We start from the raw sequence: 115,343 nt of genomic DNA on the forward strand, positions 1-115,343 counted from the left end.
TCGTCAGGCTCATAACCTGAAGGTCACAGGTTCAAATCCTGTCCCCGCAACCAAATCCAAAAACGGCCCGCCTCAAGCGGGCCGTTTGCGTTTGGCTGTGCTGGTCGGCTTCTCCGGCACAGAAGCGATCATGCGTTCAGGCCACGTCGGCTACCGCAGGCTTTCCAGCTCGCGGATGCGTTTGGCGCCGTCGGCCTCGAGCTGCCGGGTGACGGCGCCGATCAGCGTTTCGGCAACGACGAAAAGGGCCGCCGAGGAGTCCCAAGCGGAGGGCACGGCGGTGCGCCCGGCGATGACATGGCGGGCGAAGCGGGCGATCGGCGACAGCCACTGGTCAGTGAACAGCACGATCTGCACGCCACGCTGGTGCGCCGTTTCGGCGAAACGGACCAGGCTGTCCTGGTAGCGCCTGATGTCGAAGATCACCAGCACGTCGCGCTTGCCCATGTCGATCAGCCGGTCGCGCCAGACGCTTTCCTGTCCGGCGAGGTGAAAGACGTTGGGCTGGACGATGGCGAGGTGGGCGGCCATGTAGCGCGCCAGCGGATCGGTGAAGCGGCCGCCGATCAGGAACGTCTTGCCGCGTCGGTCGGCAAGCTTTGCGACGATGTCGGCAAGCTGCTTGTCGGACAAGTGCCTGAACGTCTCGCGCATATTATCGAGCGTCGCCTCCAGCATCGGCGACACCGCGCCGCCGTTCGGCGACGGCTGGTTGAGCGTCCGTGACGCTGGCGACTGCAATTGCGCCGCCAGCTCATCCTGCAGCGCCGATTGGAATTCCGGATAATTCTGGAAGCCGAGCCGGGCGACGAAACGCAGGATCGTCGGTGAGGAGACGCCGGCGGCAGCTGAGAACTCGGCGACCGTTTTCAGGCCAATCAGCGGGTAGCTGGCGATCAGCGTTTGCGCTGCGCGGCGCTCCCCCGCCGGCATCGCGCCGATGCGGTCCGAGATCAGTTCGGCAATACTCGAAATCATCTTTTCCCCACCCTTGGCCGCTTTGCCGAAATCGCGTTTGACAAAGCCCGACAAACTGTATGAAATCATCCGCAGGGACGCAATGAGGCAAAATACGTAACATACGATACAGCGCTCCCTGGGGACGACAGGACAATGGAGACAGCACGGCCCGCCAGCCTTGCATCGCCTGAAACCGTGAGGGTGACCAACCCTGGCGGTTCGAGCCCTTTCGTGCTGACCTGCGACCACGCCTCCAACTTCCTGCCGCCGGAATTCGGAACGCTCGGCCTTGCTGCCGAGCAGCTTTCCCGCCACATCGCCTGGGACCCCGGCGCGCTGCCGGTCGCTCGCCGCATGGCCGAGGCGCTCGACGCGACGCTGGTCGAAACCTGCATTTCGCGGCTTGTCATCGACTGCAACCGGCCACTGGATGCGCCCGACCTGGTGCCGCCGGTCAGCGAGACCACGGCCATTCCGGGCAATGCCGGCTTGTCGGAAAAGCAGCGCGCCGTGCGCATCGCCCTAGCCTGGCAACCCTTTCATGATGCGGTTGCGAGCATTATCGACAAAAGGCTGGTGCACGGGCTCGAGACGCGGCTGGTCTCGATCCATTCCTTCACCCCGGTCTACAACGGCACGAGCCGGCCCTGGCACATCGGCATTATCCATGACGAGGATCGGCGGCTGGCAGCGCCGCTTATCGCCGCGCTGCAGCGGCTCGCCGGCGTCACGGTCGGCGTCAACGAACCCTATTCGCCGGCCGACCGCGTGTATTTCACGCTGGAACGCCACGCGCGCCCGCGGGGGCTACCCTGCGCGATGATCGAAATCCGCAACGACCAAGTATCCGACGAAGCCGGGCAGCGAAAATGGGCGGATCTGCTCACGGGTATTTTTTCCGATATCGAGCCGTCATCCGGATCCCAGGGATCTGGCCGGCGCGGGCTCGGTCATCCAGTGGAACCGGTCAACTGACAAGAAGAAGGGGACTTTCAAATGGCAGGTGGTAATACGAAGCAAGTCGGCAGCGTCGCGTATGCGAAGCGCGACAAATCTTATTTCGAGGACCGGCAACTGGTGCGTCATGCCAATGTCTGGCATCTGTGGGCACTCGGCGTAGGTGCCGTCATCTCAGGACATTTCTCGGGCTGGAATTTCGGATTTGGGACCGGCGGTTGGGGCGGCATGCTGGTTGCCGGCATCATCATTGCCATCATGTATATCGGCCTCGTCTTCTCGATCGCGGAGATGAGCCCGGCCCTGCCGCATACCGGCGCTGCCTACTCCTTCGCCCGGACGGCGATGGGACCGTGGGGCGGCTTCATCACCGGGCTTTGCGAAAACGTCGAGTATGTCGTGACGCCGGCCGTCATCGCCTTCTTCATTGGCTCTTATATGGGGGGCATCTGGTCAGTCGCCTTTCCCGACTCCAGCGTTTGGCCACCACTCTGGTGGCTAGTGACCTATGCCGTGTTCCTGGCGTTGAACATTTTCGGCGTCGCGCTGTCCTTCCGCGTCACCCTGATCGTGACGCTGCTATCGCTTGCCGTGCTGATCGTCTTCTGGATCAGCGCCATTCCGAGCATGGACTTTTCGCGCTGGGCGCTGAACATCGGCGTCGGTCCGGACGGAGCGGCGATGGAACTTCCCGAAGGCAATGGCTCGATGTTCCCGTTCGGCTTGTCGGGCGTGCTGGCGACGTTGCCCTTCGCGGTGTGGCTGTTCCTGGCGATCGAGCAGCTTCCGCTGGCGGCGGAAGAATCGGTCGACCCCAAGCGCGACATGCCGCGTGGCATTATCGCCGGCATGCTGACGCTGATAGTCTCGGCCTTCATGATCGTGCTGCTCAACCCGTCGGTCATCGGAGTCGGTTCCTTCAAGCTCGCCACTTCCGGCGAGCCTTTGCTCGACGGGTTCCGGGCGATTTATGGCGACTCCGGTGCAGTGCTGCTTGGCCTCATCGCGCTGGTTGGATTGATCGCAAGCTTCCACACCATCATCTTCGCCATGGGCCGCCAGGTCTATTCGCTGAGCCGTGCGGGCTATTTCCCGTCCGCACTGTCGGTCACCCACAAATCCTACAAGACGCCGTATGTGGCGATGTTTGCGGGTGCCATCGTCGGCTTCGGCATCATGCTGATCATGTGGTTTGCGCTAGGCGGCGACGCAGCCGGTTCGCTCATCGGCTCGGTGTTGCTGAACATGGCGGTGTTCGGCGCCATGTTCTCCTACATCCTGCAGGCGGTGTCCTTCATCCTGCTGCGCCGGAACCAGCCGAACATGGAACGTCCCTATCGCAGCCCGCTCGGCGTCCCGGGTGCCGTGCTGACGATCGTCATCGGCGTGGTCACTCTGCTCTACCAGATTCAGGATGCGAACTTCACCAAGGGCGTGGTGTGGGTTGCGTTGTGGTTCGCCATCGCGATCGTCTATTTCGGGCTGGTCGGCCGTCATAAGCTGATCCTGTCGCCGGAAGAAGAGTTCGCGCTGGAGCACGCGCAGAAAGCCTGACCTGCTCGAACCCAAAAACACCCGGCCGCTTCCCGCGGCCGGGTCCAGATTTGAACTCTCGAAGCGCCATAAAGGCGGCGGAGCTTGCAAGAATGGCCGGAAATTTCTCGTTCGATCAGTTGAAGAAGGCGGTCTCCAACGACGAGGTCGACACGGTGCTGGCCTGCATCGTCGACATGCAGGGGCGGCTGGCTGGAAAGCGGTTCCTGGCCCAGTATTTCGTCGATTCCGCCCATGACGAGACGCATGGCTGCAACTATCTCTTGGCCGCCGACATCGATATGGAACCGGTGCCCGGCTACAAGGCGGCGAGCTGGTCCAAGGGTTACGGCGACTTCGTCATGAAGCCGGATCTGTCGACGCTGCGGCGCATTCCATGGTTGGAAAAGACGGCGCTGGTGATCTGCGACGTGCTCGACCACCACACCCATGATGACCTGCCGCATTCGCCGCGCGCCATCCTGAAGAAGCAGATCAAGCGGCTGAGCGAGCGCGGTTATATCGGTTATTTCGCCTCCGAACTCGAATTCTATCTGTTCAGCGAGACCTATGATTCCGCCCGCAAGAAGCACTGGCAGGGCCTCGACACAGCCTCGCCCTATATCGGCGACTACCAGATCGGCATCACGACCAAGGAAGAAGGCGTCATGCGCCGGCTGCGCAACGAGATGGAGGCTGCCGGCATCCCGATCGAGAACTCCAAGGGCGAGTGGGGACCGGGCCAGGAAGAGATCAATGTGCGCTATGCCGAGGCGCTCGACATGGCCGACCGCCACGTCATCCTGAAGAACGGCGCCAAGGAAATCGCCGAGTCCGAAGGCAAGGCGATCTCGTTCATGGCCAAGTACAATTACGGGCTGGCCGGCAATTCCAGCCACATCCACAATTCGCTGTGGAGCGCTGACGGCAAGATGCCGCTTTTCTACGACAAGAATGCTGAATGGACTCTGTCGACGCTCGGTCAGCAATGGGCGGCCGGCCAACTCAAATACGCGAAGGAATTCACCTGGTTCCTGGCGCCCTACATCAATTCCTACAAGCGCTTCCAGGCCGGCACCTTCGCGCCGACCAAGATCATGTGGAGCGAGGACAACCGCACCGCCGGCTTCCGCCTGTGCGGCGAGGGCACTAAGGGCATCCGCATGGAATGCCGTATCGGTGGGGCCGACCTCAACCCTTACCTTGCCTTCGCCGCGCTGATTGCGGCCGGGCTTGCCGGCATCGACGAAAAGCTGGAATTGCAAAAGCCCTTCGTCGGCGATGCCTATCAGGCCTCGCAGCTGCCGGAAATTCCGAAGACCCTGCGTGATGCCACAGAGACGCTGGCGAAATCGGAGATGCTGAAGCAGGCGTTCGGTGACGGCGTGCTCGAACATTACGTGCACACGGCGCGCTGGGAGCAGTTCGAATACGATCGCCGCATTACGGACTGGGAGCTGCACAGGGGGTTCGAGCGGTATTAAAATTACGCCAGCGCTTCCGTCCAGCCTTTGGCGCCCGACGGCGGCCGGCTCAAAACCATGATTATCAAAAACTGCGAGGACTCAAGGAATGACCGAAACGGTCAAAATAAAATCTCCCGTCGATGGTTCGGTCTATGCCGAGCGGCCGATCGCGACCGATCATGCGATCAATGCCGCGGTCGAGCGTGCCAAGGCGGCGCAGGAGAAATGGGCTGAAACGCCGGTCGTCGAGCGCGGCAAGTACATGCTTGCCATGCTGGAAGCGCTGGTCGCCATGACCGACGAGATCGTCCCGGAGATCGCCTGGCAGATGGGCCGCCCGGTGCGTTATGGCGGCGAGTTCGGCGGCGTCAGGGAACGCACGAACTACATGGTCGAAATCGCCGAGGCGGCGCTCAAGCCGGTCCTGGCCTCCAATCCGAAGGACGGATTTCGCCGCTATGTGAAGAAGGTGCCGCTCGGCGTGGTCATGGTGATCGCGCCGTGGAACTATCCCTATCTCACCGCCGTCAACACCATCGTGCCGGCGTTGATGGCCGGCAGCGCCGTCATCCTCAAGCACGCGGCGCAGACGCTGCTGGTCGGCGAACGCTTTCAACAGGCCTTCGACAAGGCAGGCCTACCGAAAGGCCTGTTCCAGAACCTCGTCATGAACCACGCCCAGACGGAAAGACTGCTCGGCTCGGGCAAGATTGACCATGTCAATTTCACCGGCTCGGTCGCCGGCGGCCGCGCCATCGAAAAGGCTGCGGCAGGCACCTTCATGACGCTCGGCCTCGAGCTCGGCGGCAAGGACCCGGCCTATGTCCTGGCCGATGCCAAGATGGACCATGCGGTTGCCAATTTGGTCGACGGCGCCTTCTATAATTCCGGCCAGTGCTGCTGCGGCATCGAGCGCGTCTATGTCCACGAGAAGGTCTATGACGAATTCGTCGAAGGCTTCATCGCCGAAACCAGGAACTACGTCGTCGGCAACCCGCTCGATCAGGCGACGACGATGGGACCGATGGCACAGGCGCGCTTCGCCGACCTGATCCGCGAACAGAAGGCCGAGGCGCTGCGCAAGGGTGCCAAGGCGCTCATCACCATGAAGGTTGGCAACGACGAGCCGGGCTCGCCGTATCTGGCGCCGGAAGTGCTGACCGAAGTCGATCATCAGATGAGCGTGATGCGCGAGGAAAGCTTTGGGCCGATCGTCGGCATCATGAAGGTGCGCAACGACGAGGAAGCGATCGCGCTGATGAACGACAGCCCCTACGGGCTGACGGCGTCGATCTGGACCCGCGACACCGAGCATGCGGTGGCGATCGGAGACCGCGTCGAGACCGGCACCGTGTTCATGAACCGCTGCGACTATCTTGATCCGGCGCTGGTCTGGACCGGCGTCAAGGACACCGGCAAGGGCGCGGCCCTGTCGGCCATCGGCTACGACAATCTGACGAGGCCGAAATCATATCATCTGCGTGAAGCCATCTGATTTTCTGAAAGAACAAAATGTCAAAACTCATTTCCAAATGGAATTACCCGACTACCGTGCGCTTCGGTGCGGGGCGCATCAAGGAGTTGCCTGATGTGCTTGATGCCGTCGGCATTAAGCGGCCGCTCTTCGTCACCGATCCGGGGCTGGCCAAGCTGCCGGTCGTCGCCTCGACACTGAAGATGCTCGACGATGCCAAGATATCTTATGGGGTGTTTTCCGAGGTCAAGCCGAACCCGGTCGAGTCCAACCTGACCGCCGGCATTGCCGCGTTCAAGAAGGGCAAGCATGACGGTGTCATCGCCTTCGGCGGCGGCTCGGCGCTCGACCTCGGTAAGCTGATCGCCTTCCAGGCGGGCCAGACGCGGCCGGTCTGGGATTTCGAGGATATCGGCGACTGGTGGACGCGCGCCAATTCCGATGCGATCGCACCGATCATCGCCGTGCCGACGACGGCTGGCACCGGTTCGGAGGTCGGCCGCGCCGCCGTCATCACCAATGAAGCGACCCACACGAAGAAGGTCATCTTCCATCCAAAACTTTTGCCGGCGATCGTCATCGCCGATCCAGAATTGTCGGTGGGCATGCCTAGCTTCATCACCGCCGGTACCGGCATGGATGCGCTCGCTCACTGCCTCGAAGCCTATTGCGCGCCAAGCTATCATCCTATGGCCGATGGCATCGCTGTCGAAGGCGTGCGGCTCGTCTTCGAAAACCTGCCGAAAGCCTACGCCAATGGCAAGGATCTCGTCGCCCGCGCCCATATGATGAGCGCCGCTGCGATGGGCGCTGCCGCCTTCCAGAAAGGGCTAGGCGCCATCCACTCGCTGTCGCATCCGATCGGCGCGCTCTACGACACCCATCACGGCATGACCAACGCCGTGTTCATGCCTTACGTGCTGGCCTTCAACCGCGACGCCGTCGAAATGCGTATCGCTCGGCTCGCGGCCTATTGCGGCATCAAGGGCGGCTTCGACGGGTTCGCCAAGGCCGTTATCAAGCTGCGCAAGGAACTGAAGGTGCCGCATGCGCTGCCGGGCCTGATCAAGGGGCTCGACATGGACAAGAAGCGCAAGGGCCTGATCGCCGACATGGCGGTGGTCGATCCGACCGCCGGCGGCAACCCGGTCAAGCTGACCAAGAAGGCCGCGCTGACGCTGCTCGAAAACGCGATTGCGGGCACCGTCTGAGACGGTTTTTACGCCGAGAAATTGATCTGGGAATTGAGGGCAAAGAAAGGGGAAAGGATGAAGGGCAACGCCGAAATTAGTTAGCCGGAAAAAGAATCGCGGAGCGATTGCTACAACAGGTTAAAAAGAGTTTACTTTTTCGTACTGCAGGGCATCGCTTTCACAAAGCTTTCATCTGGCTGTCACAGGAAAACGATACCGCATCGCAGGCGTCCAACGGCGTCAGTTCAACGGAGAGAACACATGTTCAAATTCACGGGAAAAGTGCTTTCCCTTACGGCCGTCGCCCTGATGGCGACCTCTGCCATATCGTCGGCCCAGTCCATGGATGAACTGGTTGCCGCTGCCAAGGCGGAAGGCCAGCTCACCACCATCGCGCTGCCACATGACTGGTGCGGCTATGGCGCCGTGATCGCCGGCTTCAAGGCGAAATATCCGGAAATCACCGTCAACGAGCTCAACCCCGATGCCGGCTCCGGCGACGAGATCGAGGCGATCAAGGCCAACAAGGACAACAAGGGCCCGCAGGCGCCCGACGTCATCGATGTCGGCCTGTCTTTCGGACCCACGGCCAAGGCCGACGGCCTGTTGATGCCCTACAAGGTGTCGACCTGGGACTCGATCCCGGACAGCGCCAAGGATGCCGATGGCGCCTGGTACGGCGACTATTACGGCGTTCTGTCGATGATGGTGAATAAGGATCTGGTCAAGGAAGTGCCGGCCGATTGGGCCGATCTTCTGAAGCCGGAATACGCCAACGCCGTCGCACTCGCCGGGGATCCGCGCGCCTCGAACCAGGCGATCCAGGCGGTGTATGCCGCCGGTCTTTCAAGCGGCGCTGCGGCCGGTGAAGCCGCAGGTACTGCCGGCCTCGACTTCTTCAAGAAGCTCAATGCCGCCGGCAATTTCGTGCCGGTCATCGGTAAGCCGGCGACGCTTGCGCAGGGTCAGACGCCGATCCTGATCAACTGGGACTACAATGCGCTTGCCGGCCGCGACACGCTGAACGGCAACCCGCCGGTCGACGTCGTGGTGCCGAAGACCGGCGTCGTCGCCGGTGTCTACGTGCAGGCGATCAGCGCCTATGCGCCGCATCCGAATGCCGCCAAGCTCTGGATGGAGTACCTCTATTCCGACGAAGGCCAGATCGGCTGGCTGAAGGGCTATTGCCACCCGATCCGCTTCAACGATCTCGCCAAGAACGGCAAGATCCCGGAGGACGTGCTGGCCAAGCTGCCGCCGGCCGCATCTTATGAGGCCGCGGTGTTCCCGACGCTCGAGGAGCAGGGCAAGGCCAAGGAAGCCATTACCAAGAACTGGGACGCCGTCGTCGGCGCCAACGTTCAGTAAGATTGAAAACCGCCGGGCGGCTTCATTGCCGCCCGGTATTCCACTAGAGCGACGCACAAAGTACGCTCTAGCACTCAAATTTTCGCATCGTACTTTCCGAAGATCGAGTTCGATTTTCGGGCTGATGCGACAAGACGGTAGCCGGCGCATGACCGATCTCTCGCTTTCCGATCACGCGATTGCCGGGAAGACGGCGCCGCCCAGCGAGGCGCGCGCGTTTCGGCTACCGACGCAATGGCTGGGCGTGGCGCCGTTCTTCATCTTCGCCATCATGTTCCTGGTCCTGCCCACGCTCTATCTGGTGCTCGGCGCGTTCCAGAACGATGCCGGCGCATTCACCTTCGACAATATCGTCGGTATCTTCGACCCGCCCAACCTGTCGAAATACATGCGGTGCCAGTATGATTCCTGGATCTCCTGGGTCGATGGAAACTGCAGGCTGCCCAGCATCCTTGCCGCCTACTGGATCTCGATCAAGATCAGCCTTGCTTCGTCGCTCATCGGCGCATTTGCCGGTCTGGCCATTGCCATTGCCATCGTGCGCGGCGGCCTGCCGAACTGGATACGGTCGGCGACGCTGACCTTTTCCGGCGTGGCTTCGAATTTCGCCGGCGTGCCGCTGGCCTTCGCCTTCCTTGCCACGCTCGGCCGCCTCGGCCTCGCGACAGTGATCCTGAACACCGTGTTCGGCTTCAACATCTACGCCCACGGCTTCAACATCCTGTCGTTCTGGGGCCTGACGTTGACCTATGTCTATTTCCAGATCCCGCTGATGGTGGTCATCATCACACCGGCGATCGACGGACTGAAGAAGGAATGGGGCGAGGCCGCCGCCACGCTTGGCGCCACCACCGCGCAATACTGGCGCATGGTCGTCATCCCGGTGATCTGGCCGAGTTTTCTCGGCACCGTCATCCTGCTGTTCGCCAACGCCTTCGGCGCCATCGCTACCGCCTACGCGCTGACGGGCTCGTCGCTCAACATCATTCCCATCGTGCTTTATGCGCAGATCCGCGGTGACGTGCTGCACAACCCGCATCTCGGCTATGCCATTGCCTTCGGCATGATCGTCATCACCGGCCTTGCCAACGTCTTTTACATCTGGTTCCGGACGCGCAGCGAAAGATGGCTCAAATGAAGAGCGGACGTTTCTGGGCCTGGGTCGTCTTTGCGCTGGGCGCGGCCTATTTCTTCATTCCGCTGATCGCGACCGTGGAATTCTCTATGCGCATGCGGCGCGGCGTCTATTCCTTCGATGCCTATAAGGTCGTGCTTGGCGACCCTCGCTTCCAGGCGACCTTCGGCTATTCCGTGCTCGCGGCCGTCTTCACCATCATCCTCGGCGTGCTGATCGTCGTGCCCACCGCTTACTGGATCCGGCTGCGGCTGCCGCAGCTGAGGCCGGTCGTCGAGTTCATCACGCTGCTGCCGCTGGTCATCCCGGCCATCGTCATCGTCTTCGGCTACATCAGAATGTACGGATCGAGCTCGCCGCTGCCATTCCTGGCGAGCGGTAGGGGCACCGACGCCCTGTTGGTCATCGGCTATGCGACGCTGGCGCTGCCCTATATGTACCGCGCCGTCGATACCGGGCTGCGCACCATCGACGTCAGAACGCTGACGGAGGCGGCGCAGATCCTCGGCGCCGGCTGGGGCACGATCATCACCCGCGTCATCCTGCCCAACGTGCTGATCGCAGTGTTGTCGGGCGCCTTTCTTACCTTTGCCATCGTCATCGGCGAATTCACCATGGCCAGCCTGCTCAACCGACCAGCCTTTGGTCCTTATTTGCAGAATATCGGCGCCAATCGTGCCTACGAGCCGGCGGCCCTTGCCATCATTGCCTTCGCCATCACCTGGGGCTGCATGTCGCTGATCCAGATCCTGTCCCGCTTCGCGCCGAAGTCGGCGAACCGCCCGAACTGATCGAAAGAAAAGCCATGGCCGAGCCATTCCTCTCCATCCAGCATGTCCGAAAATCTTTCGGCCCCACCACCGTGGTCCAGGATTTCAACCTCGACGTCGAGCCGGGCGAATTCGTCTCCTTCCTCGGACCATCGGGCTGCGGCAAGACGACGGTGCTGCGCATGGTTGCCGGCTTCGAGGAGCCGAGCGCCGGCAAGATCGTCGTGGCCGGCAAGGACATCACAAGGTTGAAGCCCAACCAGCGCAATGTCGGCATGGTTTTCCAGGCCTATGCGCTGTTTCCGAATTTGACCGTGGCCCAGAACATCGCCTTCGGACTGAAGGTTGCGGGCATGCCAAAGGCCGATGCCGACAGGCGCGTTGCCGAAATGCTCGACCTCATCAAGCTGCCGCAGATGGGCGACCGCTATCCCTACCAGCTCTCGGGCGGCCAACAGCAGCGTATCGCGCTGGCGCGGGCGATTGCGCCGAAACCGAAGCTCCTGCTGCTCGACGAGCCGTTGTCGGCGCTCGACGCCAAGGTCCGCGTGTCGCTGCGCGAGGAAATCCGCTCGATCCAGAAGAGGCTCGGCATCACCACGATCTTCGTCACCCACGACCAGGAAGAGGCGTTGTCGATCTCCGACCGCATTGCCGTCATGTATGGCGGCAAGGCCGAGCAGGTCGGCACGCCGTTCGAGATCTACAACCGGCCGGCAAGCAAGTTTGTCGCCAATTTCGTCGGCACGCTGAACGTGCTCGAAGGCACCGTCACCGATGCGGCCTCGGGCAAGGTGCGCGTCAATACGCAGGAAGTCTCGCTCAAGGGCAAGCTCAACGGTTCGAAATCCGGCGACACGCTGTCGCTGGCGCTGCGGCCCGAGGCGATTTCGCTCGGTCGCCAGCCGGGCCGCGATTCCAGCCTCACGGGCGAGATCGCCGAAGTGCATTTCCTCGGCTCGGTCATCCGGGTCCGCGTCGGCATCGGCGGCAGTACGGTATCGCTTGATACGTTCAACAGCCCGGCCGCGCCGCCGCCCGCCGTCGGCGAAAAGGCCGAGATTTCCTTCTCGTCGGGCGACATGCTGGTGCTGCACTAGGATGAAGAGTGAATGGTGAATGGCAAGGAATGCACTTTACGCGCCGAAATTCTCTGTAACAACCATTCACCACCACCCGAAGCCGTCGCCGTTTTTTTGCAGTGCCAATAGCCTGGCTTCGCCGCTACGGTGAGGCATGGCGCTTTTCGAGTTGACCCTTGTTCTCCTGCTGACCGCCGTCGCGCTGACGGCGCTGTCGCGACGTCTTCAGGTTCCGTATCCCTCCTTGCTGGCTTTGGCAGGTGTAGGCATCGCCTTCCTGCCGTTTGCGCCGACCATCGAGATCGATCCCGAACTGGCGCTCGCTTTGTTTATTGCGCCGGTGCTTCTTGACGCAGCCTACGACACGTCGCTGCGCGACCTCAATCGCTACAGGCTGCCGCTTGTCTTGCTAGCGCTTGGCGCCGTCATCTTCACAACCGCGGCGGTGGCGCTGGTCGGATGGACAATGGCGGGCCTACCCGTCGCCGCGGCCATCGCCCTTGGTGCGATCGTGGCGCCGCCCGATGCCGTCGCGGCGTCGGCAGTGCTTGGGCAATTCAAGGTGCCGCACCGCATCACCGCGATACTGCAAGGCGAAAGCCTGCTCAATGACGCCACCGCACTCCTGATCTACCGCATGGCGGTTTCCGCAGCTGCCGGCTCCATCCTGCTGAGCGGCGCAATTCCGGTGATCTTGCTGTCGACGGTCGGCAGCCTTGCCGCCGGTTATGTGCTCGGCCGATTGTCGCTCGTCGCGCTCACCCGCATCGAGGACCCGGCGAGCGGCACCGTGGTGCAATTTGCCGGAACATTCGGCGTCTGGATCCTGGCCGACCGGGTCGGGCTCTCCGCCATTATTACGATCGTGGTTTATGCCATGACCATCGCGCGCACCGCGCCGCGCCGCATGCCGGCCAGAAATCGCGTCAGCTCCTACTCGGTCTGGGAGACGGCGGTCTTCGTGCTCAACGTGCTGGCCTTCGTCCTGATGGGACTTCAGGCACGGTCGATCGTCGGGCGGCTTGCCGAGCAGGGGCAGGTCGAAGCATTCGTCTTCGCCGCAGCCGTGCTGGCAGTCGTCATTGTTTCGCGGCTCGTCTGGGTGCTTGGATGCGGCGCCATCATGAGGTGGCTTGCCAGCTTCGGTGACGCGAACCGGCAGGCCGAAGCCCCGTCGTTTCGCGGCGGCGTGCTGATCGGCTGGTGCGGCATGCGCGGTCTGGTCACCCTTGCGGCAGCGTTTGCCCTGCCGGCCGACTTTCCCGGCCGCGACCCGATCGTGCTCGCCGCTTTCTCGGTCGTTCTCGGCACCTTGGTGCTGCAAGGCATGAGCCTGAAGCCGCTGCTGCGCTTGCTTCGTCTCGACCCGGACGAAACTGTCGACCGCGAGGTCGCGCAGGCACGCGTTGCCATCATGCAGGCTGCGCTGGATGTGTTGAGCGGCAAGACATCGAGTGCCGCGGCCGCGGTACGCGAGCAGTTTACCGCCCAGCGCGTGATCGCCGAAAACCCTGACGATGCCCAGGCTGCAACCGAGTACGACAGGCTGCGCCTCTATGCCGTCAAGAGCCAGCGTGATGCGTTGGAACGGCTGCGTATCGACGGTACGATTGGCGACGAAGCATATCATCGGCTGGAGGAGGAACTCGACTGGTCGGAACTGGCTGCTTCCCCGCCCGGCCGATTCCAGCCGCTGACGACTTAGAGCGGGATTCTAGCCGCATTTCTACGATGCCAAGTGGCCGCAGCGCGACCGAAGCCCATAATGTCGGCAATGGACATCAATAGAGCTTTCCGCGTGCCGTTACCGGCCACAATGCCTCGACCTTGCCGTCGCGAACGCCGACAAACCAGTCATACAAATTGCAGGTCGGATCGCAGTGCCCGGGCACCAGGAATAGCCGGTCGTCGATGGCGAGCAGGTTGCCTGGATCGTCGATCTTGCCATGCTCGTCATTGGCGGCGACGTAGGTAATGCCGGGCCGGTCGAAGATCAGTGGAAGACCGCTGTCGACGGCCAATGCCTTGAGGCCGGCGTCGCACACGACACGTGTCGGCGTCGTCTTGCTCATGACCGAGGTCAGCACGAAAAGCGCGTGTTCGAAGCCTCCGACCACACCGCCGCTATCATCGCGGATCCGGCCATAATCGGCATCCATGAAGATGTAGGAACCGCACTGCAACTCGTTGTAGACGCCGGAGCCGCCTTCCATGTCGAAGCTGCCGGTGCCAGCTCCGCCAACGATCGCGCATTCGAGACCCAACTCCGCCAGCAAGCGCAGCGTGTCGCGCGTCATTTCAATTGCTGCGGCGATCGCCGTCCGACGTTCGGCCGGATCGACGATGTGTTGCGCACTCCCGTGGTAGGCTTGCAGACCGGAAAACACGAGATTGGGCGAAGCGGCGATGGAGCGCGCAAGGTCGGCCGCCGGTGCGCCTGGTTGGACACCGCAGCGGCGGGCGCCGCAGTCGATCTCGACAAGGACTTCGATTGTTGAGCCTGCGCTCTGTGCCGCATTCGACAATGCGGCGACATTGGCGGCGTCATCGACGCAGACAATAATGCGCGCCCTGCCGGCAAGTCGCGCCAGCCGCGCGATCTTGAGCGGGCCGGTGACCTGGTTGGAGACGAGGATGTCCAGGACGCCTTCGCGCACCAAGGCCTCGGCTTCCGACACTTTCTGGCAGCAGACGCCGCAGGCGCCACCCTTGGCGATCTGAAAGAGAGCGATGTCGGCGGATTTGTGGGTCTTGGCGTGGGCGCGCAGCCGAACGTTCATGCTTTCGACATGGCACCGCATGCGCTCGACATTCCGCTCGAAGGCGTTGAGATCGATGACCAGCGCCGGCGTCTGAATACTCTTGAGCGCGTCGCCTACCGCCGCGGGCACATCATAGCCAATTTCCAGATCGTTGCGACTGCCGGTCATGCAGGCTCTTTCCACCGTTGGTTTGCGCTGCCGGTTACCCAAGGATTTTCAGTTGGCCAGGTTTCAGGCAGTCTGCGCGAAGGCAATCGATTTGATGTTCTGGATTGCCTCATCTATAGATTTTGTCAAGACACTTAACTTTAGGAAGACCGTGTGAAGCAAAAACAGTTGAGCGAGGCTGACATTCGGGCTGCCTTCACGTCCAGCGCGCGTTCCGTGTTCCGAACGCTTTTCCAGTCAGGCCCGGCGACGCGACCTCAACTCGGTTCGACGCTTGGTCTGTCGCGGCCGACATTGTCTTCCTCGATCGCCGAGCTCTTCGCGGCCGGCTATGTCGAGAAGATCGGCGAGGTGCAGGGTCCGCTTGGCCGCAAGGCAGCGATGTACCGGTTAGGCGCCGGTGCCGGCCATGTGATCGCCATCGACGCCGGCTCGACCCATGTACGCACGCGCGTCACCACGCTCGACAGGCGGCTTCTCCATCATCGTGTCTACCGGCTGTCGTCCAACCAGCGTCATCTCGGCGCCGAGATCAGCCAGGCGGTCGCCGAGGAGGTCGAGGCGACGTTGGCGCTGACCGAGCCGGGTTGGGGAAAGTTGCGCGCTCTCGGCATCGCACTGCCTTCGCGCGTCGTTGCCGACAACGCGGCCCGAGCGGCGACCGGGCAGGAGAACCTGTTCTCGCATTTTACGCCGCCCGACGGCGTTCCGCTGCTGCTCGAGAACAATGTCAACTGTGCGGCGCTGGCTGAGCAGAGCCATGGCGTCGCGCAAGGCCTGAATGATTTTGCCTACATCCAGATCGGCCTGAAGATCGGCATGGGCTTGGTGCTTGGCGGCCGCTTGATCCGTGGTCGCAGCGGTGCCGCCGGCGAAATAGGCCATCTGCCGTTCCCGTGGGGCCCTGGCCTGCGGCCGCAAAATGCCGGACTGGAAGACTATGTTGGAGCCGAGGCGCTGATGCAGCGAACCCGCGCAGCGTGGCCGCAGGATGCCGGGGCGGCACCAGCCGATACGGCCGCGCTCTTTGCGTTGGCCGGCGAGGGGCATGCCGCCGCCCTTGCCCAGGTGAAGCGCCACGCCGAGGATATCGGCGCCATCGTCTCGGCCTGCGTCGGCGTCGTCGACCCCGGCATTGTCGTGCTCGGCGGCGGCATTGGCGACAACGCGATCATGCTGCCCTATGTCCGCGAGACCGTCGACAGGCTGAGCTACCCGACGGAAATCCATGCCAGCAGCCTCGGCGCCGACGCAACCGTGCTCGGCATCGAGAAGATCGCCGCGGACCATGCATGCGAGTTGCTTGTCGGCAAGTGATCCGTCGCCACTGAACCCTTCCCACTACCCTCCAGTCGCTCCTACAACAATTTTGTTCGGCTCCCCACTTGCGGGTCTGAATTTGTTTGTTAAGGTGCGTAACATAATAAGAAGCAGAAAACGCCTTGGGTCGATCCGGGCCACGTCTCGATCGGGAACCCGTAAACCACAATGGAGGTCTGAATGATTTCGACACGTTATATGCATGCGGTCTGCGCTGTCGCGCTTGCCACGGCCGCAACGATCAGCGGCGCTCGCGCTCAGGACCCCGTCACCCTGGAATATTGGGTCTATTCGGATTTCGCCCAGGGTGAGGCGCTCAAGCTTCAGCAGACCTTCATCGAGGAATTCCGCAAGGCCCACCCGAACGTCACCATCAACATCTCCGGCAAGGGCGATGACGATCTGACGACCGGCCAGGTTACGGGTGCTGCGTCCGGGAACCTTCCCGATGTGTTCATGAACGGCGTTAATGTCGGCGCCACACTGGTCGAGGCTGGCGCGCTCAAGAACATCTATGCCGAGTTCATGGCAATGCCCAAGGAGTATCGCGACTCGTTCGATCCAGCCCTTGTCGCCATGTGTTCGCCAAAGCCCGAAACGATGTATTGCCTGCCTTATACCGGCTACGGCTCGTTCATGTTCCGCAACCTGACCGTCCTTAAGGATGCCGGGGTCGACACCGCGGCACCGATCAAGGACTGGGCGGACTGGCTGTCGCAGATGGAAAAGGTCAAGGCCTCCGGCAAATACGCCGTGCCGGACCAGACTCAGGCCTGGCAGTCAGTCGTCGACACTTATTCGGGCGTTGCGACACCTGACGAGTGGGGTGCGGATTTCGAGACCAAGAAGACCAAGGTCAATGAAGCGAAATATGCGCAAACGTTGCAGATGTTCGTCGACATGCAACCATACACCAGCGGCACCAGCCGCAACGACCAGGCGACCAAGGATCTGTTCATCTCGAACCAGCTCGCCTTCCATCTGGTCGGCCCGTGGGTCAACCCGACCTATGCGGAAGCGGCCAAGGCCTCCGGCTTGAAATATGACTACGTGCTGGTGCCCGGCAAGACCGAAGGCGACTATGGCGGCATCAAGGGCTATGAGTTCATCGGCGTTGCGCCAAACAAGAATGCACAGGTCGCGTTCGAATTTGCCGCCTACGTCACCGCCAAGGAGCAGATGCTGCGCTGGGCGAAGCTCTTGTCGCGATACAATGCGAGCGCGGCGGCAATGGCCGATCCTTCGGTCGCCAGCGATCCGCTGATCGCCATCACCAACAAGGCGGCGGCAAAGGCGATCGACGGCATGCCGCCCTATTTCAAGGGCGCCTATCCAAACTGCTACCGCTCCATCCTGACCGACAACGCCCAGGCGGTCGCCGATGGCGGGGTCACTCCGCAGGACGGCGCCAAGGAGCTTGTCGAAGAGCTCAACGAGTGCCTGGCCGGCGGCTGACGCCCAGCCTTCGATTTTCCGGCCAGGACCTCCCACCTGGCCGGAGACCGCATCGAGGATAACCATGCTCGACAAGAAACATATCCCCCACCTTCTGATGGTGTTTCCGTTCCTGGCCCTCTTTGCGGTGTTCTTCCTCTACCCGATCGTCAGCGGCTTCGTTTATTCCTTCTACGATTGGAACGCGACGACAACGTCCCGCTTCGTTGGCCTGGCCAACTATCAGCGCATCATTCATTCGCGCGACTTCTCCAAGGCAATGTGGAATCTCGGTTCCTACATCGCCATCACCGTACCGGTGGGCATCGCCGTCGCCTTCTGCCTCGCGCTGCTGGTCGACAGCTTCAAGGGCTTTTGGCAGAACTTCTTCCGCAGCATCTTCTTTATGCCGGTCGTCCTGCCGATGTTCCTGGCGGCGACAATCTGGCGCTGGATCTACACGCCCAATATCGGCCTCCTGAACACCATCCGCGGCCTGTTCGGCCTGCCCTCGGTGCAGTTCCTCAACGACACCTCGACGATGCTCTATTCGCTTATCGCAGTCGATGTCTGGGTATCGGCCGGTTTCAACATGGTCATCATCCTCGCCGGCATGAAGAACATCCCCAGGCACTATTACGAGGCGGCCCGCCTCGACGGTGCAAGCAAGCTGCAGGAGATTTTCTACATCACCATCCCGATGCTCTATCCGGTGCTGTTCTTCGTCACGACCTATGGCGTGATCTCCGCTCTTCAGGTCTTCGACACACCGTGGCTGCTGACCGGGTCGTCCTTCTCCCAATATGGCGGACGCCAGAATGCGCTGCTGTTTCCGGTCATGGACATGATGGGCCGCGGCTTCGGCGAACTGAAGTTCGGCCAGGCGGCGGCCTACGGTTTCATCCTGACCACCGTCATTGTCAGCGTGACAGCGGTGATGTTCGCGCTGCGCAAGAAAGGCCACCAGCCATGACGACCGACGTCGGGCTCATCCGTTCCGCCGCGCCAAACTACGCGCTGGACCTGTCGATCTGGACGGTCCTGAAGTGGACCGTCGCCATTTGCGTGGCGATCGTCGCCGTCTTCCCGATCGTCTGGATGATCAATGTGGTGTTCGCCGAGCCAGGCGTTCCGGTGTCGATCAATCCGCGCCTGCTGCCGACATCCCTCAGCGCCGGCGTTGCCAAGATCAACACCATCCTCAGCGAAACCGGCTATCTGCATGCTTACTACATTTCGATCACCTACAGCCTTTTGACAATCGCCGGCGTGCTTCTGTTTGGCTCGATGGCAGCGTTTGAGTTCGCGCTGTTCGAGTTCCCCGGCAAGCGGCCGATGTTTGCGATCGTCATGCTTTCGCTGATGGTGCCGACGGCGGTCACGCTCATCCCGACCTATCTCTTGACGGCGAACCTCGGCTGGCTGAACACCATGCAGGGGCTGGTGGTTCCGGGGCTCGCCTCCGCATTCGGCCTGTTCATGCTGATCCAGTTCATGCGGACAATCCCGCGCGAGATGATCGAAGCGGCCCGGCTCGATGGCGCCAGCCATTTTCAGATCTATCGTCACATCGCCTTGCCGATGTCGAGGAATGCGCTGGTGACGCTCGCCATTCTCACCTTCATGCAGACCTGGGGTAACTTCATCTGGCCGCTGATCGTGGCGCCCAGTCCGCAAATGTACACGGTCGGGCAGGTTGTCGGCCTGTTCAACGCGCCATTCTCACACGTGACCGTCGACATCGTCATGGCAGCGAACCTGCTTGCGGCACTCCCGCCGCTCATCTTCTTCCTGCTCTTCCAACGCAAGATCGTCGAAGGCATCGCGATGTCCGGCTCCAAGGGCTGAGCGGCGCTGTCCCGCGAAGCTCCAATCCGAACATCAACAAAGGCATTGGCATGGCTGATCTCCAAATCATCAACGTCTCGAAATCCTACGGCGCCGTGGAAGTGCTGCGCGACATTAACCTGTCGATCGCGTCCGGCGAGTTCGTGGTCTTCGTTGGCCCGTCCGGCTGCGGCAAGTCGACCTTGCTGCGGATGATTTCCGGCCTCGAGGAAGCCCCTGTCGGCGAGATCAGGCTCGATGGCAAAGTGGTCAATCGCGTCGATCCGGCCAAGCGCGGCGTTGCCATGGTGTTCCAGTCCTACGCGCTTTATCCGCATATGACGGCATTTCAGAACATGGCCTTCAGCCTGACCATGGCGCGCGAGCCGAAAGCCGTGATCAAGGAGAAGGTCGGCCGCGCCGCCGCCATCCTGCGGCTGGAAAAGCTGCTCGAACGCCGGCCTGGCGAATTGTCCGGCGGTCAGAAACAGCGGGTGGCGATCGGCCGCGCCATCGTGCGCGAACCGAAAGTGTTCCTGTTCGACGAGCCGTTGTCGAACCTCGACACCGAGTTACGCGTCCAGATGCGCGCGGAATTGATCCAGCTGCATGCCAAGCTCGGCACGACGATGATCTACGTCACTCACGACCAGGTCGAGGCAATGACGCTTGCCGACAAAATGGTGGTGATGAACGGCGGCATCATCCAGCAACATGGCACGCCGCTTGGTCTTTACGATGATCCGGATAACAAGTTCGTGGCCGGCTTTATCGGCTCGCCCAAGATGAACTTCATCAAGGCCAAGGTGGAAGCTGTACGAGCGGACGCCATCGTCCTGTCGGATCTCGGCGGCCGTTCGAGGCTGGAGTTGCCGTTTCGCAATTTCGACACCGCAATTCGAGAAGTCGAGCTCGGCGTTCGCACCGAACACATAGACATCGCGCAAGACGCCAGAGCGACTGACATCCTGGCTGCCAGGGTCGCATTCGTCGAAGAACTCGGCGACGTCACCTTCATTCACACCGACCTGCCCACTGGCGAGCGGCTTGTCGTGCGCAGCAGCAAGGCTCGCCACAAGGGCAGTCCGGAGTGTTTCGTGAAGCTCGATCCGGCTGGCGTGCTGCTGTTCGGCACGAACGGCGAGCGGATCAGAAGCGCTTGACCGATCTGCATCACAATGCGCCCCGCGCTTTGGGGAAACTGTAGCATGCCGAGCAGTTCGCGTGCGGCTATTGCCTGGAGGGATCCGTTGATCACAGTTGGGATCGATATTGGCGGCACCAAGACGCATCTGCGCGCCAGCGATTCTGCCGGTATGGCTCGCGACCTTGTCATGCCGACAGCCGATTGGCGGGTCCGTGACTGGGACAGGGACGCCGCGGCACTGCTCGAAAACGTCAGGCAGCTGGTCGATGGCGGACAAGTGGTGGCGCTCGCCGTCGGTGCGCATGGCTGCGACGATGCCTCGGAATGCGAAGCCTTCGAGACAGCCCTTGCACGCCGTGCGGCCTGTTGCGTCAAGGTCGTCAACGACGCCGAGCTGCTGCCCGCGGCACTCGGTTATGAGCGGCAGATCGGGCTGGTCGCCGGAACCGGTTCGATCGCGGTCTGCCGTGATGCTTCGCTCGGTATGATGGTTGCCGGCGGCTGGGGCTGGGTCATCGGCGACGAAGGCAGTGCTGCGGGACTGGTGCGCGAGGCGGGCCGCTCGATCAGCCTGCATCTCGATCGCGGTGGTTCGCTCGACGAACCGCTGGTGCGTCTCTTCTTCGAAGCCTTCGAGATTAGGAGCGCCGCTCGCATCGGCAGCGCCGTCGCGCGTCAGGGCGGGGCAGCGGCCCTCGGATTGCACGCGCCGCTCGTCTTCGCGGCGCACGAGCAAGGCTCCGAACTGGCAGGCAAGGTGATCCGCGACGGCGCCCGTCACCTCGCTGAACTGGCGATGCGCCTGAAGCACAATGGCGCGGCGGCCGACATCGTGGTGGCCGGGGGCGGCGTGATTGTCTCGCAGCAGTCGCTTGCCGCGGCTTTCCTGGCCGAGATCGAGGCGCAGTCGGGGGGAACTCTGGCCGCCAGCATATTTTATGGGCCGCCGGTCGAAGGCGCCTGCCGCATGGCGAAGGCGATGGCCGAGCAATGGCTCGCCGCCCCGCAATAGTTTGACGACAAGCCACACGCACAAAGTAAGGAAGGCACCATAATGAGCTATCGGTCCGAAGTCGCACGCCAGCCGGAATCCATCGCCGCCTGCATCAAGTCGGCTCGTCAGGGGTTGCAAAGCGTCGATCTGTCTCCGTTCAGCTCAGGTCTTATTGCGGTGACCGGCATCGGCGCGAGCTACGCCGCATCCGTGGTCGTGGCGGGGGAATTGGCAAGGCGCGGCCGTCGTGCGGTCGCCATGCGTGCCGTTGACATGATTGACGGCACTGATGTCGCCGATGCCATCATCGCGATGTCGCATCGCGGCCGCAGCGTGGAGACTGTCGATGCGCTGAAGGCGCAAGCGGGCGTGCCGGCGCTGGCTATCACGAAGGACGAGACAAGCCCGCTGGCGCTGGCCGCAGGCCGCCATATCAGGCTCGACAATGGCAACGATGCGACGCCGTCCAGCACCGGCTATACCGGGTCGCTGGTTGCTGCGGGGCTACTCAGCGAAAGCCTTTGCGGCGCGACTGCAACCGACTGGGACGCGCTGCCAGGCAAAGTAGCCGATCTGCTTGGCCGGGCCGCGACCAAGATGAAGCACATCGCCGAATTGTTCGCTGCCCGCCGTGCAATCGACTGTGTCGGCGCCGTGTCGTCGCTCGGCACCGCCGACGGCGCCTCTCTGCTGATCCGTGAAGCCTCGCGCATTCCGGCTGGCGCCACCGATACGCGTCACTATCTGCATGGCCCGATGGAATCGATGGACGCCACCACCGGCGTCCTTGTCTTTGGCGACGGTCGCGAGGTGCGCCTTGCCGAACAGCTCGATGAACTCGGCTGCCCGGTCGTGCTGATCACCGCGAATGGCGACATCGACGACAAGGGCAGGCTGACAGTGCTGCGCGTGCCGGCCGAAGAAAACCGGATCGCTCGCGGAATCCTCGACATTGTGGCGGCGCAGTTGCTTGCAGCAGAGCTTTCGGATGCGGCGGGCCTCACCGACACAAAATTCCGCTACCGGCAGACCGACACTAAGATCCTCTGAGCTCGGGTGGCGTAGACTGCAATAGTCACTATCAATCTGGCCGGCAGGCGTGCCGGCCTCCAACGGGATCCGTGTCCTGATCGCCTCGACCCGGTCGAGCGCCGCCGCGCGTGTCGTTTTTCGACGAGCAAAGAACGCTTCAACTCTCTAGGATTTGCGTGATCCTGCTCCCGAGCAGGAGCAAGATTTTTCTGGCCCAAGTTCTCTCCATCCGGCTGCACATTGCAGCCGATCGGCCCAACGGCTACTGACTGCAGGAAATTGAGCCGGATAAGCAATGAAGCTGGTCAGCTACAACATCCAGTACGGCTTCGGCGGCGACGGCCGCTACGATCTCGCGCGCAGCGCCAAAATTGTCGCCGGCGCCGACATCATCGCCTTGCAGGAAGTGGAGCGCCACTGGCAGCGCAGCAGCGAGGACGACCAGCCGGAAGTCCTTTCGCGGCTGCTGCCCGAATACCATTGGGTCTACGGGCCGGCTTTCGACATGGATGCCAGCGAGCGGCGTGACGGCCGCATCGTCAACCGGCGGCGGCAATTCGGCACCATGGTGCTGTCCAAGCTGCCGATCGTCTGGTCGCGCCTGCATACGCTGCCGCTGCGCCGCACGATGCGTCCCCTCAACACCCGCAACGCAGCGCTCGAATGCATGATCCGCACCCCTGCCGGACCGGTGCGGGTGCTGTCGCTGCATCTCGCGCATATTGCGGCCGAGGAGCGGCTGGAGCAGATCGATTACCTGCTCGCCGAGCATCGCCGGGCGCCGTCCGAGGGCGGCCCTTGGAGCGGCGCCGACGATGAACCGTCGCGCAATTGGAGCAATGGCGAGCCGGAGCCGGAGAACCCGCTGGCGGCGATCTGGACGGGCGATTTCAACATGGAGCCGGGCAGCGCCGAGTACCGTCGCATCGTCGGCAGCACGCCTTATCATCGCGGCGCCGCCTATCTCGACGGTTTCGTCGATGCCGCCGCCGTCGCCTGCGAACCGACGCCGGATTTCCACACCCATGTGAAGACCATCGACGGCAGGCTGGCAAAGCGCCGGTTAGACCATTGCTTCATCGGCGGCATGTTGGCGGGACGCGTGCGCTCGGTCAGTGCCGATATCGGCGAAATCGCCTCGGATCATTTTCCGCTGCGGGTCGACATCGACCTGGAAACGCCATTTGCGATGGGGACCGGAGGCGCATGAGCCGCCGATGACCTTGTTCGTCTTCTTCGCGGTGCTTGCCGCCGCCGCCATGCACGCGATCTGGAACGCGCTGGTCAAGGTCCATCTCGACCGCTTCCTGTCGATCACGCTGATGACGCTCGGCATGGGCGCCGTGGCTCTTCTGGCTCTACCTTTCGTCGAGGTGCCGAAAGCGGAAGTGTGGCCCTACATCATCGCCTCGGTGATCTTCCACATGGGTTACAGGACGTTTCTGATCGGCGCCTACAAAGCCGGAGATTTCGCCCAGACCTACCCGCTGGCGCGCGGCACGGCGCCGTTGCTTGCTGCACTGGGCGGCATAGTGATCGTCGCCGAGGTGCCGGCGCCGCTCGCCATTCTTGGCATCGTCCTTTTGTCGGCCGGCACGCTGGTGCTGTCGTTTCGCGGCGGCGCGCATCTAGAGAGATTGAACCTGCGCGCGGTCGGCTTTGCGCTGGGCACCTCGATCTTCATCGCCAGCTACACGTTGTCCGATGGCAGCGGTGCGCGGCTGGCCGCCACGGCCTCGAGCTATGCGGCGTGGTTGTTCGTCTGCGATGCGCTGTGGGCACTGGTGCTGTGCCTGATCTTTCGCGGACCAAAGGCGCTGCCGGTGCTGGCGCGCGACTGGAAGGCGGGCGTCTACACCGGCGTGCTCAGCGGTGCTGCCTACTGGATCGTCATGTGGGCGATGACCAAGGCGCCGATCGCCTCGGTCGCGGCACTGCGCGAGACCTCCATCCTGTTCGCCATGATGATTTCGGTGTTTGCGCTCGGCGAGAAGATGACGGGGTGGCGAGGTGCCGCCGTGCTCAGCATCGTAGCCGGCGTTATTGCGCTGAGGCTTGGATAGGCTAAGCGCCTATCTCGAGGTCGATCACCGTCAAGCCCGTCCGTGCCTTCAAGCGCCGCGACCAGACGGGCGCCGGCCCGCTGATCAGTCGCATGCACCAGATAGGCGTGCGCACTGGCGTGCTGAACGACCACCAGGACCATTTTTCGATAGTCGGCGGGCGCGCCTATGCGCGGTAGCGAGTGTCCGACCGCCATACCACAAGAAGAGTTCGTCAATTCTCCGATTTGCCTTGTCCGGGCAAATCTGAATGCGGTATGCGTCCGACGCAGGCCCATCCGGCGCACCGACGCCAGATGGCCATAGCGGCCGTTCTGCATAGGGATACGCCAATGAACTTCGACCTTCAGGGCAAGCGCGTTTTCATAGCCGGGCATCGCGGCATGGTCGGCTCGGCCATGTTGCGCAGGCTGGCGGACGAGGACTGCGAGGTCCTGACCGCATCTCGCGATGAACTCGATCTCATGGATCAGGCCGGCGTGCGGCGCTGGATGGCGGGCCACAGGCCGGACGCGGTGGTGATGGCGGCGGCCAAGGTCGGCGGCATCCTGGCAAACAACAGGTTGCCGGTCGATTTTCTGCAGGACAATCTCATCATGCAGACCAATGTCATCGAGAGCGCCTTTCGCAACGAGGTGCAGAAATTGCTGTTTCTCGGTTCGTCCTGCATCTACCCGAAGTTTGCCGCACAGCCGATCTCCGAGGACGCTTTGCTCACCGGTCCGCTCGAACCCACCAACGAATGGTATGCGATCGCCAAGATCGCTGGACTGAAACTGTGCCAGGCGTATCGGCGCCAATATGGTGTCGAATACATCTCGGCGATGCCGACCAATCTCTATGGTCCCGGTGACAATTTCGATCTCTCCTCCAGCCATGTCGTGCCGGCCCTCATGCGCAAGGCGCACAAGGCCAAGCGCGCCGGCGACAAAACCCTGGAGGTCTGGGGATCGGGCACGCCGATGCGCGAATTCCTGCATGTCGACGACGCCGCCGACGCTCTGGTCTGGCTGCTGAAGAACTATGCCGGCGACAGTCATGTCAATGTCGGCTCGGGCGAAGACATCACCATTGCCGAGCTTGCCCGCACCATGCTCTCCGTCGTCGGGGCCGATGCCGTGCTGACATTCGATGCGACCAAGCCGGACGGCACGCCGCGCAAGCTGATGGACGTATCGCGCCTGTTTGCCACGGGTTGGCGCCCGCGTTACTCGCTTCGCAGCGGTCTGGAACAGACCTATGCCTGGTTTCTCCAGCATATTGAGAAGGGCGATCTCCGCCTCGGCGCCGCCTGACCCTCAACCGACGCCGATTGCCACCGGAGATCGCGGCCATGGGCGGCCCTGAAGCACCTAGCGAGACTCATGCGGCGCATGAAAATTCAGAAGACGGCGGATTGTCCGGATGGTGGGCGTGACAGGGATTGAACCTGTGACCCCTGCAATGTCAATGCAGTGCTCTCCCGCTGAGCTACACGCCCATCCGAAGCCGCGCATACACCATTTTTGCTCCGGCGCGTCAATAGCAGGAAAAGGGAAAGAAGGGCTTACCTTGCCGCACCTTTGAAGACACGCCGAAGCCCCGCCAAAATCGACTCAGGCTGCCTGCAGCATCTTTTCGACCTCGTTGACGAGGTCGCGCAAATGGAACGGCTTCGACAGTACCTTGGCGTCTTTCGGCGCCTTGGAATCCGGATTGAGCGCAACGGCGGCGAAGCCGGTGATGAACATGACCTTGAGGTCGGGATCGATCTCGGTGGCGCGGCGGGCGAGTTCTATGCCATCCATCTCCGGCATGACGATATCGGTCAGGAGCAGCGAGAAAGGCTCTTCGCGCAGCCGCTCATAGGCGCTGGCGCCATTGTCGAAATCGCTGACCTGGTAGCCGGCACGCTCCAGCGCCTTGACGAGAAACCGGCGCATGTCGTCGTCGTCTTCCGCCAGTAAAATGCGTGCCATCTTGTCCCGTCCGAATCACCCGTCCGAAACTGCCGTGGGGCAGCTCGTTAACCATCCTGTATATGAGGAGGTGACGGTAAACATCAAGTGAACGATGAAAGGCCAGATCCGTATTCAACAAAGCGGTCTGGACGCCGAAATGCTGGACATGGGGCCGGCGAGGTGGCACTTTCCAACTATGATGCATTGGTTTTTTTGGGTTCGTTCAAATTGAAAACGGCAGCCGAAGATTTTTCGGTCGTTCCAGCCTTCGAAATCCGATCGGGCGCCGAACAGCGTGTCCCCTTCCTCTTCAACTCGCCGCATAGCGGCCGCCACTATCCGGACCGGTTCCTGGCTATGGCAAGGCTGGACAGAAATGCCATCCGCCGGTCCGAGGATTGCTATGTCGACGAATTGTTCGGTGGCGCCGTCGCGCTCGGCGCGCCGATGCTGGCGGCAAACTTTCCGCGCGCCTATCTGGACGTCAATCGGGAGCCCTGGGAACTCGATCCGCGCATGTTCGCCGAGCCCGTGCCCTCCTTCTGCAACATCCGCTCGGCGCGCGTGGCCGGCGGGCTTGGCACCGTCCCCAAGCTGGTGGGAGAGGGGCTCGACATCTATGCCGGCCGCTTGCCGCTGGCGGAAGCCGTGGCGCGCATCGAAGCTGTCTACAAGCCTTATCACGAGACGCTGAAACGGCTTTTGACTACGACCCATGCGCGGTTCGGCTTTGCCGTGCTGATCGATTGCCACTCGATGCCGGCGAGCATCAGGGTCGGCGACAGCGGTCTCAGGCCGGATTTTATCGTCGGCGACCGTTTCGGCATGTCCGCCTCGGCAGCGTTGACCGAGACGGCGATCGGCCTATTGATCGGCATGGGCTATACCGTGGCCCATAATAAACCTTATGCCGGAGGCTTCATCACCGAGCACTATGGCCGCCCGGTGCGCCATCTCCACGCATTGCAAATCGAGGTCAATCGCGGGCTCTACATGAACGAGCGGACGTTCCAGAAATCCGCCGGCTTCGATGCGCTCGCCGACGATCTGGCACAGTTCTCGGCGGACCTGATGGCGATGCCCGATCACGATTTTATCGATCTGCCGCTTGCCGCCGAATGATGCCAATCGGAAATCGATCAAAGGACGCGCGATCCGCCGGATGCTGCGCTAAAAAAAGACCGCATCGTTTGCACGACACGGTCGAAGTCTAGGGAGGAAACGCCCAAGGAGGGCATGGACAGGAAAACCTGTCCGAGAACAAACCTATTGTGCGCTGCACAAATGTCAAGCCGCCGACAGGCGTTTTTAATTCACTGTGATGTGGAAATTGTATTTCGAGGGCGCCAGCGTTGCATTCGAGCAACAGTTGTCGATGCGCAAAAGTTCTCGCAGGCCCTTGTTTTGGCGGAAAACCGCAGGCAAACGACGGTTCAGCTCGGCTACGCGGGAGACTCAGTTGGACATCAGCATCGATTTCATGCGGCGCATTGCACTTGCCGCCGCAGCCGAGACCTTGCCGCGCTTTCGCAGCCGAGGCGCGGTCGCCAACAAGGAGCAAGGCAGCTTCGACCCGGTCACCGAGGCCGATCGCGAGGCCGAGCGAGTTATCCGGGCGCTTATATCAGCGGAGTATCCCGATCATGGCATCCTCGGCGAGGAGCATGGCAGCGAGAACGTTTCCAGCAGACATGTCTGGGTCATCGATCCGATCGACGGCACGCGCGCCTTCATTTCCGGCCTGCCGGTGTGGGGAACATTGGTGGGGCTGACCGTCGACGGTGATGCTGTCGCCGGCATGATGTCGCAGCCTTTCACCGGCGAGCTTTTCTACGCCAACGCTTCCGGTGCCCATTATGAAGGTCCGGGCGGGCCGCGAAGGCTGACGACCCGTAAGACGACCAGCCTTGCCGAGGCGACGCTGTTCACCACCACGCCGGCGCTGTTCAAGGGAGACGCGCGCCTGCGCTACGACCTGTTCGAGAAACAGGTCCAGCTCGCCCGCTACGGCACCGACTGCTATGCTTTCGCCATGGTCGCGGCGGGAAGCGTCGACATCGTCGCCGACCCCGGATTGAAGCCCTACGATATCGTCGCGCTGATCCCGATCATCGAGAAGGCCGGCGGCGTCGTCACCACCTTCGAAGGCGGACCGGCGGAGAGGGGCGGCGACATCCTGGCTGCGGCAACGCCGGAGCTTCACGCCGCGGCGATGGCCGCGCTGCGCGGCTAGGTCCCCTGATATTCAGGTGATGCCGGTATCCAAATGGCGGCTTCCTGCGCTTCCGGCTTTCGCCGGCCGAAGCACTCATGGGCGGTCGTGGCAGGTAAGGCTACGGCCGGCGTAGGCCGGTGCTCACGTACAAAAGGTACGCTCCGCTCCGGTTCTCGGAAACCACCTTGTTTGGTCGCTACGCGCCCGTCTACGACTCCGACTCGGCCTGACCTGAATCTCAACGAACCCTGGCGCGGTGACCGGTCCTCCTGACAGCAGGATGTCAGTAGCCCCTGCTATGCAATGATGTCACCAGAGGAGGAAGACATGTCAACGCAATCAGCAGTCAGCAATTCCGGCGACGGCCCGGCGGACGGTCGGGCCGACTTCGATTTCTTCTTCGGCCGCTGGAACGTCAGCCATCGAAGGTTGCAGAAGCGGCTGCAAGGCGACACGAACTGGGACGTGTTTGGCGGCACATGCGAAGTGCACTCGATCCTTGGCGGCCTTGGCAATTTCGACGACAACGTCATTGAATTGCCCGGCGCCGCTTATCGCGCTGCCACGCTGCGGACGTTCGATCCGGCGACAAGACAATGGTCGATTTGGTGGATCGACGGCCGCAATCCCTCGACCATCGATGTCCCGATGCGCGGCACTTTTGAAGCAGGCGTTGGCACGTTCTTGTGCGAGGACGTCTTCGACGGCCGCCCGATCCAGGTTCGCTTCCTCTGGTCGCGGATGAGTGAAAAGTCGGCGCGCTGGGAGCAGGCTTTTTCACCGGATGGCGGCAAGAACTGGGAGACCAACTGGATCATGGACTTCGACCGGCAGGCGTAGAGCCAAGGGACGCGGCGTTCAATCAGGCGACGTCGTCGCTTCCCGGGATGAAGGCATCGAAGGCGGCGAGGAACTGCTCGCGATAAAAGTCGGCTTCCTGCAATATTTCGTGGCGTGCGCCGTCGATCACCAGCAGCGAACCGAGACGCAGACGTCTGGTGTAGGTTTCCACTGCCTTCGTCGAGACGACCTGGTCAGCGCCGGCGGCGACCATCAGCAAGGGAACCTGGATCCTGGCCATGAAGCCGGGATCGCTGATGGCCTCGGACGCCTCCGCCGCCGCTTTCAGCCAGCGGATCGTCGGACCGCCGAGCGCCAGTTGCGGGTAGGTCTCATAGATCAGCGTGTTGCGCCGATATCGCTCCGGATCCGATGTCACCTTGTTATTGGCAAAGGGTAAGGTTTTCCGCGGCCGGGGGCCCCAGGCGGCATAAAGCTTGCCAAGGCCCAGCAAGCAGAACAGCGAACAGATGCGGCGAACGGTGGTTGTCGAGACCGGCAGGTCGGGCACGGCCAGGAACGGCGCGATCAGCACCATTCGCCGTACGCGATTCACCATCGACGGCGCAGCAAGCAGGGTGATCACCGCCCCAGCCGAATGGGCCAGTATGTAGTATGGCCCCCGGCAGTCGGGCAGCACGATCTCCTCGAAGAACTGTTCCAGGTCGCTGGTGTAATCGAAGAAGCTCCTGATATAGCCGCGCTCGCGGTCGCCGATCAGCCGGTCGGAACCGCCCTGGCCGCGCCAGTCGAGGGTAGCAACACCGAGGCCGCGGTCGGCAAGATTGCGGATGGTCTCAAAATATTTTTCGATGCACTCGTTTCGGCCGGTCAGAACGACCACGGTGCCCTTCATCGGGCGGGAAACGGCAGGGAACAGGCCGTAGCGGATCTTCTTGCCATCGCGCGTCGTAAAGAAACCGCCGGCCGCATTTGCCGGTGGCGGATTGCCCGGAGTTTCGCGGAAGAGGGGCGTTTCGTTGAAGATGTCCGTCATTCGGCGCTGCGTTTGTGTGTCGCTGCCTGCATGGCGCAAGCTTTGGGTAGGCATAGACGCCCATGCACCAAATGCAAAGGAATTCCGGACGCGTTGGAAGGCTGAACGCGGCAATCAGCGAGTGAGGCCGGAAGCGGCTTGCGGCGTGCTTCCGGCCTCTGTCGATCCGGGAGGAAGGGACGTTACACCCGGTCGGCCTCGTTGCGGCACCTCGTGCATGACCTCGAAAATCAGGCTCGATTTTCGCTGGGGATCATGCGCGATCAAAATCACAGCTCTCTTGCGCGTCCGATCGGATGCGCGGCGCCGTAACCACCGCCTTTTCCTTGATCCTCTAAGCAGTCTAGGGCCGCCTAGCTGAACGTTCGCCGAAGCCGCGGTTCATCTGCCGTTCATCGAGCTGGCAGAATCTTGAAATGGCTTCATGTGCTCCCCAAATGTCTGCTGCGGTCGCCAATGTCGGGGCCGCTGGCCTTATCCGGAACGCCATCATGGGTTTCGCACCGGCCATACGCAAACCTTGTTGCTCAACAGGAGAACACACTATGCGTCACGTTGATTTTTCCCCGCTCTATCGTTCGACCGTCGGTTTCGATCGGTTGTTCACCATGCTCGATTCGCTTGCGCAGCCCGAAGGCGCGCAGACCTATCCGCCCTACAACATCGAGCGCACCGGCGAGGATTCTTATCGCATCTCGATGGCGGTCGCCGGCTTCTCGGACGACGAGCTCTCGATCGAAGCTCACCGCAATGTGCTGACCGTCAAGGGTGAGCGCAAGGAAGACGGCAATGGCGAGGGTTCCGAACTGCTCTATCGCGGCATTGCCAGCAGGGCCTTCGAGCGCCGTTTCCAGCTTGCCGACCACGTTGAAGTCGTCGGCGCCTCGCTCAAGAACGGTCTGCTCTTCGTCGACCTCAAGCGCAACATTCCCGAGGAACTGAAGCCCCGCAAGATCGCGATTAGCGCGTCTTCGGCCAAGGCCAAGCAGATCGAGGCCAAGACTGCCGCATAAGCTGCGTCACAAGGATGATCTCAGCGACGAAGGCCGGCGTTTTCGCCGGCCTTTTTCGTTGGCATGAACGCAGCTATCCAGCAATTAGCTGACCAAAGCGGTCGACCTCTTCGGCCGTGGTCGCAAAGCTGCTGACGAAACGGTAGAGCGCCTCGTCCTCGCCGATATGGCCGTCAAAATCATGCGGCTTGTGCCAGTCATAGAAAGCGGCACCGGCCAATTGCATCCTTTCAGCCTCGGCCTTTTTCATCACCGCGAAGACCTCGTTCGCTTGCGGCAGCCAGGCCAGACGCGCCGATGGCGAATCCTCGATCACTGCCGCAAGGCGCGCTGCCATGGCGTTGGCATGCCGGGCCGTATCGAGCCACAGGCCGTCCTTGAAATAGGCTTCGAACTGCGCAGCGACGAAGCGCGATTTCGAGAACAATTGCGCCGCGCGCTTACGCAGGAAGGCTAATTCCCTGGCACGATCCAGATCGAACAGAACGATAGCCTCGGCGCACCAACAGCCATTTTTGGTGCCGCCGAAGGAGAGAATGTCGACGCCGCGCTTCCATGTCATTTCGGCCGGCGTCGTCTCCAGTGCGACCAGAGCATTGGCAAAACGGGCGCCGTCCATGTGCAGCGGCAATTTGTGATGTTTGGCGATCGCCGAAATCCTGGCGATCTCATTCAAAGTGTAGATGGTGCCGACCTCGGTCGACTGGGTGATCGATACCGCCATCGAGCGTCCGGAATGGACGATTTCAGCCGCGAACCGGCCAACCGCTCCTTCCAGCCTGTTCGGATCGATCTTGCCCAGCGCGCCGTCGACGGCATAGAGCCGCGAGCCGCCGGTAAAGTATTCCGGCGCGCCGCATTCATCCTCAATGACATGCGATTCGCGATGGCAGAAGGAAAGGCCGCCTGATTTGTTGTAGGCGGTCAGCGACAGCGAATTGGCGGCGGTGCCGGTCGCCACGAAAAACACCGCGACTTCGCGCTCAAAGATGTCATTGAAGTGCTGGTAGACGGTCTGGTCGAGGGCACCGTCGCCATAGGCGGTGGAAAAGCCGCCGGCATGGGCCGACAGGCCTGCGGCGATACTGGGATGGGCGCCTGCCCAATTGTCGGAAGCGAAGTTCATGCGTTTGCCTGTGCTGGAAAATCCGTGCAACCTTGGCCGCTTTCGCATCCCGCCCGCAAGTGCCAAGTGCCGGAAAACCGGTAAAGCCAGGGAGAGGCGACAGTGGAGATAAACGACCGAAGGTTACGCGCTGCCGCGGCCATGCGTAATTTTCTGTCGTGGAACGCCGAAGATTTTCATGAATCGGTCTTGTGCCTATCGGGAATATCTGTCATAAAAATTTAGGACAGTAGTGCTGTCTTATTTTGTCGCACACCTGAGGCTGGATTGGCGTATCATTGGGCCTCTCCGGCCGTTGCCGTGAGCGACAGGTAGACAGCCTGGCTCTGGCCTGTACGATTACCGGATGCGAACCAGGCCGCCTGGTCGCAAGGATTTCGCAAGACGTGCCGCAAGGATGAAGGGGAGCCAAGCGCTTCCCGACGCAAACCAGCGCCCTAAAGGGCGGGAATGGAGGACAGGATGATGACGGAAATGACGCCATCTGCGATGAACGGCCCGGCCGCGCAGACGAAAGCGCCAGCCGTCAAAAATCCGTCTCTGACCAATATCGGGCGAACCCATACCGGCTTCGCCGCGCAAGGCCTTTATGATCCACGCAACGAGCACGATGCTTGCGGCGTCGGCTTCATCGTCAACATGAAGGGCGTGAAGTCGCATCAGATCGTCAAGGACGGCCTTGCCGTGCTCGAGAACTTGACACATCGCGGCGCTGTCGGCGCCGACCCGCTGATGGGTGACGGCGCCGGCGTGCTGGTGCAGCTCCCCGACCGTTTCTTCCGCGAGGAAATGGCCGGCCAAGGTGTCGAGCTGCCCAAGCCTGGCCATTACGCCGTCGGCCATGTGTTCATGCCGCGCGACCCTGAGCTTCAGGCGCATATCGAAGGCATAATCGCCGAGGTGGCGCAGCTCGAAGGCCAGCCGCTGCTCGGCTTTCGCGATGTTCCGGTCGACAATTCATCGCTGTCCAAGGCGCCTGATATCGCTGCTTCCGAACCGGTCCAGCGGCAGGTGTTCCTCGGCCGCGGCGCCGAGATCGAGAGCGACGACGACTACGAGAGGCGGCTCTACATCCTGCGCAAGGTCATTTCCGGCCGCATCCACGAGGAGACCAAGGGCGTCGACAACGGTTTCTACGTCGTATCGATGTCGTCGCGGACCATCGTCTATAAGGGCATGTTCCTGGCCTATCAGGTGGGCGCCTATTACAAGGATTTGACCGATCCGCGTTTCGAGACGGCGCTGATCCTGGTTCACCAGCGGTTCTCGACCAACACCTTCCCGTCGTGGAAGCTGGCGCATCCCTATCGCATGGTCGCCCACAATGGCGAGATCAACACGTTGCGCGGTAACGTCAACTGGATGGCGGCGCGGCAGGCCTCGGTCGATTCCGAACTGTTCGGCAACGACATTTCGAAGCTGTGGCCGATCTCCTACGAGGGGCAGTCGGATACCGCCTGTTTCGACAATGCGCTCGAATTCCTGACGCAGGGCGGCTACTCGCTCGCCCATGCGATGATGATGCTGATCCCGGAAGCCTGGGCCGGCAACAAGTTGATGGATGCCGATCGCAAAGCCTTTTACGAGTATCACGCGGCCCTGATGGAGCCGTGGGACGGGCCAGCGGCGGTCGCCTTCACCGACGGACGCCAGATCGGCGCCACACTCGACCGCAACGGGCTGCGCCCGGCGCGCTACATCGTCACCGACGACGATCGCGTCATCATGGCCTCGGAAGCCGGCGTGCTGCCGGTGCCGGAGGAGCGGATCGTCAAGAAGTGGCGGCTGCAGCCCGGCCGCATGCTGTTGATCGATCTCGAAAAGGGCCGGATCGTTTCCGATGAGGAGATCAAGTCGGAGATCGCGACCAAGCATCCCTATAAGAGCTGGCTCGCCAACACCCAGCTCATCCTCGAGGATCTGAAGCCGGTCGAGCCACGCGCGCTGCGCAGAGATGTCAGCCTGCTCGACCGCCAGCAGGCGTTCGGCTACACCCAGGAAGACACCAAGCTGTTGATGTCGCCGATGGCAACGACCGGCCAGGAAGCCGTCGGGTCGATGGGCACCGACACGCCGATTTCGGCGATGTCGGACAGATCGAAGCTGCTCTACACCTATTTCAAGCAGAATTTCGCCCAGGTCACCAACCCGCCGATCGACCCGATCCGCGAGGAGCTGGTGATGAGCCTGGTGTCCTTCATCGGGCCGCGGCCTAACATCTTCGACCTCGTCGGAAACTCGCGCCGCAAGCGGCTCGAAGTGCGCCAGCCGATCCTGACCAATGGCGATCTCGAAAAGATCCGCTCCATCGGCCACACCGAGGACCGTTTCGACACCAAGACGATCGACATCACCTATGGCTCCAACGAGGGCGCGGCCGGCATGCAGGGCGCCATCGACCGGCTGTGCGAGCGCGCCGAGGCGGCGGTCGCCGGTGGTTACAACATCATCATCCTGTCCGATCGCCAGCTCGGACCGGACCGCATCGCCATACCGGCGCTGCTGGCGACGGCCGCGGTGCACCACCACCTGATCAGAAAGGGTCTGCGCACCTCGGTCGGGCTCGTGGTCGAATCCGGCGAGCCGCGCGAGGTGCATCATTTCTGCTGCCTTGCCGGCTACGGCGCCGAGGCGATCAATCCTTACCTGGCTTTCGACACGTTGCTCGACATGCACAAGCGCGGCGAGCTGCCGGCGGAGGTCGACGCCTACGAAGTCGTCACCCGCTACATCAAGTCGATCGGCAAGGGTATCCTCAAGGTGATGTCCAAGATGGGCATCTCGACCTACCAGTCCTATTGCGGCGCGCAGATCTTCGACGCGATCGGGTTGAAGTCGGATTTCGTGCAGAAGTATTTCACCGGCACCGCGACGCTGATCGAAGGCGTCGGGCTGGACGAGATCGCCGCCGAGACGGTCAGCCGCCACACCGACGGCTTTGGCAACGACCCGGTGCTGCGCAACAGTCTCGAGGTCGGCGGCGAATACATGTTCCGCATGCGCGGCGAGGCGCATATGTGGTCGCCCGATGCGGTGGCCACTTTGCAGCACGCCGTGCGCCAGGGCTCGTGGGAGACGTTCAAGGACTATTCCGCTCAGATCGACAGCGAGACCGCACGGGCGCAGAGCATTCGCGGCCTGTTCAAGATCAAGCTTGCCAAGGAAACCGGGCGCAAGAAGGTCGCGCTCGACGAGGTTATGCCGGCGGCCGACATCGTCAAGCGGTTCTCGACCGGCGCGATGTCCTTCGGCTCGATCTCCAGGGAAGCGCACACCACGCTGGCACGCGCCATGAACACGATCGGCGGCAAGTCGAATACCGGCGAGGGCGGCGAAGAGGCCGACCGTTACCTGCCGCTGCCGGGCGGCGGCAAGAACCCGGAGCGTTCGGCGATCAAGCAGGTCGCCTCCGGACGGTTCGGCGTGACAGCGGAATATCTGGTCAACTCCGATGTGATGCAGATCAAGGTCGCGCAAGGCGCAAAGCCCGGCGAGGGAGGTCAGTTGCCGGGCCACAAGGTCGATGCCACCATCGCCAAGGTCAGGCACTCGACACCGGGCGTCGGCCTGATCTCGCCGCCGCCGCATCATGACATCTACTCGATCGAGGATCTGGCGCAGCTCATCTACGACCTGAAGAACGTCAATCCGGCGGCGGATGTCTCGGTCAAGCTGGTCTCCGAAGTCGGCGTCGGCACGGTTGCGGCCGGCGTCGCCAAAGCGCGTGCCGACCACATCACCATATCGGGCTATGACGGCGGCACCGGTGCATCGCCGCTGACCTCGCTCAAGCATGCCGGCAGCCCATGGGAAATGGGCCTTGCCGAGACGCACCAGACGTTGGTGCTCAACGGCCTCAGGTCGCGCGTCGCGCTGCAGGTCGACGGCGGCTTGCGCACCGGCCGCGACGTCGTCATCGGCGCGTTGCTCGGCGCCGACGAATTCGGCTTCTCGACCGCGCCGCTGATCGCGGCCGGCTGCATCATGATGCGCAAGTGCCATCTCAACACCTGCCCGGTCGGCGTCGCGACGCAGGATCCAGTATTGCGCAAGCGCTTCAAGGGCACGCCGGAACACGTCATCAACTTCTTCTTCTATGTGGCCGAAGAGGTGCGGGCGCTGCTCGCCGAGATGGGCTACACCCATCTCGACCAGATCATCGGCGACACTGATCTCTTGGAAAAGCGGGCGCTGATCCAGCACTGGAAGGCGCGCGGGCTCGATTTCAGCAAGATGTTCTTCAAGCCAGATGCCCCGCACGAGGCGGTGCACTGGACCGAGCGCCAGAAACATCCGATCGAAGACGTGCTCGACCGCAAGTTGATCGAGCTGGCCAAGCCGGCGCTGGAAGCCAGGCAGCCGGTCAGCATCGAGCTGCCGATCCGCAATGTCGACCGTTCGACGGGCGCCATGCTGTCTGGCGAAGTGGCAAAGCGCTTCAAGCACAAGGGGCTCCGCGAGGACACGATCTCGGTGAAGCTCACCGGCACCGCCGGCCAGTCGTTCGGCGCCTTCCTGGCGCGGGGCGTCTCGTTCGAACTCGTCGGCGCTGCCAATGACTATGTCGGCAAAGGCTTGTCCGGCGGCCGCATCGTTATCCGACCGCCAGAGAACACGAATATTGTCGCCGCGGAGTCCATCATTGTCGGCAACACGGTGCTTTACGGAGCGACCGAGGGCGAGGCCTATTTCAGCGGCGTCGCCGGCGAGCGTTTTGCCGTGCGCAATTCGGGCGTCGCTGCCGTCGTTGAAGGCGTCGGCGACCATGGCTGCGAGTACATGACCGGCGGCATCGTCGTCGTCATCGGCCAGACCGGCCGCAACTTCGCCGCCGGCATGTCGGGCGGCGTCGCCTATGTGCTGGACGAAGAAGGTGATTTCGCCGAGCGCTGCAACATGGCGATGGTCGAACTGGAACCCGTTCCCGAAGAAGACGACCTGATGGAAAAACTGCTCCACCATGGTGGCGACCTCGATCATAAGGGCCGTGTCGACGTATCCGGCGACATGACCAGCCATGACGAAGAGCGGCTCTATCAGTTGATCTCGAACCACGTCCATTACACGGGTTCGGTGCGCGGCCGCGAGATCCTCGACAATTGGGCGACTTTCCGGCCGAAATTCCGGAAGATCATGCCGGTCGAATATCGCCGCGCCTTGATCGAGATGGAACGCATGCGCATGGGCGTTGCGGCGGAATAGGCTTTGGGAGTTGCCGGGAAGCCAAGCTTCCCGGTTCGACGCCTTCATCAACAATCCTGGCCTCGGACTGAAGGTTGCCACGGCTGCCTTATGAGGTTAACGGGTGCGTCGTCGAGCGCGCCTTCTGGACAGCAAGGACTGGACTATGGGCAAGGTAACAGGGTTTCTTGAGATCGACCGGCAGGTGCACAAGTACCAGCCGGCTTCCGACCGCATCCGGCATTTTCGCGAATTCACGCTGCCGATGTCGGACAAGGAGGTCGAGAAACAGGCTGCGCGCTGTATGGATTGCGGTATTCCGTACTGCCATGGACCGACCGGCTGCCCGGTCCACAACCAGATCCCGGACTGGAACGACCTTGTCTACAATGGCGACTGGGACAATGCGATCCGCAACCTGCATTCGACCAACAATTTCCCGGAGTTCACCGGTCGCATCTGTCCGGCACCTTGCGAGGAAGCTTGTACACTGAACCTCGAGGACATTCCGGTTGCCATCAAGACGATCGAGCAGGCGATCGCTGACAAGGCTTATGAAACCGGTCATATCCGGCCCTATCCGCCGGAAAAGAAGACCGGCAAGCGCGTCGCCGTCATTGGCTCGGGGCCGGCCGGCATGGCGGCCGCCCAGCAGCTTGGCCGCGCCGGCCACGACGTCCATGTTTATGAGCGCGAGAGTCGGCCGGGCGGGCTGATGCGCTACGGCATTCCCGACTTCAAGATCGAGAAGCACTATATCGACCGGCGCATCGAGCAGATGCAGGGCGAGGGCGTGAGCTTCCATTGCGGCGTCAATGTCGGCGTCGACAAGCCGGTGGCGGAGCTGCTCGCCGAATACGATGCCGTGCTTTATTGCGGCGGTTCGGAAACACCGCGCCCGGCCAACATTCCCGGCGACGATCTCGACGGCGTGCATGACGCGATGCCCTATCTTGTGCAGCAGAACAAGCGCGTCGGCGGCGAGCCGATCCAGTCGGTGGCGTGGCCCTCACAGCCGATCGTCGCCGGCGGCCAGCATGTCGTCGTCGTCGGCGGCGGCGACACCGCATCCGACTGTGTCGGCACGGCGTTCCGCCAGGGCGCCGTGCGCGTCACCCAGCTCGACATCCGGCCGCAGCCGCCGGAAAAGGAAGACAAGCTTTCGGTCTGGCCGTACTGGGCGACGAAGATGCGCACCTCGTCCTCGCAGGCCGAAGGCGCCGAGCGCGAGTTTCAGGTGGCGACGCTCGAATTCATCGGCGAGGACGGCGCGTTGACCGGCGTCAAATGCTGCGAGGTCGATGAAAAGCGCAAGCCGATCGCCGGCACGGAATTCGTCATCCGCGCGGACCTCGCCTTCATCGCCATCGGCTTTGCCGGGCCGGCTACCGTCGGACCGGTCTCGGAGTTGGGCGGCCAGATGAAGATCGCCATCGACAGCCGCCGCTCGAACAACGTCGAGGCCAATGACCGCGACTATAAGACCAGCGTCGAAAAGCTCTATGCGGCCGGCGACGTCCGTCGCGGCCAGTCGCTGGTCGTCTGGGCGATCCGCGAGGGCCGACAGGCGGCGCGTTCGATCGACGAGGCGCTGATGGGATCGAGCGTGTTGCCGCGCTGAGACCGTTTGGAAACTCTACTCCTGCGGCCATCTGAGGGCGTTTTCTGCGCTTCCGGCCGTCGCCGACCAAAGCACTCATGAGCGGTCGTGGCGTTAAAGCCACGGCCGGCGTAGGCCGGTGCTCATGTACTCGAATGTAGGCTCCGCTCCGGTTGTCGAAAGCACCCTCATATGACTCACAGGAGCGAGTTTCGAAGCGGTCTCTGAGCCTCGTATCAAGGATTGATCGCCGTCGTCGTGTCGCTTCCAGCGGCCGCCGCCGCAGGTTGTGCCCTGGGCGGCCAGGAAAAATCGTCGGCGCGGCCGGGCGAAGCATCTGATGCCTTGCCCTCGACGACGAGTTTCTCGCCGAGCCCATCGGCCTTTGCCGGCGGCGCGGCGCCGAGAAGTTCCGAACCGCCGTCGAGCGCTGGATCGTTGAGCAGCATCGGCACGGTGCGATTGACGGCCATCGGGGCCGCGGCAGGTGCCGGGGCTTCGACGGGAGCGCCCGCTGGCGCATAAGTTGCCGGTGTGCCCGTTGGCGCGGTCATCCCAAGGATCTTCATCAAGGGTTTCTCGGCATAGAAGGCGAGCTTGCGTTTTCCGGCTTTCGACACATAGATGCCGTCGTCGGTTCGCAAACGCACTGGCTGCCCGTTGATGTCGGGCCCGCTGGTGACGAAGGCGCCATCCTCGTCGACGAAGCCGTCCCAGATGTCGACGAACTCGCCGCCATGAGTTTCGGCCGTCGCGCGGTAGATCTCGTTGAAAGCCAGCATGTCGGAGGTCATCTTCGGCGCCTTGAATGCCGGCATGCCGACCCACAGATACGGCACCTTGGCCGATGCAATGGCCTTGCCGAACGCTTCGGTCCTGCGTTCGTATTCCTTGGTCCAGCCTTCGGATTGCGGCTGTTCGCGCTCGTCGTTCACGCGCATCTGCTGCCGATCGTTGGAGCCAAGCATGACGATCACGGCCGCGGGCTTTTCAGTTTCGATCAGCGACTTAATCTGTTCGGGCCAGTTGTAGAAATCGTCACGCACGAAACCGGACGAACCGTTGCTGCGAACGACGATCCTGATTTTGGTGTTTTCGGCAAAGGCGGTATCCAGACCTTCGGCGAGGCCGCTCGCCATGAAATCGCCGACCACCAGAACGGTGCGGGCATCCGGCGCCTTCTCGACAATGGGGGTTGTCGGCTCAGCCGGCCGGCGCGCCGCGGGGCGGGGCTTTTTTGCCCTCGGCTTCGGCGGCCTGGCTCTTTGAATTAGTCGCGGCGGCGGTTCCAACCGCTCGCTGCGACGCGGAAACAACAAGTCGCGCAGCGACCAGCCGCGCCTTTGCTCTTCCTGCGCAATGGCCGGCGTGTGAAAGGCGGCGGCAGTACTGACGGCCAAAACGGCAATCGCCAGAATCAGGATCGGCGCGCGACGAAAAATCACCCGGATACGCGCAGCCGAAACCAATTACCCTCTCCATCCCTTAAGAGCGCCGGCCTCAAGGCCGATCGTGCCGCCGCTCTATCTTTTGGTTTGAGCATCGGATTTCCCCAAAACCGGTTTGGGTTCCGATGCTCCAGGTCGTCTCTCTATGCGAAGTTAGTTCTGCCTGAGCGATTTGAGCACTTCCATGCTCGGATGTCCGTCCTGGGTCAAGCCGGCCTTAGCCTGGAAGGCCATGATGGCGGCTTTCGATCCCTCGCCGATCTTGCCGTCGAACTTGCCGTCATAGTAGCCGTACTGCGAAAGCCGCTGCTGTAGCTCTTGCCTCTCCTCGAAGGAGAGCTTCGTGAAAGGCCGCTTCCAGTCCTGCACAAGCCCACCATAGCCGGCGATTTCGTCGGCAAGAAGGCCAACGGCAACCGCGTATTTGTCGGCATTGTTATAGCGTTTGATGACCGAAAAATTCTTGATCATCAGGAAGGCCGGGCCGCCGCGGCCGCCTGGAACCTTCAGCGTGGCCTTCTCCGCACCACTCTTGAAGGGCTTTCCGTTGACCCGCGTGACGCCCAGCGCTTGCCATTGCGACAGCGACTTCGATCCGGCCGGGAACTTCTTCCCTTCGGGAAGGCTGACTTCATAACCCCAGGTCTTGCCGGCCTGCCAGCCGTTCTTCCTGAGCAGATTGGCGGCCGTTGCCAATGCATCGGGAATCGAATTCCAGATATCGCGCCTGCCGTCGCCGTCCATATCGACCGCATAGGCCTGGTAGCTGGTGGGAATGAATTGGGTATGACCCATGGCGCCGGCCCATGAGCCGCTGAGATGGCTTTTGTCGATGTCGCCCCTTTGCAGGATCTTCAGCGCTGCGATCAACTGGGTGCGGGCGAATTTCGATCGTCTGCGATCGGCATAGCCAAGCGTTGCCAGCGAACGCACGACGTTTCGCATGACCTCGTCGCGCTTGAGGATTTCGCCGTAATTCGATTCCATCGACCAGATGGCCAGCAGGACGTAGCGGTCGACGCCGTATTTTGCCTCGATCCTGTCCAGCCAAGGCTTCCATTTCCTGGCCATTTGCTTGCCGACGGCGACCGACTGGTCATGGACCCGGTTGTCGAAATAATCCCAGGCGGGCGCGGTGAATTCTGGTTGATAGCGGGCTTTTTCCAGCACGATGGGATCGGCATCGCTGATGCCCTCGAACGCCTGGTCGTAAACGGCGCCGGAAACACCGCTCCGCACTGCGGTGGCGCGAAAACTCGCCACCCACTGCCGGAACCCGGCGTCGGCAAAAGCAGATCCGGTGGGCATCAGCAACGCGAGCGATAGGCTGGCGGCCGCAACAATGCTTGCGAAGCGCTTTGCGGCATTGCAAACGGACATCTATTCCTCCTTCTTCATCACAGGAAGATCATTCATCGCCGAACCCGGTTAGCATTTGGTTTACCATAGGTGCCGTTGGGAACGAAAAGGCGCTTTGGTGCTTTACTGACTGCAGATTTTTTCTGACCAGCCGTTCCATAATCCTCGATTCCGGCACGAAAATGTCTCGAAGCGGGATTGCCGAACAGGCCTACAAGCGGATAATTGACAGCATGAAGAGAGTTCGCAAGGCAGTTTTCCCGGTCGCCGGCCTCGGCACGCGGTTTCTCCCGGCCACCAAGGCCATACCCAAGGAAATGCTGACGGTCGTCGACAGGCCAGTCATCCAATATGTGGTCGATGAGGCACGCGAAGCCGGCATCGAGCATTTCATCTTCGTGACCGGCCGCAACAAGGCGGTCATCGAGGACCATTTCGACGTCCAGTTCGAACTCTACGACACGCTCGCCCAGCGCGGCAAGAACGACGAGCTAGCCCGCCTGCAGCGGCTGCAACCCTTGCCGGGGCAGACCAGCTTCACGCGCCAGCAGGTACCGCTCGGCCTTGGCCATGCCGTCTGGTGCGCCCGCGAACTGGTGGGCGACGAGCCCTTCGCCCTGCTCTTGCCTGATATGATCATGCAGTCGGAAAAAAGCTGCATGAAGGAGATGGTCGAGCTCTATGCCGAGACCGGCAACAACATCGTCGCGGTCCAGGAATGCGACCCCGCCGAGGCCCATAAATACGGCATCGTCGGCCGCGGCGAGGATACGCATCACGGTTTCCGCATCACCGGCATGGTGGAGAAGCCGAAGGCCGGCACGGCACCCTCCAATCTCTACATCAACGGGCGTTACATTCTGCAGCCGGAAATATTCGGGATTCTCGAAAGCCAGGAAAAGGGCGCCGGCAATGAGATCCAGCTCACTGATGCGATGCTGAAACTGGAGAAGCAGCAGCCCTTCTATGGCTGCCACTACCAGGGGCGCACCTTCGATTGCGGATCGCCTGAAGGTTTCGTCGAGGCCAATGTCGCCTTTGCGCTGTGGCGCAGCGACGTGAACGGGAACATGGCGGGCACGATCCGCAAGCTTCTCGAGGAATTGAAACCGTCAGAGCAGCGCGGCGCGGCGTTCTAGCTATGTTGCGCAAAGCATGCCCTGGGTCTTGAGCCAAGGGTGCGGTTACCCGAAACCACAGTTCTCACCACGGCCTGATCGACCTATCCCAAGCCTTCACGGCTTGCTTTAAGGCTGCAGCGTCACCCCGACGAAGATGCTGTGGGCCGTATAATCACGGCCCTCCAAGTTGCTGGTCTGTTTTTCGGTTCTGGCGCGGGTGGTCAGCCCGGCATACCGGTTCAGCCACCACGTCAGCCCGGCCTCGGCGCTCAGCGTCAGATCATGGCCGTCGGACCCGATGTAGTCGCGCCAGTCCACGCCGAGAGCTGCGTTCCCGGTCAGGTTGGCACGGATTTCCCGCTCGCCGGTAAGGCGGCCGGAATAAAGGATGTCGCCGCTTTCGTTGGGGGTTGTCGTGCCCTCGACGGTCGTTTGTCCGGTGAGGCCGATCGTGGTGCCGCGTTCCGGCGACCATTTGAGGTCGGCGTTCACCGTGGCACCCGAAATCGCCGGCAGTTGATCGTCGTCGATCGCCTCCCGCAGCCAGCCGGCCGAGAATTCGCCGGCAAGCTTCTCGCCGAGGTCGAGTTCGGCACCGGCGCGTACGCCGAGCCGTGTCGAGGATCGTTCGAACCCATTAGGGTCGACGCGCTGATCGTAGACCCGGCGGCCGATTTCGACCTCGGTGAAAGGCGTGATGGCGGGAGAAATCTCATAGCCGGTACGCAAGGTGGCGGTATAAAGCGTCGAGTTGCGGGCTTTCTGCGACACCGTTCCGCCCGTCGAAAGCTTGGCGTCGCCATAGATGTCGCGCTCGACAGCGCCGGTCAAAGCAAAGCGCATCTTGCCCGCATCCTTCTCGACCGCGAGGCTGCCGTCAATGGTCTGGCGCACCGGCTGCTCGATGGTGCCTTCGATGACAACCGGCGACGAAGCCGATTCCGGCACCGCCTCGTAACCGAGCTTGGCGATAGCGCGCAGATCGTTGTCGAGGTCGACATTGAGCGTGCCGTCGACACGGCCCCGCAATTCCTGAATCTCGTCCCCCGATATGGTCTTGAGAAAGGTGCCGTAGCCGTCGATGACAGCTGAATTCTCTCGCCAGTCGGAGATGGCATTGAAGCGCAGCGTCGTTTCCGACAGCAGCGCCGGCTCGCCTCCGGCGCTCGAATCGGCATTCGACGATGCCGTCAGACCTTGCTCGAGGGTCGGCCTGATCACGAACGAGCCGAGTTTGATGCCTGTGGCGGCGAACGGGTCGTCCTCGGCCCGCCTGTCCCGACCCTCGATGGCTTCGGCGCGCTCGGCGCCCGGATCGAGCCTCTGCCTGTCGGCGGAATCAATGGTTACCGCACGGCGATTGGTCGCGTCCTGGTCCGTATCGGCGGTGTCCGTGCCATCCGTCGTGACTGCAGTCGCGGCGGCGGCTTCTGCCTCGGCGGCCTCGGCCTCATCTTGATCCGCCGCCCGTTGCGTCGCGCTCGAGGGCCGGCGCGGCGGGACGGGAGCGGGCGTTTCCGCAAACGGATCGTCGGTGGCTTCCGGCGGATCGAAAATGCTGCCGGTTGCTGGCGCGGTGTCGTCGTCCTGCACAGCGCCCGGGCTGGCCGGCTGATAGGTGGGCGCCGGCGCATCGCTTTGGGTGGTTGCGCCGCCCTGTGCCGTCTGATTCTCAGCACCGGCCAGAATCGCCGATTCCGAAACCTCGCCGCGCAGCTCCGTTTCCTGGGCATAAGGCTGCGCTGGTCGCAGCAACGCGAACACGCTGGTCGCCATCAGCAAGACGCAGACCGCCTTGCCGTTTCGCCTTCTTTTCTTTTCAGGCTGGGCCCCGGACATCGCCACCACTGCTCGCGCGGCGCAAGCGCGCCATACTTACCGGACCGTAAATGGGGATGGTTAACGGAGCGTTGAGGCGGCCGCTCATCAACCCTTGGTGGATGGCAATTCCGTTGGACAGGCGCGCGGCAAAGCGCTAATCGCATCAACCATGCATGCGATATCCCCAGACAAGAAGCGGCTCGACGGGCAAGCTTCGATCGCCTCGGCGCTCAGAACGGTGGCGACCGAGCAGGCCGGCGTCGCGGCGCTGGCGGCTGCGCTCGAAAACGGATTGGCCGAACCTTTCGCGCGGGCCGTCGACATGGTGTCGCAGATCGAGGGCCGCGTCATCGTCACCGGCGTCGGCAAGAGCGGCCATATCGGCTCGAAGCTGGCCGCGACACTCGCCTCGACCGGCACGCCGGCCTTCTTCGTCCATCCTGCCGAAGCCAATCACGGCGACCTCGGCATGATCGCCAGGGACGATGCCATCATCGCCATGTCGTGGTCGGGCGAGAGCCTGGAGCTCAAGGGCATCATCGCCTATTCCAGGCGCTTCTCGATCCCGCTGATCGCGGTCACCGCCGGAGAGAGATCGGCGCTGGCGCGCGAGGCCGACGTGGTGCTTCTGCTGCCGCGCGCGTCGGAGGCCTGTCCGCACGGCCTGGCGCCGACGACATCGACGCTGCTGCAACTGGTGATCGGCGATGCGTTGGCTATTGCGTTGCTCGAAGCGCGCGGCTTCACGCCGGATCATTTCCGCACCTTCCATCCCGGCGGGCAACTTGGCGCCAATCTGACGCAGATCCGCGACATCATGCATGTCGGTGACAGGCTGCCGCTGGTGCCTTCCGGCACCGGAATGCGTGAAGCGATTCTCGAATTGTCGCGCAAGGGGTTTGGCTGCGTGGCGATCACCGCCGCGGACGGTGCGCTGATCGGCATCATCACCGACGGCGACATCAGGCGCCACATCGGCAGCAATCTTTTGGCGATGAGTGTCGATCAGGTCATGACCAAGGAGCCGAAGACGGCCGGGCCAGACACGCTGGTGGCGACGGCGCTGCAGACGATCAACAATTCGGCCATCACCAGCCTGATGGTTGTCGAGGGCAGGCGGCCGATCGGACTTGTCCATCTGCACGACCTGCTGCGTATCGGCGCGGCCTGACCTGAATCTCAACGCACGCCGAAACGTCGTAGGATCAGACAGCCTCGACCGTCAGTTCCAGATCGGTATCGGCCGCGCCTGTCACGCGCACCTGCGTGCCGGCCGGCAGATCGGGGCCGGAGACGCGCCATAGCGTGTCGCCCAGCTTTATGCGGCCACGCCCATCCTTGATCGGTTCGGCAAGCGTCGCCATCCTGCCGATCATTTGTGCGCCGCGGCGGTTGAGCAAGGGCTGGTCGGTCGTGTCATGGCGCCCGCCCATCAGTTTCTTGCCGACATAGGTTGAAACCAGCGACATCACGAGGAAGGCGAGAACCTGGACCTGCCAAGTCCAGAAACCTGCGTCCCAGATGAGCAGAGAGACTACACCGATCAGCAGCGCGGCGATGCCGATCCATAGCATGAAGATGCCGGGCGCGATGACCTCCATTACGAGGAGGACGAAGCCGAGAACCATCCAACTCCAAGGGCCGAGTTCGGAAATGATACGGTCAAACATGGGATCGGCCTCAGGTCTCGCTGGGGCGAACCACTGGGGGGCGTGACGCTTGCCGAGCGGTGCCGGCAGTGGCTTCGCTCCCGAAGACTTCGTTGGCGATTGCGCCGATGCCGCCGAGCGTGCCGATCAGCGACGAAGCCTCCATAGGCATCAGCACGACCTTGCTGTTCGTGGCAGAGCCGATCTTGGTCAGCGCTTCGGTGTATTTCAGGGCGACGAAGTAGTTGAGCGCCTGCACGTCGCCCTTGGAGATCGCTTCCGACACCACTTGTGTGGCGCGTGCCTCGGCCTCGGCCGAGCGTTCGCGCGCCTCGGCGTCGCGGAAGGCAGCTTCCTTGCGGCCCTCAGCTTCCAGGATCTGCGACTGCTTGAGGCCTTCGGCGTCGAGGATCTGCGCGCGCTTGTTGCGTTCGGCCATCATCTGGCGACCCATCGATTCGACGAGATTGGCCGGCGGATTGATGTCCTTGATCTCGACGCGGGTGATCTTGATGCCCCAGGGGTGCGCCGCCTCGTCGACGACGCGCAGCAGGCGTTCGTTGATGGCGTCGCGGTTCGACAAAAGCTCGTCGAGGTCCATCGAACCCATCACGGTGCGGATGTTGGTCATCGTCAAATTGAGGATGGCGTTCTGTAGACCAGCGACCTGATAGGCGGCCTGCGCGGCGTTGAGCACCTGGTAGAAGGCGACACCGTCGACGGCGACGGTGGCGTTGTCGCGGGTGATGATCTCCTGGGTCGGGACATCGAGCACCTGCTCCATCATGTTCAACTTGGCGCCGATGCGGTCGACGAACGGCACGATGAGGTTGAGGCCGGGGCTCAATGTCTTGGTATAACGGCCAAAGCGTTCGACGGTATAATTGTAGCCTTGCGGGATTGTCCGGATGCCTTTGAAAAGCACGAGCACGACAAGAGCGACAAGAACAAGAAGCGCGATATCGAAACCACTGAAGTCCATTTGGCTCTCCCTCAGATGCCGAGCACACTAAAGCGACATGCGTCGCTGGACACGCAAATTACGCTCTAGCTTTTATACCTGCGCATCGCTCTTCCCAAAATCGACTCCGATCGTTGGGGCCGATGCGGTAGACGTTTCAACGCAACCGACTTCACCAAGCACTTAAGTGTGTTTCAGAAATGTTACAATCAGGTGATCGCAGATTGTCGGTGACAACCAGGTTAGCCGCGCTCGATGACGCCCGCTTCAGATCCAGCCCGACAGTTCGCGCCGCACCAGCGCCTCGATCACCGCCATGCCCTCGGCGCTGTCGTTGAGGCAAGGGATGTGCGCGAACTTCTCGCCACCGGCATGATGGAAAGTCTCCGCTGCCTCCCTGCCGATCTCGTCCAGTGTCTCGATGCAGTCGACGGAAAAGCCCGGATTGACGATGGCGATCGATCTCACGCCTTCTCCGGCTAATTTCTCGACTGTCTTGTCAGTGTAGGGCTGCAGCCATTCCTGCGCACCGAAGCGCGACTGGAACGTGGTGATCAGCCTCTTCTCATCCCAGCCGAGCTTTTCACGCAGCAGCCGGGTCGTCTCGAGGCAATGGGCCTGATAGGGGTCGCCCTTGTCGGAATAGGGTTTCGGAATGCCGTGATAGGAGGCGATGATGACCTCGGGTTCGAAATCGAGGGTCGCCAAATGGCGCTCGATCGAACGGGCAAGCGCCTCGACATAAATCGGTTCGGCATAGTAGGGCGGCACGCTGCGGATCGCCGGTGCGCGGCGCATCTTCATCAATGCGCGGAACAATTGATCGTTGGCGGTGGCGGTCGTGGTCGCGGAATATTGCGGATAGAGCGGAAAAGAGAGAATGCGATCGCAGCCTTGCGCGACCAGCCCCTTGGCCACGCTCTCGGTCGAAGGATTGCCGTAACGCATCGCCCAGTCGACGATAACATCGGGCAGGTCGCGCAGCGCCTCGCTTAGCTTTTCGCTTTGGGCGCGGGTGTAGGTGCGCAGCGGCGACTCGTTGCGCTGCCGGTTCCAGATCCTGGCGTAGTTGGCGCCCGACTTCTTCGGCCGCGTGGTGAGAACCAGCCCATAAAGGATCGGATACCAAATAGCCCTGTTGAGCTCGATGACGCGCGGATCGGACAGGAATTCTCTGAGATAACGCCACATCGGTTTGAATTCGGTGCCGTCGGGCGTGCCGAGATTGATCAGCATGACGCCGATCCTGCCCACCCCGACCGGCGGCAGCGGGCCGAGGGCCTTCGCAGCCTTGGGGTCGACAGGATTGGAAAGTGTCATAAAGGGATCTCCGAACACCGCGCGAAACTAGCGATGCCGCGCCGGTTTTCAATGCAGCGTCTGGCCGCACCTTATCTTACCGTGGATATCACCTCAGGCGGAAAGCAGAAAACCCGCCCGGTTACCCGGACGGGTTTTCCAGCAACGACAAAGAACTTAGTTTGCGGCCGGGATGGTCAAGGTTGCGCCGACGGGAAGGCGGCGCGGCTCGTAGTTCTTGTTGGCGCCGGAGATCGTTTTCCACTTGGAGCCATCGCCATAGGCCTTCTCAGCCAGATCCCAATAGGTGTCGCCGGCAACGATCACATGGCTGCTTTCGGCCGCTGCGGCCACGGCCGGCTTGGTCGGCTCGGTGGGTGCCGCCTCGGCTGGCTTGGCTGGTTCGGCTGCAGGAGCCGGTGCCGCAGGCGTGGGCTGGGCTGGTTCCGCGGGCTCGGCAGGTGCTGCCGTCGCGGGGCCGGGTTCCGCCGGCACGGCTGGCGGCGTCGTGGCGATGTCACCCGAATCCGCCGGCAGTTCGGGCATTGCCGGCTCTGCGGTTGGGGCCGTTTCTGCCGGTTTTGCGGGCTCGGCCGGAGCGGGCGCCGCTTCGGCCGGCTTGGCCGGTTCTTGGGCCGGTTCTGCCGCGATCTCGGTGATGCGGCCATCGAGCTTCGGCGTATAGGGCCGATGCGCGCTGAGATAATCGGCGACCACCTGTTCTAGGCCCGGACCGTAGTCATAGACGTTCTTGGCCTTGTCGGCGAAGACCTCGTAGCCGTCGCCGCCCTGGCGCACATAGTTGTTGGTGGCGACCAGGTAATCCTTGTCCGGATTGAGCGGGGTCCACGCGCCGCCTTCCATGACTTCGACCGACTTGACGCGCCCGGCATTCGGGGCAGCCGATTTGTCGAATGAATATTTCAGGCCGGCAACCTGCGGGAAGCGTCCGGCGCCGTCCTCGATCTGGCTGAGACCGTTCTCGAGTCCGGCAATCAGATCCTTGCCGGAAATCTGGAAGGTCGCCAACGTGTTCTGGAACGGCAGCACGTTCAGCACTTCACCCATGGTGACGGTGCCCTGGTCGATAGAGGCGCGCAGGCCGCCGCCATTCGAGATGACGATCTCGACGCCCTGGTCCTTGACGCGGTCGAGTACGGCGTCCGAGACAAGATTGCCCATCTCGCATTCGCGGGTGCGGCAGTTCTCGCGGCTGCCGTCGATCGCCTTGGTGGTTTCGGCGACCTCCTTGTTCTTCAACGCCTCGATCGGCGCGCCGAGCTCCTTGATGCGGGCAAGCACAGCGGGATCCGGCGTGATCGACTTGTCGAGGTAGATCGGGTCTCCGCTGGCTTGCTTGACGACGCCATTGTCGTCGAACACGACCTTGAACTCGCCGAGATATTTGGAATAGGACGCCGCCTGGACGACCGGCACCTTGTAGCCGTCCGGATTGTCGACCATCGTCGGGTAGGGGCCTTCAGCCTTGGGATCGGTGTTGGACAGCAGCGAATGGCTGTGGCCGCCGACTACCACGTCGACACCCGGGATCTTGGCGATGACGTCGCGTTCGCGCTTGTAGCCGATATGAGTGACCGCGATGATCTTGTTGACGCCTTCTCCCTTCAGTTTCTTGACTTCCGATGTGATTGACTTGACATCGTCCTCGATCGTGACGTTGGGGCCTGGCGAGGCGAGCTCCGCCGTGTCGTTGGTGACTGCGCCGACAATGCCGATCTTCTGGCCGCCGACCTCGATGACGACCGACGGTTTTACGCGGTCACCGAGCTTGGATTGCGCGTTCGCCTTCACATTGGCGCCGAGCACCGGAAACTGGATCATGTCGAGGAACGGAGCTAGCGCCGCCTCGCCGTCGTCGAACTCGTGATTGCCGACCTCCATGGCGTCGAATTTCATCTGGTTGAGGAATTCGCCTTCGGTCTTGCCCTTGTAGGTTATGTAGAAGAGCGATCCCTGGAAATTGTCGCCGGCGCTGAGCAGCAGCACGTTCTGGCCTTCCAGCTTCTTGCGCTCCTGGGCGATCGCCGTGATCAGCCGTGCTGCGCCGCCGATGCACTCGCCTTTGGTCTCCTCTTCGGCCGAGCAGGTCGATTCATATTTATTGTTGCTTTCGATGCGGCTGTGCCAGTCGTTGATGTGCAGGATGTTCAGTGTGTAGTCGGCAAAGGACACGCCGGCCGACAGACCAAGCGCGGAGGCCGAAAGGGCGGCAATGGCGGCGATCTTCCTCATTTTCGTCTCCCCGATGACCTGTTTAACGCCCTTGCTTGACTGAAACATAACAGCCAGCTTTTTGCCATGTTCACATCGCGTTTCGGCCGATGCAAGCGGAATCGGGGTCAGCTTTGCCGGCGCAAAAGAGACGGCGGCCTGAGGCCACCGTCCTTTGCAAAGCCAGTTTCGTATGGGCTCAGGTGCGCCGCGTCAGCACAAAATTCTGCCCGCTCGCGCTGGTGCAGTTAAGCTGGGAGGTGGAGATCAGCAAGCAGTTGAAGCTGATCGGCGTCTGGCGGATCAGCGAAGTGCCTTTGATCTCGACCGAAGTGCCGCCGGTCATGGTGTAGCTGCCGTCGGCAAGTTTCTGGCCGGTGTCGGTCGCGAGGGTGTTGAAGCTGCCGGCGGCGAAGGTCGACAGGCCCGTGCCTTGCGCATCGATCCATGAGCCTTCGACCGGGCTCAGCGCGGCCAACGGCGGCCCGCCCGGGCCGGCGGTGGTGCACGCCGCCAAGGCGGCAGCGGCCGCGACAATGCCGGCCGAAAGCAATTTGCGCGCAATCGTCATCATCAACATCCTCTCCTCTCGCATCGGCCCGAAAATCGATCCGGTTTTCGGAAACGCACGATGCGCACATTCAAAGCACTAGAGCATACTTTTTTGCGCCCAAATGGACGCACGTCGCGCTAGGTCGCCTTCCTTCAATCGCCCGATTTCCAGGCGATTGCAAGGTAGTGAGGCATCGCTATCGAACGAGGATGTTGCACTATCGAACGAGGATGTTGCGGAATTGCCATGGGTCGTTTTTGTCGAGGTCTTCCGGAAACAGACCAGGGCGGTTATCGAGCGGCGTCCAGTCGGTGTAGTAGCCCTTGATCGGCCCGAGATAGGGGGACTGCACTTCCAGGCAGCGCCTGTAGTCCATCTCGTCGGCCTCTACGATGCCAGCCTCGGGATTTTCCAGTGCCCAGACCATGCCCGCCAGCACGGCAGACGTGACCTGCATGCCCGTGGCGTTCTGATAAGGCGCCAGCTTGCGCGCTTCCGCCAACGACAGTTGCGAGCCGTACCAATAGGCGTTCTTATCGTGGCCGTAGAGTAGCACGCCGAGCTCGTCGACACCGTCGGCCAGTTCGTTTTCATCGAGCACGTGATGTACGGATTGCGCCTTGCCAGCGGCACCGAACATCTCGTGCAGCGACAGCACAGCGTCGTTGCAGGGGTGATAAGCATAATGGCAGGTCGGGCGATATTGAACCTTGCCCTTCTTGCCGCGCAGGGTGAAGAAGTCGGCGATCGAAATCGACTCGTTGTGCGTCACCAGGAAGCCGTATTGCGGACCGGGCGTCGGGCACCAGCTGCGCACGCGCGTGTTGGCGCCCGGCTGCTCCAGATAGATCGCGGCCTTCGAGCCATGCTTGTGTTTCTTGGCGTTCTTCGGCATCCAGGTTTCATGCGTGCCCCAGCCGAGCTCTGCCGGCTGCAGCCCTTCAGAGATGAAGCCTTCGACCGACCAAGTATTCCAGAACACGTCCATCGGCTTCGGCTTCTTGGTGCGCTGGGTGTCGCGCTCGGCGATGTGGATGCCTTTGACGCCGGCCTTCTTCATCAGCCTCGCCCAGCCTTCGCGATCATGCTGCGCGGGCTCCGAGAACTCGAGGCCAAGATCAGTGGCGAGGTTGACCAGCGCCTGCTTGACGAACCACGAGACCATGCCTGGATTGGCACCGCAGGTAGAGATTGCGGTCGCCCCGCCGGGGTGCGCGTGCTTTTCTTCGACCATCGATTCACGCAACGCGTAATTGGTGCGGCTGGCATTATCGGCCTTGGTGTCGAAATAGAAGCCGAGCCATGGCTCGACGACGGTATCGATGTAAAGCACGCCCAGCTTGCGACAGAGCCGCATCAAATCCACCGAACCGGTGTCGACCGACAGGTTGACGCAAAAGCCCTGGCCGCCATCTTTGGTCAAAAGCGGCGTCAGCAGCTTCTTGTAGTTCTTCTTGGTAACCGCATCCTGCATGAAGGTGATGCCGCGCTCGTCGAGCAGCTTGCGGTCGGTATCGCGTGGATCGATGACCGTCATGCGCGACTTGTCGAACTTGAAATGGCGCTCGATCAGCGGCAGCGTTCCCCGTCCGATCGAACCGAAGCCGATCATCACGACAGGGCCGGTGATCTCACCGTAAACGGGCCAGTTTTCATTCGCCATTTTATCGATTACTCCCTCAAACAGGCTGAAAAGCCGGGGCATTACTGCCGAGCGGCCAAGCGCTACAACCACAGATCATTGTCATAAACCAGTGAAAAACCACGGGCTATGCCGCATTCCCTACGTGGTTAAGGAGGCGCCCAGCCGATCACGGTCAGTCGTCATATCCTGTAGTCGAGCTGGTTTTCGTCCAGCGCCAACAGTCGGTCGGCGAAAGATGCGACAAGCATTTGCTCTCGTCGGGGTTCCGATCCGGGTCATCTCGGCGACTTTCCGCTGCGCCACCCGATAGGCCAAACATCCTGCGGATATATCGATTAATTACCCATGAGATCGTGCAAGGTCACATCGGCGATTGGCTTGTCGACCCGGATCGTCTCGATTTTCTCGCCGGGACGCATTATGCCGATCACCGTTTCGACCTTTGGACAGCCATCTTTGCGGCATGCGAGTTCCGTGACGGACACGACGACGTCGCCGTCGAGCCCGCGGGCCTCACGAACCCAGATCTTGATCTGTTTAGTCTTCTCCGGCAGCGCAAAGCTGCGCGGCGCGAGTGGGTTCGCGAGACGATTCATCTACAATCCCGTCCCGAAAGACGAGGCTCGGCTAATCCAATTGATAGAGGCCATGCGGGCTCGTCGACCTTGCCGAGCCTATGCACTCACGGCCTCTACAGCGTCCACGTCGGCACGGCATTTGAGGAAGCCGTCTTCAATCAGGCCCTTGGGCAGGTCGCGGCCGATAAACACCAGGCGGCTCACGCGCTTCTCCCCCTCTTTCCAGGGGCGCTGGTGGTCGCCTTCGAGCAGCATGTGAACGGCCTGAACGACAAAGCGGTTGTTATCGCCCTTGAACGCCAAGATGCCCTTCATGCGCAGCATGTCGATGCCGAACTTCTGTGTGATCATCTGGATCCACGGCAAGAATTTGCTCGGATCGATCGAAGCTTCCGTGACGAGAGAAAAGCTGGTGACGTGATCGTCATGCTCATGATCGTGTTCTGCGTCGAGAAAGTGCGGCTCGACTTCGATGACACGGTTCAGATCGAACGCGCCGCGATCCAGAACCTCGTCGAGGGGAACATTGCAACGTGTGGAATGCTTGATCGCAGCCGTCGGATTGATCCTGCGAATGCGCGCCTCCACTGCCTTCAGTTCGGCCGGCGTTACCAGGTCGGTCTTGTTCAGTATGACGATATCGGCGAAGGCGAGCTGCTCCTGCGCCTCGTGCGCATGATCCAACTCGCCGAGGAGATGCTTCGCATCGACGACGGTGACGATCGCGTCGAGTTTCGTCTTCTGCCTCACATCGTCGTCGACGAAGAAGGTTTGGGCGACAGGCGCGGGATCGGCAAGGCCGGTCGTCTCGATCAGGATGGCGTCGAAACGGTCGCTGCGCCGCATCAAGCTCTCGATGATACGAATCAGGTCTCCGCGCACCGTGCAGCAGATGCAGCCGTTGTTCATCTCGAAGACCTCTTCGTCGGTATCGACGATGAGGTCGTTGTCGATACCAACCTCGCCGAACTCGTTGACGATCACGGCATATCGCTTGCCGTGCTGTTCGGTCAGAATGCGATTGAGCAGCGTCGTCTTGCCAGCGCCGAGGTAACCGGTAAGAACCGTGACGGGCATTTGCTGGGAGGCTTCAAGAGGCATGGTCGTCTCCAAATGTTAGAACGTTAGATTGCGGATTTCGGTGGGCACGAAGACCGGCCTCTCATCCATGCGCACAAACCTCGCATAGACCCGAGAGCTCCACCGTGACCGACTTGGTTCGGAAGCCCTGCCGTCGGGCAAGCCTGCGCAGCACTCGCTCCAGTGCCGGGTCGTGAACTTCACTTGCCCGCCCGCAACTCGCGCAGATGGCAAAGGCGGCGCGCCCACGGGTGCTGCATTGGCTATGGACGCAAAGCGCGAAAGCGCTCAGGCTCTCGATCCTGTGAACCAGGCCCTCTTCGATGAGCCGATCCAGCGCGCGATAGATCTGTAGCGGTGAACGGAGCCCTTCCTGGCGAAGCAGTCCAAGCAGTTCATAGGCCCCCATCGGCCTTTCAGAGCGCATCAGCGCGTCGAGAACCAGCTGCTGGTTACGTCCAGGCATCCGCTGTTCCTTCGTGTTCCACGCAGTTTCGAGCACAATGGCGACCATTTGTTATAGTATAACGTTTTTCGATTGACGAACGTGATAACATAACATAACGGATCGTCAAGAGCGGGATCGAATGGTGGCCTGTGTGACCTTTCAAGACCTGACGCTGAGCTACAACAGTCACCCCGCCACGCATCACCTCGACGGGATCGTCCGGCCTGCCATGCGCGTCCGGCATGTCTCCCACGGAACCGCTTGAACAGAAGGAGTTGATCGAATGTCCAGGATGCCGAAGCTTGCCACCGTGGTGGGCGTCATAACATTATTGCCATTCACCCCGTCGCTGGCATCGGCCGAGAATCTCAAGGTTGTCGCCAGTTTCTCGATCATCGCCGATTTCGCCAGGAATGTCGGCGGCGACCGTGTCGACGTCATCACGCTGGTCGGCCCGAATGGGGACGCTCATGTCTACGAACCGAAGCCGGCGGATGCGGCCGCAGTCGGTGCGGCCGATGTGGTGCTGGTCAACGGCCTCCAGTTCGAAGGTTTCCTCCAGCGTCTCGTCGAGGCGAGCGCCACCAAGGCACCGGTCGTGGAATTGACCAAAGGCGGCGAGGTGTTGCGCAACGCCGAGGAAGAACATCACCACGATCAGGATAAAGCCGCCGAGGGCGGGGAAAGGCACGCCGGGGAGGCGGAAGAGGGCCATGAGGAAGGGCACCACCATCACGGCGAATTTGATCCCCACGCATGGCAGTCGGTGCATAATGCCGAGGTCTATGTGAAGAACATCGCCGATGCCTTCTGTGCCGCCGATGCAGCCGGGTGCGACACCTACCGGGCCAATGCCGAATTGTATGGCGGTAAGCTCGAGGCACTGGAAGAGGAGATCAAGGCTGCTGTAGCTGAGATCCCCGAGGAAAAGCGCACGATCATCACCTCCCACGACGCCTTTGGATATTTCGAGCACGAATACGACATGAAATTCCTCGCGCCGGAGGGCATCTCCACCGAGTCTGAAGCCTCAGCCGCCGATGTCGCGGCCCTCATCAAACAGATCAGGCAAGACAAGGCTTCGGCAATCTTCGTGGAGAACGTCACCAATCCCCGCCTGATCGAGCAGATCGCCAGCGAGACGGGCCTGAAAGTCGGTGGTGAACTCTATTCCGATGCCCTGTCGGACCGGAACGGCCCGGCCGCGACTTATCTCGAGATGATGCGGCACAACATCACGACGCTCAAAGGCGCGATCCTCGCAAGCTGATCGCCACCCCACGATGGAAGGCGGAGCAATCCGCCTTTTCATCAAATACGACCCGTTACGTAATAACATCAAGGAGAATACCGTGAGGACAAACTGGGCGTCAGCCACGGCCATCGCGCTGCTTCTGTCTCTATCAACAAGTGCTGCCCATGCCGAGGAGGTGACCGCCTGGCGCCTCTTCATCTCGGATCACGCGGATCCGAAGGTGACCGTAATCGATGCGGTCGCTGGCCAAAAGCTCGACACGTTTCAGATCAAAGGGCCGGCGTCGCTCCACCGCAGCGAAAGCGGCCGGACCGTATTCGCCGTGCAGGGCGCGGCCGGCGTCGTTACCGGGATCGCAAGCGGCATTTCCTTTGAGGACCACGGCGAACATGGCGACATCGACGTCGAAGTGCCGAAGCTTGCCGGCGTCGAGATCGCGGGCGCGAAGCCGTCGCATTTCGTCGAGCATGAAGGAGACTTCGCCGCTTTTTTCGACGGCGAAGGTGTCGCCCGCATCATTTCCGAGAAGGCGGTGCTGGAAGGCAAATCGGATTTCAGGGACGTGAAGACGGACGCGCCGCAGCACGGCGTCGCAGTCGCCTATGGCTCCCATGTCCTCCTGTCGGAGCCGAACAGGGAGAAGCCGGACGAACTCCCGGTCGGCATCAGGGTCACTGATGAGGCCGATGCGCAGGTCGGCGGCGTCCACGCCTGCCCGGACCTCCACGGAGAGGCGTCTTCCGGCAATGTCCTGGCTTTCGCCTGCGCGACCGGCCTGCTTGTCGTCACCCAAGGCGACGGCACCCCGGCGATCCGTCACCTGCCCTATGACGAGAACCTGCCGCACGGCAAAACGACGACGCTGATCGGCGGCAGAGGCCTGCAATATTTCCTCGGCAACTACGGCCCCGACAAGGTGGTGCTGATCGATCCGACGGTCGAGAGCGATGCATTCCGGCTGATTAGCCTTCCGACGCGTCGCGTGCATTTCGCGGTCGATCCCGTTCGTGCCAAGTTCGCCTACGTCTTCACCGAGGACGGCCAGCTTCACCAACTCGACGTGGTGAAAGGGGAGATCGCAAACTCGCTCAAGCTGACCGATCCCTATTCGATGGACGGTCACTGGAGCGACCCGAGGCCGCGTGTCGCGGTCGCCGGCGACAGGATCGTGGTCACGGATCCTTTGCACGGTGTGCTGCATCTCGTTGACGCGACGTCGTTCGAGAAAACCGGCGACATTGCCGTCGAAGGCAAACCCTTCAACATTGTTTCCGTCGGCGGCTCCGGTCAGACCCACGAAGCCGAATAGTCGCTCCTCCCAAGCGGCTGTCGCGCGTCCGGCCCATTCTTTCCCGGGCCGGGCGCGTCTTCCCCAACGCGCAAGGCATGCTCGTCAGGCGCCTCTTCGGTTGCGCTTCAGCCCAGTCGTGCCGGGATCAATCCGCGCAGTGAATTGCCGACGAACAGCGCCTTGGCCGACTTCAGATCATCCAAGGTGTAGATTGCTTCGCGTGCGCGGCCTTCATCCAGCAATTCGCCGCGCAGTACGCCAGGCAGCAGGCCGCAATCGAGCCGCGGCGTTGCCAATACGTCGTCGCCGAAATCGGCGAAGAGATTGGTGATCGTGCCCTCGCAGATTTCGCCACGCTCGTTGGCCAGCAGCACCTCGTCGGCGCGGCTGATCAGATATTCGGCTCGCGCCCGCTGATAAATGTCCCGGCGGCTCGTCTTGTGGCGCAGCAGCGTGTCGCTGGAATCGAGCCGCACCCGCGCTAGTTGCAGCCTCCACACCTTGTCAACCGCATGCGGCTCATAAGGCAGCGCCGAGACCGTCACTTTGCCGCTGCGCGACAGGACGAGCCGTGTGCGCAAGGCGATGTCCGGCCGGTCGACGGCGTTCCTGAGCACCTCGCCGACTTTCTGCGGATCGCAGATGAAACCCAGCTCGGCTGCCGAGCCATAAAGGCGTGCCAAATGGCGGTCGAAACGGAGGAAGCCCTGGCCCGGCTGCCAGCGCATGGTTTCGATCAGCTCGAAATCGGCGGTGTTCCCGTCGCGTAGCGCGCTTTCAGCAGGCACTCCTGGTACTCCTCCTCGGCCGTCGAATCGAAGACGACGCCGCCACCGACATTGTAGATCGCCTCACCACTGGAAAAGAGCGATATCGTCCGGATCGCCACCGAAAAGCGCATGGTGCCGCCGGGCGCAATCCAACCGATGGCGCCGCAATAGACGTCGCGCGGCGTGGCTTCCAGATCGTGCAGGATTTCCATGGCACGGATTTTTGGCGCCCCGGTGATCGATCCGCATGGAAACAGCGCTGCGAAGATCTGGCGGATGGTGAGGTCGGGCAAGAGCTTGGCCCGCACGCGGCTCACCATCTGGTGAACGGTCGGGTAGCTCTCGATGCGGAAAAGCTCCGGCACGTCCAGCGTCCCGACCTCGCTGATCAGCGAGATGTCGTTGCGCAGCAGATCGACGATCATCCGGTTCTCAGCCTGGTTCTTCTCGTCATTGAGCAAGAACGCCTTCAGCCGCTTGTCCTCCGCCTTGGTCGCGCCGCGCGGGGCGGTGCCCTTCATCGGATGGGTCTCGATCATGCCTTCGGCGTCGATCTCGAAGAACAGTTCCGGCGAACGTGACAAAACGATCGGATCGCCGAGCGCGATTAGCGCCCCGTATTTCACCGGCTGGCGTTCCGTCAGCGCGTCGAAGGCCGCCAGCGGATCGCCCGACCACTGCGCATGAACCGGAAAGGTCAGATTGCCCTGATAGCAATCACCTTTGCGGATGTGATTGTGGAGCTGCGCAAAGCGTTTTGCGTAGTCTTCTGAAGACCAGGCAGCCCTTGCATCGAAGATCGGGCCGTTGGTCGCCGGCGCAGTGCTGCGCACGACCGCCTGTTCGACAGGCGCGTCGAAGATCCCCAGGCAGACAAGCGGAGCGCGGCGTCCGCCCGGCAGCAGCGGAACGAGCTTCGGCTCGAGCAGGTAGCCGGCTTCGTAGGAGAAATATCCGGCCAGCCATTTGCCGGCGTCATGCGCGGCCTGCGCAATTTCCAGCGCCGGCAGGAAATCCTTCGCCTCATGCGCAACAATGATGTCGGACGGACCGTCGAAAACGAGCTGGTGCGCGCGCTCGTCATTCCGGAAAATTGCAGAGGGCAGGGACATGGGGCTCGGATGCTGCGGTCGATGACGCCAGCTATCGCTCTATATGGGGGCTCGATCGTACGCAATCGAGGGAGCGGCGTCTCAAGACGCAAAGGCAGCCTTGATACAAAAGCAGACTGGCGGCGCCTCGAGGGCGCCGCCAGTCCAGTATGTGCTCGATGCCGGCAGGCAATTCAGGTGTTGCTCGCGGTCCCCGCGCTCGGGAAGCGGCGCGCGAATTCCGTCTCGTCGCCGGCGGCAAGCAGTTTCGCCTGCTCGATCCAGCGCTCACGCTCGATGCGGCCGTCGAACTGGAGAACGTCTTCGATCCGCTTGATATCCGCCGCCGTCCAGGCGGCGATCTGAGCGTAGGTTCTGACCCCAAGGTCATGCAGCTTCCGCTCGTTGACCGGGCCGATACCGATCAAGCGACGCAGACTGTCGGGCTTATCAGCTGCTGCTGCCTTGGCTGGGGTCGCTTTCTTTGCCGCTGGCGCAGCCTTGGCTGCGGTGCTCGTTTTCGACGCGGCCGCTTTCGATGTACTGGCCTTTGGGGCGGCGGCTGATGCCTTGGTGGCCGCCGGTTTGTTGGACGCGGTCTTTGCTGGCGTCGGCTTGGCCGATGCAGTCTTGGCTGGCGCAGTCTTGGCCGATGCTGTCTTGGCCGTCGAGGTCTTGGCTGTCGAGGTCTTGGCTGTCGAAGTTTTGGCCGGCGCGGATGTCGACATCAATGCCGATGGTGCCGGGATTGCTGCCTTTGTCGCGCCGGTCTTGGCGCCTTGCGCCTCGCCCAGCTGGCGCTCCAGGTCGGCGCGGGCGCCGCGGCATACATCCAGCTCACCGGTCAAGCGGTCGGCGTCGGCGCGCAGCCTGTCGCGCTCGCTGCGCGTGCGGTCCATGTCACCGCGCAGGCTGTCGAGCTCGCCACGCAGGCGCCCCCAGAGGAACCAGCCAACCAACACACCTACTAGGAACGCCAGGAGCATGTAGAAAAAAGTGCCCATTGTCTCTCTCTCCAGTCCGATCCATCTGCCGTGGCCTGGAGTGGTGACCTTGGCACAAGGACCATTCGATGGTGGCTCCGCTACTCGCGGAACAGCCGGCTTAAATCGAGCTGTCGGCGACCGGCTTTCCTGCCATGGCCGACGGCCGCTGTCGCATTCGCCGAAGCGCCGTGACCTGCCGGAGATATTTTCCTGGCCTGAGCCCCGCGCCCGACTGAGCTTGAGGCGGGACGCTATCATACAGCTTCCGGAAAGCTAACGGAAAAATTCCACGGAGAGTTATTTAAGAACAAATATTTAGGGCAAGAATAGAACGGCCCGAACATGCATTGCGGCTAAACTGTTCTGTCGGCTCCTGATATTCAGCGCCGTGTCTCAATTGTCCAAAGCTTCGAGCTCGTCGATCAGGCCGCCGATCACGCCAAGTCCGATCTGCCAAAAGGCAGGGTCGGTGGCGTCCAGGCCGAAGGGCGCCAGGAGTTCGGAATGATGCTTGGTGCCGCCGGCGCGCAGCATGGCAAAGTACTTCTCCTGGAAGCCTCTCTCGGCATTCTGGTAGACCGCATAGAGCGAATTCACCAGGCAGTCGCCGAAAGCATACGCGTAGACGTAGAAGGGTGAGTGGATGAAGTGCGGGATGTAGGTCCAGAACACCTCGTAACCCTCGCGCAGCTTGATCGCCGGCCCGAGGCTTTCCGCCTGCACTTCCAGCCAGAACTGGCCAAGCCTGTCGGATGTCAATTCGCCGTTCTTGCGCTCGGCATGCACTTTGCGCTCGAATTCGTAGAAGGCGATCTGGCGCACGACCGTGTTGATCATGTCCTCGACCTTCTGGGCGACCATGGCCTTGCGCTCGCGCTTGTCGGTGGTCTGGTCGAGCAGCGAGCGGAAGGTCAGCATCTCGCCGAAGACGGATGCCGTTTCGGCCAGCGTCAGCGGTGTCGAAGCCATCAGCGCGCCCTGGCCGCCCGCCAGCACCTGGTGCACGCCATGGCCAAGTTCATGCGCCAGCGTCATCACGTCGCGCGGTTTGCCCATATAGTTGAGCAGCACATAGGGATGCGCCGACGGCACGGTCGGATGCGCGAAGGCGCCCGGCGACTTGCCCGGCCTGACCGGCGCGTCGATCCAGTTGCGGTCGAAGAATGTCCTGGCGATTTCCGCCATGTCGGGGGAGAAGCGCTGGTAGGCGGACAGCACCGTGTTCTTGGCCTCGTCCCAGCCGATGACCGCTTGCGGCGTCTCGGGCAATGGTGCGTTGCGGTCCCAGTGGTTCATCACGTCCATGCCGAGCCAGCGCGCCTTCATCGCGTAGTAGCGGTGCGACAGGCGCGGGTAGGCGTCGCGAACGGCTGAGGCCAGCGCGTCCACCACGCTGCGTTCGACGCGATTGGCGAGGTGGCGCGAATCGGCGATGTCCTCGAAGCCGCGCCAGCGGTCGGAAATCTCCTTGTCCTTGGCCAGCGTGTTGGTGATCAGCGTGAACGTGCGCAGATTCTTGCGGAAGGTCGCGGCCAGCGCTTCAGAGGCCCGGCGGCGCACCTCGCCATCGGCGTGCTGGAGGCGGTTGAGCGCCGGCTCCAGGGTCAGTTGCTCGCCATCGATATCGAAGCGCAGATCGGTCATCGTTTCGTCGAACAGGCGGTTCCAGGCGCCGCGTCCGGTGACCGACTTCTCGTGGAAAAGCTGTTCGACCCGGTCCTCGAGCTGGTAGGGTTTGTCCATGCGCAGATCGAGCACCCACGGCCGGTAGTGGGCAAACGCAGGATCGGCGGCAAGCGCGGTTTCGATCGCGGCATCGTCGATGAGATTCAGTTCGAGCGCGAAAAACAGAAGATGCGCGCTGGCGTCGGTCATCTTCTGTTGAATATCGCCGTAGAATTTCGCTTTCTTCGGGTCAGCGGTGTCGCCCGCATAAGTCAGGCTGGCAAATGAATCGATCCGCCCCATCAACTCGCTCAGAGCTTCGTAAGCCGCGAGCGCTTCACCAAGACGCCCTTCTGCGCCGCGTTCCGCCTCTGCCGCGAGCGTGCCCTTCCAGCGGCGTTCGAAGCTGATGGCGTCGGCCGCCGCCTTGGCAAGGTCGCGCTTCAACTTAGGGGCGTCCATGCCCGAATAGAGATCGGCGAGATTCCACTCCGGCAGGCCGCCAGCCTCCGCCGCGCCCTGACCGGACGACGATGCCGCTGCAAGCTGCCGAGCCAAAACCATGCGCATTGCCGATACTTTCCAGATTGCAGATTCAAACGGCCAGACTCGAAGATTTCAAGGGAAACGAGAGGCCGGTCAAATCCTAAGGAATTCGTTCACCGGGTTTTTTGAAACCTTGTTTAGAACCCTGTGCCAAGATGATCCATAGGGTGGGCATAGTGGGCGAGCATCGTTGAACCAGTCATGACAGGTTCCATACTCATAGTCGACGACGATCCCGTGCAGCGCCGGCTGCTCGAGGCGGCCGTGACGAAATTCGGCCACAGTGCGATCATCACGGATGGCGGCGAGGCCGGTCTCGACGCTCTCGATGGGCCTCATGCGCGGGACGTTTCAGTGGTTATCCTCGACCTCGTCATGCCGGGCCTCGACGGCATTGGCGTGCTAAAGGCGATGCGTGAGCGCGGCATCCATGTTCCGGTCATCGTGCAGACCGCTCAGGGCGGCATCGAAACCGTCGTTTCGGCGATGCGTTACGGTGCTTTCGATTTCGTCGTCAAGCCGGCCTCTCCCGACAGGCTGCAGGCATCGATCGGCAATGCGCTCAAGGTCGAGGCGGTCGAGGGCGAAGTGAAGCGCTCGTCACGGCGGCGTGGCGGCCATCTGACCTTCAAGGACATGATCACGCACAGCCCGGCGATGGATCGGGTGATCCGTCTCGGCCAGAAGGCGGCCGCGTCCAACATCCCGATCCTTATCGAGGGCGAATCCGGCGTCGGCAAGGAACTGGTGGCGCGCGCCATCCAGGGCAGCGGCGATCGCCGCTCAAAACCCTTCGTTACTGTCAATTGCGGCGCCATCCCCGACAATTTGGTCGAATCGATCCTGTTCGGCCATGAGAAGGGGTCGTTCACCGGTGCCACCGAAAAACACACCGGCAAATTCGTCGAGGCGCATTCGGGCACGCTCTTTCTCGACGAGATCGGCGACCTGCCGCTCGACGTGCAGGTCAAGCTGCTGCGCGCCGTGCAGGACGGTGAGGTCGACCCGGTCGGCGGGCGTTCGACAGTCAGGGTCGACATCAGGCTGATCTCGGCGACACACCGCAATCTTCTGCAGCAGGTCAAGGACGGCAAGTTCCGCGAGGATCTGTTCTACCGGCTGAACGTCTATCCGATCTTCGTGCCGCCGCTGCGCGACCGTCGCGACGACATACCCCACTTGGTCGAGCACTTTTTGGAGAAGATTGCGCCCACCGATCCACGTCACCGTCTGCACGGCATTTCGGCTGCTGCGCTTGCCATGCTGCAGGCCTATGACTGGCCGGGAAACATCCGGCAGTTGGAAAATGCCGTCTTCCGGGCCTCGGTGCTTTGCGAAGGCAATGTGCTGACCGAGGAAGAGTTTCCTCAGATCCGGGCGCAGGTCGAGGGAACCGTCAACCTCGATGCGCATGTCGCGTTGCCATATCCCGCGCCGGCCACCAACGGCAACGCTGCGACCGAGCTCGATCCGCCAGTTGTGCCGCTGCCCCGCTTCGGCACGCTGCGGGCGCTCGATGAACGCGGCAATGTGCGCGCACTGGCCGACGTCGAACTCGAAATGATCAAGCTCGCCATCAACCATTACAACGGCCAGATGAGCGAAGTTGCCCGTCGCCTCGGCATTGGCCGCTCCACGCTCTACAGGAAGCTCAAGGAATACGGCATCGATCCGGAAACAGGCCGTATCGACCAGCTTGCTTCCTGACAAAACAAGTCCGATCAGCTTGCCAGCCTGGCAATCAGGACAATCGTCGATGAGGCGTCAGGTACATCGGCCGGCTGCCTGCGGCTTTGTTCACGCATTGAGGCGGCCGGTAACAGATCGTGTTCAAGGCAAAGGCCGAAACCTGATCTAAACCAGCAGTTTACCAAGAAACCCTGCGCAATATTTTTGACGGGATATCGCCACGGTGTTACCGCATTTCGGCTTCAATAAGCGATGATTAACCATTAGGATCGATATTCGGATGCGAACATCACCGCATCCGTTGGTCAAATCCGGGGACAAACGGCAGCCTGCAAGGCCTTTTGATTTGAACAAAGTCGAACGACACACAAACGGGCGGCACTATCACATGAGCGTCTGGCCGAGATGGCTGGCAGCCGTGATTTTCGCCTTTGGTTTCCTTGTAGCGGCTGAGACCGGCGCCAGCGCGCAGACGCGTTCGCTGAAACTCTATAACCTCCACACCAAAGAGAAGGCGGAGATCGTCTTCAAGCGCGGCGGCCGCTACGACCAGTCGGGTCTGAAAAAAATAAATATCATCCTGCGCGACTGGCGCCGCAACGAGCCGACCAAGATGGATCCGCGCTTGCTAGACCTGGTCTGGGAGGCATATCGGCAAAGCGGCGCCTCGGGCTACATCCAGGTCGTTTGCGGTTATCGCTCGTCGTCTACGAACTCGATGCTGCGCAGCCGCAGCAGGGGCGTTGCCAAGAAAAGCCAGCATACGCTTGGCAAAGCGATGGACTTCTACATTCCCGGCGTGCCGCTGAAGAAACTGCGCGATATCGGCCTCAAGATGCAGGGCGGCGGTGTCGGCTATTACCCGTCGTCTGGCTCGCCTTTCGTCCACATGGATGTCGGCAATGTGCGCCACTGGCCGGGCATCAGCCGCCAGGAACTGGCGCGCGTGTTCCCCAATGGCAAGACGCTGCACGTGCCAAGCGACGGCAAGCCACTGCCCGGCTATTCGCAGGCGCTCGCCTCCTACAAGGCGCGCAAGGGCGCCGGCAGCCCCGCCATCGAACTGGCCAGCGCAGGTGGCGGTTCCAAAAGATCCGGTGGCCTGCTGGCGGCTTTCTTCGGCGGTGGTGAAGACGAGGCGGACGACAGTGCCGATGTAGCAGCCGTACCAGCGCCAAAGCAGAAGACCGTCAAGCTGGCCAACGCGAAGCCGGCGCCAGCAGCCAAGAGCGGCAATCTTCCAGGCATTGCCATCGTGTCGCCTCAGGATGCGCAACGCGCCGAGATTCCGCAAATCGCCGATGCGCCTGCTCCGGAACTGGAAGAGGACACGCCGGAAACGATCATCGCGGCGCTGCCGGCACGCAGCGTTCCGCTGCCTGATTTCGCCCCGCGTCCGAAGACCGATGTCGGCGCCCAGCCGCCCGAAAACGTTCCGTTCGGCGTGGCGGATGCCACTGCCACCACCGAACAGGCGGTGGCAACCGCGCAAGCGCCGGCAAGCACCCCCTTCGGCATGGCCGATCCGTCCGCTGCCGCCGATTCGATGCAGGCTGTGGCCAACAACATTCCGCTGCCGACCTGGCGTCCCGATCACTCGCTGCCGACCGACCTTGCTGCGACCGATCTTGCGCCGCAGGACAAGGATGTGCTTTTGGCGCTGGCGGATACGGCCGGGCGCGGCAAGACCGCTACCGATGCATTCTCGGTGCTGCCGTCGGCGCGGCCCGACGTGGCCGAACTCGACCAAATCAAGCCCGACCAAAACCAGGCCGACCAAGTCCAGTCCGATGCCGTCAAGGCCGTCCTCGAGCGGGTCAGCGCAACCGACGAATACCAGGTCGCTTCGCTCTCACAGCCGAGCTCGGTCCTCGTCGATCCGGCGAACGTCAATGCCGCATCGCCGCGTCAGGCTGTTTTTGCCCGCCCGGCCGGCTCCGATCCGGCTGCGGCGATCGGAGCGGGTGTGAAAACCACCCGCAAGGCAGCGAGGGCGACCGTCCGTGACCTGAAGCCTGGTCCGAAGTCCGTGGTGGTCGCCGCCGAGCCGAAGGCCGCACGTTGGGCGCTCAACAGCGGCGAGAATGTCGCCACCGTCTCCAGCGCAACGACAGCGCCGCGCTATGCCTACAACATCGTGCACACGCCGCCGAGCGAGGTTTACACCGCGGGCTTCCAGTCGAGCGATCAGATGGCCGACGCCAACCGGTTCACCGGCAATGCCGTCAAGTTCCTGTCGGTGGCCCGCTTCCAGACCAAGTAGCGGATCGATCGAGCAATATAAAAGCCGCTCCGGGCAACCCGGGCGGCTTTCTTGCTGCAGCAATCCAAATTGCGCTGAAAGTGTCGCTAGCGCCCGAGCTTGCTCGCCGCGCGCGCCAAGGCTTCGATTTCGTCCCACCTGCCGGCCTTGACCAAATCGTCCGGTGCTACCCAGGAGCCGCCGACGCAGATGACGTTTGGCAGGCTCAGATAGTCGGCGGCGTTCTTGCCGGTGATGCCGCCGGTCGGGCAGAATTTGACATCCGCCAGCGGCGAGGCGAATGCCTTTAGCGATGCGATGCCGCCCGACTGTTCCGCCGGGAAAAATTTCAGGAAACGCAAGCCTGCCTCGCGGGCGGCCATGATCTCGCCCGGCGTGATGGCGCCGGGCAGCAACGGCACGTCGCTGTCCTTCGCGGCTGCCAGAAGCTCGCGGGTGATGCCGGGGCTGACGATGAACTTCGAACCGGCAGCTGCCGCCTCGCCGAATTGGCGCGCGTCCAGAATGGTGCCTGCGCCAACGACGGCGTCCTCGACTTCGCTTGCCACGAGCCGGATCGCCTCCAGCGCATCGGCGGTCCGCAGTGTGATCTCGATCGCCGGCAGGCCGCCGCGCGCCAGCGCGCGCGCCAGCGGCACGGCGTCGGCGACATTAGCGATCTTCAGCACCGGGATGACCGGCTGGCCGTTAAGGAGCGACAGTAGCTTTTCGGTCTTGCTGGGCATTGTCGTCTCTCCGTATTGATCCGTTCAACCGGTTAGCAGAAGGCTGTTTTTCTGTCCACGAAACGACGCGTGTCGCAGTGTCACGCACTGCCGGCTATCAAAGCTGCCAGGGAGAGGCTGATCCACGCATCAGCCTTGAAACGGCTCTCATCAGCGTTTAGTGGCTTCGGCGATGACCAATCAACCTTTTCGCGTCGCCGCGCTCTACCGGTTTGCCCGGCTCAACGACTTCGAGGCGTTGCGCTCGCCGCTCGCCGCCTTCTGCTGCGGACGCGGTATCAAAGGCACGCTGCTTCTGGCGCATGAGGGCATCAACGGCACGGTCGCCGGCAGCGAAGCCGATATCGCCGGGCTCATCGCTTATCTCGAATCCATCGAAGGCCTCGCCGGTCTCGAGGTCAAGTACAGCAGTGCCGCTGCAATGCCGTTCCACCGCATGAAGGTGCGGCTGAAGCGCGAGATCGTCACCATGGGGGTCAGGGATATCGATCCGGCGGCAAGCGCCGGCACTTATGTCGCGCCGGCCGACTGGAACGCGTTGATCTCGGATGCGGACACGATCGTCATCGACACGCGCAATTCCTATGAGGTGTCGATCGGCACCTTCAAGGGGGCGGTCGATCCCGGCACGACGAGCTTTCGCGAATTCCCGGCCTGGGTCGAGCAGCATCAGGCCGAGCTCGTCGGCCGGAAGGTGGCCATGTTCTGCACCGGCGGCATACGCTGCGAGAAGGCGACAGCCTATGTGAAGTCGCTCGGGTTCGAGGACGTATTCCATCTCAAGGGCGGTATTCTGAAATATCTCGAAGAAGTGCCCGCCGAACAGAGCCTCTGGAAGGGCGAGTGTTTCGTCTTCGACGAGCGTGTCTCGGTGTCGCACGGCCTGGTCGAGGGGGAGGCCGAACTGTGTCGCGCGTGCCGGCATCCGCTGACCGGGCAGGACCTGTTATCGCCGAAATACGCTGCCGGCACCTCGTGCCCGCACTGCTTCGACGCTCGTTCGGACGAAGATCGCGCGCGCTATGCCGAGCGCCAGCGCCAGGTCGAGCTGGCGCAAGCGCGCGGGGGTCGCAGCCATATCGGACATTAGAGCGTACTTCGCGCGCCCACTTGAACACCCAAAGTACGCCCTAACACATCTGAACTGCGCATCGTGCTTTCCAAAAATTGCGGGCCGTTGCGTTAGGACAAGATAAATCCTGACATCACCTTGCGTCCGCCGTCGCTAGTAAAGCGCTCATCCGTCATTGTAATGTCAATATGCGGGGCCTACCTCTCCAACGTCCGAAAACCTGCCCGTGCAAATTCGGCCGGGCCAATTCTGGAGGCATTGATGTTCGATCCCAAGAAGCTTCTCGACGATCTGCTCGGCTCGCAAATTCCCGGAACGGGGTCGACCGTCCGCGACAAGGCGGGTCAGGCGGTGCAGATGGCCAAGGACAATCCGCTGGCCGCCGGTGCGCTCGCTGCGGTGCTGCTTGGAACCGGCGCCGGCCGTCAGGTCACCGGCACCGCGGTGAAGCTCGGCGGCCTGGCTGCGATCGGCGGCCTCGCTTACAAAGCCTACCAGAACTACAAGAGCGGCAGCGCGCCAGCTGAGACGCAGGTGGCTGGTGAACCGGAATTGCTGCCGCCGCCCGCCGACACCCCCTTCCACCCCTCGCAGGCGCCGCAAGGCGAGAACGAATTCACGCTGACGCTGGTGCGGGCGATGATTTCGGCGGCGAAGGCCGACGGCCATATTGACAACGAGGAACGGCAAAAGATCGCCGGCAAGCTCAGCCTCGCGGGCATCGACTCCGACGCCGAGAAATTCCTGATTTCGGAGCTGGAAACGCCGCTCGATCTGGATACGCTGGTCGCCGGCGCCCAAACCGACGCGCAGAAGCTCGAACTCTACACCGCCTCGCGCCTCACCATCGACCCGGATACGCGTGCCGAACGCGGCTATCTCGATCTGCTCGCCGGCCGCCTCGGCCTGCCGGACGCGCTGGTCGACCACGTCGAGGCGACGGTGTCGGCGGCAAAGGTGCCGGCATCGGGCGCCAGCAAGTCAGCAAAGGTCGCCAGCAAGACCGCGCCCAATTCGCGCTGGTAGGCTGCAACCATAGAGGGCTGACCGGCAAGATTTCGCGCTAACGTTTCGTTAACCCGGCAAGCGCATGATTTTAGGCAGTCGGATCGGCTTTCCTCCTCCCAAGCCCGGTTCGGATCAGGGCGGCCGCCAATGGCCGCCCTTTTGTTAACGTCATCGGTCTTGTGACGCGTCATCGGTCTTGCCATCATTCCCATCATTTGCGATGGCTCGCTTTCTTCGGAGGAACCTATGGCAAATTACAAAACAGCCATCGTCACTGGCGCCGGCACGGGCATCGGCAAAAGCGTCGCTACGGCGCTGCTCAAGTCCGGCTGGAATACGGTGTTCTGTGGACGCCGCGAGCAGGTGCTCAAAGAGGCAATCGCCGAGGCAGGATCGACACAAGCCAAGGCGCTGGCGGTTGCCTGCGACATTAGCAAGGCCGACCAGGTCGACGATCTGTTCGAGACGGTGGCGGCGGCTTTCGGTCGTGTCGACCTGCTCTTCAACAATGCCGGCATGGGCTACAAGTCGACGTTGATCGACGAGATCCCGGTCGAAGTGTGGAATGACATCGTCGGGGTCAATCTGACCGGCTCGTTCCTATGTGCCCGCGCCGCCTTTGGCGCCATGCGCAGGCAGCGGCCGATGGGCGGCCGCATCATCAACAACGGCTCGGTGTCGGCCTACGCGCCCCGACCGGGCTCGGTGCCCTATACCGCGACCAAGCACGCCATTACCGGGCTGACCAAGACGCTGGCGCTGGACGGCCGGCCCTATGACATCGCCTGCGGCCAGATCGACATCGGCAACGCCTTGACCGAGATGGCGCAAGCGATGACGGTCGGGGTGCCGCAGGCCAATGGCTCCATCGCCGCCGAAGCGGTGATGGACGTCGAGCGCGTCGCCGATGCCGTCGTTCACATGGCCAGCCTGCCGCTCGATGCCAATGTGCTGTTCATGACCGTGATGGCGACGAAGATGCCGTATGTCGGGCGAGGGTGAGCAGCCGATCTAATGCATGTCGCTCAAAAGTGCGCAGCGGTTTTGAGATAAAGACATGCATAAAAACAAGAACTTAAAGCGCGTCGCATGAATCCTTTCAGACGCGACGCGCTCTAGGATGGCGCGACCGAAAGCGGCACGCCGGGAAGATACAGCGAAATCGGGCGGATTTCGTAGACGGCGGTCGGATTAACGCGACGAAGGTCGCGTGCAACCGCGATCGCGGCATCACGCGTGGCGCAGTCGACAACGTAGAGCCCCAACAATTGCTCCTTGGTCTCGGCGAAGGGGCCATCAATGACCATTCCGGCACCCGGCCCGCGCAAGGTAAAGGCGTCTTGTGTCGCCCCAAGCCGCGCAGCCGGCCCAAGAACGCCTTCCCGGTGGAGCCGATCGTTGATCTGGAGCAGGTCGGCCATCAGCGCCGCGTCCTCCTCCGGCGTTAGCGCCGTGATCGCTTCTTCCACGTGATAGGCGAGGATTGCGTAGAACATCTGACGTCACCTTTCGTCGGTCGCATGATCCCCCGAAATCGATTTCGGGATTGCGGTTGCCTCACTTGCCCAGAAACGCCTCGATCCGCTGCAGCGCGCGCAGGATGTTCTCTTCGGAGTTGGCGTAGGACAGCCTGATATAGCCTTCACCCAGAATGCCGAAATCAGGCCCGCCGATCAGCGCCACGCCGGCATCCTCGAGCAAAGCCGAGGCGAGTTTCTTGGCCTTCCAGCCGGTTTTTGAGACATTGGGGAAGGCATAGAATGCGCCCTTCGGCGTGATGCAGGAAACGCCAGGCAAAGCGTTCAGCCCCTCGACCACGACCTTCCTGCGGCGGTCGAAGGCACGCATCATCTCGTTGACGGCGTCCTGCGGGCCGTCGATGGCGGCGATGCCGGCATATTGGCTCGGCGCATTGACGCAGGACCAGCAATTGACCGCCAGCTTGCGCACCTTGTCGTAGAGGTGGGCGCCCTTGTCACCATTCGGCCAGATCGACCAGCCCATGCGCCAGCCGGTCATCGCCCAGGTCTTCGACCAGCCGTTGAGCACGATCAGCCGGTCACGGATTTCAGGGAAATTGAGCAGCGAACAGTGCGTCTCGCCGTCATAAGTCATCACGTCGTAGATCTCGTCAGAGAGGATGGCGACATCAGGGTGCGCTTCCAGCCCCTTGACCAGCTTCTCGATCTCGGCGCGGGGGGTGACCCCGCCGGTCGGGTTGGCCGGCGAGTTGAGGATGAGCAGCCTGGTCTTCGGCGTGATCAGCGCCAGCGTCTCCTGCGCCGAGAAGGCAAAGCCGTTCTCCTCACGCATCGGCACCGGTACCGGTTCGGCGCCGGTGAACTCGATCATCGAGCGATAGATGGGAAAGCCGGGATCGGGATAGAGGATTTCAGCGCCCGGTTCGCCGAACATCAGGATCGCGGCAAACATGGTCGGCTTGCCGCCGGGCAGGATCATCACGGCTTCGGGCGACACCTCGACGCCGGTGGTGGTCAGCGTGCGGCGCACCACCGCTTCGCGCGTCGCCAGCAGGCCGTTGGCCGGCGTGTAGCCGTGATGGCCGTCGCGCAGCGCCTTGATCGCTGCCTCGACGATGTGCTGCGGCGTCTTGAAGTCGGGCTGGCCAATGCCGAGATTGACGATATCGCGGCCCTGAAGGGCGAGCGCGGTGGCACGCGCCAGCACCGCGAAGGCATTTTCCTCGCCAAGACGATCGAAGGCCGAAATCGTGTGGAGCATTTTTCCCGTCCGTGTGGTTCTTGCATCGAGCGAGCGTTTTTGTGAGCCTCCGCTCACAAAAGTCAAACGGATTGGAGTTTTTGGTGTCGGAAAACCTTGAGAATTGGCAACCGCGCCCGCGGCCTGAACGCAAAGTGCTGGAGGGTCGCACCGTCAGGCTTGAACCGCTCAGCGCTGAAAAGCACGGCGACGGCTTGTTTGAAGCATCTTCGGTGCCCGACATAGATGGCCGCTTCGCTTGGCTGCCCGACTACCCACCGCAGACCCGTGCCGCCTTCCAGCCTTGGCTGGACAAGGCTGAAGCCAGCGAAGATCCGCTGTTCTTCACCGTCATCGACAGGCCCAGCGGGAAAATTGCCGGACGCCAGACGCTGATGCGCATCGATCCGGCCTATGGCGTGATCGAGATCGGCAACATCTATTGGGGTCCGCTGATCTCGCGTAAGCCGGGAGCGACGGAAGCGCAGTTCCTGTTCATGAAATACATTTTCGACGAGCTTGGCTATCGCCGCTACGAATGGAAATGCAACAACCGCAACGAGCCGTCGAAGCGCGCGGCGGAACGTTTCGGCTTCAAGTTCGAGGGCATTTTCCGCCAGCATCTTGTGGTCAAGGGCGAAAACCGCGATACCGCGTGGTATTCGATCATCGACAAGGAGTGGCCGGCATTGCGCAGAGCCTATGAGGCATGGCTCGATCCGGCCAATTTCGATGGCGACGGCCGACAGAAGCGACGGCTGGAGGATTTCCGCGCCGAGTTCGGCGCGTAGCGGGAGTTGGTGAATGGCGCATACCCATGATCACGGTTCGCAGGGGCATGCCCACAGCCACGGCGCCGGCCATGCGCACGGCTCAACCGATAAGAAGCGGGTGCTGATCGCGGCCTGCCTGACCGCTGGGTTCATGATCGTGGAAGCGCTTGGCGGTCTCTTTACCGGATCGCTGGCACTGCTGGCGGATGCCGGCCACATGCTCGCCGATTGTATCGCGCTCGGCCTTGCCTGGTATGCTTTTCATCTGGCCGGCCGGCCGGCCACCGTTCGCCTCACCTATGGTTTCGGCCGTGTCAAGACGCTGGTTGCCTATACCAACGGCATCGCGATCTTCGCCATTGCGCTGTGGATCATCTATGAGGCTTGGGAACGCCTGCTGACGCCCGCGCCCGTGCTCGGCGGGCCGATGCTGGTCGTTGCGATCGCCGGCCTTCTGGTCAATATCGCCTCTTTCTTCGTGCTGCATGGCGGCGACCGCGACAGCCTGAACATGCGCGGCGCCATCCTGCATGTGCTCGGTGATCTGCTTGGCTCGGCGGCAGCGATCATAGCTGCGCTGATCATCCTGGCGACCGGCTGGACGCCTATCGATCCGATCCTGTCCGTCCTTGTCTCGCTGCTGATCCTGTCCACGGCCTGGTCGCTGATGCGCGAAGCAGCCCATGTCCTGCTCGAAGGCGTGCCGGCGAGCCTCGATCGCGACCTGATTGCCAGGGACATAGAGGAGACGGTCAAGGGCGTGCGCGAGGTGCATCACATGCATGTCTGGTCGCTCGATGGGTCAAGCAACATGGCGACCTTGCATGCCTGCCTCAACGAGGGGGTCGACGCCCATGCCGCAGTCAGCGCCATCAAGAAGCGGCTCGCGGCCGCGCATGGTATTGCCCATGCCACCGTCGAACCGGAATTCGGCCAGTGCGCCGACAGCCATCACGAGCATGACGAGCACGATCATACGCACGAGGCGGCACCGCATGGTGGCCACTATCACTGATCCAGGGAACTTCATGGCATTGGCAATGAGCTTAATGAACCCCCGCCGCGCCGGGACAACTTGATGGACCGCGACACGCGCAATGCGGCGATAGGCGCCCTCTGGGTGCTGCTGCTGTTCGGCATCGCCGCCTACTATCTGCCAACGGTGATGCTGGCGGTCGGCCGCGTCTCGACCATTCTTGCAGCTGCCATTGCCGCTGTCTTCATGGTGGCGATCTTCGTCGTGTTCTGGCTGCGCGGTCGCAGCCAGCGCAAAAGAGGAAAATGATATGCGTATTTTGATTACCGGCGCGGCAGGTATGGTCGGCCGCAAGCTCATCGCCCGGTTGGCGAAGGACGGAACGCTCAGCGGCCGGAAAATCGCCGCGCTCGACCTTCACGATATCGTGCCGCCGCAGGCGCCGGTCCTGGAAGGCGTTGATGTTGCCATCCACACCGGCGATCTTGCTGCGCCGAGCGCGACGGAAAGGCTGGTCGCGTCGCGCCCCGACGTGATTTTCCACTTGGCAGGTGTGGTATCGGGCGAGGCGGAAGCCAATTTCGATCTCGGCTACCGCGTCAATCTCGACGGCACCAGGGCGCTGTTCGATGCCATAAGGCTGACCGGGTTTGCGCCGCGTGTCGTCTTCACCTCGTCGATCGCCGTGTTTGGCGCGCCATTTCCGGACGTTATATCAGACGAATTCCACCCGACACCATTGACCTCCTACGGCACGCAGAAGCTGATGGGCGAAGCGCTCTTGGCCGACTATACGCGGCGCGGCTTCTTCGACGGCATCGGCATCAGGCTGCCGACTATCTGCGTCAGGCCGGGAAAGCCGAACAAGGCAGCCTCCGGCTTTTTTTCCGGTATCATCCGCGAGCCGTTAAGCGGCCAGGAAGCGATATTGCCGGTGCCGCGCTCTGTCTTGCACACCCATGCCAGCCCGCGCTCGGCGGTGAATTTTTTGATCCACGCAGCAGGGATCGACGGCAGTGCCGTCGGTCCGCGCCGAAATCTGACGATGCCCGGCGTCGCGGTCACGGTCGGCGAGCAGATCGAGGCGCTGGAACGCATTGCCGGCGCCAACGCGGTGAAACTGATCCGCGAGGAGCCCGACGAAACGATCTGGGCGATCGTCAAGGGCTGGCCGACACGGTTCGAGGCGCGGCGGTCGAGGGAGCTTGGCTTTGCCGCCGAAACCAGCTTCGACGACATCATTCGCGCGCATATCGAGGACGAGCTGGACGGAAAAGTCGCGAGCTAGAGTGCATCCAGTCGAACGCGCCCAAGCGTCATCCGCCAGCCGTCAGGCTTGCCGAAAGCAGCAGCAATCCGAACAGGAAGACGAAGGCCGCGCCGCCGATTTCGACGATCGAATGGATGCGGTTGCCCATGCGGCCGTCGCCGGCGAAATAGACCGCCCAGTTCTTGGCCGTCACCGCCAGCGTCGCCAGGATCGAGACGGTGATTGCGGTGCCGAGCGCCATGGCCAGCACCGACATTATGCCGCCGAACCATAGCCCGTTGAGCATGGCAAAACTCAGCACGATCAGCGCGCCCGAGCAGGGCCGGATGCCGACCGCAGCCACCGCCGACCAGGCAGTGCGCCAGTCGAAGCGGTCGCCGGAAAGCAGCGCCGGGTCGGGCGCGTGGGAATGCCCGCATGTCTCGCAGATCTCGCCCGCCGCGTGGTGATGATGATCGTGCCCGCCATGGTGATGGTCGTGTGCGCCGTGATCGTGGTCATCATGATCGTGGCCGGCGTGGCCATGCGCGTGAAACGCATGGGAATGCACCGAATGCGCATGTGCAGAATGGCCTGCGTGCGAATGGCCGGCATGGGCGGCGGAGAGGCTGTAGGCAGGGTTCGCGCCGAACAGGCCAAGGATAGCAGGACCGGCCTTGCGCCACAGAAGCCAGGCGCCGAACAGCGTGACGAAGACATAGCTTACAATTTCGAGGAACCATGCTGCGTCGGTCATCGATATGGCGGTGCCGCGCAGGACGAAATAGGCGAGCATCATCACGAGGATGGCCGTCAGCGCCTGCAGCAGGGCCGAGACGAAGGACAGCATGATGCCGCGCTTGAGCGCAACTTCGTTGGCCACCATGTAGGACGAGATCACCGCCTTGCCGTGACCGGGGCCGGCGGCATGAAAGATGCCATAGGCGAAGGACAGGCCGATAAGCAGCCACAGCTTGCTGCCGTCCTCGCGCATCGCCTTCATCGCGCCGGCAAGCGCGCGATAGAATTCCTGCTGGCGCAGATTGATCCACATCAGGACGTGGGCGAACGGGCCGGTTGTGGGAGCTATCCCGTCATTGGTGCCGATGCCGAGCGAGCTCTGGGCGTGGGCGGCGCCGAGCAAGTGCGTCAGCACGAGGGCGACGGCCAAAAGGCCGAACGCCAAACGCAGGGACGGTTTCGTCACTGGATTATCCTTCTCGCTGACAGTTCATTTCAAGCTTGGTCGCAAAAATCTTGCTCATATCCGTGCCCGTCGGATCGTTGAAGAAGGCGTCCGTCAGCGTCTTCTGGTTCTCGGCGATCGCCTCGTCGGGGTTCGGACGAACGACCTTGCTCGTGCATGTCGACGGCATGCCATCGACCTGCAGATTGGCGTCTTCGGTGAAATCGATCGCCGTATAGAAGGTCGGGTCGTAGACGCCGATATCGATCTTGCCGGCCAGCTTCATCGGCCCCTTCGGTTCGGATTCGAACAGGATGATGAGTTGGTCGTTCTCGAAATTGGCCATCAACTGCGGTGGTGGGTTCATCGCTTCGTCCTTGCCGTCGACGGTGACGAGCTGGAAGTAATTGAACTCCGCCAGCGAAGCATGGACGGTGTCGGCGACTTCCTTCAACTCCTTGTCGTCGAGTTTCAGGTCGGAATTCTTGTCGAATTCCATCATCACCGTGCTCGAAAACAAATCGTCGAAGCGCCAGAGATGGCGCAACGCCTTCACACTTTGGTGATCCGGGCTGAGAACCACTTCGAGGCGGGCCTCGGCGAAGACGTGGGGATGCACTTCGGCCGGCACGACCATGGCAAATGTCGCCGCCATGGCCGAAGCCATCATGATTGCTTGCCGTTTCAGATGCATTCTCGGTCGCGATTCCATCGACTTCGGTAAATATCGAGAGTTACCAGAAAGGGGGCGAAAATGGGACCGCAAGGCGGCTGAAAGCTCATGCGCTGTCATTCGTCTTGAACCACTGCACCAGGAAGTCGACAAAGACGCGAACCTTGGCAGGCAAATAGCGCCGGTGCGGATAGACGGCGAAGATGCCGCTACCGGAAAGGATGCGGTCGTCCAGTACAGTCACCAGCCGGCCGCTTTCGATATCTGGCGCGGCGATGAAATCCGGCAGGATGGTAAATCCCAACCCAGCCACGGCAGCGGCCCTTGCGGCCATCGGACTGTTGACCTCGATCGGACCGGAGACCGAAACGCTCACCGTGTCGCCGCTGTCGCCCTTGAACGGCCAGTTGGTCATCCAGCGGCCATTTGTATCGATGATGCAGGGCATGCGGCCAAGGTCCTGCGGCCGCACCGGCATGCCGTGCTTGGCAATCAGCTCGGGAGATGCGCAGAGCCGCACCGAAAACGGCGCTAGCCGCCTCGCGATCAGCGAGGAGTTTTCCAGCCGCGAAATGCGCACGGCGAGATCGAACCCTTCCTCGACCAGATCGACGAAGCGGTCGTCGAGATGAATGTCGAGCACGATGTCGGGGTGCTGCTTGGCGAAGTCGATCAGCGACTGTCCGATCGGTGCGTCGGCAAATGTGCGCGGCGCTGAAAGCTTGATCCTGCCGCGCACGTCGCCGGAGGATTCGCGCACCGCATCGGCGAGGCTGTCGACCTCGCGCACGATTTCGGAGGCGCGCCGGTAATAGGTGTGGCCAGCCTCTGTCATCGAAAACTGCCGCGTGGTGCGGTTGAGCAGAAGCGCGCCGAGTTCGTCCTCCAACTCGCGCACATATTTGGACAGCAGCGCCTTGGAGCGGCCGATCTTGCGCGCGGCCGCCGAAAAACCTTCGGCCTCGACCACGTCGATGAAGGCGCGCATGCGGGTCAGCGTATCCATGTCATGCGCTCCCCATGGTGTTCGCTCCTTGGTTGGCTGAAAGGATGCGCGCGGCAAGCGTCAGCAACTGCCGGTCGCTGTTCTTTGGTCCGAGCAGCGACAGGCCGAATGGAGCGCCGTCGACTTTACCGAGCGGCAGGGTGATCTGCGGAAAGCCTGACAGGCCGGAAAGACACAATAGTCTCAGCGCGCGTTCGCGGTACGTCTGTAGATCGTCAAAGGAATTGGCCTTGAGCGGGGCGGCGCCCGGCACGGTCGGCAGCACAAGAACGCCGTCCTCGCCAAGACGCTCGGCAAGTTCGAGACGGAAGGCGCCGCGGCGCTGCGTTTCATGTCGCGCCGTCGCGGCGTCGATGGTCGCGCCATGCTCGAATCGTTCCTTGACGCCGGGGCCCAGCATCCGGTTTTCCTGCGAGATCCAGGCACCATGATTTTGCCAGGCCTCGTATCCCTGCAGCTTGCGGAAGCACCAGTAGAGATCGTCGGTGGAATGCGAGAGCGGGCCGGTGGTCTGCGGCGCGCCGATAATCGAAGAGACATGCCGGATCATGCCGCGGTATGCATCGGCTTCCTGCGGGCCGAGCACGAGCCCGTCCAGCGCATCGAGCGCGAGGGGGCGTTGTAGTTCGCGACGGTGCAGATCGTCGCCGAGCAGTACTGCGCCGACCTTGTCATAGGTGGCCATATCCTTGGCAAACCACCCGAACGTGTCGAGGGAAGAGGCCAGCGGCATGGTGCCATCGAGCGAAATGCGGCCATGCGTAATCCTGAGACCGATCAGACCGCAGAAACTTGCCGGCGCGCGGATCGAGCCGCCGGTGTCGGACCCGGTGGCGATGTCGGCAAGACCACCGGCGACCGCCGAGGCGGATCCGGACGACGAACCGCCGGTGATGCGGTCGGGTGCGGCCGGATTGACCGGCGAGGGGAAATGCGCGTTCAGCCCCATCAGCGAAAAGGCGAACTCGTCGGTTTGCGTCTTGGCGACGAAGCACGCGCCCGAATCAAGCAGTGCCTGGACGGCAGGCGCGGTTGCTGTGGCGGGCGAGGCCTCACGCTGTCTCTGCGGATTGCCGCAGCCGGTGCGGTAGCCGGCCACGTCGAAGATGTCCTTGACGGCCAGCCGCAGGCCGGCAAGCGGGCCTGATTGCCTATTGGCACCATGTATCTGCCTTGGGATCTGGTCGAGGTCGAGAAAAGCGTTCAAAGGGCCGCGAGTGCCTGTCATGCGTTCAATATCCGGATACAGTCTGTCCAACATTGTTCGCCGTTGGAAATTTTACAACCTTGCCTGTCGATTTTTATTGATTGTGAAATCCTTCGACCTTATATCGCGCTTGCCCAAAGTCGCACGTGCCTGTGGGTGTCCGCCGATCCTCAAAATGGTGAGGGATATCGGTAAGGTAACTGGAGCCAACCCCTCCAGTCGGTTTAGTGGCCAACCACCAAACCGAGGACACCTTGAAGCAACGACGGTGCGGGCCTTTCTGGTGTTCTGCCGGTCGTCCAAAGACCGGGGTTACTGAAGAGGCACACCTTCATTGCCGGCAGTGCGGACGGGTCTCCCATCCAAGCCAAGGCAGACAAAGCGAACCGAGGCCGGGCAAGGCCAAGGTTCACCGCCGCGAGACGGCGCTTCATGGTTCCGGGGTCTCCACCGGCTGGTTCCATGGATTTTCGTCCCGCCTTTGTCCACCGCGTGTTCGCGAGGCCGAGAGCCCGCGTCCCGCAGCCTTTGTGCGCGCCGAAGGGCGCTGATGGAGAGACCCCGATGGCTACCCAGCGTATCCTTGACTTCCTCGCCACCCGACGTCCGAACGGCCCTTGCCTCGTCGTCGATCTCGATGTCGTGCGCGACAATTTCCGCGCCTTCGAGAAGGCGCTTCCCGATTCCAAAATCTACTATGCGGTGAAAGCAAACCCGGCGCCGGAAATCCTGCGCCTCCTTGCTGCGATGGGCTCGTCCTTCGACACCGCTTCCGTTGCCGAAGTCGAGATGGCGATGGACGCCGGTGCGCCGGCGGACCGCATCTCCTTCGGCAACACCATCAAGAAGGAGCGCGACATCCAGCGCGCCTTTCAGCTCGGCATCCGGCTGTTCGCGGTGGACTGCGTCGAGGAGGTCGAAAAGATCGCTCGCGTTGCACCCGGCGCCCGGGTGTTCTGCCGCGTGCTGACCGACGGCGAAGGCGCCGAATGGCCGCTGTCGCGCAAGTTCGGCTGCGTGCCTGATATGGCGGTCGACGTGCTGCGCCATGCGAGGACGCTCGGCCTCGACGCCTACGGCGTGTCGTTCCATGTCGGCTCGCAGCAGACCGACCTCACCGCCTGGGACCGCGCGCTGGGCGATGCCAAAAAGGTGTTCGCGTCGCTCGCAGAGGAAGGCATCGTGCTCAAGATGGTCAATATGGGCGGCGGCTTCCCGACCCGTTACCTCAGGGATGTGCCGGTGGCACAAGCCTACGGCCAGGCGATCTTCTCGGCGCTGCGCAAGCATTTTGGCAACGCGCTGCCCGAGACCATCATCGAGCCGGGCCGCGGCATGGTCGGCAATGCCGGCGTCATCAAGTCGGAAGTCGTGCTGATCTCGAAGAAGGCGGACAACGACAATGTGCGCTGGGTGTTCCTCGACATCGGCAAGTTCGGCGGTCTCGCCGAGACGATGGACGAGGCGATCCGCTACCCGATTGTCACCGCGCATGACGGCACCGAGACCGCGCCTTGCGTGCTCGCCGGTCCGACCTGCGATTCGGCCGACGTGATGTACGAGAAGACGCCATATCCGCTGCCGCTGTCGCTGACCATCGGCGACGAGGTGCTGATCGAAGGCACCGGCGCGTACACGACGACCTACGCCTCGGTCGCTTTCAACGGCTTCGAGCCTCTCCGATCCTACGTGATCTGACGGTTCGAGAGAACCGCTCAGATCATCCCAGGTGGGCGCCTGTCGCCCGCCCGGGCTCGCCTGTGGAACAATCCGCTCGTGAAGGATCGCGGAAATGGACGTTGTAGATTTCATTGTTGAAGACGCTGCGGGCTGGCAAATCTCCCCCCTCGAGGGGGAGATGGCCGGCAGGCCAGAGGGGGTCGTCTCGCGTGAGGCGCCGACGTCCTTCGCCCACGATAGGGCGTCGCGTCAGGACGTGCCGACCCCCTCTGTCGCCTGTGGCGACATCTCCCCCTCAAGGGGGGAGATTGCTGTCGCATTTGCCATCGTCGCCGAAACCGCTGCCGACGTTCCGGCGCGCGAGGCCTTGCTCGATCGCGCCATGGGGCCGAAGCGCAGGAAAAAATCATCGGAGAAGCTGCGGCGTGGCCGCCGGCCTTCGGAAGGCCTGGCCTTTGTCGCGCGCGATGCTTCGGGCGCTGTCACTGGCACGGTGCGGCTATGGGATGTCGTGCTGGGTGAGGGCGGTCGGGCAGCCCTTTTGCTTGGCCCGCTCGCAGTCGATCCGACCATCAAGAACGCCGGCATCGGCTCGGCGCTAATGCGCCATGCGATCGCCGAAGCCGCGCGTCTCGGCCACGCTGCGGTCCTCCTGGTCGGCGACGCGCCCTATTATGAACGCTTCGGGTTCTCGGCGGAGAAGACCGGCTCGCTGGCCATGCCGGGCCCTTATGAACGGCACCGCTTGCTGGCGCTTGAACTGGCGGAAGGCGCGCTCGCCGACGCGCAGGGCACGCTGAAGGCGGCAGGGCGCAAGCTGAAGACACAGCGGCTGCCGCTCGCTGCCTGACGGACCGGAAACAAGCCGCCGCCCAACGGGCGGCGTCTTCTTTTTAGCCCGGATCGGAGTGGATCAGCCGATCAGCTGGCTCAATGCCATGGCGACGCTCATGTCACCTTCGACCTTTATCTTGCCGGACATGAACGCCATGGTCGGGTTGAGATCGCCTGCGATCAGCGACTCCAGATCGTCGAGCGAAAGCTTTATGGTGCAGTCTGCTGGCGCGTCGGTGGTCGACACATCAGCGCCGTCGATGACGATGACACCGTCGCCGCCGGTGTCAAACTTCACGGAACGATCGAACCCGGCACTCGCCACGCGCGCACTAATCTTGTCGGCAATTTCCTGAACGCCCATGGCCGTTCTCCTCGTCTCGTTGCGTTTGTCGCACATTGATACTGGGACATTTCGATCTGGCCGAAATCGCCGCCTTGTGCATTTCGCGATCACGGTCGCTGGCGCATATAGCTTTGGGTTGACGTTTACGTCAACGCGGTTCGCCGAGATGGAGATGGGTTTTATCGCCGCAGCGTAGCCGGCCGTCCACGCTACCTGTGGCGGCCGGTGTTGCGGTTGCCATGCGATGTGATGCGGCGCTATGCCGAAGAGCTCGACAAGGCAAGGCGGGATCTGTCGGGCGGGGCTAGGGCCGAGCCGCATGCCCCGGGGGGCTGTCACGTCGTGAACAACACGATGATGATCGCAGATGTGACGGTCGGTAGCCGTCGTACCAAAATCTGAAACTCCAGCGGATGTTCCTCCGGTGGCTTGTTTGCCCAAAATCGGCAATCAGGGCAGCTGTAGCCACCAATCAGGGCAGTTATGGTTTGCGTCATTTAAACAGACGAGGACATTGGCCAAGCCTGTCCCTAGCGTGGGCTTGGCCTCATGCGCTCGGAAGTGATGCAAACGGGATCATGACGTCAGATTTCAAAGAGCGGTCATCTCACGCGGCGACCGCACGTTCAGGGGACGGAGGATGGCCCGTATTCGGGAGGCGAGGATCGAGACCCCCCTGATGGCGCTACAATCGGGGATGTTCAGTGATGAAAATTAAAAGTCTGATCAAGCGTGCCGAGAAGGTCGATAGAGCGTTCAAGGAGCTCGAAGCCGATTTGGCGGATGCGTTCGATGAGTGTCTCAACCTGGACGACCAGTCGTCGGTGGAGGCCGGCCCGCTTGAGAATCTCGCGGCAAAAAATGACAACTCTCAGTCTGACGGTACGGACGAAACCGCACGGCGGCTGACTTCCCATGCACAGACCCGATTGGCTGCATTAAACGCCGTCGATGGGCTCTTCGACGATGCCAGGGAGTATCTGGAGGAGATCAACACCAAATTATCGGAGATCGCTACCTCGCACCATTTGACAGGCGAATTCCTGAAGCTGCTTCACGGGGATATTCTTCGCGCCAACGAACTGGAACTGGCAAATGTCAACCTGACCACGCAGCAAAGAGTGCTGTCGGAGCAGCTCCATGATGCGACCAAAAGGCAGCGCGAGCGCGAAAGCGCCGTCGAGACCCTGCAGCAGCGCGAGACGAGCCTGGTCGAGGACAAGGAGGCACTTCGCGGCGCGCTGGCTGCAGCGAGGCTGGAACTCGTCGTGGCAGGCAATGCGAGCGCAGAACGCGAAGCCGAGTTCGGCGATCTCGTCAAGACGCTTTCGGCCAGAACGGCCGAGGTCAACAGATGCTCACGCGAGAACGAGATACTGCGGGAAAAACATGTCAGCCTGTCTATCGACCTCGACAAGGCGCAGAAACGGGAAGCTGAGGCGCGGCACAGGCTGGATGAACTCTCGGCGATTCATGCCAGTGATGCCACGCGACTTTCGGAACTGCTGACTGCGCTCGGCAAGAGCGAGAAAGAGGAAATGCGATTGCAGAAATCGCTCGATGTCGCGCAAGCGAAGCTGTCGGAAATGACGGAAGCGGCCCGCCTCGTGGAGGGTGACAGGGAAGCGGAGCGTGCACGTAGTGTCGCCGAGATCGGCGGCCTGCGCTCTGAAATCCGCAATCTCCAATCGCGATTGGAGGTTGCCTCGAACGAGAACAGTCAAGCCGCCAGCGAGATCGCCAAGCTCAAGGCTCAATGGGCTGACGCTGTGACCGAAAAGCAAATTGCCGAGGAAAGGTTGTCTGCTCTCAGAAAGGAGCACGAAAACGACAAGATGAATCTTTCTACGGTGAGCGCGAATTTTTCGCAGCTTTCCCTGCAGCAGGCATCGGAACAGATACAGTTCGATGTCCAGAGGCAGGAGTGCGAAGATCTGCGAGCCGAAGTCGCGTTGCTCGATGCCCGGGTCAAGGAGCTGTTGCCCTATGAGCGCCTCCACAAGGTCACAAACGCCAGACCGCATGAAGACAGCGTGGTCGAGCTCACCGGCGTCGTGGCGGAAAAGGCCCGCGCCACAAGCCGGCGGCGCGTTCGCACGAGCCTGCGCGCCGCATCCTGACGCGCAGGATGGGCTGCCCACATAAAGCGGTTCATCGTTTCACGGAAACGCCGGACCGGCCTATTTCTTGTTTTTGCGCAATTCCCCGGGCAAAGCGCTAAGCGCTTTTCCCTGAAAAACCGTTTCACATTTTCCTGGAATTGCTCAGTGCTCGATCGGTCCTTTGGGCATGACGATTGCCGTGCCGGCGGTTGTCGGACGCTCGATCATGCGGCGGACGCGCGGCGGCTCGTCGCCGCTATGGAGCGCCCGTATGCGCTCGCCGATGACCGCGTCGGCATGGGTGGCCCGCTTATTGTGGCGGATGTATTCGAGCCATGTCGGGGTGTGATAGTGCTCGATCCATATTGCGGGATTTTCAAGATCGCGCGCCAGCGTCCAGTTGCGGGCGCCGTCGCGGCGGCGAATGCGGCCGCGTTCGGCCATGGTGGCGAGGAATTCCGGCACGTCCTCCTCGCGGATGACGTACTCGATCATGATGGCGATAGGGCCGCTGCGCGGCTTGAGGTCGAGCCCAAGATGCGGCTCCTTGAAGCGGTTGAGTGGATCGAGGTTGAGCACCGCATGCTGCGGCAGCGGCAAAAGCAGGCCGATGGCGCCGCCCGCCAGCATCGCCACGCTTGCCGCCATCAGCGCGGTTTCGGCGCCATGCGCGTCAGCCACGACGCCCCAGATCCAACTGCCGAGCGCGATGCCGCCGAAGGTTGCCGTCTGATAGACCGACAGCACCCGGCCGACCACCCAGCGCGGCGTCGACATCTGCACCGTGACGTTGAAATGCGACAGCGCGAGCACCCAGCAGGCGCCGCCTACGAGCAGTCCGAGCGAGGTCTGCCAGGCTTGGTCGCTGACGGCGGCATTGAAGGCGCAGAGCGCGAAGCCGGCGAATGCCATGCGCACCATCGTCTCGCTGGACAGGATCTGCCTCAGTCGGACGCTGATCAGCGCGCCGCCGACGGCGCCGATACCGAAAGCACCGAGCATGATGCCGTAGGTCAAGGCGTCGCCGTTGACGACATCGCGCGCCACCAGCGGCAGCAGCGCCAGAACCGCGCCGGCGCTGAAGCCGAAAGCCGCACCCCTGACCAGCACCTTGCCGATGTTGGGCGACATGGCGACGTAGCGCAGGCCGGCGCCCATCGCCGCGCCCAGCGTCTCGCGCGGCAGTGTCGAGGCCGGCAAGTCCGGCTTCCAGCGGGCCAGCACGATGATGAGACCGACATAGCTCAATGCGTTGGCGGCAAAGGCCGCGGCTGCACCCGCAGCGGCAACGATGATGCCGCCGATCGCCGGGCCGACGCTGCGCGTCAGGTTGAAGCCCAAGGAGTTGAGCGCGACGGCCGCAGGCAGCTTGGCGCGCGGAACCATGTCGCCGACCGACGCCTGCCACGACGGGTTGTTGAGCGCCGTGCCGCTGTCGATCAGGAAGGTGAAGGCGAGCAGCGTCCACGGCGTTATCAAGCCAAGGTAGGTGAACACTGTCAGCAGAACCGAGACGACCAGCATGAAGATCTGGGCAATCAGCATGACCTTGCGCCGGTTGAAGCTGTCGGCGATCGCACCGGCAACCAGCGCAAACAGCATGATCGGCAAGGTGGTCGAAGCCTGGACCAGCGCAACCTGGTAGGGCGAGGTGGCGATGGTGGTCATCATCCAGGCGGCGCCGACGCCCTGGATCAGACCACCGAAATTCGAAACCAGACTGGCGGACCATACAGCGCGAAAAATGCCATGCCGGAACGGCGCCAGCGCCGAGACGCGTTCGCTGTCCGGCTCGTCGTCGATCATGGATGCTTCCCCGACTTCAAATGCTGCCTTCTTCCAGAATCGGTGCCCTCATTCCATTCTTTCAAAGTAGTGCATGACTTAGCAAAGGGCGAACGCCTTTTCGAAGAAGATCATGGTCCAACAACAGGATAGCGGACGCTGGAACAAGTCAGCGGCCATCCTTGCAGGCAGCGTCAAGCGCTTCGGTGAGGTCGCCGACTTTGGGCCCGCCGACGTGAGGACGCAGGAAAGTTCCATGCCGATCAGCCACAACCTGGACGGTTCATCGCGCCTCGCTGCGGCGTCAACGCAGCGGTCTGCGTTCTGGGCAAGCTGCGCGCCGAGCACTGGCGCGCCCGTTTGGTGGGCCTGGTGCCGGCTTACTGCTTGTCTTCGAATCCGGTCAGCACGCCGACGGCGTTGATGCCGATTTCCTCGACGGCATAGCCGCCTTCCATGACGAACAGCGTCGGCAGGCCGAGCTTGGCGATGCGGCGGCCGATCTTGGGATAGTCGGTGCTTTTCAGCTTGAACTTGCTGATCGGGTCCTTCTCGAACGTGTCGACGCCGAGCGAAACGACGACGACATCGGGAGCGTAAGCCGCAAGTTTCGCGCAGGCGTCTTCGAACGAGGCATTCCAGCCGTCCCATGAGGTGCCGAACGGCATCGGATAATTGACATTGAAGCCCTCGCCGGGGCCGGCACCGCGCTCATCGGCATGACCAAGGAAGAATGGATATTCGGTCATCGGGTCGCCATGCAGGTTCAGCACCTGCACGTCGTCGCGGCTGTAGAAGATCTCCTGCGTGCCGTTGCCGTGGTGGTAGTCGACATCGAGAATCGAGACGCGCTTGGCGCCCTGGTCGCGGAACCATTGCGCGGCAACGGCGGCGTTGTTGATGTAGCAATAGCCACCCATGAAGGCAGCGCCGGCGTGATGGCCGGGCGGGCGGCAGAGCGCGAAGGCGGAGGTCTCGCCGCCCTTGACCAGCGCGGCCGCGGTCAGCGCCACGTCATAAGACGACTTGACCGCATCCCAGGTGCCTTCGACGAAGGTGGCGCCACCGTCGAAGGAGTAAAAGCCAAGCAGCGCATCGATGGTTCTGGGGCGCACATCGCCCCGTAGGCCACGCGTCGGCCAAGTGAAGGGGATGGCCGAGCCCGCCCGGCCGGACGCCTCCCAGAGCGGCCATACGGTTGGCAGGAAATCGATGTAGTCGCTGGTGTGCACCTTCCTGGCGGCAGCGAGATCGTGAGTGTCGGGTGGCAGAATCGGGCCGAGCTTTTCGCTCTCCACCCTGGCCTTGATGAACTCGGCGCGCGAGGGCTTCTCGAAGGCCGGCACGATGGCGCCTGAAATGAGCTCGAAATTGCCGGCGTGACCAGCGTGGAGAGGCGAGAAAACAGTCTTCATCTTGCGGGCCCGGTTTGCTCTTTGAGTTGCGTATTTGTCATTGATGGACTGCTTTGTGGCAGAGAGTTTCAGCGCCGCCAAGAGGTATTCCAGACCGTTGTTGCAAGTGGCAGCAGACGGCTTGCCAGACGCCAATACTCTGCTAGCCTAGGCTCAAACGGGAGAAAATTATGCCGCCATCGGCCGATCTGATCGTCGAGAACGCCAGCATATTGACGATGGATCCCGATACTCCCCGTGCCGAAGCCATAGCCGTCAAGGATGGTGAGATCATTGCGATCGCAGATCGCGCCACTGTGCTGGAGCACAAAGGCCCCGGCACACGCGTCATCAATGCCGGCGGCGGCTCCGTTGTGCCAGGCTTTATCGAAGCGCATATGCATCTCTTCGGCGGCGCGGCCGAGCTCGATCATCTCCAACTGATGGGCGTCCACGGTTTCGAGGCGCTTCGCGACGCTGTGCGCCATTATGCCGCAAAGCGGCCGGACCTGCCCATCCTGCAGGCGCAAGGTGCCGACTACACCATCCTGTCGGCGGTCGAGCGGGTCAGCCGCCATCACCTCGATCGTATCCTGCCGGACCGGCCCTTCGTCATGGCGGCGCCGGACCACCACACAATGTGGGCCAACACCAAGGCACTGGAATTGGCCGGACTGCTTAGAGGCAAACAGCTTGGCCCAGGCAACGAGATCGTCATGGGCGACGACGGGCTGGCCAGTGGCGAATTGCGCGAGGGCGAGGCTTTCGGGCCGTTGATCGCGTTGGCCGGCGAGGATCGCGTGTGGCTCGGTTTTGCCACCGGCGGTGAGCCGGACCCAAAGCCGACGCCGGCGGAGCAAGCTTCGGACCGGGCGATCATGCGCCGCGGACTGGAATGGTGTGCCAGGCACGGCATCACATCGGTCCAGAACATGGACGGCAATTTGCACCAGCTCGAACTCCTGTCAGAGATCGAGGCCGAAGGTGGCTTGCTGTGCCGCGTGCAGGTGCCGTTCCACTACAAGAACTTCATGACGCTCGACATGCTCGAAAAGGCGTCGGCGATGGCAGAGCGCTACAAGAGCGAATGGCTGTCGTCGGGCATGGTCAAAGTGTTTTATGACGGCGTGCTCGATTCATGGACGGCGGTGATGGTCGAGCCTTATGCAGACCGTCCGGATTGGGTGGGCGAGCCGCTGTTCACGCCGCAGCAATTCATCGACCTTGCCGTGGCCGTCGACAGGCGCGGACTGCAGATGGCGGTGCACTCGATCGGCGACGGCGCTGTGCGCGCCGTGCTCGACGGCTACGAGGCGGCACAGAAACAAAACGGCAAGCGCGACAGCCGGCATCGGGTCGAGCACATCGAGGTGATCACCGCCGCCGACGTGCCGCGCTTCGCAAAACTTGGCGTCGTCGCCTCGATGCAGCCGCCGCATCCGCCGGGCAGCATGGGCTTGCCGCTGGAGCCGACGGTATCGCGCATCGGACGCGCCCGCTGGCCGTTGAGCTATGCGTGGCGGACGCTGAAGAATGCCGGCGCGCGTGTCGTCTTCGCCTCCGATTGGCCGGTGTCGCCGATCGATCCGATCCTGGGCATTCAGGCGGCAGTGCTGCGCAAACCATGGGCAGACGGCGATCCCGACCAAAGCTTCTCGCTGCACGAATCGCTCGCGGGCTACACGGTGGAAGGCGCCTATGCCGAGTTCATGGAGCATCGCAAGGGCCGCCTGAAGCCAGGCTATTTGGCCGATCTCGTGGTGCTCTCGGCCGATATCGAGGCGACCGCGCCGGAAGCGCTGCATACGGTGCGGCCGGTTACGACGATCTGCGGCGGCAAGATCACTTATCAGGCATGACGGTGGCACGGTAATTGCGTTCTGAATCGACATTCAGATGTATGCTTGCCAAGCCGCGCACCGTGTGCTGACAATCGAGTGGGAACTGGATCCGCCATAAGAGCGGACACAAGAATGGGGTAATCGTGCCGGAACAACCGGGTAAAAGTGCAATTGAAATTCGTGGCGTCCGCAAGGTATTCGGTACCGGGGGGTCACAGGTCGCCGCTCTCGACACGGTTTCGGTGTCGATCCGCGAAAATGAGTTCTTCACGCTGCTTGGTCCATCCGGCTGCGGGAAGACGACGCTTCTGAGGCTGATTGCCGGCTTCGACTTTCCGAGCGCCGGCGAGATACTGCTGCATGGCCAGGACATCGCCCCGCTGCCGCCATTCAAGCGGCCGGTCAACACCGTGTTCCAGAACTATGCGCTGTTCCCCCATATGACGGTGGCCGAGAACATCGGCTTCGGCCTTGAAATGCTCGGCAAGCCCAAAGCCGAAGTGAAGGCGCGGGTCACCGAGATGCTGAAGCTGGTCAAGATGGAAGCACTCAGCGGCCGCCGCACCAGCCAGATATCGGGCGGCCAGCAGCAGCGCGTGGCGCTGGCGCGGGCGCTGGCGCCGCAGCCGAAAGTGCTGCTGCTCGACGAGCCGCTGTCGGCGCTCGACTTCAAGCTGCGCAAGGAGATGCAGATCGAGCTGAAGCGGCTGCAGCACGAGACCGGCATCACCTTCATCTTCGTCACCCACGACCAGGAAGAAGCGCTGACCATGTCGGACCGCATCGCGGTGATGTCGTCGGGCAAGATCCTGCAGGTCGGCACGCCTTGGGACATCTATGACAAGCCCGCGGAGCGCTTCGTCGCCGACTTTATCGGCGAGACCAATTTCCTGACCGCGGCCATAACAGGCATGGCCAACGGCAAGGCACGAGCAACGCTCAAATCCGGCGCGACGATCGACGCAACCGTGGCTGAGGGCTTTCAGCCGAAGGACAACGCCACCGTAGTGGTCAGGCCGGAACATGCCAAGCTGACCAGCGGCAAGGGCGACCTGTCGGGCACGGTCGAAAACATCGTCTATTTCGGCACCGACACGCACATCCATGTTCGCCTGGACAGCAGCGAGGCCTTCACTGTGCGCCAGCAGAACACGCGCAGCGCAGGCTGCGGTTTCGAGCGGGGAGACAAGGTCGGCATTTCGATCGGCAACGATGCCGCACAAGTGCTGAGGGACTGATGGCGAGCGCGCAAGAAGTCGCCAAGGAAGCCGAACGCAGAGATATCCGCGACCGCTGGCTTCTGTCAGCGCCGGCACTGATCATCATCTTTCTCGCGGCAACCGGCCCGCTGCTGATCGTCGTGATCTACTCGTTCCTGACGCCGGGGCCTTATGGCGACGTGGTGTGGAAATTCTCCACCGACGGCTGGCTGTCGGTGGTGATGCAGCGCGACATCTTCGACGACACGCTGGCCTTCGCCGACGCGCATCTGTCCATCTTCTGGCGCTCGGCCAAGCTGTCGTTTATGACAACGATCTTCACGCTGCTCTTTGGCTTCCCGACCGCCTATTTCATCGCCACCCGCCCCGCGCGGCAGCGCGAGATCTGGCTGTTCCTGATCACCATCCCCTTCTGGACCAATCTGCTGATCCGCACCTTCGCCATCCAGGAGGTGATCCGCAACGAGGGCATCGTCAATACCGTGCTCATCAAGCTCGGCATCATCAGCCAGCCGATCCAGATGATGTTTACCGATTTCGCGCTGATGGTCGGCATGACCTATGTCTATCTGCCGCTGATGGTGTTGCCGCTCTATGCCAGCATGGAAAAGATCGACTTCCGGCTGGTCGAGGCGGGTTACGACCTCTACGCCAACCGATTCCAGGTGCTGAGGCGGGTCATCGTCCCGCTGGTCAAGCCTGGCATCATCGCCGGCTCGATCCTCGTCTTCATCCCGGCGCTGGGCGCTTATGTCACCCCGCGCGTGCTCGGCGGGTCGAAGAATATGATGCTCGGCAATCTGATCGAGCTGCAGTTCGGGCAAGGCCGCAACTGGCCGCTCGGCTCGGCGCTGTCGATCTCGCTGATGGCGATCGTGATGGTGGCGCTGCTCTTTTATGTCCGCTCCGCCGGGCGTCAGGGCGGCACGCATGGGTAGCCGCTTCGACATCCGCCGGCAGACCGGCTTCACGGCCATCGCGATGGTCTGCTTCTTCGCGCTTTACCTGCCGATCATCACGGTTGTCGTCTATGCCTTCAACGCCGGCAGTTCGATCGCGATCTGGGAAGGCGTGTCGCTGCGTTGGTTCTACCAGGCCTGGAACAACAACCAGGTTGTCGACGCCTCGATCCGGTCGCTGCAGATTGCTTCGGTCGCGGCGACTATTGCGACGATCGTCGCCACCATGGCCGCGCTTGCCACGACCCGAACGAAGCCATATCCCGGCCTCGGCTTCAAATACGCCTTCATCAACCAGCCGCTGATGGTGCCGGAAATCGTCACCGCGGTGGCGCTGCTGATCTTCTTTTCGCGCATCAAGATCTGGACCGGCTATTCGGGGTTGGGCTACCTGATGGCCGCGCATACGGCCTTTTGCATCCCCTTTGCCTATCTGCCGATCCGGGCGCGGCTCGAGAACATGGATCTGACGTTGGAGATCGCTGCGGCCGACCTCTACGCGACACCCTGGAAGGCTTTTCGACGCGTCACCTTTCCGCTGCTCTGGCCAGGCATCCTTGCCGGGCTGATGCTGGCCTTCGTCATCTCGCTGGATGATGTCGTCATCACGGAGTTCGTCAAGTCCGGCGGCCAGGATACGTTGCCGACTTACATGCTCGGCCAGTTCCGGCGCGTTATCACGCCGGAAATCAACGCGATTTCGACGGTGTTCCTGCTGATCTCGATCTTGATCGTCACCGTCTTCTTTTTCATCAGCAGGAAAAAGGATCAGGAATGATATCAGCTGTAACAGGAGAGAAACGATGAAGTGGAAACTGGCCGCGACGGCGCTCGGCGCCGCGCTCCTCGCCTCGGCGGGTATTGCCCGCGCCGATGGCGAACTCAACATCTACAATTGGGGCAATTACACCAGCCCCGATCTCATCAAGAAGTTCGAGGAAAAATTCAAGGTCAAGGTGACCGTCACCGACTACGATTCCAACGACACGGCGCTCGCCAAGATCAGGCAGGGCGGCAGCGGCTTCGACATCGTGGTGCCCTCGGCGAGCTTCGTGCCGATCTGGATCGAGGAAGGGCTGCTCCTGGAAACGGAGCCCAACAAGATGGAGAACTTCAAGAACATGGACCCGAAATGGGTCGATGTTCCCTTCGATCCAGGCCGTAAATACACCGTGCCGTGGCAGTGGGGTACGACCGGTGTGACGGTCAACACCTCTGTCTACAAGGGCGATCCCAACACTTCCGCCATCTTCATGGACCCGCCGCCGGAACTGGTCGGCAAGGTCAACGTCGTTCCCGAAATGGCCGATGTCATGCATCTCGCCATCAGATATATCGGCGGTGAGCCCTGCACCGGCGACAAGGAGGTGCTGAAGAAGGTGCGCGATGCGCTGGTGGCGGCCAAGCCGAAATGGATTTCCATGGACTACGGTTCTGTCGAGAAGTTCTCCAAGGGCGACTTTGCGGCCGGCGTTGACTGGAACGGTGCCTCCTTCCGTGCCCGTTTGCAGAACAAAGACATCGTCTATGGCTATCCAAAGGAGGGTTTTCCGATCTGGATGGACAACGTCGCGGTGCTGAAGGACGCCAAGAACGTAGAAAACGCCAAGCTGTTCCAGAACTTCATCATGGAACCCGAGAACGCGGCGCTGATCTCGTCTTTCGCGCGCTATGCCAACGGCATCAAGGGATCGGAAGCCTTCATGCCTGAGGACATGAAGACGGCGCCGGAGGTCAACATCCCCGCCGAGTTCGCTGACAAGGGCAAATTCATGCTGAGCTGCGCACCCGACGTCCAGGCGCTCTACACCAGGATATGGACCGAGCTGCAGAAGTAATCGCAGCATCGTGGGACCCGGCGGGAAGCGCCGCCGGGTCTTCAAAGCAAAAACCTTCGACAAGATCCGACATCCGGCCTGTGGCTGGACGCAGCTGGAGTTCGCTTGGAATGTCCGATCTCGATCTCTGCTACATGCCGGCAAGCGAGGCGCTCAAGCGCTTCAAGGCGAAGAAGCTCTCACCGGTCGAGCTGATGGAGGCGGTCATCGGGCGCGCCGAGGCGACGAAGGACAAGGTCAACGCTTTCACCAACACGCATTTCGACGAGGCGATGGCGCTGGCCACGAAAGCCGAGGCGAAATACGCCAAGGGCAAGAAGACAGGCCCGCTGGAGGGCCTGCCCGTAGGCATCAAGGATGAAAGCTATATCAAGGGCAGGCCGACCACCGGCGGCTCGCTGATCATGAAGAACTTTGTAGCCGATACCACCTCGACCATGAACGAACGTGTTATCGAGGCTGGCGGCATCGTCCATGCACGCACGGCGACGCCGGAATTCTCCTGTGCGGCCTATACCTGGTCCAGGCTGTGGGGCGTCACCCGCAATCCGTGGAACACCAAGTTCACGCCCGGCGGCTCGTCGGGCGGCTCGGCCGCCTCGCTCGCCTCCGGCACATCGTCGATCGCCACCGGTTCCGATATCGGGGGTTCGATCCGCATCCCGGCATCGGCCTGCGGTGTCGTCGGCTACAAGCCGCCCTATGGCCGCAACCCGGACGACCCGCCGTTCAATCTCGACTTTTACTGCCATACCGGGCCGCTGGCGCGGACGGTCGAGGACGCGATCCTGCTGCAGAATGTCATGAGCGGTCCCAGTCCGCTTGACATAGCCTCGCTCCGGCCAAAGCTGACGCTGCCGACAAAATTCAAGCCGATCAAGGGCTGGAAGATCGGCTATTCGATGGATCTCGGCGGCTTCGAGGTCGATCCGGAAGTGGTAAAGAACACGAAGAAAGCGCTCGACGTGTTCCGCTCACTCGGTGCCGAGGTCGAGGAGGTCGATCTCGGCTGGGGACCGGAGGTCCTGGAGGCCGGGCTCGCCTATTTGAATCATTTATTCGGTGCGTTCCTGTCGAAGCTGCTGCCCGACCATGCCGACGAAATGACGACCTACGCCCGCAAGTTCGCCGAGGAGGGGGCGGGTTCCAAGGCGACCGATTTTGTCGCCAGCCTGGAGGTGGCTGGCCGCATGTACATGACGCTTGGGCCGCTGCTCGAAAAATACAATGTGCTGATCTGCCCGACCACGGCGCTGCCGTCAGTCCCGGCCGAGCATGACCAGTCGAAGGACGAAATCAGGATCAACGGCAAGCCGGTCAATCCCTCGCTTGGCTGGGTGATGACGACGCCGTTCAACATGATGAGCCGCTGTCCGGTGCTGTCGGTTCCATCCGGCCACGCGAAGAACGGCGTGCCGACCGGCATCCAGATCATCGGCCGCACCTACAGCGACGAAGATGTGTTCCGCGCCGGTATGGCATATGAAAAAGCAGTTGGTGGCTGGTACGGAGAAAAGGCGCGCCGGCCGAAACTATGACGGACGGCACTGAAAACCAAAAGACCGTCGGGACACCGCGGGACGACACTTCCCGGAGCATGCAATGACATCCTACCGCAACAGCGAACCGGTGCCGCCGATCATGCAGGGCTCGCCGCCCAAGATGGTGCCGCCGAGGCTCGACTGGGACAGGGGCCCTTGGAACCGGTGGGCGTTCCAGCACATCCGCGAAATTCTGCCGACCGGCGAGGTCTGGCGCGGCAATGGCCATCGCCGCCGGCTCGAGCGAGCCGAAGTCGATCTCGATGCGCTGCCGGTGAGCGACAGCACGGGTCAGCCTACGACGCTGGCCGGGCTGCTTGACGAAACCTATACGGACGGGTTCCTCGTGCTCAAAGACGGCAAGATCGCCTATGAGCGCTATTTCAACGGTATGACCGACCGCACGCTGCATCTGTCGCAATCGATGGCGAAGTCCGTCACCGCTTCGGTGTTCGGCATACTGGTCGGGCGCGGCCTGATCGACCCGGCGTTGCCGGTGACGACCTATCTGCCGGAGCTTGGCGCCACCGCCTGGGCCGGCGCCAGCGTGCAGCATGTGCTGGACATGACGACAGGCGTGCGTTTTTCCGAGGAATATACCGACCGCTATTCCGACATCGGCCAGGTCGATGTCGCCAGCGGCTGGAAGCCGGTTCCGCCGGGCAGCGATCCGACCTTCGAGTGGCCGTCGCATATGTTCGAATTGATCCTGCGGCTGAAGGAGACAAGCCGGCCGCATGGTACCGCGTTCGAATACCGTTCGATCGAGACCGACGTGCTTGCCTTCATCATGGAGCGGGTAAGCGGCAAGCGGCTGGCGCAACTGGTTTCGGAGGAACTCTGGCAAGAGCTCGGGGCGGATGAAAGTGCCTGCTTCACAGTCGATAGCGCCGGCTATGCCATCGCCGATGGCGGCTTCAACGCCACGCTGCGCGACTATGGCCGTTTCGCCCAACTGATCCTCGACAATGGCGGCGGCGTGGTGCCGGCCGACTGGATCGAGGCGACGCGCAGCGGCAGGCATGGACCGGATTTCAATCCCAGCCTGCCGGAAGGCAGCTACCGCAACCAGTTCTGGATCGAGGACCCGCGCTCGCGCGCGCTGATGTGCCGGGGCGTGTTCGGGCAGCTGATCCATATCGACTGGGACACGAGAATGGTCGTGGTGAAGCTTTCGAGCTACCCAGATTTCACCGACATCGCCTATTCGGTGGCGACGATGAAAGCCGTCCACGCCATCGCCGCCGCGCTGGCCTAAGTTTCAAAAAATCGGAAGGAAACGCCATGGCCGGCAAAACCGCATTCGAGACCAGATATGGCTTTGCCCGCAACCAGGTGCTGCTCGGCAACTGGCGCCAAAGCCCGTTCAGCCGGTGGTCGTTCCAGAATGTCGGAGAATTGGTGCCGAGCGCACGTGTCGCAGCCGTGCCGGGCAGTGGCGAAACACCGGTTCAGGATTTCGATGGGCTGCTTGACGAAAAGGTCGCGCTGGCAGGCGGCTCGGAGACCGTGGCCGCCTTTCTCACGCGTTCCGATACTGACGGGCTGACGATCATGAAAGGCGGCAAAATCGTCGGCGACTGGTTCGCACCGCATATGGAGTGCGGCGCGCGCCACATCATCTTCTCGATCAGCAAGTCGCTGACCGCCATTCTAGCCGGCATATTGGAAGGCGAGGGGGTTTTCGATTCGCAGGCTCCGGTGACCCGCTATCTGCCGGAAGCCGCCGGCTCGGCGTATGGCGATGCCAGCGTGCGGCATGTGCTCGACATGTCCGTCAGCCTCGACTTCGAAGAAGCCTATCTCGATCCGGAGAGCGCCTTTGCCCGCTATCGCCGCGCGACGCTGTGGAATCCGGGCGGCGGTACGGAGAGCCTGGCGGCCTTCATCCTGACCCTGCAGCACCTGGCTGAACCGCATGGCCGGACGTTCCGCTACCGCTCGCCCAATTCCGACCTGCTCGGCATCCTGCTCGAACGCGCATCCGGCCAGCGTTTTGCCGAGCTGATGCGCGAGAAATTGTGGCTGCCGCTTGGTGCAACGAGCGAAGCGTCGGTGACGGTCGACAGGGAAGGCACGGCGCGTACGGCCGGCGGCATTTCGGTGATGCCGCGCGACCTGGCGCGGATCGGGGAGATGATGCGGCAGGGCGGCATGGCCAATGGCCGGCGCATCGTGCCGGAAGCCTGGGTGCGCGACACTGTCAGCACAGGCGGAGATACTGAGGCCTGGCAGCGTGGCACGATGGCTTTCCTCTTCCCGCAAGGCCGCTACCGAAACAAATGGTATCAGACCGGAGCGGCAAGCGGTGCCTTCTGCGGCATCGGAATCCACGGCCAGTGGCTCTATGTCAATCCGACGGCCGAGGTCGTGATCGCAAAAATGTCGTCGCAGCCGGAGCCGGTCGACGAGCCGCTCGATGTCGATACGGTCGCTTTCTTCGAAGCACTGAGCCGGATGGTCTGATCCGATCCAGGCAACCCGCAGCACTGCAGCTTTCCTGTGGACCTGTCGGCGTGATCGAAAACGATGCGGTTGGCGGAGCGACGCTCTGCGCCTATGGTCGCCGCTCTTTTCGATAAGGACAACAGGAACGATATGGCATCCGACATCAAGCGCATCGCAGCAATCATAGCAGCCGAGATCGCCGCCCGGCCCGAACAGGCCGCGGCCGCGATCGGGTTGCTGGACGAAGGCGCGACAGTGCCGTTCGTTGCGCGCTATCGCAAGGAGGTCACCGGCGGTCTGGACGACACACAGTTGCGCCTGCTTGCCGAACGGCTCGCCTATCTGCGTGAACTCGACGCACGCCGCGACACCATCCTCGGTTCGATCCGTGAACAGGGTAAGCTGACCGAAGAGCTCGAAACCAAGATCGCGGCGGCCGCCACCAAGGCAGAACTCGAAGACATCTATCTGCCCTATAAGCCGAAGCGTCGGACCAAGGCGGAGATCGCGCGAGAGCGTGGCCTGGGACCGCTGGCCGAGGCCATCCTCGCCGACCGCGCGGCTGTGCCTGGCGAACTAGCGTTGGCCTATGTCGGCGGAGAGGTGGCCGACGCCAAGGCAGCGCTTGAAGGCGCGCGCGACATTCTGTCCGAACAGTTCGCCGAGAATGCCGACCTGGTCGGCAGACTGCGGACCTACATGAAGGAACGTGCTTTCATGCGGTCACGCGTCGTCGACGGCAAGCAGGAGGCCGGCGCGAAATTCTCCGACTATTTCGACCATGTCGAGCGCTGGGCCAACGTGCCGAGCCATCGCGCGCTGGCGATGCTGCGCGGCCGCAACGAAGAGGTGCTGTCGCTCGACATCGAAGTCGATGCCGACGATGCGTCGCCGGTGAAGCCGGTCGAACGGATGATCGCCGATGCCTACACAATCGGCCGCCAGTTGCCGGGGGACCGCTGGCTGATGGAGGTGGCGGGCTGGACCTGGCGCATAAAGCTATCCCTGCATCTGACACTCGATTTGATGCGCGATCTGCGCGAGCGGGCCGAGGAGGAGGCGATCCACGTCTTCGCCCGCAATCTGAAGGATTTGCTGCTCGCTGCCCCGGCCGGCTCGCGGGCCACCATGGGACTCGATCCCGGCATCCGCACCGGCGTCAAGGTGGCCGTGGTGGACGGTACCGGCAAGCTGTTGGCGACGACGACGGTCTACCCGTTTCCACCAAGGAACGATGTGCGTGGCACGCAGGCCGAACTGGCGAAGCTCATCCGTCTGCACAAGGTCGAGCTGATTTCGATCGGCAACGGTACCGGCAGCCGCGAGACCGAAAGGCTGGTCGCCGACATGCTGGCCGACATGCCGGCCGAATCCGGGCCGAAGCCGCTCAAGGTGATCGTCAGCGAGGCGGGCGCCTCGGTCTATTCGGCTTCAGCAACCGCGGCGGCCGAATTTCCCGGCCTCGACGTGTCGCTGCGAGGTGCGGTGTCGATCGCGCGGCGGCTGCAGGATCCGCTGGCCGAACTGGTCAAGATCGAACCGAAGTCGATCGGCGTCGGCCAGTATCAGCATGACGTCGATCAATACCGGCTCGGCCGTTCGCTGGAAGCGGTGGTCGAGGACGCGGTCAATGCCGTCGGCGTCGACCTCAACACCGCCTCGGCGCCGCTGCTGGCGCGGGTTTCGGGCCTTGGCGCATCGTTGGCCGAAGCGATCATTGCGCATCGCGATGCGACCGGTCCCTTCTCCAGCCGTCGAGACCTGCTGAAGGTGGCTCGGCTCGGACCCCGCGCGTTCGAGCAATGCGCCGGCTTCCTGCGCATCCCGAACGGCAGCGAACCGCTCGATGCCTCGGCCGTGCATCCGGAAGCCTATGGTGTGGCCAAGAAGATCGTCGCCGCCTGTGGGCGGGACCTCCGCTCGCTGATGGGCGACAGTGCGGCACTGAAGGCGCTCGATCCGCGTGTCTTCGTCGACGAGCGGTTCGGCCTGCCGACTGTGCGCGATATCCTGGCGGAGCTGGAAAAGCCCGGCCGCGATCCGCGGCCCGGTTTCAAGACGGCGACCTTTGCTGATGGCGTCGACGACATCAAGGATTTGAAGCCGGGGATGCTGCTGGAAGGCACCGTCACCAATGTCGCCGCGTTCGGCGCCTTCGTCGACATCGGCGTACACCAGGACGGATTGGTGCATGTCTCACAACTGGCCGACCGTTTCGTCAAGGACGCGCATGAGGTGGTGAAAGCCGGCGATGTGGTCAAGGTGCGTGTCGTCGAGGTCGACATCAAGCGCAAGCGCATCGGCCTGTCGATGCGTAGGGATGGTGACGGCGGTACACCGAAACCGCGCGACAATGGCAGCAGACCGGTGCCGCGCGCGCCGGCGCCGCAGCGTCAGCCGGAGCGCCCGGCAGGGCAGGGTGCATTCGGCGCCGCGTTGGCGGATGCGTTGAAGCGGAAATAACTACTTCTCCGGCAGTACATGGCCCAGCAGCCAGTCGCGAAAACTGGCGACCGGCGGATGGCCGCGCTTGTCGTGCGGCACGACGAGATAGTAGGCGCTGCGGCTCTGCATCGGCCGACCCGGAGCCGGCGCGAGCTGGCCGCGCTGTAGCTCGCCTGCGATCAGGATCTGCGGCAATAGCGCCACGCCGAGCCCGGCCATGCAGGCCTGGGCGGCGGTGCCGAATTGTTCGAACTGCATGCCCGGCCCGGTCGGCGCGCTCAGGCCCTGATGCCTGAACCATTCGGTCCAGGCGCCGGGGCGGGTCGCCATATGCAGCAGCGGCAAGCGGCCGATATCGGCCGGCGTGGCAATAGCGCGGCCGGCCAGGAATTCGGGCGAGACCACCGGCGCGACCGTCTCGCGGACCAGCAGTGTCGAGTCGGCATCCGGCCAGTCTGGCAGGCCGTAATGGATCGCCGCATCGAGCCTCTCGCGGGCGAAGTCGAAGCGGCCGATGCGAGTGACGAAGTTGATGGTGATATCAGGGTTGTTTTCGACGAAATATGGGATCAGCGGCATTAGCCAGCGCGTGCCGAAGGTTGGCAATATGGCCAGGTTCAAGATGCCAATATGCCGATTACTCATCAATCCGAGTGCTGCGTCACGCAACTGGCCAAGGGCGGCGCGCACCGCTTCGGCATAAATCTCGCCTGCCGTCGACAGCCGGACATTACGGCTGTCGCGTTCGAGCAGCCGCCTCCCGAATTGCTCTTCCAGCAACGCCACCTGTCGGCTCACGGCACCTTGGGTCAGATCGAGCTCGCGCGCGGCGGCGGTGAAGGAGCCGAGACGCGCCACCGCCTCGAAGGCGGCAAGGGCGCTGATACCAGGCAAGAGGCGACGCTGGACACTCATGACCCCATTACTAACGCTCATTGATTGGTGATGCAATTTCGTTTGATTTTTTTGAGACGGCGGCCGATAAGCCGGGCACTTCAAGATTTGTAGGAACCGAGAGACATGGCCGCCGAGAAGAACGCTTTCGTCTGGAACGATCCTTTCCTGATCGAGGACCAGCTTTCCGAGGATGAGCGCATGGTGCGCGATGGTGCGGCGGCGTTCGCCGCCGACAAGCTCGCCCCCAGGATTGAGGAAGCCTATCTTGAGGAAAAGACCGAAGCCGGGATCTTTCGCGAGATGGGCGAGGCCGGGCTGCTCGGCATCACCATCCCGGAAGAATATGGCGGGCTCGGCGCCAACTACGTCACCTACGGGCTGGTCGCGCGCGAAGTCGAGCGCATCGACTCTGGCTATCGCTCGATGATGAGCGTGCAGTCGTCGCTGGTGATGTATCCGATCCATGCCTATGGCTCGGAGGCGCAACGCAAGAAGTACCTGCCGAAGCTGGCCAGCGGCGAGTGGATCGGCTGCTTCGGCCTGACCGAGCCGGATGCCGGTTCCGACCCGGGCGGCATGAAGACGCGCGCCGAGAAGACCGCGAACGGCTATAAGATTTCCGGCTCGAAGATGTGGATTTCCAACGCGCCGATCGCAGACGTGTTCGTCGTCTGGGCGAAGTCGGCTGCACATGACAATGAGATCCGCGGCTTCGTGCTGGAAAAAGGCATGAAGGGGCTGTCGGCGCCGAAGATCGGCGGCAAGCTGTCGCTGCGTGCATCGATCACCGGCGAGGTGGTGATGGAAGGCGTCGAGGTCGGCGAAGACGCGCTGCTGCCCAATGTATCAGGCTTGAAGGGGCCGTTCGGTTGCCTCAACCGCGCGCGCTACGGTATCTCCTGGGGTGCGATGGGCGCGGCGGAAGATTGCTGGCACCGGGCGCGGCAGTATGGCCTCGACCGCAAACAGTTCGGCAAGCCGCTGGCCGGCACGCAGCTTTTCCAGAAGAAGCTTGCCGACATGCAGACCGAGATCGCGCTTGGCCTACAGGGCAGCTTACGCGTCGGGCGGCTGATGGATGAAGGCAAGATGGCGCCGGAGATGATCTCGATCGTCAAGCGCAACAATTGCGGCAAGGCGCTCGACATTGCCCGCCAAGCCCGTGACATGCATGGCGGCAACGGCATCCAGATCGGCTACCACGTTATGCGCCATGCGCAGAACCTGGAGACTGTGAATACCTACGAGGGCACGCATGACGTGCATGCGCTTATCCTCGGGCGAGCGCAGACCGGGTTGCAGGCGTTCTTCTAGACCACGTCGGACCGTTCGGCGCTGCTTAAATTAGGTGCACCGCAACATCTCTGCTTGGAGAATGACCAGCATTTGTGTCAGGGTTCGGCGAATTCGTTCTGAAACGCCGACTTCCGGGGTACCATGGCAATTTTGGCAGCCGTCTACCACCTGACCCATTACAAATATGACCGGCCGGTGGTGCTTGGTCCCCAGGTCATCAGGCTGCAGCCGGCGCCGCATTCCCGCACCAAAGTTTTGAGCCATTCGCTGAAGGTCGAGCCGGCGAACCACTTCGTCAATCTGCAGCAGGATCCCTACGGCAACTTCCTCGCCCGCTTCGTGTTTCCGGAGCCGGTGAGCGAACTGAAGATCGAGGTCGACCTCGTCGCCGACATGACGGTCTACAATCCGTTCGATTTCTTCGTCGAACCGTCGGCCGAGACCTTTCCGTTCGAATATCCGGAAGAGATCAGCGCCGATCTCGCCATCTACCGGACGCCGGAACCGGCTGGACCGCTGCTGGCAACGTTCCTGCAAACCATCGATCGCCACCCAACCAACACCGTCAATTTCGTCGTCGATCTCAATGCGCGCCTGCAGCGCGAGATCGCCTACATCGTGCGCATGGAAACCGGCGTCTTTTCGCCGGAGGAGACGCTTGCTACCAAGAAAGGCTCATGCCGCGATACGAGTTGGCTGCTTGTGCAGATCCTGCGGAATCTCGGCATCGCCGCGCGCTTCGTCTCGGGCTATCTGATCCAGCTGAAGCCCGATCTCGTCGCGCTTGACGGACCGCCCGGCACCGCCGTCGACTTCACCGACCTGCATGCCTGGTGCGAGGTCTATCTGCCGGGTGCCGGCTGGATCGGTTTCGACCCGACCTCAGGACTGCTCACCGGCGAAAGCCATGTGCCGCTTGCGGCCACGCCGCATTTTCGCAACGCAGCACCGATTTCCGGCATGGCGAGCTTCGCCAATGTCGAGTTCGGCTTCGACATGCGGGTCGACCGCATCGCCGAGCATCCGCGCATCACCAAGCCATTCTCGGATGAAAGCTGGGAGGCGCTTGACGCGTTGGGCAATCAGGTCGATGCCGCGCTCGAAGCCGGCGATGTCAGGCTGACCATGGGTGGCGAGCCGACCTTCGTGTCGATCGACGATTTCGAGGCGGAGGAATGGAATACCGCAGCCGTCGGACCGACAAAGCGCGAAAAGGCCGATGCGCTGATCCGCCGGTTGCGTGAGCGTTTCGCGCCGGGCGGCTTCCTGCATTATGGTCAGGGCAAGTGGTATCCGGGCGAGAGCCTGCCGCGCTGGACGTTCTCGCTCTACTGGCGTACCGACGGCGAGCCGGTGTGGAGCGACCCATCGCTGATCGCACGAGAAAACAGTGAAGCAGATGTTGGACCGAAGCAGGCTGAAAGCCTGCTCGCGGCAATTGCCGATGAACTCGGCATCGACCAGACCATGGTCAGCGAAGCCTATGAGGACCCGGCCGAGTGGCTGCTCAAGGAAGGCAAGCTGCCGGAGAATGTCGATCCGTCGAATTCGAAGCTGGAGGACCCCGAGGAGCGCAGCCGCATGGCGCGGGTGTTCGAGCGCGGCCTGACCAAGCCGTCGGGCTATGTACTGCCTGTGCAGCGGTGGAACGCCGAAGCGTCCGGACCGCGCTGGCGTTCGGAGAAATGGAAGACGCGGCGCGGCAAGCTGTTCCTGGTGCCGGGCGATTCACCCGTCGGCTACCGCCTGCCGCTCGGCACGCTTCCCCATGTGCCGCCGGCGCAGTTCCCTTACATCGTGCCGGTCGATCCGTCGCTGCCGCGCGGTCCTTTGCCGGCACGCCAGGCTATTTTGCCTGAGGCCGCTCCTTTGCCGGACGCTGCCCCGGCCGAATTGGAGGGCGCCGACGAAATGGCGCGCCGGCAGCAGGCGGCGTCCTTCACCGCCGTGAGCGGCCAGCAGGATCGTGTCGAACAGAAAATAACCGAGATCGGCGGCGCGGTGCGCACCGCGCTGTCGGTCGAGCCGCGCGACGGACGGCTTTGTGTGTTCATGCCGCCGGTCGAGGCGCTGGAAGACTATCTCGAACTCATCGCGGCGGCGGAGAACGCGGCAAAAGCTATCGGCCTGCCGGTGCATATCGAAGGCTACGGGCCGCCGCACGATCCCCGCCTCAACGTCATCCGTGTGGCTCCGGATCCCGGCGTCATCGAAGTGAACATCCATCCGGCTGCGAACTGGCAGGATTGCGTGGCGACGACCACCGCGATCTACGAAGAAGCGCGGCAGACGCGGCTTGGTGCCGACAAATTCATGATCGACGGTCGCCACACCGGCACCGGTGGCGGCAATCATGTCGTCGTCGGCGGCGCGACGCCCAACGACAGCCCGTTCCTGCGCCGCCCCGATCTGCTGAAGAGCCTAGTCCTGCAATGGCAGCGCCGTCCGTCGCTGTCCTATCTGTTTTCGGGCCTGTTCATCGGCCCGACCAGCCAGGCGCCGCGCTTCGACGAGGCGCGTCACGATTCGCTCTACGAGCTCGAGATCGCGATGGCGCAGGTGCCGCACCCAGACCAAGGCAGTGCGCCACTGCCGTGGCTGGTCGACCGGCTGTTTCGCAATCTTCTGACCGACGTAACGGGGAACACCCACCGTTCGGAAATCTGCATCGACAAGCTGTTTTCGCCGGACGGACCGACCGGCCGGCTGGGGCTAGTCGAGTTCCGCGGCTTCGAGATGCCGCCCAATGCGCGCATGAGCCTAGCGCAGCAATTGCTGGTGCGCGCCATTATTGCGCGCGCCTGGAAGAACCCGCTCGATGGCCGTTTCGTGCGCTGGGGCACCTCGTTGCACGACCGGTTCATGCTGCCGCACTATGTCTGGGCCGACTTTCTCGACGTGCTCGACGATCTCAAGCTGAACGGCTTCGAATTCCGTCCCGAATGGTTCGACGCGCAGCTCGAATTCCGCTTTCCGTTCTGCGGCGAGGTCCAGCATGCCGGCATCAAGCTGGAGCTGCGGCAGGCGCTGGAGCCGTGGCATGTCATGGGCGAGCAGGGCGCCATCGGCGGAACGGTGCGCTTCGTCGATTCCTCGGTCGAGCGGCTGCAAGTGAAGACCGAAGGCCTCAACCCGGAACGCCATGCCGTCGTTTGCAACGGCCGTATCGTGCCGATGAAAGTGACCGACAACAGAGAGATCGCGGTGGCGGGCGTCCGCTTCAAGGCCTGGCAGCCGGCATCTGGCCTGCATCCAGCGCTGCCGGTCAACACGCCGCTGGTCTTCGACATCTACGATCGCTGGTCGGGCCGGGCGGTCGGCGGCTGCGTCTACCATGTCGCGCATCCCGGTGGGCGCAGTTACGACACCTTTCCGGTCAACGGCAACGAAGCGGAGGCGCGGCGGCTTGCGCGTTTCGAGCCGCGCGGGCATACGCCGTCCGGCTACGTGCTGCGCGACGAACAACCTTCTGAAGATTTCCCTATGACCCTTGACCTCAGGCGGCCCGCAAGATTCTGATCAGCAATGGCAAAGGGAAATCACAAGAAAATACGCGGCAGGCCGCATAACCTGCTGGAGCACTACCAGCCGATCGACGGTGTCGTCGACGAGATGGTCGATGCATCAGGCAATCCACGCCCGGCCTGGAAGGACTTCATCGAGGCACTGGAAGAACTGGGGCCCGAAAAACTAGCCCAGCGCTTCGCCCGCGCCGACCAGTACCTGCGCGACGCCGGCGTCTATTACCGCGTCTACGATAATGCGGGCGCCAATGAGCGGGAATGGCCGCTGGCGCATGTTCCCGTGCTGATCGAGGAGAAGGAATGGGCTGATATCAGCGCCGGCCTCGTCCAGCGGGCCGATCTTTTCGAGGAAACCCTTGCCGACATCTACGGGCCGAACCGGCTGGTCGAGAAGGGCATCCTGCCGGCCGGGCTGATCGCGGCCAGCCCGGAATATTTGCGGCCGGTCGTCGGCACCAGACCGGCCAGCGGCCATTTCCTGCACTTCTGCGCCTTCGAGCTCGGCCGTGGACCTGACGGCCGCTGGTGGGTGCTCGGCGACCGCACACAGGCGCCGTCGGGTGCCGGTTTTGCGCTGGAAAACCGCGTCGCCACCACGCGCGCGCTGTCCGACATCTATGGCGAGATGCATGTGCACCGTCTTGCCGGCTTCTTCCGCCGCTTTCGCGACGCGCTGATCGGCATGGCGAAGGAGAATGACGGCCGCGTCGCCATCCTGACGCCCGGACCGCTCAACGAAACCTATTACGAACACGCCTATATCGCGCGCTATCTCGGCATCATGCTGCTCGAAGGCGAGGACCTGACCGTCTCCGGCGGCAGGCTGATGGTGCGCACCGTTTCGGGGCTGATGCCGGTCAGCGTGCTGTGGCGACGGCTTGACGCTGCCTTCGCCGATCCGCTCGAGCTCAGGCCAGAGTCGCAGATCGGCACACCAGGGCTGGTCGAAGCGATCCGCCAGGAAGCCGTTTCGGCCGTCAATGCACTTGGCTCCGGGCTAATGGAAACGCGGGCGATGTCCGCCTTCTTGCCGAAGATTTCGCGCGAATTGCGCAACGAGGAACTTCTGCTGCCGAGCGTCGCGACATGGTGGTGCGGGCGGGGCACAGAACGTGATCATGTGCTGGCTAACCTCGACCGCATGGTGATCGGTCCGGCGCTGTCGACGCGGCTTGCCTTCGAGGATGACGATTGCACGAGGCTGGGCTCGGCGCTGGTAGCCGGGGAGCGGGCTGAACTGATAGCCAACATCGAACGGGCCGGCGGCGACTTCGTCGGACAGGAAGCGGTGACGCTTTCGACCACGCCGGTCTATGTCGGCGGCTGGCTGGAGCCGCGGCCGGCAAGCCTGCGCGTCTATCTGGCGCGCACCCCGGAAGGCTGGACGGTTATGCCAGGCGGTTTTGCCCGGGTCGGCTTTTCGCTCGATCCGACGGCCATCGCCATGCAGCGCGGTGGCCAGGCGGCGGATGTGTGGGTGGTCAGCGACAGGCCGGTGGAGCGCGAGACGCTACTGCCGCAGGAGCACGACAGTTTCACCCGCACAATGCCGGGCAGCCTGCCCAGCCGCTCGGCGGAGAACCTGACATGGCTCGGCCGCTATATCGAGCGATCCGAAGACACCGTGCGCATCCTGCGCGCCTACCACGTTCGGCTGGCGGAAACCTCCGATCCGGACATGCCTTTGCTTGCCGATGTCAGAGACTATCTCGAACCCTTCGGTATCGACGTCGCGGCGGCGATGCCGCCTGGGCTGATCGGCACGCTGGACAGCGCCGTCTACAGCGCCGGACAAATCCGAGACCGCTTCTCGCCCGATGGCTGGCTGGCGCTGAAGGATCTGTCGAAGACGGTTCATCAATTCGCGACGACAGTGGCGCCGGGCGATGACGCGACGCGGGCGATGACGGTCATCCTGCGCAAGCTCGCCGGGTTTTCCGGCCTGCTGCATGAGAATATGTACCGCTTCACCGGCTGGCGCTTCTTGGAGATCGGCCGGCGATTGGAACGTGGCATCCAGATCGCCCGCACGCTCGCCCGGTTGACCAGGGCTGCGGCGCCGGACGGCGCGCTCGACATGATGCTGGAGATCGGCGACAGCGTCATGACCCACCGGCGGCAGTATTCGGTGCAGGCCGGCCGGCGCACGGTGATCGATCTCCTGGTGCTCGATCCGCTCAATCCGCGCTCAATCCTGTTCCAGCTCGAAAGGCTGAAGGCCGAAATCGCACTGTTGCCTTTGGTTGGCGGCGAGGGACATATGTCGCCCGCGGCAAAGGAAATCCTGCAGCTCAACACTGCGATCGCCATCAAGGAACCCTCCGACATGACGGCGAAGGCGCTCGACGATCTCGCCAACGAGATCGGCGGCCTCTACAACAGCCTCGCCAAGGCCTATTTCGGGTGAGCATGCTCTACGACATCAGGCTTCATCTCAGTTACGACTACGATGCGGCAGCCGGCGGCGGCCGCCATCAGGTGCGCGTGCTGCCGCCGACGCTACCAGGCGTGCAGCGCGTGATCGCCGCTTCGCTGTCCTTCGCGCCGGCGCCGAGCGAACGTTCGGATTTTTCCGATTTCTTTGGCAACAGCGTCACGTCGATTGCCTTTCGCGATGCCCATGATGGGCTCGACATCAAGATGAGCGCGCGCGTCGCGGTCTCGCGGCCGGAGCCTGGGCTTGACGTATCGCCCGACATTCGCCGGCTGAGGAAGGAGCTCGACGCGGTGCGGTCGTTGTCGCCTGATACACCGCATCACTTTCTGTCCGACAGCGACCATGCAGGTGTTGACGCCGCTATCTCCGCCTACGCGCGCGGCAGTGCCGGCAGTTCGACAGTCGGCACGGCCATGGACTTGTGCAACCGCATTCATCGCGATTTCACCTATGACGGCAAGGCGACCACTGTTCGGACCAGAGCGAGCGACGCTTTCAGCCTGAGGCGGGGCGTCTGCCAGGATTTTTCGCACATCATGATCGCCGGCCTGCGCGGCCTAGGCATCCCCGCCGGCTATGTCAGCGGGTTCCTGCGTACCATTCCGCCGCGCGGAAAACCGCGGCTGGAAGGGGCCGATGCCATGCATGCCTGGGTCAAGGTGTGGTGCGGGCGCGATACCGGATGGCAGGAATTCGATCCGACCAACGGCATGCGGGCAAGCAACGACCACATCACCGTCGGCCACGGTCGTGACTATTCCGATGTAGCACCGATCGTCGGCGTGCTGAAGACGACCGGCGGGCAGGTCGGCGAGCAGGCAGTCGACGTCATTCCGGTCGCGCTGGAAAAGGCATGACGGCCAGCAATCGATTTATAGGCGCCGAATGTAGGCAGAAGACGGCTCGTCGAACGCGCACGCGGTGAGCCCGGCATCATTCTGAAAGCCTTCGCGGAACCAGCGGCGGGTCCGGCGCTTATCTACGGGAAAATTTCCTCGTGGAGAGAACATGCTGGACAAATCCGGGTCGCCGTCCGGCCGATTGGCTGCCGGGAAGGTCTTACCAAAGAACGGGGCGCCGAAAAACGGGTCGCAGGCCTCTGCCGATCGAGCCTCGCTTACCTACATCACTGATACCGAGCCCGGTATTCGTCGTCTGAGGGCTGGCAGGGGATTTTCATACAAAGGACCTGGCGGGCAGGGCGTCGACGAGGACACTATGGCCCGCATCAAGGGGCTCGCCATTCCGCCGGCGTGGACGGATGTGTGGATCTCGCCGAATGCTGACGGTCACATCCAGGCGACAGGCCGTGACCAGCGCGGACGCAAGCAATATCGGTATCATCCACTGTGGGCGGAGGAGCGTGACGGCGTCAAATATTCGAGCCTGGTTGCCTTTGCAGAAAGCCTGCCTGAGCTGCGACGCCAAATCGATGCCGATCTTCGCCGTCACGGCCTGCCGCTGGAGCGGGTCGTCGCCGCTGTGGTCTGGCTGCTCGACAACACGATGATCCGCGTCGGCAATGCCGCCTACGCTCGCGACAATAACAGCTTTGGGCTGACCACGCTGCGCGACCGCCATGTCGACATCAATGGCTCGAGCCTGCGTTTCGCTTTCAAGGGTAAGTCCGGCAAGGAATGGAAGCTGAAGCTCGTCGATCGCCGGATCGCCGGGATCGTGCGCGGGGCGCAGGACCTGCCGGGCCAGAAGCTGTTCCAATATCTCGACGAGGACGGAAGCAGGCGGCCGATCCGCTCCGACGACGTCAACCGCTATATCAGGGAGACGGCAGGGATCGATTTCAGTTCCAAGCATTTCCGAACCTGGGGCGGCACCATCCATGCTGCGTCATTGTTTGCGCAAACCGAACGACCCGAAAGCCGGGCACAACAGAAGCGGGTGATGAACGGCGTCATTGACAAGGTCGCCGAGCGGCTGGGCAACACCCGCGCCATCTGCCGCAAATGCTACATCCATCCGCAAGTTTTCGATGCCTGGTCCGAAGGACGGCTGCTCAGCGAAATAACGGATGCGAACAGGCGGAAACGATCGATACCCGGCCTTGATGACGAAGAGGCCCTCGTACTGAGATGGCTGAAGGCGCAGGAGAGCTGAACCGAACGGAGCAGCCGCGGCATCCGTGCAGGACGTAATTTTTTGTCGACGTGATGTCGGGATAGGTCCTAGTGTTTCGTCCTTTGACAGAGAAAAAGGACGACCCATGCTCTACGCGATCCTATGCTATGCCTCCGAAGACGTCGTCTGCTCCTGGAGCAAGGAGCAAGATGACGCTGTTATGGAAAAACTCCTGGGTGTGCAGGAAAAATACGCTCAGGTGGGCCGGCTCGGCCCGGTGGCGCGGCTGCTGCCGACAACCGCTGCGACAACGCTGAGGAAGGTCAAAGGCGAAGCGGTCGTCATCGACGGACCATTTGCCGAAACCAAGGAACAGTTCCTCGGGTTCTATACGCTTGAATGCGCCGATCTCGACGAGGCCGTCGACTTTGCGCGCGAACTTTCCGACGTCAATCCGAGCGGCGGCTCATACGAAATACGGCCGGTTTCGCTCTTCAATCCCGCCAAGGCTTCCGCATGACCGACCTTACCTGGATCAGCACGGCGATCAGCACCGCCCGCCCCCAGGCGATGGGCGCGCTGCTGCGCTACTTCCGCGATCTCGATGCGGCGGAGGAAGCCTTCCAGGACGCTTGCCTGCGAGCCCTGAAGAACTGGCCGACAAACGGCCCGCCGCGCGATCCGGCAGCCTGGCTGATCTTCGTCGGCCGCAACAGCGGCATCGACGCGGTGCGCAAGCGTGCCAAGCAGGCGCCGCTGCCGGAAGAGGACCAGATCTCCGATCTTGAAGATGCCGAGACCGATATCGCCGAGCGGTTGGACGGCGCGCATTACCGCGACGACATATTGCGGCTGCTGTTCATCTGCTGCCATCCCGATCTGCCGGCGACGCAGCAGATCGCGGTCGCATTGCGCATTGTCTCGGGCCTGAGCGTCAAGCAGATCGCTCGCGCCTTTCTCGTCGGCGAAAGCGCCATGGAGCAGCGCATCACCCGTGCCAAGGCGCGCATCGCCGATGCCGGGGTGCCATTCGAGACGCCAGGTGCGGTCGAACGCTCCGAACGGCTCGCCGCGGTCGCCGCCATGGTCTATCTGATCTTCAACGAAGGCTATTCGACCAACAGTGGCGAGGCGCCGGCCCGCGCGCCGCTCTGCGAAGAGGCGATCCGGCTGGCCCGCCTGCTGCTCAGGCTGTTCCAGACCGAGCCGGAGATCATGGGTCTGACGGCGCTCTTGCTTCTCCAGCATGCGCGTGCGCCGGCGCGTTTCGACGAGAACGGCGAGATCGTGCTGCTCGAAGACCAGGATCGCAGCCTGTGGAGCCGCAAGATGATCGACGAGGGGCTGGCGCTGGTCGATAAGGCGCTGCGCCACCAGAAGCCCGGTCCCTATCAGGTGCAGGCGGCGATCGCCGCCCTGCATGCGCGGGCGGCAAAGCCCGAGGATACGGACTGGAACGAGATCGACCTGCTCTACAGCCTGCTCGAGCAGATGCAGCCGTCACCGGTGGTAACGCTCAATCGCGCGGTTGCGGTCGCCAAGGTGCGCGGTCCGGAAGCGGCGCTTGCCACGATCGAGCCGCTGGAGCAAAGGCTTTCCGGCTATTTCCACTTTTTCGGCCTCAAGGGCGGCCTGCTGATGCAACTTGGTCGCAGCGAGGAGGCGCGCATCGCCTTCGACCGCGCCATCGCTCTCGCCAACACGGCCGCCGAGGCCGCCCATATCCGCATGCATATCGACCGGTTGATGAAAGAAGGCGCCGCGCGGGGAACCGCGCAGACAGCGCACTAAACGACTGGTTCAACGGTCCGACTTCGGCTTAGACCATGCCGGGGTGGCGATTTTTTCCCGAAACGAGTAATGCCACGCCATGACAATGCCTGAGGTGCCGTAGGCGCGGGCAGACGTGGCGCATGGTTTGACCGACGCCATATCATGGTGACGGGATCTGAAAGGGACAAAAATGACGATTGCGAAGGAAACGGCCGGGCTTCTGGAGAAACTGGGCGTCGCCGGGGACGCGCTTTCGGGCGGCGATCTTATCGTGCGCAGCCCGGTGACCGGCGAACAGATCGCGGCGCTGAAGACGATCTCGCCGACCGATGCGGCGAAGACCATCGACAAGGCCCACACAGCCTTCCAGGCGTGGCGTCTGGTGCCGGGGCCGAAACGCGGCGAACTGGTACGGCTGCTCGGCGAGGAATTGCGCGCACACAAGGCCGAACTTGGCCGGCTGGTGTCGATCGAAGTCGGCAAAATCCCGTCCGAAGGGCTCGGCGAAGTGCAGGAGATGATCGACATCTGCGATTTCGCCGTCGGCCTCTCCCGGCAATTGTACGGCCTGACCATCGCCACCGAGCGTCCCGGTCACCGCATGATGGAAACCTGGCATCCGCTGGGCGTCGTCGGCGTCATCTCGGCCTTCAATTTCCCGGTGGCGGTGTGGTCGTGGAACGTAGCACTGGCGCTGGTCTGCGGCGACGCGGTGGTGTGGAAGCCATCGGAAAAGACGCCGCTGACGGCGCTCGCCTGCGAGGCAATCTTCAGGCGCGCGGCAAAGCGTTTCGGCGATGCTCCGGAAGGGTTGACGTCGGTGTTGATCGGCGACCGCGCCGTCGGCGAGGTCCTCGTCGACCATCCGAAGGTGCCACTGGTTTCGGCCACCGGCTCGACCCGCATGGGCAGGGATGTCGGTCCGCGGCTGGCGAAGCGATTTGCCCGCGCCGTGCTGGAACTCGGCGGCAACAATGCCGGCATCGTCTGCCCGACGGCAGATCTCGACATGGCCTTGCGCGCCATCGCCTTCGGTGCCATGGGCACGGCCGGCCAGCGCTGCACGACGCTGCGGCGCCTGTTCGTGCATGAGAGCATCTATGATGCCTTGGTTCCGCGCCTGAAGAAGGCCTATGAAAGCGTCTCGGTCGGCAATCCGCTCGAGACATCAGCGCTGGTCGGACCGTTGATCGACAAGGCTGCCTTCGACAATATGCAGAAGGCGTTGCAAGAGGCGACCTCGCACGGCGGCACGGTGACCGGCGGCACGCGAGTCGAGAACGGCCATCCCGACGCCTATTATGTGCGTCCTGCATTGGTCGAAATGCAAAGCCAAGTCTCGCCGGTGACGGAAGAGACCTTCGCGCCGATCCTCTATGTGATGAAGTACTCGGATTTCGACGCCGTGCTCGACGAGCACAACGCGGTCGGAGCGGGCCTGTCGTCGTCGATCTTCACCCGTGACCTGCAGGAATCCGAGCGCTTCCTCGGCGTCGACGGGTCCGACTGCGGTATCGCCAACGTCAACATCGGCACCTCGGGGGCCGAGATCGGCGGCGCCTTTGGTGGCGAGAAGGAAACCGGCGGCGGCCGTGAGTCGGGCTCCGATGCCTGGAAGGCTTACATGCGGCGCGCCACAAACACGGTGAACTATTCGAAGGCGCTGCCGCTCGCCCAAGGCGTGTCCTTCGACATCGACTGAGAACGCCGATCGTGGTGGTCGCAATGGCCGCCACGATCGCCATGCTGCTCTCTATTCAGGGGCTTCTGGAGTGCGAAAGCAATTCTGGAAGGCCGCATCGATGATCGCGAGCTTCACGGCCTGGGCGGTCATGTATTCCTGATAGAAATGGTTCGACACCCACATGACCGAATGGCCTCGCTGACCCAGCCAGCCGATGCTGCAGAGATTTTCGGCGTCGCGCAATTTGCGTGAAAGATGGGTCCGGGAAAGCTTGAGCCAGTTTGCGAAGTCTCCGATCGAGACGATGCCGGTCGGAATTCGATCGAGGCCGGCATGGTCGGGATCGACGCCGGATATGAGCCAATCCATGACGACGCCACCATTGTTAAGCCAGGTGAACAAGGAAAAGGTATGTTTCGGCTCGCGCACGGCGTGGGACGAAAGCAGGCCATCCGCCACCAATGGCTGCAATTGGGCAAGCCCGTCCGGCCTCGCGGCGAATGTAGTCAGTCGACTTCTGCCGTCGAGACTGTCCAGCGTCGCAAGATGGGCCATGACCCAACCAGCCACGGCTTCCTGCGTGGCCACTGTCGGCAACAAGGGGCGGCTACGCCCGTCCCTGCTCGGCAGATGCTGGACGAATTTATAGTGCAACATCTCCTTGATGAAGGCATCGGCGGTGTTGCGGCTGGCCACCGAATGCCGTCCTATCATGTCGATGAAACGGGCGGCCGTCAGCCCCGTACGGTGGTCATTTGCGTGCAGCCTGAAGTGCAAAGCAAGACCGATGTGGGCCATCAGCCAGCGCTGCTGCGTGGCGAATACGGAAGCCAGCCGCGGGTTCAATTCATAGGCCTGAAGCAGTGCCTGCGATTGAGCTCGGACAAAGCGATGCAATGCCGGACGGCCGGCGATGTATTCCAAGTCTAGCGCCACCCTCGCCGAACCCCATCAAGCCTTCCAATTGCGAAACACCAATCACGTCTTCAGCCTTCACGGCCATGTCCAGAGGCTGGCGGATAACTGCCATATCGCGCAAAAAGTTGCCAACCATTATGGCTGTCACGCTAAAACTGAAACGAGGGCCATGACGATGGAATTGGCGCGTGTGGCTCTATGGAGTGGTTGATGTGGCCCACCACATGTCGTTGAAACGTCACTTGCGCCGACCCATATAGGTATCGCGTCGGATGTTTTCCTCCCATTGCGTCCGGCGCGTTCCCCTCTGGAGGTTTTGAACCTTCATGCTTGGCCGGACTTTAACAGTCCGGCCTTTTTTC

92 protein-coding genes and 1 tRNA gene are annotated in these 115,343 nt (G+C 62.4%); 59 read left to right on the forward strand and 34 right to left on the reverse strand.

What is annotated here, in order from left to right; genetic code table 11:
- Positions 1-150 precede the first annotated feature (150 nt).
- Complete coding sequence (locus tag ABID19_RS21685; RefSeq protein ID WP_354493023.1) at positions 151-978, reverse strand: MurR/RpiR family transcriptional regulator; 828 nt, start codon at positions 976-978, stop codon at positions 151-153.
- Positions 979-1,113: 135 nt separating this feature from the next.
- Here ABID19_RS21685 and ABID19_RS21690 point away from each other — a divergent pair, with 135 nt between their 5' ends.
- From ABID19_RS21690 to ABID19_RS21735, 10 genes are all read left to right on the forward strand, one after another.
- Positions 1,114-1,935, forward strand: a complete 822-nt coding sequence (locus tag ABID19_RS21690; protein WP_354493024.1) for an N-formylglutamate amidohydrolase — start codon at positions 1,114-1,116, stop codon at positions 1,933-1,935.
- Positions 1,936-1,956: 21 nt separating this feature from the next.
- A complete protein-coding gene (locus tag ABID19_RS21695; RefSeq protein ID WP_354493025.1) occupies positions 1,957-3,471 on the forward strand; it encodes an amino acid permease in 1,515 nt (504 codons plus the stop codon).
- Between the two features lie 92 nt (positions 3,472-3,563).
- Positions 3,564-4,934, forward strand: coding sequence for a glutamine synthetase family protein (locus ABID19_RS21700; protein ID WP_354493026.1), 1,371 nt, complete (start codon positions 3,564-3,566; stop codon positions 4,932-4,934).
- An 88-nt stretch (positions 4,935-5,022) separates the two neighbouring features.
- A complete protein-coding gene (locus ABID19_RS21705) occupies positions 5,023-6,411 on the forward strand; it encodes an aldehyde dehydrogenase family protein (protein ID WP_354493027.1) in 1,389 nt (462 codons plus the stop codon).
- A gap of 17 nt (positions 6,412-6,428) precedes the next feature.
- The gene (locus tag ABID19_RS21710) at positions 6,429-7,601 is read left to right on the forward strand and encodes an iron-containing alcohol dehydrogenase (RefSeq protein ID WP_354493028.1); all 1,173 of its coding nucleotides are present in this window, start codon (positions 6,429-6,431) and stop codon (positions 7,599-7,601) included.
- Positions 7,602-7,844: 243 nt separating this feature from the next.
- Positions 7,845-8,951: an ABC transporter substrate-binding protein gene (locus tag ABID19_RS21715; RefSeq protein ID WP_352933055.1), complete on the forward strand. Its 1,107-nt coding sequence runs from the start codon at positions 7,845-7,847 to the stop codon at positions 8,949-8,951.
- Between the two features lie 148 nt (positions 8,952-9,099).
- On the forward strand, positions 9,100-10,089 hold the full coding sequence (locus ABID19_RS21720) for an ABC transporter permease (protein ID WP_352933057.1): 990 nt from the start codon (positions 9,100-9,102) through the stop codon (positions 10,087-10,089).
- Entirely contained in the window at positions 10,086-10,877 is a 792-nt protein-coding gene (locus ABID19_RS21725) for an ABC transporter permease (protein WP_354493029.1), read from the forward strand. Before ABID19_RS21720 ends, ABID19_RS21725 begins: the two co-directional genes overlap by 4 nt.
- 14 nt (positions 10,878-10,891) lie before the next feature.
- On the forward strand, positions 10,892-11,956 hold the full coding sequence (locus ABID19_RS21730; protein WP_354493030.1) for an ABC transporter ATP-binding protein: 1,065 nt from the start codon (positions 10,892-10,894) through the stop codon (positions 11,954-11,956).
- Positions 11,957-12,092: 136 nt separating this feature from the next.
- Positions 12,093-13,643, forward strand: coding sequence for a cation:proton antiporter (locus ABID19_RS21735; RefSeq protein WP_354493031.1), 1,551 nt, complete (start codon positions 12,093-12,095; stop codon positions 13,641-13,643).
- Positions 13,644-13,719: 76 nt separating this feature from the next.
- Here the strand turns inward: ABID19_RS21735 and ABID19_RS21740 are convergent, their stop codons facing one another.
- On the reverse strand, positions 13,720-14,868 hold the full coding sequence (locus tag ABID19_RS21740) for a DSD1 family PLP-dependent enzyme (RefSeq protein WP_354493032.1): 1,149 nt from the start codon (positions 14,866-14,868) through the stop codon (positions 13,720-13,722).
- A gap of 153 nt (positions 14,869-15,021) precedes the next feature.
- Between ABID19_RS21740 and ABID19_RS21745 the strand changes: the two genes are divergently transcribed.
- The 10 genes from ABID19_RS21745 (at position 15,022) to fcl (ending at position 25,980) form a co-directional block, all read left to right on the forward strand.
- On the forward strand, positions 15,022-16,185 hold the full coding sequence (locus ABID19_RS21745) for an ROK family transcriptional regulator (RefSeq protein ID WP_354493033.1): 1,164 nt from the start codon (positions 15,022-15,024) through the stop codon (positions 16,183-16,185).
- A 183-nt stretch (positions 16,186-16,368) separates the two neighbouring features.
- On the forward strand, positions 16,369-17,643 hold the full coding sequence (locus tag ABID19_RS21750) for an extracellular solute-binding protein (protein ID WP_354493034.1): 1,275 nt from the start codon (positions 16,369-16,371) through the stop codon (positions 17,641-17,643).
- 64 nt (positions 17,644-17,707) lie between these two features.
- Positions 17,708-18,595, forward strand: a complete 888-nt coding sequence (locus ABID19_RS21755) for a carbohydrate ABC transporter permease (protein ID WP_352933072.1) — start codon at positions 17,708-17,710, stop codon at positions 18,593-18,595.
- Positions 18,592-19,470 carry a carbohydrate ABC transporter permease gene (locus tag ABID19_RS21760; RefSeq protein ID WP_354493035.1) on the forward strand — a complete coding sequence of 293 codons (879 nt, stop codon included), beginning with the start codon at positions 18,592-18,594 and terminating at the stop codon, positions 19,468-19,470. The genes ABID19_RS21755 and ABID19_RS21760 overlap by 4 nt, the downstream gene beginning before the upstream one ends.
- 50 nt (positions 19,471-19,520) lie before the next feature.
- On the forward strand, positions 19,521-20,612 hold the full coding sequence (locus ABID19_RS21765; RefSeq protein ID WP_354493036.1) for an ABC transporter ATP-binding protein: 1,092 nt from the start codon (positions 19,521-19,523) through the stop codon (positions 20,610-20,612).
- An 87-nt stretch (positions 20,613-20,699) separates the two neighbouring features.
- Positions 20,700-21,608 carry an N-acetylglucosamine kinase gene (locus tag ABID19_RS21770; RefSeq protein ID WP_354493037.1) on the forward strand — a complete coding sequence of 303 codons (909 nt, stop codon included), beginning with the start codon at positions 20,700-20,702 and terminating at the stop codon, positions 21,606-21,608.
- 42 nt (positions 21,609-21,650) lie between these two features.
- Positions 21,651-22,640: an SIS domain-containing protein gene (locus ABID19_RS21775; protein ID WP_354493038.1), complete on the forward strand. Its 990-nt coding sequence runs from the start codon at positions 21,651-21,653 to the stop codon at positions 22,638-22,640.
- Positions 22,641-22,917: 277 nt separating this feature from the next.
- Entirely contained in the window at positions 22,918-23,832 is a 915-nt protein-coding gene (locus ABID19_RS21780; RefSeq protein ID WP_354493039.1) for an endonuclease/exonuclease/phosphatase family protein, read from the forward strand.
- A 7-nt stretch (positions 23,833-23,839) separates the two neighbouring features.
- Positions 23,840-24,685, forward strand: a complete 846-nt coding sequence (locus ABID19_RS21785) for an EamA family transporter (protein ID WP_354493040.1) — start codon at positions 23,840-23,842, stop codon at positions 24,683-24,685.
- A 332-nt stretch (positions 24,686-25,017) separates the two neighbouring features.
- Positions 25,018-25,980: a GDP-L-fucose synthase gene (gene fcl / locus ABID19_RS21790; protein WP_354493041.1), complete on the forward strand. Its 963-nt coding sequence runs from the start codon at positions 25,018-25,020 to the stop codon at positions 25,978-25,980.
- 110 nt (positions 25,981-26,090) lie between these two features.
- Here fcl and ABID19_RS21795 read toward each other — a convergent pair.
- Both ABID19_RS21795 and cpdR read right to left on the reverse strand, forming a co-directional pair.
- Positions 26,091-26,165, reverse strand: a tRNA-Val gene (locus tag ABID19_RS21795).
- A gap of 115 nt (positions 26,166-26,280) precedes the next feature.
- Positions 26,281-26,643 carry a cell cycle two-component system response regulator CpdR gene (cpdR, locus tag ABID19_RS21800; RefSeq protein ID WP_006199474.1) on the reverse strand — a complete coding sequence of 121 codons (363 nt, stop codon included), beginning with the start codon at positions 26,641-26,643 and terminating at the stop codon, positions 26,281-26,283.
- 162 nt (positions 26,644-26,805) lie between these two features.
- On the opposite strand from cpdR, the gene ABID19_RS21805 reads away from it, so the two are divergent.
- The 3 genes from ABID19_RS21805 (at position 26,806) to ABID19_RS21815 (ending at position 29,680) form a co-directional block, all read left to right on the forward strand.
- Positions 26,806-27,747 (forward strand): N-formylglutamate amidohydrolase, encoded by a 942-nt coding sequence (locus tag ABID19_RS21805; protein ID WP_354493042.1) that lies wholly within the window; start codon positions 26,806-26,808, stop codon positions 27,745-27,747.
- A gap of 337 nt (positions 27,748-28,084) precedes the next feature.
- Positions 28,085-28,858 (forward strand): histidinol-phosphatase, encoded by a 774-nt coding sequence (gene hisN / locus ABID19_RS21810; protein WP_354493043.1) that lies wholly within the window; start codon positions 28,085-28,087, stop codon positions 28,856-28,858.
- Positions 28,859-29,167: 309 nt separating this feature from the next.
- Positions 29,168-29,680, forward strand: a complete 513-nt coding sequence (locus tag ABID19_RS21815; protein WP_354493044.1) for a DUF1579 domain-containing protein — start codon at positions 29,168-29,170, stop codon at positions 29,678-29,680.
- A 22-nt stretch (positions 29,681-29,702) separates the two neighbouring features.
- Here ABID19_RS21815 and ABID19_RS21820 read toward each other — a convergent pair whose 3' ends face one another.
- Positions 29,703-30,677, reverse strand: a complete 975-nt coding sequence (locus ABID19_RS21820) for an alpha/beta hydrolase (RefSeq protein WP_354493045.1) — start codon at positions 30,675-30,677, stop codon at positions 29,703-29,705.
- A 545-nt stretch (positions 30,678-31,222) separates the two neighbouring features.
- Between ABID19_RS21820 and ABID19_RS21825 the strand changes: the two genes are divergently transcribed.
- Complete coding sequence (locus tag ABID19_RS21825; RefSeq protein ID WP_352933100.1) at positions 31,223-31,690, forward strand: Hsp20 family protein; 468 nt, start codon at positions 31,223-31,225, stop codon at positions 31,688-31,690.
- 73 nt (positions 31,691-31,763) lie between these two features.
- Here the strand turns inward: ABID19_RS21825 and ABID19_RS21830 are convergent, their stop codons facing one another.
- A complete protein-coding gene (locus ABID19_RS21830) occupies positions 31,764-32,816 on the reverse strand; it encodes a threonine aldolase family protein (protein ID WP_354493046.1) in 1,053 nt (350 codons plus the stop codon).
- A 465-nt stretch (positions 32,817-33,281) separates the two neighbouring features.
- Between ABID19_RS21830 and gltB the strand changes: the two genes are divergently transcribed.
- Both gltB and ABID19_RS21840 read left to right on the forward strand, forming a co-directional pair.
- Entirely contained in the window at positions 33,282-38,018 is a 4,737-nt protein-coding gene (gene gltB / locus ABID19_RS21835; protein WP_354493263.1) for a glutamate synthase large subunit, read from the forward strand.
- Positions 38,019-38,163: 145 nt separating this feature from the next.
- On the forward strand, positions 38,164-39,618 hold the full coding sequence (locus tag ABID19_RS21840) for a glutamate synthase subunit beta (RefSeq protein WP_354493047.1): 1,455 nt from the start codon (positions 38,164-38,166) through the stop codon (positions 39,616-39,618).
- 215 nt (positions 39,619-39,833) lie between these two features.
- On the opposite strand, the gene ABID19_RS21845 is transcribed toward ABID19_RS21840, so the two are convergent.
- Together ABID19_RS21845 and ABID19_RS21850 are read right to left on the reverse strand one after the other, a co-directional pair.
- Positions 39,834-41,066, reverse strand: coding sequence for an SGNH/GDSL hydrolase family protein (locus tag ABID19_RS21845; RefSeq protein ID WP_354493048.1), 1,233 nt, complete (start codon positions 41,064-41,066; stop codon positions 39,834-39,836).
- Positions 41,067-41,198: 132 nt separating this feature from the next.
- A complete protein-coding gene (locus ABID19_RS21850; RefSeq protein ID WP_354493049.1) occupies positions 41,199-42,425 on the reverse strand; it encodes a lytic murein transglycosylase in 1,227 nt (408 codons plus the stop codon).
- A 212-nt stretch (positions 42,426-42,637) separates the two neighbouring features.
- Here ABID19_RS21850 and galU point away from each other — a divergent pair, with 212 nt between their 5' ends.
- On the forward strand, positions 42,638-43,543 hold the full coding sequence (galU, locus tag ABID19_RS21855) for a UTP--glucose-1-phosphate uridylyltransferase GalU (RefSeq protein WP_435528764.1): 906 nt from the start codon (positions 42,638-42,640) through the stop codon (positions 43,541-43,543).
- Between the two features lie 108 nt (positions 43,544-43,651).
- Here the strand turns inward: galU and ABID19_RS21860 are convergent, their stop codons facing one another.
- Complete coding sequence (locus ABID19_RS21860) at positions 43,652-45,364, reverse strand: outer membrane beta-barrel protein (protein WP_354493050.1); 1,713 nt, start codon at positions 45,362-45,364, stop codon at positions 43,652-43,654.
- A 151-nt stretch (positions 45,365-45,515) separates the two neighbouring features.
- On the opposite strand from ABID19_RS21860, the gene ABID19_RS21865 reads away from it, so the two are divergent.
- The gene (locus tag ABID19_RS21865) at positions 45,516-46,517 is read left to right on the forward strand and encodes a KpsF/GutQ family sugar-phosphate isomerase (protein ID WP_354493051.1); all 1,002 of its coding nucleotides are present in this window, start codon (positions 45,516-45,518) and stop codon (positions 46,515-46,517) included.
- A 34-nt stretch (positions 46,518-46,551) separates the two neighbouring features.
- Here ABID19_RS21865 and ABID19_RS21870 read toward each other — a convergent pair whose 3' ends face one another.
- From ABID19_RS21870 to ABID19_RS21910, 9 genes are all read right to left on the reverse strand, one after another.
- Complete coding sequence (locus ABID19_RS21870) at positions 46,552-47,016, reverse strand: NfeD family protein (RefSeq protein WP_354493052.1); 465 nt, start codon at positions 47,014-47,016, stop codon at positions 46,552-46,554.
- Between the two features lie 10 nt (positions 47,017-47,026).
- Positions 47,027-47,977, reverse strand: coding sequence for an SPFH domain-containing protein (locus tag ABID19_RS21875; RefSeq protein ID WP_354493053.1), 951 nt, complete (start codon positions 47,975-47,977; stop codon positions 47,027-47,029).
- A gap of 246 nt (positions 47,978-48,223) precedes the next feature.
- Complete coding sequence (gene hemH, locus ABID19_RS21880; RefSeq protein WP_354493054.1) at positions 48,224-49,276, reverse strand: ferrochelatase; 1,053 nt, start codon at positions 49,274-49,276, stop codon at positions 48,224-48,226.
- A gap of 156 nt (positions 49,277-49,432) precedes the next feature.
- Positions 49,433-51,508: a 5'-nucleotidase C-terminal domain-containing protein gene (locus ABID19_RS21885; RefSeq protein WP_354493055.1), complete on the reverse strand. Its 2,076-nt coding sequence runs from the start codon at positions 51,506-51,508 to the stop codon at positions 49,433-49,435.
- Between the two features lie 178 nt (positions 51,509-51,686).
- Complete coding sequence (locus ABID19_RS21890) at positions 51,687-52,058, reverse strand: hypothetical protein (protein ID WP_354493264.1); 372 nt, start codon at positions 52,056-52,058, stop codon at positions 51,687-51,689.
- A 199-nt stretch (positions 52,059-52,257) separates the two neighbouring features.
- The gene (locus tag ABID19_RS21895; protein ID WP_354493056.1) at positions 52,258-53,703 is read right to left on the reverse strand and encodes a homospermidine synthase; all 1,446 of its coding nucleotides are present in this window, start codon (positions 53,701-53,703) and stop codon (positions 52,258-52,260) included.
- A gap of 317 nt (positions 53,704-54,020) precedes the next feature.
- Entirely contained in the window at positions 54,021-54,281 is a 261-nt protein-coding gene (locus ABID19_RS21900) for a nitrate reductase (RefSeq protein WP_354493057.1), read from the reverse strand.
- Positions 54,282-54,359: 78 nt separating this feature from the next.
- The gene (locus ABID19_RS21905) at positions 54,360-55,364 is read right to left on the reverse strand and encodes a CobW family GTP-binding protein (protein WP_354493058.1); all 1,005 of its coding nucleotides are present in this window, start codon (positions 55,362-55,364) and stop codon (positions 54,360-54,362) included.
- A 61-nt stretch (positions 55,365-55,425) separates the two neighbouring features.
- On the reverse strand, positions 55,426-55,809 hold the full coding sequence (locus ABID19_RS21910; protein WP_354493059.1) for a Fur family transcriptional regulator: 384 nt from the start codon (positions 55,807-55,809) through the stop codon (positions 55,426-55,428).
- 265 nt (positions 55,810-56,074) lie between these two features.
- On the opposite strand from ABID19_RS21910, the gene aztC reads away from it, so the two are divergent.
- The gene (gene aztC / locus ABID19_RS21915) at positions 56,075-57,061 is read left to right on the forward strand and encodes a zinc ABC transporter substrate-binding protein AztC (protein WP_354493060.1); all 987 of its coding nucleotides are present in this window, start codon (positions 56,075-56,077) and stop codon (positions 57,059-57,061) included.
- Positions 57,062-57,143: 82 nt separating this feature from the next.
- Entirely contained in the window at positions 57,144-58,355 is a 1,212-nt protein-coding gene (gene aztD / locus ABID19_RS21920; protein WP_354493061.1) for a zinc metallochaperone AztD, read from the forward strand.
- Between the two features lie 107 nt (positions 58,356-58,462).
- Here the strand turns inward: aztD and ABID19_RS21925 are convergent, their stop codons facing one another.
- The 4 genes from ABID19_RS21925 to ABID19_RS21940 all read right to left on the reverse strand — a co-directional run bounded on the left by ABID19_RS21925 (position 58,463) and on the right by ABID19_RS21940 (position 63,419).
- Positions 58,463-59,125, reverse strand: coding sequence for an aminotransferase class IV family protein (locus ABID19_RS21925; RefSeq protein WP_352933131.1), 663 nt, complete (start codon positions 59,123-59,125; stop codon positions 58,463-58,465).
- Positions 59,074-60,219: an aminodeoxychorismate synthase component I gene (locus ABID19_RS21930; protein WP_354493062.1), complete on the reverse strand. Its 1,146-nt coding sequence runs from the start codon at positions 60,217-60,219 to the stop codon at positions 59,074-59,076. The genes ABID19_RS21925 and ABID19_RS21930 overlap by 52 nt, the downstream gene beginning before the upstream one ends.
- A gap of 173 nt (positions 60,220-60,392) precedes the next feature.
- Entirely contained in the window at positions 60,393-61,202 is an 810-nt protein-coding gene (locus ABID19_RS21935) for a proton-conducting membrane transporter (RefSeq protein ID WP_354493063.1), read from the reverse strand.
- A gap of 375 nt (positions 61,203-61,577) precedes the next feature.
- Positions 61,578-63,419, reverse strand: coding sequence for a M3 family oligoendopeptidase (locus ABID19_RS21940; protein ID WP_354493064.1), 1,842 nt, complete (start codon positions 63,417-63,419; stop codon positions 61,578-61,580).
- A 177-nt stretch (positions 63,420-63,596) separates the two neighbouring features.
- Between ABID19_RS21940 and ABID19_RS21945 the strand changes: the two genes are divergently transcribed.
- Together ABID19_RS21945 and ABID19_RS21950 are read left to right on the forward strand one after the other, a co-directional pair.
- On the forward strand, positions 63,597-65,102 hold the full coding sequence (locus ABID19_RS21945; protein ID WP_354493065.1) for a sigma-54-dependent transcriptional regulator: 1,506 nt from the start codon (positions 63,597-63,599) through the stop codon (positions 65,100-65,102).
- A gap of 370 nt (positions 65,103-65,472) precedes the next feature.
- Complete coding sequence (locus tag ABID19_RS21950; RefSeq protein WP_354493066.1) at positions 65,473-67,347, forward strand: DUF882 domain-containing protein; 1,875 nt, start codon at positions 65,473-65,475, stop codon at positions 67,345-67,347.
- Between the two features lie 86 nt (positions 67,348-67,433).
- Here the strand turns inward: ABID19_RS21950 and ABID19_RS21955 are convergent, their stop codons facing one another.
- Complete coding sequence (locus ABID19_RS21955) at positions 67,434-68,072, reverse strand: 2-dehydro-3-deoxy-phosphogluconate aldolase (RefSeq protein WP_354493067.1); 639 nt, start codon at positions 68,070-68,072, stop codon at positions 67,434-67,436.
- A 172-nt stretch (positions 68,073-68,244) separates the two neighbouring features.
- Between ABID19_RS21955 and trhO the strand changes: the two genes are divergently transcribed.
- The 3 genes from trhO (at position 68,245) to ABID19_RS21970 (ending at position 71,154) form a co-directional block, all read left to right on the forward strand.
- Positions 68,245-69,162, forward strand: a complete 918-nt coding sequence (gene trhO / locus ABID19_RS21960; RefSeq protein WP_354493068.1) for an oxygen-dependent tRNA uridine(34) hydroxylase TrhO — start codon at positions 68,245-68,247, stop codon at positions 69,160-69,162.
- Between the two features lie 243 nt (positions 69,163-69,405).
- Complete coding sequence (locus tag ABID19_RS21965) at positions 69,406-70,170, forward strand: tellurite resistance TerB family protein (RefSeq protein WP_354493069.1); 765 nt, start codon at positions 69,406-69,408, stop codon at positions 70,168-70,170.
- A 228-nt stretch (positions 70,171-70,398) separates the two neighbouring features.
- A complete protein-coding gene (locus tag ABID19_RS21970) occupies positions 70,399-71,154 on the forward strand; it encodes an SDR family oxidoreductase (RefSeq protein WP_354493070.1) in 756 nt (251 codons plus the stop codon).
- A gap of 113 nt (positions 71,155-71,267) precedes the next feature.
- Here ABID19_RS21970 and ABID19_RS21975 read toward each other — a convergent pair whose 3' ends face one another.
- Both ABID19_RS21975 and ABID19_RS21980 read right to left on the reverse strand, forming a co-directional pair.
- Positions 71,268-71,648, reverse strand: coding sequence for a YciI family protein (locus ABID19_RS21975; protein WP_354493071.1), 381 nt, complete (start codon positions 71,646-71,648; stop codon positions 71,268-71,270).
- Positions 71,649-71,709: 61 nt separating this feature from the next.
- Complete coding sequence (locus ABID19_RS21980) at positions 71,710-72,894, reverse strand: pyridoxal phosphate-dependent aminotransferase (RefSeq protein ID WP_354493072.1); 1,185 nt, start codon at positions 72,892-72,894, stop codon at positions 71,710-71,712.
- An 83-nt stretch (positions 72,895-72,977) separates the two neighbouring features.
- Here ABID19_RS21980 and ABID19_RS21985 point away from each other — a divergent pair, with 83 nt between their 5' ends.
- From ABID19_RS21985 to denD, 4 genes are all read left to right on the forward strand, one after another.
- On the forward strand, positions 72,978-73,664 hold the full coding sequence (locus ABID19_RS21985; RefSeq protein WP_354493073.1) for a GNAT family N-acetyltransferase: 687 nt from the start codon (positions 72,978-72,980) through the stop codon (positions 73,662-73,664).
- 13 nt (positions 73,665-73,677) lie between these two features.
- Positions 73,678-74,661: a cation diffusion facilitator family transporter gene (locus ABID19_RS21990; RefSeq protein WP_354493074.1), complete on the forward strand. Its 984-nt coding sequence runs from the start codon at positions 73,678-73,680 to the stop codon at positions 74,659-74,661.
- 63 nt (positions 74,662-74,724) lie between these two features.
- Positions 74,725-74,931, forward strand: a complete 207-nt coding sequence (locus ABID19_RS21995) for a hypothetical protein (RefSeq protein WP_128241839.1) — start codon at positions 74,725-74,727, stop codon at positions 74,929-74,931.
- Position 74,932: 1 nt separating this feature from the next.
- Positions 74,933-75,910, forward strand: a complete 978-nt coding sequence (gene denD, locus ABID19_RS22000; protein WP_354493075.1) for a D-erythronate dehydrogenase — start codon at positions 74,933-74,935, stop codon at positions 75,908-75,910.
- 28 nt (positions 75,911-75,938) lie between these two features.
- Here denD and ABID19_RS22005 read toward each other — a convergent pair whose 3' ends face one another.
- From ABID19_RS22005 to ABID19_RS22020, 4 genes are all read right to left on the reverse strand, one after another.
- Complete coding sequence (locus ABID19_RS22005) at positions 75,939-77,078, reverse strand: nickel/cobalt transporter (protein WP_354493076.1); 1,140 nt, start codon at positions 77,076-77,078, stop codon at positions 75,939-75,941.
- Positions 77,079-77,082: 4 nt separating this feature from the next.
- Positions 77,083-77,751 carry a DUF1007 family protein gene (locus tag ABID19_RS22010; protein ID WP_354493077.1) on the reverse strand — a complete coding sequence of 223 codons (669 nt, stop codon included), beginning with the start codon at positions 77,749-77,751 and terminating at the stop codon, positions 77,083-77,085.
- A gap of 85 nt (positions 77,752-77,836) precedes the next feature.
- Positions 77,837-78,736: a LysR family transcriptional regulator gene (locus tag ABID19_RS22015; RefSeq protein ID WP_352933167.1), complete on the reverse strand. Its 900-nt coding sequence runs from the start codon at positions 78,734-78,736 to the stop codon at positions 77,837-77,839.
- A gap of 1 nt (position 78,737) precedes the next feature.
- Positions 78,738-79,964 (reverse strand): amidase, encoded by a 1,227-nt coding sequence (locus tag ABID19_RS22020; protein WP_354493078.1) that lies wholly within the window; start codon positions 79,962-79,964, stop codon positions 78,738-78,740.
- Positions 79,965-80,507: 543 nt separating this feature from the next.
- Between ABID19_RS22020 and odc2 the strand changes: the two genes are divergently transcribed.
- Positions 80,508-81,641 carry an ornithine/lysine decarboxylase gene (odc2, locus tag ABID19_RS22025; protein ID WP_352933171.1) on the forward strand — a complete coding sequence of 378 codons (1,134 nt, stop codon included), beginning with the start codon at positions 80,508-80,510 and terminating at the stop codon, positions 81,639-81,641.
- A 268-nt stretch (positions 81,642-81,909) separates the two neighbouring features.
- The gene (locus ABID19_RS22030; RefSeq protein ID WP_435528766.1) at positions 81,910-82,473 is read left to right on the forward strand and encodes a GNAT family N-acetyltransferase; all 564 of its coding nucleotides are present in this window, start codon (positions 81,910-81,912) and stop codon (positions 82,471-82,473) included.
- A 63-nt stretch (positions 82,474-82,536) separates the two neighbouring features.
- Here the strand turns inward: ABID19_RS22030 and ABID19_RS22035 are convergent, their stop codons facing one another.
- Positions 82,537-82,821, reverse strand: coding sequence for an SCP2 sterol-binding domain-containing protein (locus ABID19_RS22035; protein WP_127293338.1), 285 nt, complete (start codon positions 82,819-82,821; stop codon positions 82,537-82,539).
- A gap of 689 nt (positions 82,822-83,510) precedes the next feature.
- Here ABID19_RS22035 and ABID19_RS22040 point away from each other — a divergent pair.
- Positions 83,511-84,923 carry a coiled-coil domain-containing protein gene (locus ABID19_RS22040; RefSeq protein WP_354493079.1) on the forward strand — a complete coding sequence of 471 codons (1,413 nt, stop codon included), beginning with the start codon at positions 83,511-83,513 and terminating at the stop codon, positions 84,921-84,923.
- A gap of 144 nt (positions 84,924-85,067) precedes the next feature.
- On the opposite strand, the gene ABID19_RS22045 is transcribed toward ABID19_RS22040, so the two are convergent.
- Both ABID19_RS22045 and ABID19_RS22050 read right to left on the reverse strand, forming a co-directional pair.
- The gene (locus tag ABID19_RS22045) at positions 85,068-86,711 is read right to left on the reverse strand and encodes an MFS transporter (protein ID WP_354493080.1); all 1,644 of its coding nucleotides are present in this window, start codon (positions 86,709-86,711) and stop codon (positions 85,068-85,070) included.
- A gap of 359 nt (positions 86,712-87,070) precedes the next feature.
- Complete coding sequence (locus ABID19_RS22050) at positions 87,071-88,105, reverse strand: histone deacetylase family protein (RefSeq protein ID WP_354493081.1); 1,035 nt, start codon at positions 88,103-88,105, stop codon at positions 87,071-87,073.
- A 170-nt stretch (positions 88,106-88,275) separates the two neighbouring features.
- On the opposite strand from ABID19_RS22050, the gene ABID19_RS22055 reads away from it, so the two are divergent.
- From ABID19_RS22055 to ABID19_RS22095, 9 genes are all read left to right on the forward strand, one after another.
- Positions 88,276-89,943 carry an amidohydrolase gene (locus ABID19_RS22055; protein ID WP_354493082.1) on the forward strand — a complete coding sequence of 556 codons (1,668 nt, stop codon included), beginning with the start codon at positions 88,276-88,278 and terminating at the stop codon, positions 89,941-89,943.
- A gap of 125 nt (positions 89,944-90,068) precedes the next feature.
- Positions 90,069-91,163, forward strand: coding sequence for an ABC transporter ATP-binding protein (locus ABID19_RS22060; protein ID WP_354493083.1), 1,095 nt, complete (start codon positions 90,069-90,071; stop codon positions 91,161-91,163).
- Entirely contained in the window at positions 91,163-92,083 is a 921-nt protein-coding gene (locus ABID19_RS22065) for an ABC transporter permease (RefSeq protein WP_354493084.1), read from the forward strand. The genes ABID19_RS22060 and ABID19_RS22065 overlap by 1 nt, the downstream gene beginning before the upstream one ends.
- Positions 92,076-92,882 (forward strand): ABC transporter permease, encoded by an 807-nt coding sequence (locus tag ABID19_RS22070; RefSeq protein WP_354493085.1) that lies wholly within the window; start codon positions 92,076-92,078, stop codon positions 92,880-92,882. Before ABID19_RS22065 ends, ABID19_RS22070 begins: the two co-directional genes overlap by 8 nt.
- Positions 92,883-92,907: 25 nt before the next feature.
- Positions 92,908-93,942 (forward strand): extracellular solute-binding protein, encoded by a 1,035-nt coding sequence (locus ABID19_RS22075; RefSeq protein WP_354493086.1) that lies wholly within the window; start codon positions 92,908-92,910, stop codon positions 93,940-93,942.
- Positions 93,943-94,052: 110 nt separating this feature from the next.
- Entirely contained in the window at positions 94,053-95,480 is a 1,428-nt protein-coding gene (locus ABID19_RS22080) for an amidase (protein ID WP_354493087.1), read from the forward strand.
- Positions 95,481-95,544: 64 nt separating this feature from the next.
- Positions 95,545-96,741, forward strand: coding sequence for a serine hydrolase domain-containing protein (locus ABID19_RS22085; RefSeq protein WP_354493088.1), 1,197 nt, complete (start codon positions 95,545-95,547; stop codon positions 96,739-96,741).
- Between the two features lie 26 nt (positions 96,742-96,767).
- Complete coding sequence (locus tag ABID19_RS22090) at positions 96,768-97,949, forward strand: serine hydrolase domain-containing protein (protein WP_354493089.1); 1,182 nt, start codon at positions 96,768-96,770, stop codon at positions 97,947-97,949.
- A 132-nt stretch (positions 97,950-98,081) separates the two neighbouring features.
- Complete coding sequence (locus tag ABID19_RS22095; RefSeq protein WP_354493090.1) at positions 98,082-100,394, forward strand: Tex family protein; 2,313 nt, start codon at positions 98,082-98,084, stop codon at positions 100,392-100,394.
- Here the strand turns inward: ABID19_RS22095 and ABID19_RS22100 are convergent, their stop codons facing one another.
- The gene (locus tag ABID19_RS22100) at positions 100,395-101,291 is read right to left on the reverse strand and encodes a LysR family transcriptional regulator (RefSeq protein ID WP_354493091.1); all 897 of its coding nucleotides are present in this window, start codon (positions 101,289-101,291) and stop codon (positions 100,395-100,397) included. It abuts the gene before it with no gap.
- A 105-nt stretch (positions 101,292-101,396) separates the two neighbouring features.
- Here ABID19_RS22100 and ABID19_RS22105 point away from each other — a divergent pair, with 105 nt between their 5' ends.
- The 8 genes from ABID19_RS22105 to amaB all read left to right on the forward strand — a co-directional run bounded on the left by ABID19_RS22105 (position 101,397) and on the right by amaB (position 114,081).
- Positions 101,397-102,587: an acyl-CoA dehydrogenase gene (locus ABID19_RS22105; protein ID WP_354493092.1), complete on the forward strand. Its 1,191-nt coding sequence runs from the start codon at positions 101,397-101,399 to the stop codon at positions 102,585-102,587.
- 123 nt (positions 102,588-102,710) lie between these two features.
- Entirely contained in the window at positions 102,711-106,088 is a 3,378-nt protein-coding gene (locus ABID19_RS22110; protein WP_354493093.1) for a transglutaminase family protein, read from the forward strand.
- Positions 106,089-106,094: 6 nt separating this feature from the next.
- The gene (locus ABID19_RS22115) at positions 106,095-108,500 is read left to right on the forward strand and encodes a circularly permuted type 2 ATP-grasp protein (RefSeq protein WP_354493094.1); all 2,406 of its coding nucleotides are present in this window, start codon (positions 106,095-106,097) and stop codon (positions 108,498-108,500) included.
- A gap of 2 nt (positions 108,501-108,502) precedes the next feature.
- The gene (locus tag ABID19_RS22120) at positions 108,503-109,387 is read left to right on the forward strand and encodes a transglutaminase family protein (RefSeq protein WP_354493266.1); all 885 of its coding nucleotides are present in this window, start codon (positions 108,503-108,505) and stop codon (positions 109,385-109,387) included.
- A 151-nt stretch (positions 109,388-109,538) separates the two neighbouring features.
- Complete coding sequence (locus ABID19_RS22125; protein ID WP_354493095.1) at positions 109,539-110,645, forward strand: DNA topoisomerase IB; 1,107 nt, start codon at positions 109,539-109,541, stop codon at positions 110,643-110,645.
- Positions 110,646-110,751: 106 nt separating this feature from the next.
- The gene (locus ABID19_RS22130; protein ID WP_354493096.1) at positions 110,752-111,126 is read left to right on the forward strand and encodes a YciI family protein; all 375 of its coding nucleotides are present in this window, start codon (positions 110,752-110,754) and stop codon (positions 111,124-111,126) included.
- The gene (locus ABID19_RS22135) at positions 111,123-112,397 is read left to right on the forward strand and encodes an RNA polymerase sigma factor (RefSeq protein ID WP_354493097.1); all 1,275 of its coding nucleotides are present in this window, start codon (positions 111,123-111,125) and stop codon (positions 112,395-112,397) included. The genes ABID19_RS22130 and ABID19_RS22135 overlap by 4 nt, the downstream gene beginning before the upstream one ends.
- 172 nt (positions 112,398-112,569) lie before the next feature.
- Complete coding sequence (gene amaB, locus ABID19_RS22140; RefSeq protein WP_354493098.1) at positions 112,570-114,081, forward strand: L-piperidine-6-carboxylate dehydrogenase; 1,512 nt, start codon at positions 112,570-112,572, stop codon at positions 114,079-114,081.
- Between the two features lie 51 nt (positions 114,082-114,132).
- Here amaB and ABID19_RS22145 read toward each other — a convergent pair whose 3' ends face one another.
- Positions 114,133-114,999 (reverse strand): hypothetical protein, encoded by an 867-nt coding sequence (locus ABID19_RS22145; protein WP_352933216.1) that lies wholly within the window; start codon positions 114,997-114,999, stop codon positions 114,133-114,135.
- Positions 115,000-115,343: the final 344 nt, after the last annotated feature.

Origin of the sequence: Mesorhizobium robiniae, from assembly GCF_040545535.1 — a bacterium.
Taxonomy (GTDB): domain Bacteria; phylum Pseudomonadota; class Alphaproteobacteria; order Rhizobiales; family Rhizobiaceae; genus Mesorhizobium; species Mesorhizobium robiniae.

Excerpts from the sequence above, each read along its gene's own strand:
- ABID19_RS22065 (WP_354493084.1), top strand. The coding sequence starts at position 91,163 with ATGGCGAGCGCGCAAGAAGTCGCCAAGGAAGCCGAACGCAGAGATATC.
- ABID19_RS21815 (WP_354493044.1), top strand. The coding sequence starts at position 29,168 with ATGTCAACGCAATCAGCAGTCAGCAATTCCGGCGACGGCCCGGCGGAC.
- ABID19_RS22130 (WP_354493096.1), top strand. The coding sequence starts at position 110,752 with ATGCTCTACGCGATCCTATGCTATGCCTCCGAAGACGTCGTCTGCTCC.
- ABID19_RS21890 (WP_354493264.1), bottom strand. The coding sequence starts at position 52,058 with ATGACGATTGCGCGCAAATTGCTTTCGGCCGGCATTGTCGCGGCCGCT.
- ABID19_RS21690 (WP_354493024.1), top strand. The coding sequence starts at position 1,114 with ATGGAGACAGCACGGCCCGCCAGCCTTGCATCGCCTGAAACCGTGAGG.
- ABID19_RS21830 (WP_354493046.1), bottom strand. The coding sequence starts at position 32,816 with ATGAACTTCGCTTCCGACAATTGGGCAGGCGCCCATCCCAGTATCGCC.
- ABID19_RS21950 (WP_354493066.1), top strand. The coding sequence starts at position 65,473 with ATGAGCGTCTGGCCGAGATGGCTGGCAGCCGTGATTTTCGCCTTTGGT.
- ABID19_RS21975 (WP_354493071.1), bottom strand. The coding sequence starts at position 71,648 with ATGTTCTACGCAATCCTCGCCTATCACGTGGAAGAAGCGATCACGGCG.
- ABID19_RS21760 (WP_354493035.1), top strand. The coding sequence starts at position 18,592 with ATGACGACCGACGTCGGGCTCATCCGTTCCGCCGCGCCAAACTACGCG.
- fcl (WP_354493041.1), top strand. The coding sequence starts at position 25,018 with ATGAACTTCGACCTTCAGGGCAAGCGCGTTTTCATAGCCGGGCATCGC.
- odc2 (WP_352933171.1), top strand. The coding sequence starts at position 80,508 with ATGGCTACCCAGCGTATCCTTGACTTCCTCGCCACCCGACGTCCGAAC.
- ABID19_RS22100 (WP_354493091.1), bottom strand. The coding sequence starts at position 101,291 with ATGAGTGTCCAGCGTCGCCTCTTGCCTGGTATCAGCGCCCTTGCCGCC.
- ABID19_RS22115 (WP_354493094.1), top strand. The coding sequence starts at position 106,095 with ATGGCAAAGGGAAATCACAAGAAAATACGCGGCAGGCCGCATAACCTG.
- ABID19_RS21990 (WP_354493074.1), top strand. The coding sequence starts at position 73,678 with ATGGCGCATACCCATGATCACGGTTCGCAGGGGCATGCCCACAGCCAC.
- ABID19_RS21980 (WP_354493072.1), bottom strand. The coding sequence starts at position 72,894 with ATGCTCCACACGATTTCGGCCTTCGATCGTCTTGGCGAGGAAAATGCC.
- ABID19_RS21820 (WP_354493045.1), bottom strand. The coding sequence starts at position 30,677 with ATGACGGACATCTTCAACGAAACGCCCCTCTTCCGCGAAACTCCGGGC.
- ABID19_RS21685 (WP_354493023.1), bottom strand. The coding sequence starts at position 978 with ATGATTTCGAGTATTGCCGAACTGATCTCGGACCGCATCGGCGCGATG.
- ABID19_RS22010 (WP_354493077.1), bottom strand. The coding sequence starts at position 77,751 with ATGCATCTGAAACGGCAAGCAATCATGATGGCTTCGGCCATGGCGGCG.
- ABID19_RS21730 (WP_354493030.1), top strand. The coding sequence starts at position 10,892 with ATGGCCGAGCCATTCCTCTCCATCCAGCATGTCCGAAAATCTTTCGGC.
- amaB (WP_354493098.1), top strand. The coding sequence starts at position 112,570 with ATGACGATTGCGAAGGAAACGGCCGGGCTTCTGGAGAAACTGGGCGTC.
- ABID19_RS22035 (WP_127293338.1), bottom strand. The coding sequence starts at position 82,821 with ATGGGCGTTCAGGAAATTGCCGACAAGATTAGTGCGCGCGTGGCGAGT.
- ABID19_RS21900 (WP_354493057.1), bottom strand. The coding sequence starts at position 54,281 with ATGAATCGTCTCGCGAACCCACTCGCGCCGCGCAGCTTTGCGCTGCCG.
- galU (WP_435528764.1), top strand. The coding sequence starts at position 42,638 with ATGAAGAGAGTTCGCAAGGCAGTTTTCCCGGTCGCCGGCCTCGGCACG.
- ABID19_RS21750 (WP_354493034.1), top strand. The coding sequence starts at position 16,369 with ATGATTTCGACACGTTATATGCATGCGGTCTGCGCTGTCGCGCTTGCC.
- ABID19_RS21715 (WP_352933055.1), top strand. The coding sequence starts at position 7,845 with ATGTTCAAATTCACGGGAAAAGTGCTTTCCCTTACGGCCGTCGCCCTG.
- ABID19_RS22080 (WP_354493087.1), top strand. The coding sequence starts at position 94,053 with ATGTCCGATCTCGATCTCTGCTACATGCCGGCAAGCGAGGCGCTCAAG.
- ABID19_RS22075 (WP_354493086.1), top strand. The coding sequence starts at position 92,908 with ATGAAGTGGAAACTGGCCGCGACGGCGCTCGGCGCCGCGCTCCTCGCC.
- ABID19_RS21945 (WP_354493065.1), top strand. The coding sequence starts at position 63,597 with ATGACAGGTTCCATACTCATAGTCGACGACGATCCCGTGCAGCGCCGG.
- ABID19_RS21895 (WP_354493056.1), bottom strand. The coding sequence starts at position 53,703 with ATGGCGAATGAAAACTGGCCCGTTTACGGTGAGATCACCGGCCCTGTC.
- ABID19_RS21825 (WP_352933100.1), top strand. The coding sequence starts at position 31,223 with ATGCGTCACGTTGATTTTTCCCCGCTCTATCGTTCGACCGTCGGTTTC.
- ABID19_RS21780 (WP_354493039.1), top strand. The coding sequence starts at position 22,918 with ATGAAGCTGGTCAGCTACAACATCCAGTACGGCTTCGGCGGCGACGGC.
- ABID19_RS21700 (WP_354493026.1), top strand. The coding sequence starts at position 3,564 with ATGGCCGGAAATTTCTCGTTCGATCAGTTGAAGAAGGCGGTCTCCAAC.
- ABID19_RS21740 (WP_354493032.1), bottom strand. The coding sequence starts at position 14,868 with ATGACCGGCAGTCGCAACGATCTGGAAATTGGCTATGATGTGCCCGCG.
- ABID19_RS21995 (WP_128241839.1), top strand. The coding sequence starts at position 74,725 with ATGGACCGCGACACGCGCAATGCGGCGATAGGCGCCCTCTGGGTGCTG.
- ABID19_RS21885 (WP_354493055.1), bottom strand. The coding sequence starts at position 51,508 with ATGAGGAAGATCGCCGCCATTGCCGCCCTTTCGGCCTCCGCGCTTGGT.
- ABID19_RS22105 (WP_354493092.1), top strand. The coding sequence starts at position 101,397 with ATGGCCGCCGAGAAGAACGCTTTCGTCTGGAACGATCCTTTCCTGATC.
- ABID19_RS21705 (WP_354493027.1), top strand. The coding sequence starts at position 5,023 with ATGACCGAAACGGTCAAAATAAAATCTCCCGTCGATGGTTCGGTCTAT.
- ABID19_RS21970 (WP_354493070.1), top strand. The coding sequence starts at position 70,399 with ATGGCAAATTACAAAACAGCCATCGTCACTGGCGCCGGCACGGGCATC.
- ABID19_RS21725 (WP_354493029.1), top strand. The coding sequence starts at position 10,086 with ATGAAGAGCGGACGTTTCTGGGCCTGGGTCGTCTTTGCGCTGGGCGCG.
- ABID19_RS22125 (WP_354493095.1), top strand. The coding sequence starts at position 109,539 with ATGCTGGACAAATCCGGGTCGCCGTCCGGCCGATTGGCTGCCGGGAAG.
- ABID19_RS22090 (WP_354493089.1), top strand. The coding sequence starts at position 96,768 with ATGGCCGGCAAAACCGCATTCGAGACCAGATATGGCTTTGCCCGCAAC.
- ABID19_RS21850 (WP_354493049.1), bottom strand. The coding sequence starts at position 42,425 with ATGTCCGTTTGCAATGCCGCAAAGCGCTTCGCAAGCATTGTTGCGGCC.
- ABID19_RS21930 (WP_354493062.1), bottom strand. The coding sequence starts at position 60,219 with ATGTCCCTGCCCTCTGCAATTTTCCGGAATGACGAGCGCGCGCACCAG.
- ABID19_RS21965 (WP_354493069.1), top strand. The coding sequence starts at position 69,406 with ATGTTCGATCCCAAGAAGCTTCTCGACGATCTGCTCGGCTCGCAAATT.
- ABID19_RS21870 (WP_354493052.1), bottom strand. The coding sequence starts at position 47,016 with ATGTTTGACCGTATCATTTCCGAACTCGGCCCTTGGAGTTGGATGGTT.
- ABID19_RS22050 (WP_354493081.1), bottom strand. The coding sequence starts at position 88,105 with ATGAAGACTGTTTTCTCGCCTCTCCACGCTGGTCACGCCGGCAATTTC.
- hemH (WP_354493054.1), bottom strand. The coding sequence starts at position 49,276 with ATGACACTTTCCAATCCTGTCGACCCCAAGGCTGCGAAGGCCCTCGGC.
- ABID19_RS21720 (WP_352933057.1), top strand. The coding sequence starts at position 9,100 with ATGACCGATCTCTCGCTTTCCGATCACGCGATTGCCGGGAAGACGGCG.
- ABID19_RS21955 (WP_354493067.1), bottom strand. The coding sequence starts at position 68,072 with ATGCCCAGCAAGACCGAAAAGCTACTGTCGCTCCTTAACGGCCAGCCG.
- ABID19_RS21775 (WP_354493038.1), top strand. The coding sequence starts at position 21,651 with ATGAGCTATCGGTCCGAAGTCGCACGCCAGCCGGAATCCATCGCCGCC.
- ABID19_RS22045 (WP_354493080.1), bottom strand. The coding sequence starts at position 86,711 with ATGATCGACGACGAGCCGGACAGCGAACGCGTCTCGGCGCTGGCGCCG.
- denD (WP_354493075.1), top strand. The coding sequence starts at position 74,933 with ATGCGTATTTTGATTACCGGCGCGGCAGGTATGGTCGGCCGCAAGCTC.
- ABID19_RS21755 (WP_352933072.1), top strand. The coding sequence starts at position 17,708 with ATGCTCGACAAGAAACATATCCCCCACCTTCTGATGGTGTTTCCGTTC.
- ABID19_RS21910 (WP_354493059.1), bottom strand. The coding sequence starts at position 55,809 with ATGCCTGGACGTAACCAGCAGCTGGTTCTCGACGCGCTGATGCGCTCT.
- ABID19_RS22085 (WP_354493088.1), top strand. The coding sequence starts at position 95,545 with ATGACATCCTACCGCAACAGCGAACCGGTGCCGCCGATCATGCAGGGC.
- ABID19_RS21860 (WP_354493050.1), bottom strand. The coding sequence starts at position 45,364 with ATGTCCGGGGCCCAGCCTGAAAAGAAAAGAAGGCGAAACGGCAAGGCG.
- trhO (WP_354493068.1), top strand. The coding sequence starts at position 68,245 with ATGACCAATCAACCTTTTCGCGTCGCCGCGCTCTACCGGTTTGCCCGG.
- ABID19_RS21710 (WP_354493028.1), top strand. The coding sequence starts at position 6,429 with ATGTCAAAACTCATTTCCAAATGGAATTACCCGACTACCGTGCGCTTC.
- cpdR (WP_006199474.1), bottom strand. The coding sequence starts at position 26,643 with ATGGCACGCATTTTACTGGCGGAAGACGACGACGACATGCGCCGGTTT.
- ABID19_RS22070 (WP_354493085.1), top strand. The coding sequence starts at position 92,076 with ATGGGTAGCCGCTTCGACATCCGCCGGCAGACCGGCTTCACGGCCATC.
- aztC (WP_354493060.1), top strand. The coding sequence starts at position 56,075 with ATGTCCAGGATGCCGAAGCTTGCCACCGTGGTGGGCGTCATAACATTA.
- ABID19_RS22120 (WP_354493266.1), top strand. The coding sequence starts at position 108,503 with ATGCTCTACGACATCAGGCTTCATCTCAGTTACGACTACGATGCGGCA.
- ABID19_RS22055 (WP_354493082.1), top strand. The coding sequence starts at position 88,276 with ATGCCGCCATCGGCCGATCTGATCGTCGAGAACGCCAGCATATTGACG.
- ABID19_RS21865 (WP_354493051.1), top strand. The coding sequence starts at position 45,516 with ATGCATGCGATATCCCCAGACAAGAAGCGGCTCGACGGGCAAGCTTCG.
- ABID19_RS22095 (WP_354493090.1), top strand. The coding sequence starts at position 98,082 with ATGGCATCCGACATCAAGCGCATCGCAGCAATCATAGCAGCCGAGATC.
- ABID19_RS22040 (WP_354493079.1), top strand. The coding sequence starts at position 83,511 with ATGAAAATTAAAAGTCTGATCAAGCGTGCCGAGAAGGTCGATAGAGCG.
- ABID19_RS21785 (WP_354493040.1), top strand. The coding sequence starts at position 23,840 with ATGACCTTGTTCGTCTTCTTCGCGGTGCTTGCCGCCGCCGCCATGCAC.
- ABID19_RS21875 (WP_354493053.1), bottom strand. The coding sequence starts at position 47,977 with ATGGACTTCAGTGGTTTCGATATCGCGCTTCTTGTTCTTGTCGCTCTT.
- ABID19_RS21905 (WP_354493058.1), bottom strand. The coding sequence starts at position 55,364 with ATGCCTCTTGAAGCCTCCCAGCAAATGCCCGTCACGGTTCTTACCGGT.
- ABID19_RS21695 (WP_354493025.1), top strand. The coding sequence starts at position 1,957 with ATGGCAGGTGGTAATACGAAGCAAGTCGGCAGCGTCGCGTATGCGAAG.
- ABID19_RS22135 (WP_354493097.1), top strand. The coding sequence starts at position 111,123 with ATGACCGACCTTACCTGGATCAGCACGGCGATCAGCACCGCCCGCCCC.
- ABID19_RS21765 (WP_354493036.1), top strand. The coding sequence starts at position 19,521 with ATGGCTGATCTCCAAATCATCAACGTCTCGAAATCCTACGGCGCCGTG.
- ABID19_RS22020 (WP_354493078.1), bottom strand. The coding sequence starts at position 79,964 with ATGACAGGCACTCGCGGCCCTTTGAACGCTTTTCTCGACCTCGACCAG.
- ABID19_RS22015 (WP_352933167.1), bottom strand. The coding sequence starts at position 78,736 with ATGGATACGCTGACCCGCATGCGCGCCTTCATCGACGTGGTCGAGGCC.
- ABID19_RS21935 (WP_354493063.1), bottom strand. The coding sequence starts at position 61,202 with ATGGGCACTTTTTTCTACATGCTCCTGGCGTTCCTAGTAGGTGTGTTG.
- ABID19_RS21735 (WP_354493031.1), top strand. The coding sequence starts at position 12,093 with ATGGCGCTTTTCGAGTTGACCCTTGTTCTCCTGCTGACCGCCGTCGCG.
- gltB (WP_354493263.1), top strand. The coding sequence starts at position 33,282 with ATGACGGAAATGACGCCATCTGCGATGAACGGCCCGGCCGCGCAGACG.
- ABID19_RS21840 (WP_354493047.1), top strand. The coding sequence starts at position 38,164 with ATGGGCAAGGTAACAGGGTTTCTTGAGATCGACCGGCAGGTGCACAAG.
- ABID19_RS21940 (WP_354493064.1), bottom strand. The coding sequence starts at position 63,419 with ATGCGCATGGTTTTGGCTCGGCAGCTTGCAGCGGCATCGTCGTCCGGT.
- ABID19_RS22110 (WP_354493093.1), top strand. The coding sequence starts at position 102,711 with ATGGCAATTTTGGCAGCCGTCTACCACCTGACCCATTACAAATATGAC.